Origin of the sequence: Salimicrobium humidisoli, assembly GCF_002295105.1 — a bacterium.
Classification (GTDB): domain Bacteria; phylum Bacillota; class Bacilli; order Bacillales; family Halobacillaceae; genus Salimicrobium; species Salimicrobium humidisoli.
Genome location: NZ_NSGH01000002.1, coordinates 1 through 115,343, shown reverse-complemented (window position 1 = coordinate 115,343; position 115,343 = coordinate 1). Strand labels below are relative to the sequence as shown.

Sequence of the window (115,343 nt, the reverse complement as noted above, 5' to 3'; positions counted from 1 at the left end):
AAAACCACGTCTCCGCCCCGGCCGCCGTCTCCGCCTGCAGGACCGCCTCTCGGAACATATTTCTCTCTGCGATAGGCGACGAGGCCGTTACCCCCATCTCCCGCTTTTACATATATTTTCACCTGATCGACAAACATATATTTTTCACCTCTTCAATTCAGTCTTTCGCCTATCCTTTACGGATGCTTGCTTATCAAAACTGACGCTTATCCACAATATCTTCGCAGCACGGAAGTACCTTTCTCCCTGCCCGGTTCGATAAATCAACCTCAGTTCCCGATACAAGAACGGGCCCAGTTCAACTGGCAGACCCCCCCTGTACAAACCCGACATACTTTTCGAATTATTTCTTGAGCATGTTTTCGTTCGGAAATTGAACTTGATTCACCCATTACCGTGACAGTGAAAAAAGCGGCTTTCTTCATCTGCACCTTTAAATATTATTAAGAATTATAGCAGAATCAACCTTATGATTCTATGGGGGAACAGATACCGTACTGATAAAGAAAAAACCACGTCCATGCAAAAAGCACGGCGTGGCTTCATCTTCTTATAGCAATTTACGCTTCTTGTGCTGCAGGGTATACGCTGACTTTTTTACGATCGCGACCGTAACGTTCGAATTTTACAACCCCGTCTGCTTTAGCGAAAAGTGTGTCATCGCCACCGATACCCACGTTTGTACCCGGGTAGATTTTAGTGCCGCGTTGACGGTAAAGAATGGAACCGCTCGTTACTGACTGGCCGTCAGCACGCTTAGCCCCAAGACGCTTACTCTCGGAGTCGCGTCCGTTTTTAGAGCTTCCCTGACCTTTTTTCTGGGAGAAAAATTGCAGATCTAGACGTAGCATGAATTCCACCTCCTTCAGTTTATGATTGTAATATATTGAGAATAATCCTGTTCGATAGTTCTCAGGGAAATAAGCAGCCCCTCCAGGAGGGTCAGTGCTTTTTCCTCTTCTTTATCTTTCCCGGTAAGAATGACTTTAAGGTAGCCACCTTCACCGCCCTGGACTATTTCCGGTTCGCAGTCTGCCACTTCCATCAATGCATTGGCTGCACCGAAAGAAACAGCCGATACTGCAGCACATACGAGATCATGTCCATAAGGACCGCTCTCTGCATGACCGGAAATTTCAAATCCGAGAATACGCTGGTCCGAGGAAAGAATTTTTGCTGTAATCATATCTTCAACCCTTACGCGTCGATTTTGTCGATAACGACTTTTGTATAAGGCTGACGATGACCCTGTTTACGCTTGTAGTTCTTCTTCGGCTTGTATTTGAACACGGTAATCTTTTTCTGACGACCATGCTTGGCTACTTTAGCCGTTACAGAAGCACCATCTACAAATGGAGCGCCTACTTTGGAGTTGTCTCCACCGACGAACAATACTTTGTCGAAAGTTACGGACTCCCCATCGGCAGCGTTCAGTTTCTCAACGTAGACTTCCTGGCCTTCTTCTACTTTAACCTGTTTTCCACCAGTTTCAATAATTGCGTACATACGTGCACCTCCTCATTAAACTAAGACTCGCCATCCAGGTACCACATTCATGGTTTATGACCTGTCCTGAGCGGTTGTAGCAGTGAAGTGCTACAAGATTAACAAACTAATGTTATCACAACCGGAAACCCCATGTCAATCAATCATCTGAATGACGGCTACTGCTATTGCGGGCCCTCTGTAAAGCCCGCAGTAAATTTTACTAAACCGGAAGTATAAAAGCAATGAAAAACGACAGAAATCAACTCCGGAAAATTCAAAGTCCGTGGCTCCGATCCTCACCCTAATCCATTAGGAATACTTCCGCCATTTCACCAGCACGTTTTTGAAAATCAGGTAAAGAAGCAGGAAGACTATCAGATTCACGAGTAACGCAGGGCCCAGTCGTTGAAGTATAAACTGCAGAAAATTTCCCTCAGCGACCTCGAGTGCAGAGTAGAACACGTACAAAAGAGTATCTGCGAACGAAACACCTGCAAGAACAAGCAGCGTTACGACCGGAAAATTGGTGTGGAAAAGTTTATTCAGCCCGTGTGTGGTATAAACCACTACCGCATAGACGAGCATATGTACTCCGATGACACCGGTATAGGCTACATCCATAAATAATCCCGCCACGAGGGCGTACCAGAGCGTCCGGTAAGTATCATTGGAATCATAGAAAAGACTCATAAGAAGAAGGAAAACAAGAGTCCATTGCGGGGTCATAACAGTCTCCCCCCGTATAAGGGAGCCGGAAAAAAGATTGACGATCGTTCCTTCCAGAACGATAAACAGCAGAACGAGGATTGAGAGTCTGACAGTTTTCATGAGTTTTCTTCCTGACTCTCTTTATCATTCTGATCGGAACGTCTGGTAATAATTACCTGGTTGACCTCATAAAGGTCAGCGGCCGGCTCAATATAAGCGGTTTTCGTCAATCCATATTCATCATTTTTCACTTCATCCACCGTGCCGATTTGGAGTCTGCTCGGGAAGACACCGCCGAGGCCGGTAGAGATAACTTTCTCCCCTTTTTTCAATTTCACGTCAAGATTTATACCGCCGAGCAGGAGTCGTCCTGACTCTTCATCATAACCCTCTACAAGGCCGAAGACATTATCTCCGTTTTTCTTCACTACCCAGGAAGAGATTTTGTTCGACGTATCAAATCCGCTCAACAATTTCACGGTAGAGTGAAAAGCGGCTGTAGACTGGATCTTACCGATAAGACCTTCCTTCGTGATTACGGCCATGTCTTTCTCGATTCCATGTTTGGAACCGCGGTTGATCGTAACCTGCTCAAACCATCTTTCCGGACTTCTCGCGATGACGCTTGCCTGGACCGGTGAATATTTCTCAAGACCTTCCGCCCGTTCCGTCGTCCCCCGAAGCTCTTCGATTTCTTCTTCCAGTTCCTGATTCTCTACAATCAGGCCTTCGTACTCTGCAAGTCTTTCCTTCAGCACTTCGTTCTGTTCGTATACCCGGAGCACATCCTGGAAAGTTTCAATGGAATTATCCACCCACTCCACCGGTGTATGGATGATGGACTGCAGCACTCCTGTGGTATCCAGTATAAACCTCTCGGGGGCCGAGATATTTTCTCTTTCCCTTATAGAAAAACCGATCAGTGTCACAAAAATAATAAAGGCTACAAGTACCAGTATAAGTATTTTTCTTCTAAAAAATGAAGGCATGGGCTCTCATTCCTAATCTCTTTGACTTTGGTCTGCGACGTTCGGACGGGATTTGAAATATTTCATATAGTCCAGGGAATGTCCGGTGCCTATAGCCACACAATCCAGAGGCTCATCAGCTATGAAGACGGGCAATCCCGTTTCTTCGCTGAGCACTCTGTCAAGCCCTTTGAGCAGCGCCCCGCCTCCGGTAAGGACGATTCCCCGTTCCATTATGTCGGCAGCCAGTTCCGGAGGAGTTTTCTCCAGCGTAGCCCGCACGGCTTCACCGATGGAAGAAATCGTTCCGGAGAGCGCCTCCGAAATTTCTTCCGGATACACGGTAATGGTTCTCGGGAAACCGGTCAGCAGATCTCTGCCTCTGATTTCCATCCCTTCTGTCTCTCCAAGGTTCATAGCTGCACCGATAGTGAATTTAATTTCCTCGGCCGTTCGCTCTCCCACCATCAGGTTATGAGTTTTACGGATGAAATTCGTGATCGCTTCATCCATTTCATCTCCGGCTATTCTTATGGACTGGCTGGTCACGATGCCGCCCAGAGACATGACCGCAACCTCCGTCGTTCCTCCGCCTATGTCGACAATCATACTGCCGGTAGGATCCCACACCGGCAGTCCTGCACCGATGGCTGCCGCAAAAGGTTCTTCGATTGTAAAAGCCTCTTTTGCGCCCGCCTGCTTTGTCGCATCGATAACAGCACGTTCTTCCACCGACGTGATTCCATAAGGAACACATATTATCACATTGGGCTTGCCCGCAAACGAAGAACCGTTTTTCAAAGACTTCTGCATGTAATACTTCACCATCTCTGTGGTCGTTTCGTAGTCCGCGATCACCCCGTCCCTCATCGGTCGTATAACTTTAATATTTTCAGGGGTCCGGCCTATCATGACGTACGCTTCCTGACCGATCGCTTCTATACTGCCGGTCCTTACATTTCTAGCTACTACGGAAGGTTCACGCATCACTACTCCTTTGTTCTTCATAAAAACGAGAGTATTAGCCGTGCCGAGATCAATACCTATATCTTTGGAAAGTCCAAAAAAACCCAATACTATCTTCCTTTCTGTAACACCATGGATAAGAACAAGCGCCAGATGTAAGGGAACCTTACATTATGGCGCTTCTCGTTTCACGCTTATTTAATTATAAGAGAAATCGAATAAAATAGATAGAGGTTGGCGGTTATAGATAGCCTTTTTCTTTTAAAGAAATAAACGTGCCATCTCCTATTATTAAGTGGTCAAGCATTTCTATTCCGATGATTTTACCGCACTCAGCAATCCGTTTGGTTACCTGTATATCTTCTCTTGAAGGCGCGACGTTTTATCAAGAGTAAACTATTAAAAATCCATTAAAATCAATACTTTCACTTTGAGAACATGTATTTAAAGTAAATAACAATTAAAGCCTGTATCTTAGTTATCACTTGAGATACAGGCTTTTTATTTATTCGTTCATATAATTAAACAGTTTGCCTAAAAAATCATCGCTAATGGTTAATTGATACTGTTTTTCAACGAGATTTCGAAGTTCCATAACGAGAAGCAAAGAGTTCTTATAGGCTTCATATAGTTCTAATTCATTTAATCGGGCAGTAGTCTTTTTAAACTTTTCATAGTTTTCAGGACTAATTTCTTTTTCAAGATTCTTTGTCATATTAAACCAATTATCGGCATTTTCTTCCGCAATTCGAATGAGTTGTAGTATATTTTTTTGTAATTGAGATAAAAGTTCCAGTGAACGTGCATTTTCCCCTCTTTTAAGAACATTAATCCCCATTAACCATAGGTTGGAAAAATTATTCAATAAAAAATTTACGTTTTCTTCTGTAAGTCTATTTGGTCCCGGACCTTCCAACTCTGATAAATACAATTCTAGTTGTCCTGTTTCATCATAAATAAACATTGCTTTTGTGTCAGGAATGTAGCCTGATTCTTTGAATGAAGGAATAATATTCATTTCGTTTTCGGAAAGGAAATGAAATTCACCACGTATTAGATTTTCAAAAATTACTACTTCCGTACCGTACTCATTTTGATAGAGTAAAGTGTAGGAAGCGACTTCATTTAGCCATTTTGCTGAATCAAAGGTGGAAATTGTATCATCTTTTAGAAAAACGTAATATTCTATATCAGAGTATTGATCTCCCTCTCCTTTTGTAAAAGAGCCATACATCATACAAGCAGATATTCGTTCATCTGACTGGACAAGTTCCTTAACCCTTGCCATTAGTTCCTTTTGTTTTAACAATTCGATTCCTTCTTTCTTTATTTTGATTCAGGGAGAAATAAAAAATCCTCCCAAATAATGTTGGAAGGATTAGTCATGTCACTTTTTAAGGACTCAAATAAAACTATTTAGCCTTTTTAGCTATTCAGTCTTACATTTATTTAGTATATGGAAAAATGGGCAGACTAATCCTAAGTTTTTAAACTGAAATATACTATTTCATTTGTTAAAAATTAGATTAGTTCTTCATTGTCCACCCATCTCTCCTTTCGATTAATAGTATATTAATTTTAACACTTCAAAGTTCAAAGCACAAGTTGGTGAAACTCATAGATTAACTATTCTCTAATGTACAAATCTCCGTATAATTTTTGGATCTGGTTCCTTAATCTTATATTTTCCTCTTCTAATTCCTTTACTCTTGTTTTTAAGGTTTTAATAAGGACTTCTTCAGAACGGGAGCTTTTCTTGGGTTTTGATATTACATTTTCTGTTTTTTGCTGTTTTCGGAGAGATTCAATCCTTTGCCTAATATCATGTTCCTTATAAAGCCATGATTTAGAAACATTAGCTTCCTTTGCAACTGTGTTAAAATTAATAGTCTTACCTTCAAGCGATAGTTTAGAGATAACCTTGTCTACATTTTCTCTAGTCCGCCTGGACTTTTGCTTTGCCAAACGCACAATTTCCTCTGTATTTCGTACCTGTTTAACCATCTAACTAATCCCCTTCAGGCTGCCAATTATTTGCTCTAGTCGCTCTTTAACACGGTTATTAGTCTCTATTTGCCTTTGCCATTGCTTTTCCTTAGCGACTGCCAATAACTCCTCAGTACGATTTAACTGTTCCTCATGCTGCGATAAAAACTGCTTACTTGTACAAAAATGAGTACAATCTAAACAAGCATTGGCGTGTGGACAAGAACCTGCTATTACTGGTAATCGGCAATAACCATTTGGAAGAACTTGTGCATTAATATTTTTCTTGAACCATTGAAGATCAACATCATCGACTTCATTGTCATTATCTAACTCAATTATATCTCCATTATTAGTTACCAGTTTTTCTTTGAATTTTGTAAATTCAGCTTTAAGGGTTTCATCAAAAATATGAGCATATCTGCTTGTCATTTCAGGACTTTCATGACCCAAAAACTTTTGTACAATATGCTGCGGTACTCCGTTATTAATCATTCTTGTTCCTACTGTATGGCGAAAGGCATGGGCATGGAATCTATAAATCTCGCCTGATTTATCGACTATTTTTTGCTCATAAGCTAATTTGTTTAACTCGTCTCTAAATGTTTCTTGTTTTAATGGCGATCCATCTTTTCTTGGAAAGAGGTATTCACTATCTGGAAACTCCCATGAAACTTTATCTTCCCGAACTTTAATCAATAAAGCTACCTCTTTTGATATTGGAACTATATGCTCCTTTTTCATTTTCCATTGATAATACTTTAAAAAGTAATCTCCATCTTTGTCCTCTAATAGACAACCTTTTTTCAAGGTGCACAATTCGCTTATCCTCATCCCACATTCTTGGACTATCATAGTCATCGTAGCTATATATTCGGGTAATTTATCAAGATGACTGTTCAATTGCTCCAGAACGTATTCATCTATAAAACGAGGTTTTGCTCTCGGTATTTTGGGATAGTCTTCTGGATAGATTAACACCTTGGAAGGAATATCATTCCATTCTAGCCTTAGAAGGGTACTAAATAGTCCTTCCAATATAGAGATCCTCCCATTTATTGTGCTAGGCTTTATCCCCATCATATTTAATTCGCTTAAATATGCTTCAATTTCCATTCTCGTTAATTGGTTTATTCTCTGAACGTGTTTAAAATTCATGTCCAAGAAATTAAAGAACTCTTTAAGTTTTTGGGCGATATCACATACATAGGAAAAGCTATCCGTATTTAATCTCAATTTACAATATCTTTTTACGAGTTGTTTAAAATACGTATTGCGAACCCCTTTAAAGTTAATTACATATTCATATTGTGTCGGATTAACCTTATCATCTGGCAAAGGTAACTTACGTCTATCCCAAATGTCTTTATCCCACTCCTCCCCATCAAAATAAAAGTCCTCATAAAACTCCATAAATTGTTTTAGATTAGTAACATAGTAAGAATTAGCTTTTACAGGTGTTTTTTCTTGATTAGCAGTAATCTTATAATTAGTAGTAGTAATTCTAACACCCTGTTTTGTCAAATATGTTCTATACTCCGTCATTGCTTTTTCAATAGGAACTTCAGTAATTGAAGTAATGCTGGGATACTTTAAATCTAAAAAATCTAACATTTTATTAATTACTGTTCCTTTTCTAATCCAGACAGTTTTTGCATTCCATATTCCATTGTTTAAATGGTAAAAATAAAAATATTTCAATTCTGTTCTTAACCACAGATTTTTAACACGTTCAAAACGAACCCAACGATTTCTTAAAGCAGGATTCTTACTTAATTCTATGGCAGAAGGATGTGGACATTTTCTTATATCCCAACTATTATTAGCCCAAAACCCTTGCATTTCTTCATTCATTACAGCTATTTTTTTGCTGATCTCACTCTGACTGATAATTTTCCTTTTACTAGAAGCATTCATTTCTTATGCTCCTTTCTCTCAAGGTATTTATTAAACTCATTTTTCATATCCTGATCTGAAAGATGAACATAGGTATTTAACGTTGTCTGAACATGTGCGTGACCTAATCTCTTTTGAATGAACGCAACATCCCATCCTTCCCTAATTAGCTGCGTTGCGTGAGTGTGGCGAAGCATATGCGATGTAAATTCTATTCCAGTCCTTTTAACTATTCTTCTAACTAGATCAAGAACACTTTGGTACTTTAGTGGTTTCCCAAAATAGCCTTCTTTTAAGGAAATAAAAACATAATCATGCTCCAATTCCTCACTATACTCATATACCAAGTAATCTGTATAAAGTGACATCAGTTCTTTACTCACATGTATTGTTCTTTCCTTCCTTAATTTAATATAAGCTTCATTTACATTAACATCTCTAGGTGTTAAATGGATTTGATTGTCCCAAGTGGCAATATCTTCAAGCCTAAGCGATAACACTTCACCGATTCTTAAACCACCCTCATACATAAGCATTAAAATTAATTTATCTCTTTTCGTATGACAAGCATCAATAATTTGCTTAACTTCCTCTGATGTCAATGTTCTTATCTGTTTCTTTTTAACCCTTAACTTTAAGACATTCTTTTGGTATCTACCCTTATTAACGTGATGTAAAAATCCTTTGAAATTTCTTCCCTTTGCTTGTTTAAATACATCAATTGATTTAAATTCTCCTAATCTACTTAAATAATCAAGAAAACTCATAACGGCATTTAAAATTGTATTCACTGTCGTTTCTTCTCTTATGGCTTCTTTTGACTGAAGATCAATTACATTTGTTGCTGTTGGATATCTCAACCAACCTACGAAGTCTGCTAACAACTCAAAGTTAATATCATTAAGAATAACGCCTCTCTGTTCCATGAACTCATACAGCAACTTTAAATGATAGCAGTATGCTTTAATGGTATTTGGAGACTTACCAGTGTTATCTAAGTATTTAATAAATTTCATTACTGGTTCAATTAGCTGGTATTCTTTATCTAGTAATAAATACAATGGATACGGCTTATTCTCCACTTCTATCCTTTGAACCCTCACACGCTCCCCCCTCTTTAAACACTTTAAGTACTACAAATTATAAACCTTGTTAATTTGTATTTAAAGTAAAATCTCCCTTTAACATCTCCTCCTAAACTACTTTAACTACTATTATTTATTATACTATGGTTAAAGGATCGCCGGAGGGGTGGTTGTGTACGCATACAATAGAAGCAGCCGACCTCTTCACCGCTTCTTTGAATACTTCCCGCGGGTGGACTATGGAACTGTTCAGGCTCCCGACGAATACAGTGCGCCTGGCCAGGACGCGGTTTTTGACATCGAGAAAAAGGGCTACGAAATGTTCCTGTTTTAAATGTTTCATTTCTTCCATTACGTATTCTGCTCCATCTTCCGGACTCCGGATCAGATAACCTTCTTCTCTTTTTTCGCGATACACTCTTTTCCCTAACTCGATAGCTGCGATGACCTGCATCGCTTTCGCAGCCCCGATGCCCCTGATAGCCGTCAGATCTTCCACAGTCGCTTCCCTGAGTCCATCCACACCCTGCAGAGACACGAGAATTTCTCTTGACAGACTTTCTATCGGCATCCCTTTCGTTCCTTTGGAAAGCAGCACAGCCAGCAGTTCTCTTACTGTGAGCCGTTCTGCTCCGTACATAAGCATCTTTTCTCTTGACCCCTGTTCTCTCGTATGAATAACTTTTTCCAAATCAGTTCTCCTTTAAGACAATTCTTCTCCGTGCACGGCTAAGTATCGTCATTATACCCGAGCGTGCATTTTCAGGAAAAGAACCGTAAATGAAATAACCCGACATCTATTCCGGAAAAATTGAAAAAAGCTCAGATGAAATGACTATTACTTTACCGGCAGGCAGAGAATATAAAAAACGTATCTACATTTAGCTTTTTATCACGTTTATTTTGAAGACGACCAGCAACTTCCATGTATGTGGCTCAGAAATGTCCAAGATACCATTCTATTAATGGTGTTCCATAAAAGTTGGTCACACAGGCGCCCGTTAAAATAAAAGGCGCAAACGGTACAGGCTGTCTGCCGGAAATCACTTTCGTTATAATAAGCATTCCGCCTGTAAGCGCTCCAAGTGAAGAGGAAATCAGGAATATAAGGAAAAGTTTCTCCACGCCCATCATGAAACCGAGCAGACCGAATAATTTCATGTCTCCTCCGCCCATCCCCCCTCTGCTGAGGAGGATGATCCCGGCCGTAACACCTGCTCCGACTCCTCCGCCTATTACCTGCGACCAGTATGAGATGGGAGGATCTATGAGGAAATAAAGCATGTAGCAGAGAGAGAATGTAATCAGAACAGAGGAGGGAAGTATCATGCTGGTTATATCCGAAACGATGAAAATGTGCGTGAGAGCACCGAGTAAGAGGGAATAAATAAGAGGGGGAGTGAAACCGTGGTACAGAAAAGCGAAAGAGAAGTACGCACCCGAGAAAAGCTCCATTGCAGGATACATCAGGGAGATGTGGGCCCGGCAGCCGCTGCATTTTCCCCGTAAAAACAGCCAGGACAACAGCGGTATCAGTTCATACCAATGCAGATCTTTACAGCAATGCGGGCAGTAGGAACGTGAGTGTGCAAACAGGGACTTTGCGGGGGCACGCAATCCGACTACATTAAAAAATGAACCAAAAACCAGACCTAAAACGAAAAAGACAGCCGTCATGTATTCACCTTTCTTCCATCTGTATTCAGCATCCCGGTCATTCTTGAATGAATTTTCAAAAATTTCAAGTGCTATACCCAGTATAGGGAACCTTCCGTCACTCGTCCACTGTTATATGTATGAACCGGGGAGAGATTCATCTCCCTCCCCGGTTCTTCCTTACGTATACATTTTCCTTACTTCCGATATAAAATAAAGCGAACCGGTCCAGAGGATCACATCCCCGGCATCTGCCGAATTCAATACACTCCGGTACGCCTCTTCCGGATTCATAAAGTAGGGGATGTCGCTGTTCATATTACAATAATCTTCTTTCTTCAATGATTTCGGAAAATCGAAAGAAACGGTGGCGAGGGAAGCCGCTGTTTTCTTCAGCATCCCGAGCATTTCTGCAGCCGGTTTCCCTTCAACGGCTCCATATATAACATGTATTCTTCTATCTTTGTACAGCTCCTCCACCGTTTCCACCAGAGCTTCTGTTCCTTCGTAATTATGGGCACCATCGAGAAGCGTCAATGGATTCCGGGAGACGATTTCCATTCTTCCGGGCCAAGTCGTTTCTTTCAGCGCTTTCCCGTATAGACTGCGGCTTATCTTCCATCCGAGCTCCTTCAACACTTCCACCGTCGTAACGGCGAGAGCTGCATTTCTTTTCTGGTGCGCTCCGAGCATCGACAGCTCATACGTGTCTTCATGCCGGAAATTATATATAAACTGCTGCTCCGCTTCTTTCTGTACCACAGAGAAATCTTTTTCCAGTTCATATAAAGGTGCATGAAGCTTCAGTGAGGTTTCTTTAATTACTTTTTTCGCCTCCTGATTCCTCACCCCGCTGACTACGGGGACGTGACTTTTAATGATCCCTGCTTTCTGGGCGGCAATTTCCCCGTAACTGTGCCCGAGTATATCCTGATGATCCAACCCGATATTCGTAATGACAGACAGAAGAGGGGCTACAATGTTCGTCGAATCGTAAAGCCCCCCGAGACCTGTTTCAATAATAGCTATATCGACATTTTTTTCCTGAAAGTATAAAAAGCTCATGACCGTTATAACTTCGAACTCTGTAGGTTCCCCTCCCGGCAAAGAGGACGCCTCTTCCACAAGCGGTTTCACTTTATATATAAGACGGATCAGCTCCTCATCGGTGATCGCTTCTCCGTTCAGACTTATCCTTTCATTAAAATGAGTGATATAGGGGGAAGTGAACGTACCTACGGAATACCCCTGTTCGATCAATAGATATTTTAAAAATGATGTTGTCGATCCTTTCCCGTTTGTTCCTGCTATGTGTACGATCGGCACAGCTTTCTCGGGGTGCCCCAGTTTTTCCGCCAGCCATTCCATCCTTTCCAGTCCGGGCTTGATTTTGAACTTGCTCCGGCCATGGATCCATTCCAGTGCTTCTTCTTTATTCATTTTTACACCTCACCTGCAACCGTGTAACTTTTCATGAAAAAAGGCACCTGCCTGGCGGTGCCCCTTTTCCCTTCTAAGCTTTAAGTTCTTCGATACGTGCTTCCACTTTGGCACGCTTATCCAGATAGTCTGCTTCTTTTTCTTTCTCGGCCTCCACTACGTGAGCCGGAGCTTTGGAAACGAATTTCTCGTTGGACAGCTTCCCTTGCACGCGTTTTACTTCTTCTTCCCACTTTTTCCGTTCTTTCTCAAGACGGGCAATTTCATCCTCTATATTCATCAGGCCTTCGAGAGGAAGGTAAAGAGAAGCACCTGTAACGACAGCAGACATTGCCTTACCGGGAGCTTCGACTTCAGTATCGATGGTAAGCTCGCTCGGATTACAGAATTTCTCCAGATAATCACGGTTCATTTCAAGCTCCCCGACGACTTCCCGGCTCTCCGCCTGAATAAGCAATTTAATCTGTTTCGACATCGGAGTGTCCACTTCCGCGCGAATGTTGCGTACTGCCCGGATGATGGATACGAGCCTCTCCATTTCTGTAACAGCCTGACGATTATTTAATGATTCATCAGCCTGCGGCCATTTACTCACCGTGATGGAAGGTCCTTCATGAGGAAGGTGCTGCCAAATCTCTTCTGTGATAAAAGGCATGAATGGATGAAGCATGCGCATAATACGGTCAAGTGTGTATGCCAGGACCGAACGGGTGGTGTGAATCCGCTCTTCATTCTCACTGTAGAGAGGTAGTTTGGCCATTTCGATATACCAGTCGCAGAAATCATCCCAGATAAAGTTGTAAAGGTGCCGCCCTGCTTCACCGAAATCGTACCCGTCCACGTTTTTCGTCACCTTCTCGATGGTTTCGTTGAGTCTGGTCAAAATCCATTCGTCCGCGACTGTCCTGTTTTTCGTAATATCGATGTCCTCCACGCGCAGGTCACCCATATTCATCAGCGCAAAGCGTGAAGCGTTCCATATTTTATTCGCAAAGTTCCAGGTGGACTCCACTTTTTCCCAGGTGAAACGCATGTCCTGTCCCGGGGAAGAGCTGGTGGAAAGGAGGTAACGGAGTGAATCCGCTCCATACTTATCAATAACATCCATCGGATCCACGCCGTTTCCGAGAGATTTACTCATCTTACGTCCTTCTCCGTCACGGACGAGGCCGTGGATAAGGACATCTTCAAAAGGACGCCGGTCTGTGAACTCGATCGACTGGAAAATCATGCGGCTGACCCAGAAGAAAATGATGTCATAACCGGTTACGAGGGCGTTCGTAGGGAAATAGCGCTTAAAGTCCTCGCTCTCTTCATCCGGCCAACCCATAGTGGAAAAAGGCCACAACGCAGAAGAAAACCATGTATCAAGGACATCCGCGTCCTGTTCCCATTCTCCTTCATTCTCCGGAGCTTCTTTTCCTACATAAATTTCCCCGGTCTCTTTATGGTACCATGCGGGAATCCGGTGACCCCACCACAGCTGACGGGAAATACACCAGTCTCTGATATTCTCCATCCAGTTCAAATACGTTTTTTCAAACCGATCCGGTACGAAGTTGACTTTATCATCTGTCTTTTGCTGCGCCACTGCGGCTTCTGCGAGCGGTCCCATGTCGACGAACCACTGTGTGGATAAATAAGGTTCCACGACAGCACCGCTCCGCTCGGAGTGACCGACCGAATGCATATGCTCTTCAATTTCAGTCAACACACCCTGCTCCTGCAGATCTTTCACCAGCTGTTTACGGCAGTCGAACCGGTCCATCCCTTCATAGACTCCGGCATTTTCGTTCATCGTCCCGTCTTCATTCATAATCAGAACACGTTCGAGGTTATGACGGTTGCCGATTTCAAAATCATTCGGATCGTGGGCAGGGGTGATCTTAACAGCCCCGGAACCGAACTCTCTGTCTACATAATCGTCCGCCACAATCTCCAGTTCCCTTCCGATGATCGGGAGGACCGCTTTCTTCCCGATAAGATGCGCGTAACGCTCATCTTCCGGGTGTACAGCGATAGCCGTATCGCCAAGCATCGTTTCCGGCCGTGTCGTAGCAATGGAAATCGATCCCTCTTCGCCCTTCAACGGATAGCTCATGTGGTAGAACGCTCCCTGCACCTCTTTATATTCCACCTCTATATCGGATAAAGCCGTCTGGGTAGCAGGGTCCCAGTTGATGATATACTCTCCCCTGTATATCAGATCCTTTTCATAGAGACGTACAAACACTTCCTTCACCGCATCCGAAAGTCCGCTGTCCAGGGTGAAACGTTCACGGGAGTAATCGAGACCGAGTCCCATCTTTTCCCACTGGGACCGGATAAAATCGGCATACTCCCCCTTCCATTCCCAGGACTTCTCGAGAAACTTTTCCCGGCCGAGATCATAGCGGGAAGTACCCTGTTCTTTCAGTTTCGCTTCCACTTTTGCCTGGGTGGCTATTCCGGCGTGGTCCATTCCGGGCAGCCATAAAACGTCGTAGCCCTGCATTCTTTTCACCCGGGTGATAATATCCTGCAGCGTCGTGTCCCAGGCGTGCCCAAGGTGTAATTTACCGGTAACGTTCGGCGGCGGAATTACGACTGTATACGGTTCTTTTTCACCCGTTCCTTCCGCTTCGAAATATTTTCCTTCAAGCCAGAACTGATAGCGGTCTTTCTCCACTTCTGTCGGGTCATATTTGGTCGACATTTCAATATCTTTCATTATTCATCCTCCTCTTGTCCATACAAAAGACCCTTTCCTCCAGCTAAGGACGAAAGGGTCTTTTCCGTGGTACCACCTTAATTTACAGATATATTCTGTACTCTTCGTTCGGTTATAACGGTCCGCGTCCGGCTTTTCCTACTGGATCAAGTTCAGAAAAGCTGCTAATAGAGCTACCTTCCGTCTACAGTGGTTTAGAAAACTTTCAGCGTTTGTTTTCCTCTCTTAAAACGTATAGACATACTCTTCTCCATCATGGCAATTTCTTTATCCTGTTTCTCTTTTAATTGTATAGAACAGCTCCCATGCCGTCAACGAAAATATCCAGGGACCGGGCCGACTTCTGATCCACTTCCACTCTGTAACAATAAACGGGACAGCCTCCGCAGAGACTGCCCCGATCAGATGATTACAACTTTTTGAATACCTTTTTCACTGCGCTGACCGTCTTCTCAATGTCCTCGTCCGTGTGGGCCGCTGATAAAAATAGGCCTTCGAACTGGGAAGGAGGAAGGAAAATACCTTCTTCGATCATCCCGCGGTAATACTTCGCGAAACGTTCCGTATCGGAATTACCCGCTGTTTCAAAATTAGTGACATCGTTATCGTTGAAAAATACCCCGACCATAGAACCGGCACGGTTGATGGCAAGCGGTATATCGTTTTCGTCCGCCGCCTCACGGAAACCTTCGACCAGACGATCCACTTTCTTTTCGATCGTTCCGTAGGTGTCTTCAGTCATTTGACGAAGTGTCTCATAACCGGCCGTCATCGCAAGCGGATTACCGGAGAGCGTGCCTGCCTGATATACTTTTCCGACAGGAGCTATCGTTTCCATGATTTCACGTTTACCGCCGTAAGCCCCGACCGGCAGACCACCGCCGATCACTTTTCCGAGACAGGTCATATCCGGTGTTACACCGAAGTGTCCCTGAGCACTATTATAACCTACACGGAAACCGCTCATGACTTCATCGAAGATAAGCACTGTTCCATGCTCCTCCGTAATTTCACGCAGCCCCTGGAGGAAACCGTTCTCCGGCGGTACGACTCCCATATTGCCGGACACAGGCTCCACGATTACAGCGGCAAGTTCGTCCCCATACTGTTCGAAAGCATAACGTACGCTTTCAAGATCGTTGTATGGAACGGTAATCGTATTTTCGGCTACCGATTTAGGAACTCCGGGGGAATCAGGAAGGCCGAGAGTCGCTACCCCCGAACCCGCCTTAATCAATAAGGAATCTCCGTGCCCATGGTAGTTCCCTTCGAATTTAAGTATTTTATCTCTACCCGTATAACCCCTCGCCGCTCGCAGAGCACTCATGGTAGCTTCTGTGCCGGAGTTGACCATGCGCATCATCTCAATGGAAGGTACCCGGTCGATGACCAGCTTGGCAAGCTTGTTCTCAATAACCGTAGGAGTACCGAAACTGGTACCTTTCGCAACCATCTTCTGCAGTGCGCTCACTACCTGCTCGTCGGCGTGGCCGAGAATGAGAGGCCCCCAGCTGAGTACATAATCGATATATTCGTTACCATCGATATCGGTAATTTTAGACCCTTTCCCTTCTTCCATGAACAGGGCGTCCATGTTCACGGAATTAAAGGCACGTACAGGAGAGTTGACCCCTCCCGGCATTATTTCTTTCGCTGTTTTGAATTCGGAAATAGAGTTATCAAACCTTTTCATTATGACACCTTCCTTCATTTATTCTTTCAGCCATCTTGCCATATCTTTTGCGTGATACGTTACGATAAGATCGGCTCCGGCCCGTTTCATGGATAAGAGCTTCTCCGTTACGATAGCTTTCTCATCGACCCATCCCTGGCTGGCAGCTGCTTTGATCATGGAATATTCTCCGCTCACATTATATGCAACAAGCGGAACATCCGTCTCTTCCCTCGTATCTCTCAGTATATCCATATAGCTGAGGGCTGGTTTTATAATGAGAAAATCGGCTCCTTCTTCAAGATCCGACTTGACTTCCCGTTTTGCTTCCAGCCGGTTCGCAGGGTCCATCTGGTACGTATCCCTGTCCCCGAACTGCGGCGTGCTGTGGGCAGCATCCCGGAAAGGGCCGTAGAAAGCGGAAGAGTATTTGACGGCGTATGACATAATCGGTATTTGAGGGAAGCCGGACTCATCCAGAGCTTTCCTGATATACGTCACGAAACCATCCATCATATTAGAAGGCGCAATAATGTCTGCTCCCGCTTCCGCCTGAGTCACTGCCGTTTTAGCAAGAAGTTCAAGTGAGGTATCATTCTCGATCACTCCGCCGTTCACGACTCCACAGTGCCCGTGATCGGTGTACTGACAAAGACAGGTGTCTGCAACCACTGTCAGCTGCGGAGCATAGTCTTTGATGAAGCGTATCGATTTCTGGACGATGCCCTCATCGTTATAGGCTTCTTTTCCGTAAGGATCTTTGACCTCCGGAACTCCAAAAATGATGACGGAAGTGAGTCCAAGCTCTATAATTTCGTCGAGCTCTGTTTTCAGATTGTTATAAGCAACCTGATAAACGCCGGGCATAGACCCTACGTCGTTATTTTCCGTCGCCCCTTCAACAACAAATAAGGGAAATATAAAATCTTCAGGGTGCAGGTGAGTCTCCCGTACCATCGACCGAAGAGAAGCCGACTGTCTCAATCTTCTATGTCTTTTAAATTCATTCGCCATCACGTTTCATCCTTTCTCGGTAAAATACTCCTCCATCTTTTCAATAAGCGCTTCCGCTGTGAAAGTCGCAGGGCTTTGTATATTTGTAAATCCGGCGTCCGCAGCCTGTCTTTCTGTAGTAGGGCCGATGCAGAAACAGGGAAGATCAAGTGCCCTGTTGCAAAGCGTTCCCGAAAGCTCACAAAACGCTTCTACAGCGGAAGGACTGAAAAAAGTAAGAGCATCCCAGCTTTCGTTCCTCAGTCTGTCCTGTAACTCTGCTGCTTTCTCTTCCAATATTAAGGTATCATAAGCAGTCATCGAATCAAAAGAAATGTGATGTTCCTTGAGCCCTTCCCGTACCGTTTCCCTCGAAAGGTTGCCCCGTACATATAATACCCGCTCATTACTTTCGAGCATCGGCACCCATTCTTTCACTAAAAACTCCGCAGAGTAAGAGGAAGGAAGAAAGGAAACGGTTCTTCCTTCCTCTTCAAGCGCCAATTTCGTCTTTGGGCCTACTGTCGCATATTTGAGTCCTTCCGGGACCGATTCCAGATATTCCCTGATCAACTCATTAAAAAACCGCACTCCGTTTGTGCTCGTAATGAGAACCCAGTCGTAGGAAGCCAGATTCTCAAGAAGGCGGACATTTTCTTCGCTGTCCCTTTTAACAAAAGAAAGCAGAGGGACAGCAGTCACACCGGCCCCTCTGCTTTCAAGACGTTCCTTTAACGTATCGGCCTGATGCCTGGCCCTTGTAATCAGGACTTCTTTTCCCGAAAGAGAAGACATTACTGCTCAAACTCCTCTTTGGCGTCTTCGATAATTTTTGCAGCACCGCGGTCTCTCAGAAGATCTGCAGCCTCTTTACCTACAGCTACAGGATCGGTGCCGGTTACGATTTCGTGAAGGATCGTCTCTCCATCAGGTGTGCCCACCAGCGCAGAGAGTGTATACTGATCCCCTTCGCGGTATGCATACCCTCCAATCGGTACCTGACAGCCGCCGTCCAGATCGTGAAGGAATTTACGTTCGGCACTGACGGTCGCTGCTGTATATTCGTGATTTAATTTGGCCAGAAGTTCTCTCAATTCATCGTCATCATCACGACACTGAATCGCAAGCGCTCCCTGCCCGATTGCAGGTACACAAACTTCCGGATCAAGGAATTCTGTGACGACTTCCTCTGTCCAGCCCATCCGTTTAAGACCGGCAGCAGCAAGAACGATTGCGTCAAATTCTTCTTCTCTCAACTTTCTGAGACGGGTGCCGATGTTACCACGGATCCACTTCACTTCCACATCCGGTCTCACCGCCTTTATCTGAGCGGAACGACGGAGACTGCTCGTACCGACTATCGCTCCTTCCGGAAGATCTTTCAGAGTCGTATTGTCCTTCGACACGAAAGCGTCCCTGTGATCTTCACGTATCGGAACCGAGGAAAGAGAAAGACCTTCTGTCACTACCGAAGGCATATCTTTCATACTGTGTACGGCCATGTCGATTTCTTTGCTGTACATGGAGTCCTCGATCTCTTTAATGAATAAGCCCTTTCCACCGACTTTTGAAAGGGTGACGTTCAATATTTCGTCCCCACGGGTGGAGATTCTTTTGATTTCGAATTCGTAGGAAGGATCGATCTGTTTCAACTGGTCTATTACCCACTCTGTCTGGCTTATAGCCAGGTCACTTTTCCTTGACCCGATAACAATTTTACGCACAATAGTTCCTCCTAGTAATTAAAAATGAAAGTTTGATAATGAACTGAACAGAAAGAAGTTGATGAGTAAGAGAAGAAAGGCACCTATATTATAGGTTGAAATGAGTCTTCCCTGAAAACCACGTACAACCTTCAGGAACAGCCAGATCATATAGACGAATACAACTATGATCGAACCTACCGTTTTAAAGTCCAACCAGTAGAATACGTCCTCGGAAATGTAGCCCCAGACGACCCCGAGCACAATCGCTATCAGCAGGACGGGTACCGCAAGAACGATGAACAGGTAAGATAATCGCTCCAGTTTAGCCAAATCCCCGAGCCTTGCGAGACGGTTCCGCCACTTTTTACTCTTCAGCCAACGATATTGTAACAGGTAAAGCACTGAAAATATGAAAGAGAGGGTAAAAAAGCCGTAGGAGATGATCGCCAGCGTTACATGCACTACCAGCATTTCATTTACAAGCTCCACCCCGCCTTCCCCCATATCTCTCTGGGCCCGGGTCATCAGATGGATGATCATCACCGAAAAACCGATGACGTTCGTGAAGAAAATAATAAAATCAACCCGAAACAGCCGGTTCAGAACGAGAGAAAAAGTTACAAGGATCCAGGCATAAAAATAAAGACCGTCATAAACGGTCGTGACGGGAAAATCATCTTTTATGAAGATTTGGGATAAAAGAAAAACCGTTTGCAGCGTCCAGACTATCCCGAGTAACCAGAAAGCGATCTTATTCGCTCTCCGGTCCCCCTGGATGAAATCTATAAAATAGCCGGTAAGGCTGAGACCATAAAATAAAATGATGATTTCATAAATCCACTTAAGGTCAAGTACCATAGGTTGTCCACCTTTTAAGCCTGAGTCATGTTCTGTAACGCAGGGAACGTCAATATCCCTTTATCATCGACCTTAACAGCGTGGTTATTTTTTTGTTCCTGGATTTTCACCTGTTCCTGCACTTCTTCTTCAATGCCGAAGATTTGAGTGAGCAGTTGCAGAGATTCTTCTGCACCAGGTTCATTGGCAAGTTCTTTTGCCTGAGTAATCGGTTCTTTCAGCATCTGGTTCACAATGCTTTTCGTGTGTTTGTTCAGTACTTTCCTTTCGCGGGCGCTCAGTTCAGGCAGTTTCCTTTCGATACTTTCCATCGTTTCCGCCTGAATGCCGAGAGCTTTCTGGCGCAGAGCAGAAATGACCGGCACCACTCCAAGCGTGCGTAACCACTCATTGAATTCAACGATTTCGGCTTCAATCATAAGCTCAATCTCTTCTGCCGCTTTCTTCCGTTCAGTAAGGTTTTCGTCCACGATTCCCTGCAAGTCGTCAATGTCATAAAGAAACATGCCTTCAAGATCGGCGATACCGGGATCAAGATCTCTCGGTACAGCGATATCGACGAAGAACAAAGGATTTCCTTTTCTCTTTCTGTGGGCTCGTGCAACCATATCTTTCGTAATGACGTATTCATCAGACCCCGTAGAGCTGATGACGATATCCGCCTCTTCAAGAATTTGCTCACGATCCTCCAGAGTTGTAGCCTCTCCGGAGAACTGGGAAGCTACAGCTTCGGCTTTTTCCAATGTCCGGTTAAGTACTGTGACTTTACCGACACCGAAACCGAAAAGGTTCTTGGCTGCCAGTTCTCCCATTTTACCGGCACCGATGATAGCGATGTGTTTATCTTTCAATTCTCCGAACACTTTTTTGGAAAGCTCCACCGCAGCGTAACTTACAGATGCGGCGTTCTCTCCGATCGCTGTTTCCTTATGGCCTTTCTTCGCTACAGTGACTGCCTGCTTGAACAACTGATTGAAGACTGTGCCGGTCGTGCCTGAACCTTGAGAAAGTTGAAACGCCTGTTTCACCTGGCCGAGAATCTGCGTTTCTCCCAGAACCATAGAATCGAGTCCTGCCGAGACTCTCATCAGATGTTCGATTGCCCCATCCGCTTCATATACAATCAAGTGAGGCGAAAACTCCTGCTTTTCAATATTGAACCACTTTTCCAGAAAATCTTTAATATAGTAACGGCCAGTATGTATCTGATCCGCCACTACGTACAATTCTGTGCGGTTGCACGTGGACAATATCACGTTTTCCATAATGCTTTTCTGAGCATTTAAAGTCTTCATCGCTTCTGCATGATCAGCTTCGGAAAACGCGAGCTTCTCCCTGATAGCAAGAGGGGCGGTTCGGTAATTAATACTTACAGCTAAAATATGCATGACATATACCCCCATCATGTGTCCGTACCTTATCACAACTCATATTTACCATTGTAACATGAATTTTTACCTCTGTTAGAATAACTTATGGACAGAATATGAAAATCTTATGATACGATATAAGAAAGATTCTAAAAATTCTTTACCAGATTAGAATTAATTTAAATAAGAGCTATTAATAATATATCAAAAGCTTGTTCATTCCACAAGAAAATTACATCCCGGAGGTTCTTTCGTTTATGAAAAAATACTATTTTCTGATTGCAATGGTTTTGACTGCTACCGGCGTTTTCTTTCTCTTCAAACAGTTTCCTATCCCTTTTGTCGGCACTCAGCTTGGAGGTATATCTCTGTTCGCCTTCCTGACAGTCTCTCTTTTCATTCATGCCAGACGCGTTCGGGAAACGCCGCTGCTGTTTTTCCAGGCCATGGTACTGCTTACCCTGTGGCAGCTTTTCGCCGAAACGAATATAGCTGTGTGGCCTGAACATTGGAGTATGTACATCATTTATATAGGCATTGCACTTATGTTGAGCAGAAAAGTGAAAATCGGGTTGCTGCCTCTAGCTGTCGGACTCGGCATCCTCATCGTTCCAGCCATCGAGTCGCTTTTTTTCTGGGTGCCGCCCGTAGTGACATACATAAAAATGTACTTCAGTATCCTCTTCCTGCTGCTCGGGGGATATTACTTTTACAAACAGAAATAGACAGAAGCCGTGTTCCTGATTCCCGGGATCGCGGCTTCTGTCTTTGAATTTCAGACGTATATGGACTGAAGAAACTTTTTCGTCCTGTCGTTTTGCGGATGCTCGAATATCTCCTCCGGCGTTCCTTCCTCCACGATGCGGCCGTCATGCATATAGACGACTCTGTCCGCTGCTTCTCTGGCAAAACGCATCTCATGCGTTACGGCAACCATCGTCATCCCCTCTTTGGCAAGATCCTTCATCGTTTGCAGAACTTCCCCGATCAGTTCGGGGTCAAGAGCCGAGGTAGGTTCATCGAAAAGCATAATCAAAGGGTTCATGGCCAACGCCCTTGCTATAGCTACACGCTGCTTCTGTCCCCCGGAGAGACGGTTCGGAAAGACATCTTCTTTGTCGCTGAGCCCCACCTTATTAAGCAGCTCCCGGGCTTTATATGCTGCCTTATCTTTCTCCATTTTCTTAACCTGAAGAGGAGCTTCCATCACGTTCTCGAGAACCGTTTTATGAGGAAAAAGATTGAACTGCTGAAAGACCATCCCTATGTTCTGCCTGATTTCGTTCAGCTTATCCTTCCGTTCGTCCACACGCTTTCCGTGAAGTGAAATTTCTCCACTGTCTTTCATCTCCAAATAATTCAGACAGCGCAGTAATGTGCTTTTACCGGAACCGCTTGCTCCGATAATTACGACAACTTCCCCCTCCTTCACGTTGAAATGGATATCTCTCAGTACTTCCAGTTCTCCAAATGACTTATTCAACCCCTGTACATCAATAACTTCGTTCATTGTCACCTCTCCCAGCGTTAACGGTTTTCACTAAAAATATCACGGAACGCCTGAAAAGGAAAGGGTCCACCTTCATCAGCCGATAAATAAGAAAGGCCCGAACGATTCTGCGAATCGTAACGGACCTTCCCGGTTCTGTAACATCAGTATTTTTTTCTGACCACCGGTCTTCTACATTTTCAAATGGGACCGCAGGGACTTCCAGGCTTCATCTTTGCCTTCGGAGGTTTCCGCAGAGAAAAGGATGAGCGGATCCTTTTCGTCCACTTCCAGCACCTCACGTATAAGCTTCTTCTGAGCCGGGCGTTTCCCTTTCTTAACTTTATCCATTTTCGTAGCGATAATCGTTACCGGAAGGTCGTGATATTTAAAATAATCGTACATCATACAGTCTTCATCAGTCGGTTCATGCCGTAAGTCCACGACAAGAACTGCCGAAACGAGCTGTTCCCGTTCCCCGAAGTATTCATCCATCATCTTTCCCCAGCGTGTTCTTTCCGCTTTGGAGACTTTTGCATACCCGTACCCGGGTACATCTACGAAGTGAAAAGATTTATTGATGATGTAGAAATTGAGCGTCTGCGTCTTCCCCGGCTTCCCTGAGGTACGGGCCAGATTTTTACGCTGGATCATCGTATTGATGAAGGATGATTTCCCTACGTTGGAACGCCCCGCAAGCGCAATCTCCGGAATCGGATCGCTCGGGTACTGAGTCTTACTTACAGCACTGATAACTATTTCCGCTTCATTTACTCTCATTTTTCTCACCCGTCAATGCCTGCTCGAGCACCTCATCAAGATGCTTCACAGGAATGAATGTCAAATCGTTCCGGACGCTTTCCGGGATATCGTCTAAATCTTTTTTGTTTTCAAAAGGGATAATTATCCTTGTCAGTCCGGCCCGGTGAGCACTGAGGGCTTTCTGTTTCAGCCCGCCGATAGGAAGGACGCGGCCTCTCAGCGTAATCTCCCCGGTCATCCCCACCTCTTTCGACACGGCACGACCTGTAAGTGCGGAGACGAGAGCAGTGGCCATCGTGATACCTGCTGAAGGACCATCTTTAGGCGTGGCTCCTTCCGGAACGTGAATGTGGATATCGTTTTTCTCTACGAAGTCGGAAGAGATATTCAGTTCATCCGCTCTGGTGCGGATATAGCTGAAAGCGGCCTGGGCCGACTCTTTCATCACGTCACCTAATTTCCCGGTAAGTGTGAGATTGCCTTTACCCGGTGAGACGGAAACTTCAATGGACAACGTATCACCGCCGGCTGCTGTATAGGCAAGGCCGGTGGCTGCCCCTACCTGATCTTCAAGTTCAGCCTGACCATACCGGAATTTAGGGCGGCCAATCAGTTCTTCTATCATTTTCTCCGTAACAATTACACGCTTCTTCTCTCCGGAAACGATTATTTTAGCGGCTTTCCGGCAGACGTTGGCGATTTCACGTTCAAGTCCGCGCACACCCGCTTCCCTTGTATAACGTCTGATAAGTTTCATAAGAGCGTCATCCCGGAACTGAAGCTGATTTCTCGTCAGCCCGTTCTCTGTAATCTGTTTACCCAAAAGATGTTCTTTTGCAATGTGAAGTTTTTCGACCTCGGTATATCCCGCAATCTGGATCACTTCCATCCTGTCCATGAGCGGACCGGGGATCGTGGACATTGTATTGGCCGTAGCTACGAACAGAACGTTCGAAAGATCATAATCTTCTTCAATGTAGTGGTCACTGAACGTTGCGTTCTGTTCAGGGTCGAGAACTTCAAGCATCGCAGAAGACGGGTCGCCCCGGAAATCGCTGGCCATTTTATCTATCTCATCCAGCAGGAAGACCGGGTTGACAGTCTCTGCGCGTTTCATACCCTGGATAATCCTCCCCGGCATAGCTCCGATATAAGTACGCCGGTGTCCACGAACCTCAGCCTCATCTCTAATACCGCCGACAGATATCCTTACGAACTTACGATTGATCGCCCGCGCTATGGATTTTGCGAGAGACGTTTTCCCGACGCCCGGGGGACCGACGAGACAAAGAATCGGTCCTTTGATGGACTGGGTCAGCTGTTGCACGGCCAGATACTCCAATATACGTTCTTTTACTTTATCAAGACCGTAATGATCCTCCTCGAGAATCTCTTCCGCGTGCGGTACATCCAGGTTATCTTCCGTTTCGGTCGTCCAGGGCAGTACGACGAGCCACTCGATATAATTACGTATGACGGAGCTTTCGGCTGAACTTTGAGGAACTTTTTCGTACCTCCCCAGTTCTTTAAGAGCTATCAGTTCAATCCGCTCGGGCATATTTGCATTTTCAATTTTTTCTTTCAGCTCCGCAACTTCTCCGGACTTTCCATCTTTATCGCCCAGTTCGTTCTGGATAGCTTTCATCTGTTCCCGAAGGTAGTACTCTTTTTGGGTATTTTCCATCGATTTTTTCACACGCTGTCCGATTTTCTGTTCTATCTGCAGAACTTCACGTTCATTGCCTATAATGTCAATGACACGTTTCAGTCTCTCTTTCACTTCTGAAGTTTCGAGTACTCCCTGCTTTTCCTTGATTTTAATCGGAAGATGAGAGGCGACCATATCGGCAAGATGGGAAGGGTCATCGATATCGGCCAAAGTGTCGTAAGTTTCTTTCGTCACTTTTTTCGATATTTTTACGTACTGTTCGAATTGTTCCATGAGCGTGCGTGTCAAAGCTTCTTCTTCATTCCGATCCCCCTGCACTTCCTGTAACGCAGTGACGGTCGTTTCGAAATGTTCTTCTTTTTCCTTTATTTCTTTCACTTTTGCCCGTTCCACGCCTTCGACGAGGACGCGGTGCGTACCATTCGGCAGTTTCACCATCTGTTTCACGAAAGCTACTGTACCTACCTCGTAAAGGTCGTCACTTTCCGGCTCATCCACGCTTGTTTCTTTTTGTGCAATCAACATAACGTGACTGTCATCGATCATAGCTTCTTCTAAAGCTTTCACTGATTTCTCACGACCGACATCCAGGTGAAGCACCATAGAAGGATAGACGAGCAATCCTCTAAGCGGAAGTAGAGGGTATGTTTTACTTTCAGTCATTCGTTACACCTCCTGATGTTATTTTCATTCCATATTTGTCCGGAAGAATTATGTAAAGAAAGAATGCAAACCAAAAAAACAGAAAAGAGAAGCCGCGCTTAAACTAGCGCGGCTAAGCTTTATTCCGCCTGAAGTGCTCAGGCGCTTTTTGGACTTTTCGGTTCTTCCACCGTACCATCGGTCAATATAAGACGAGGACGGCCACCTTCCATTTTCACTGTTTCTTTCGTGATGACACATTTCTCGATATCATCTCTTGAAGGCAGGTCGAACATTACATCGAGCATGATCCCTTCAATGATAGACCGCAGTCCGCGCGCACCTGTTTTCCGTTCGATAGCTAATCTGGAAATTTCGCGAAGAGCATCTTCTTCGAATTCAAGTTCGACATCATCGATCTGAAGGAGTTTCTGATACTGTTTCACGAGAGCGTTTTTCGGCTGAGTGAGAATTTCTACAAGCGCATCTTCATCGAGCTGCTCAAGGCTTCCAATCACCGGAAGTCGACCTATGAATTCCGGGATAAGTCCGTAACTAAGCAGATCTTCAGGAAGTACTTTCGTAAGCAGTTCCTGCTTCTCGGAATCCGGCTGCGACTGTTCGGATCCAAAACCGATCACTTTTCGTCCGAGACGACGTTTAATGATCTGATCGATACCATCGAACGCACCGCCGACGATAAACAGGATATTCGTAGTATCAATCTGGATGAATTCCTGATGAGGGTGCTTACGTCCCCCTTGTGGAGGCACGCTCGCCTGAGTTCCTTCGAGAATTTTAAGAAGGGCCTGTTGCACACCTTCCCCGGAAACATCACGTGTGATGGACGGGTTCTCGGACTTACGGGCGACTTTATCGATTTCATCAATATAGATGATGCCTTTTTCGGCTTTCTCTACATCATAATCTGCTGCCTGAATCAGTTTAAGGATGATATTCTCCACGTCCTCGCCGACATACCCGGCTTCCGTAAGGGAAGTTGCATCGGCAATGGCAAACGGTACATTGAGAATACGCGCCAGTGTCTGAGCCAACAACGTCTTCCCGCTACCAGTAGGTCCAAGCATAAGAATGTTACTCTTCGCAAGCTCCACTTCATCATTCTTCGCAGTTGTCGTATTCACACGTTTGTAGTGGTTATAAACCGCAACGGATAAGTTCTTCTTCGCCTGCTCCTGACCAATGACGTAATCACCGAGGATATTATGGATCTCTTCAGGCTTCGGAACTTCTTTGAATTCCGTTTCTTCTTCGTTACCCAGTTCTTCTTCAACTATCTCTGTACACAGTTCAATACACTCATCACAAATATATACACCCGGACCTGCTACAAGCTTTCGTACCTGATCCTGGCTTTTACCGCAAAACGAGCACTTGAGCTGCCCTTTTTCTTCATTAAATTTAAACATTACTTTCACCCTTTCCAAAATGATGCCAAGGCTAACCCGCACTATCTTTCGCTTATCATACCAAATAAATCGATATTTAAAAAGTAAAAGGCTGCCCTACCTGCTGACGACATCACATAATATTATGCAGAGACTGTACAAGCAGGTCAAACGCTTAGTAATTCTTAATATGTATAGATACGATTGACTGTCTTAATGATATGACTTATTAATGACAAATTGCAAATAATATGAGAAAACAAGGCGGGGATATTCCTCGCCTTGTTTTTGTCATCACTCATTATACTGTTTTGCTGTTCTGCTCAAGTACTTCAATCGCTTTTTGGATTTTCAGATCATCTTTGACCATGTCTGTGTTTCCTCCAAGCATCTGCTTCAGATTCTCAACGTCCGTCTGATACATAGCGGACATATTTTCAAGTTCCTTATTTACGTCTTCTTCGGTTACTTCGACGTTTTCAGCCTGAGCAATCGCCTCAAGCGTCATGTTCGTCTTCACGCGCTTTTCAGCATCTTCTTTCATCTGCTCACGAAGCTGGTTGTCGTCCTGACCGGTGAACTGGAAGTACATTTCCTTCGTCATTCCCTGCATTTGCAGACGCTGTTCGAATTCGCTTATCATACGATCCAGCTCGGAGTCGACCATGGCCTGTGGAATTTCCACGGAAGCATTGTCGCTCGCCTGGTTGACGAGTGATTCGCGTTTCTGGTTCTCAGCATCCTGCTGCTTCTGCTGTTCCAGATTTTCGCGGGTTTTTTTCTTCAGTTCATCCATAGACTCGACGTCTTCGTCTACATCTTTAGCGAATTCATCATCAAGCTCAGGAAGTTCCTTGGCTTTCACTTCATGAATTTTAACTTTGAATGTTGCTTCTTTTCCGGCCAGCTCTTCAGCGTGGTAATCTTCCGGGAACGTGATGTTCACATCAGGCTCTTCTCCAGCTTTTTTACCGACGAGCTGTTCTTCAAAACCTGGAATGAACGTACCGGATCCGATTTCAAGAGAATAGTTCTCGGCCTGGCCGCCTTCAAACGCTTCCCCGTCAACGAAACCTTCGAAGTCCATAGCAACTGTGTCGCCTTCTTCGACTTCGCCTTCTTCTTTAACTACGAGCTCAGCCTGGTTTTCCTGTTGACGCTTAAGTTCTTCCTCCACGTCTTCATCGGTTACTTCAGTATCTGCCTCTTCTACTTCAAGACCTTTGTATTCGCCGAGTTCTACTTCAGGCTTAACTGTAACATCCGCTTTGAAAATAAGCGGTTCGCCTTTTTCAATCTGCTCCACATCCACTTCAGGCTGGTCTACCGGCTCAATGCCCGTTTCCTGTACAGCATCTGAATAAGCCTGTGGAAGAATGATATCAAGTGCATCCTGATAAAGAGATTCAACACCGAAACGGCCTTCGAAGATTTTACGCGGTACTTTTCCTTTACGGAATCCAGGTACCTGTACTTCTTTCACTACTTTGTTAAACGCCTGATCGAGCGCTTTATCGAATTCTTCAGGTGATACCTCTACTGTAAGGGTTCCCTGATTTCCTTCTTTCTTTTCCCAAGTTGCTGACATAAAAAGTCCCTCCAACGTCATATTTTCATTTTTACATGGATCTGTTACAGACATGTGTACGAATCTTATTTACAACCACTATATTATAACATAATGCTGTTCTCTTTCAACAATAGAGGGGTTATTATGCTTATTCTCCTGTAATCGCCCTGTATTGTTGATTTGCGACTTCAATATCCTTCTTATAGGATTCAGTTTCCGATCCCATTTTAATAGGCGTTTCTTCTAATTGCAAATACTCATTCCCGAGCACTTTCAATGCTTCTATTATGTAAGTCACTTCATTTTCCGTAGGAAGGAAAGGGTACCGGACATAAATGTAACGATGAAGCATCGTTACGATAATATCGTACATTACGGGATGCTCCTGCTCAATATGAGTAAGACGCAACTCTAAATGCTTTACTATGTAGTGTGTGGAAGGGGAACCTATTTCGACAGGGACGATGGATATGGTTTTACCGAATTTATGTATAGATGTGCTCTCTTCCACCCCGTGCGACTGGAACCATAGTATAATGGCTGTTTTTATTACCGGATGCGTTTCTTCATCCGTCAGATATATACGTAATGTCTCCGTCCAGGGCGCCGGGTCGAAGCTTTTCAATTTCATAAGAATACTATACTGTTTTTCTATCTGCTGCCCGTTTATAGCTGCCTGCCATTCTTCCATCAAATATTTCTGTTCTTCTTTTTGATGGGAGTCTTCGATGTCTTTACTTACGTTATACATCTGCCACAACTGTGTCCTTACTTCACCAGGGAGATCCTCCTGTTCAAGCACTTCTTCCACCAGGGTCATCAGTTCCCTGTATTTTCCCTCATGGAATAGAATCGTTATATAAATATGTAGATATTGAAAATAAGCGGATTCACTGACCTTCATGCGATTCAGGCAAACTTCTTCCGCCTGCACGTATTCTCCCGTGCCTACCCAGGAAATTAACAGACCGGTAATCACTTCATCGTCAGCTTCCCGGTAATGGAACAAAGGTTCCAGTGATTCGATAGCTTCTTCGTACTGCTGATGACGGACCGCTTCCAGTCCTTTCTCCCGCAGCTTCTCCCTCCATTTCGGAAAAAGAACAACTTCTCCTTTGCTGTTTTCCATAACGCACCCTTCCTAACCGTTTTAAGTATGTACTTTATTCATTATATCAAACATGTATTTCAAAAGAAGAAATCCGCTTGAATTACCCTGATTACCTGTGATTATTCCCTTGAAGAGGCAAAAATAAAACTCTTCGAACTGATAACCGAAGAGTTTTATACGTGATCTCCTCAAACTGCCTTTCCACTCGAACTTTTCTTCGCGTATGATACCATCCAGTTATCTGCCTGCGCCATCTTCCTCATTAATTACTTTACGAAAGTCAGAGTGATAAACGATATGTTCTCTTGTGAATTTCGTCGGTGAATCCAGCCCGGCTACGGCCGCTAAATCGAATAAACCCTGGCGTAAGGAAATCAGATAGTTCGTAACGCGGTAATTTTTTTCTTCGATAACGAGTGCCTGCTGTAATTCAGCGTCGGTCGTTGCGACTCCTACCGGGCAGGTGTTTTTATGACAGACCTGCGACATGATACAACCGACACTCATCATGAACCCGCGTGCAATATTGATCAGATCTGCCCCGAGAGCCAGTGCCATTGTAATTTTATCAGGCGTGAGCAATTTGCCCGAGGCGATAATCTTAGTGCGTCTACGTATACCATATTTCTTCAGCATGTCATCCACCATCGGTATAGCTGAAAAAGCCGGAAGTCCAACGGAATAGGCGAGAGCATAATAAGAAGCTCCAGTTCCTCCTTCTCCTCCGTCTACCGTAAGAAAGTCGGGAACAATATCCTCTTCCACCATTGCCGAAACAAGCCGCTCCACCTGCTGTTCATTACCTGCCACTATCTTCATTCCGACAGGTTTGCCGCCGGAAGCTCTCAGGTCAGAAAGGAAATGAAGCAGCTGGGCAGGTGTATCGATGCCGGGGAAACGGTTCGGGCTGTCTATATCTATACCCGGTTCGACTTTACGTATTTCGGCAATTTCCTCCGTAACCTTTTTTCCATCTACGTGGCCTCCGCGGGTTTTGGCGCCCTGCGCAAGTTTCAATTCGAACGCTTTAATCTGCTCTCTGGAGGCCTGATCACGAAAGGCCTCCCAGGAGAACTCACCGTCTTTTGTCCGGACACCGAACAGTCCGGGACTGATCTGCATGATGATGTCGACATCACCCTTTAAGTGGTAAGGAGAGACACTGCCTTCACCGGTGTTCATCCATGTGCCGCCCGCACGCCCGAGCCCTTTTGATAATGCTGTGATTGCATGGTCGCCAAGGGATCCGAAACTCATCGCAGATTGACCGATCAGACCTTTCAGACGAAAAGGATGATCGACGGTATGTTCCCCGAGTATTACACAATCATCGTCATGTAAGTAAACGGGGTCAAGCTCTGAATCGAACCGGTGCTCTTTACGTTTAAAAAGCTGTTCTTTTTCGATGTCGTACAGTTTCGTCTTAATCGGCTCACTCTGATCGATTCGTATCTCTTCCGCCTGGACCGGGAACATGTCATTCACTAAATACCAACCGTCCTCGGTAAAATCCCGCTCCGCTCCGTACCCCATCATTCGGGTATTGTACTTTCCTGCTTTATTGACATATTCGAACTCTTTACGATTGAACGGTTTTCCTTCCCGATCATTGTGAAACAGGTATTGACGGAATTCAGGTCCCGTTTTCTCGACGATGTAACGGAACCTCCCTAATAGTGGATAATTTTTCAATACAGAATGTTCGTTTTGCCTTTCATCATGAATATAAAGCCAGAGAGCTGGAATCAACGGTACGAGAATGGCAAGTATAATCAGAGTTACTATATAATTACTAACAAAGTATCCTCCAAGTCGTTCACTCCTCAATCCAATTTTTATATAGGCCCTGTTTTCCGGATGTTCTGTCCATCGATTATTTCAACAAACTAATGTTTATACCGGTTCAGACGAATAAGCAGAAATAAATTGATTCTTTAGAATTATTCTATCCAACGACCGATTGGAAAGTCAACTCGATAATCAGACAACTCTGCCATGAGAATGTTCAGCAAATAAAAAGCTGCATCCCTCACATGATAAGGAATGCAGCTTTTGCAAATAATGTCCCAGGCAGGATTCGAACCTGCGACCCACAGCTTAGAAGGCTGTTGCTCTATCCAGCTGAGCTACTGGGACAATGGAGCGGGTGAGGAGAATCGAACTCCCGTCATCAGCTTGGAAGGCTGAGGTTTTACCACTAAACTACACCCGCATTTATGAAATTGTTATATGTATTGCGACGACATGAAAAAGTATACTTGTTCCACAGTAAAAAGTCAATGGTAGCAGGAAAAAAATTAATTCCTGCTACTCAAGTCAAATTGCACTTCTAGATCTTCCAGTTTATTCCCGTCCATATGATAATACGTAACCGTCAGTTCTTTCGAGCCGTCTTCCCACTCGATAATCGCATACGTCGGTTCACTGCGGTCTCTCGGCAGCCGGGAACTTCCCGGATTCATAATCAGTTTGTCTCCCACTTTCTCCGCACCTATCGTATGAGAATGTCCGAAGCAGGCAACATCCGCTCCTGCTTCCTCGGCTCTGTAATATATAGGCATCAGAGACTGTTTCACCTGAAGCAGATGCCCGTGAGCGACGAGAAACCGGACGCCTTTGACGTCTACAATCTGTTCATTTTCCATATCCGCTTCAAAATCACAATTCCCTTTGGCGTAATGAAATCCCTCAAGCTCCGAAGCATCCGTCGCAAGTTCGGAATCTCCACAGTGGATAAAAGCATCCACTTCCTGTGAGTGGCGATCCTTCACTTCCTGCAGTTCTTCGGTGAGTCCGTGACTGTCGCTGATTATTAAAGCTTTCGGCATGAATTAGTCCCCTTTCTCCTTCAGCCACTCTTCAATTTTCAAAAGAGCATGGTGACGGTGACTTATGCTGTTCTTCTCTTCAGCAGTCAGCTGGGCCATCGTTTTCTTGTACCCCTCCGGTATGAAAATAGGATCGTAGCCGAATCCGTGTTCACCTCTCGGCTGAAGAGCAATGGCCCCTTCACAAGTACCACGTTTCGTGAAAGATTCTTCTCCGGGCACCGCTACTGCAATGACACAGACAAAGCGGGCTGTTCTGTCTTTGACCGTCGTCTCTCCGAGTTCTTTCAGCAGTTTTTCGGAGTTCTTCTTATCATTTTTATCCTCTCCGGCGTACCTGGCAGAATAAATGCCCGGTCTGCCATCCAGAATATCGACCTGAAGACCCGAATCATCGGCGATGACCGGTACATTCCATCGTTCGGAAATCGTTTCCGCTTTTAAAAGGGCATTCTCTTCGAATGTTTCTCCGGTTTCTTCCACGTCTATCTGTTCTTCAAAGTCCTTCAGCGATTTCACCGAAATTCCATATTCGGAAAACATCTGCTCAAACTCTTTTACTTTCCCCTGGTTGGAGGTAGCTATAATCACTTCTTTCACTGTACGTCCTCCTCCCTTTCTTTATAGTTTTCGATAGCACTCGCCCACGTGCCGATGGCTTCTTTCTGACGAAGCATCAGTTCCGATACGGCCTCGGAAGCCAATTCCAGCATCGTCGTCAGCTGTTTCATGGAAAACGTAGCTTCCTCGCCCGTCCCCTGTATTTCAACAAACTCTCCATCACCTGTCATAACAACGTTCATATCAACTTCCGCGTTGCTGTCTTCCTCGTAGCAGAGATCGACGATTTCTTCGCCGTCCAGTACGCCTACAGATATCGCAGCCAAATAGTCCTGAACAGGCAATTCCTTAATTTTCCCTTTTTCCAGAAGCGTTCCCAGTGCGTGGACAACAGCAATGTATGCACCGGTAATGGAAGCGGTTCTCGTTCCGCCATCCGCCTGAATGACATCACAGTCCACCCATATCGTTCTTTCCCCGATCATTCCCAAATCAATCACCGAACGCAGGGATCTTCCTATCAGTCTTTGAATTTCCATCGTCCGGCCGGATACCTTCCCTTTCGAAGATTCACGTATATTACGGGTTTGTGTAGCTCGGGGAAGCATCGCGTACTCGGCGGTAATCCATCCCTTACCCTGACCTCTCAGGAACGGGGGTACTCTGTCTTCGATGCTTGCATTACAGATCACTTTCGTATCACCGAATTCAATAAGTACGGAACCTTCCGGATGTTTGATATAGTCCGTTTCTATTTTAATAGCTCGTAAGTCTTTGACTTTCCTTTCATCTGCACGCATAAAAATTCCTCCTCGGCTTACCGTTATTTCCTGCCAATCATAACACAAAAGGGGCAGCTTCTCATTCAAACAAAGAGCCACTTTGAAAGTGGCTCGCCAATTCTTATGTTCAATAAATGGAAACCGGGTCAAGTTCAATCACTTCGAATGTATCTAGAGGTCCTTCAAACCATTCCGTTGCGATCATTTTGAACTTGTCGAAATCCCCCGTCGTATAAAACCGGTAGGATGGTTCCTGTTCACTCTGCACCAGCAGATCATTATAAGACAGAATAAGACTGGCTTCACGAGCCGTCTCTTCACCGGAACTGATCACTTTCACGGCTCCTCCTATTTCCTGCTGAATCACTCCTTTGATCAGAGGATAATGGGTGCAGCCTAGTATGAGAGTGTCGATACCGTTTTTGTTTTTCAAAGGCTGGAGTTCCGTCCGGACGATGGCATGGGCTTCATATCCTGCCAGCACGCCCCGTTCGACAAGGGGCACCAGGGCGGGGCAGGCCTGACTATTCACCCGGATGGAAGCATCGATCGCTTTCAGGGCCTGCGGGTAGGATTCACTGCCGATTGTTCCTTCCGTTCCGATGACTCCGATTCTTTTGTTTTCACTCGTCGAAATAGCTGCTCTTGCACCCGGCTCAATTACACCGAGAACCGGAATGGTCAGCTTTTCCCGAAGCTCCTCCAGCGTAAAGGCAGTAGCCGTATTACAGGCGACTACGAGCATTTTGATTTCATATCTTTTCAGATGTTCCACCATTTCCCATGTGAACGTACGGACTTCCTCTGCCGGCCGCGGGCCGTATGGACAGCGTTTCGTATCACCTATGTAATAGATGGACTCCTTGGGCAACTGTCTCATAAGTTCTTTTACTACCGTCATTCCACCGACTCCCGAGTCGATAACTCCAATTGGTCGATCCATGCTGATCCCTCTTCTTTTCTCTTTAATTTGTCAATTTACTCATTTTTTCATATACATGCTTCATAAGGGTTCGAAACTCCTGCAGTTCTTCTTCGTCCACTTCATGAAACAAATCTTTAAGATAGGCTCTTCGTTTATCTATCACTTCCCGTATGACTTTCTCACCTTCCGGCAATATGTACACACGTACCACTCTCCGGTCGGTTTCATCTTTTTTTCGTTCTACGACCCCGAGCTTTTCCAGACGATCGATCATATCAGTTGTAGTACTGTGGGCCAGATGCATTTTACTGGATATAGTTCCGATAGTGATACCCATCTCATCCGAAACCCACTGAAGCGCAACGAACTGAGGGGGAGTTATTTCGTAATTTTCCAGAATTTCTCTACCCTTATCTTTTACGCCTCCCGCTACGTAACGCAAATAAAATTCCATATCTTCTATAATTTGATCGGACACGTGGGTTCCTCCTGACAAAATCAAAAGTCTATGTCATCTATTCTCTAAGGTTCCTGTGAAAATATCAAGACAAAAGGTGTCATCACCCCTGTTTAAATAGTAAAAACATCGGCAGTCTCTCCGGGAAATGCGAACGGATTATTTTGCTTTGGAGATCAGCCCGAGTTCCTGGGCTTTATAAAGCGCCTCCGTACGCGAACGCACGTCCAGCTTGTTGAAAATCCCCGTAAGCGTATATTCCACACTTCTTTGAGACATGTGAAGGTTTTGTGCAATAGTTTTATTCGTGAACCCGTTCGATACTTCTTTCAAAATCGACTGCTCCTTTTCATTAAGGAAAAGGGCTTCTTCTTCTTTCGTTCTGTTTATGCGTACCGGCGATACGCTCGCTTCCGTACGGCGCAGCTGTCTGAACAGATGAAGAGGGATCACAACCTCATCCCTCATAGCGCATCTTATAGCCGTCAGCAGTTGTTCCTGCGAAGCCGTTTTACTGACGAATCCTTCCACTTCCGCTTCCACGAGCATGTTAAAATGTGTACTCAGGTCGAACCCTGTATAGATGATGGCAGTTACATCGGGCCGTTTCTGTTTTACACGTTTCGATAATTCAATACCGTTCATCCCCGGCATATATAAATCAATCAGCAGAACGTCGTAATCTTTGTTTAAAACGATATTTTCGACTTCCCCGGGGTTTTCCACTACGTCCACGTTCATTTCACTGTTCTGTTCGATCATGGCTTTCGTCCCCATCCCTACTGCAGGATGATCATCGACGATCAAAACGTTCGTCATTCTACACACTCCTTCCCTTTCAGCGGAAAACCAATTTCCATTCTGAAGCCTTCGAATTCAGCTGTATCAATGCGAAGAGATCCTCCGAGTCCATTCACCCGGTGTTCTATACCGGATAGTCCTATGTGAGTGAAGGCATCCCATTCGTATTTATTTTCCATTCCCACCCCATCATCTTCATAACGCAACGTAACGTCTTCTTCGTTTCCGGCTAAGTAAAGATGTACATGCTTCGCTTCACTGTGCTTCACAGCATTCGCCAGCAGCTCCTGTACGATACGGTACGTAGTAAGGATCATCTCCTGATCGAGTTCGGAATGAAAATCTTCTGCACAAAAATAAACGGTGAAATTCGAACGCAGTTGATATTGCTGAATGAGACTGTCCAGAGACTGTATGAGTCCGATTTCTTTCAAAAAGGTCGGCCGCAGTTCACTGCACGTCTCCCTCGTCAGATGTATACTGTCGAGCAGCTGTTCTTTATATACGGATAGCTCGGTGCGCAAAGTAAGCGGCAGTTCCTCCCTGTTTGTATGCAATTCATCCATACGACGATACAGGTACAGCAATTCCTGCAAAACGGTATCGTGAATATCGATAGACAGCTGTTCCCGCTGATCCTCGGCTATTTGAAAAAGAAGCCTCGACAGCCAGGCCGGGTACTGATCGGTATTCTTACTTTTCACCTTCTGCAGCTGCTTCATCAATTCTTCGATGTGGCTCATGTTTTCAATGGCTATATTCGCGTTCATGGAAATGATTTGAAGATACTTCCTTTCCTCCCGGTTAAGAGAAGTGAAATCCTGTTTCCCGGTACTATAAATGACGGTTACTTTGTTAAGGGACTCAGCTATTACGAAACCGAACCCTCTCCTCGTCTCCACTATTTCTCCTACTGCAAGCTTTCTGTTATGCATGCTGTTTTTCAGATGCCGGAGCAGATTTTCAAGAATCGGTTCATTCACACAGAACATGCCGTCTTTCGTGTGATAGGAGTAGGCGTTGGTATAAGTTAATTTCAGCGTTTTCGTAATCTCATGGCACACTTCATTCATCAAGTCACCTACGCTGTATTGATCTTTGAAGTTCTTCATCAGCTTGTGCAGACTTTCCTGGAAATTACCTCTGTCGGAAAACAGCCCGCTCTGCATCCGGAAATCCATAACCTCTGCAAACGTCATAATGAGTGTAAGTACCACTACTCCTGCGAACAAAAGCTGCAGAAAGGGTTCGAGGGAGAATGTCCAGTCTATTATAAGGTTTGCCATGATAGCTATAAGAAGACTCGGCAGCAGAGAAAGAAAGGCGTGATGCCTCAACCTGCGGATAATAAAGTTAATATCGATCAATTTCTGTTTCGATAATAAATAAAGAAAAGTTATCGGAAGCGCTATAAGGAAAAACACAGCTATTTCGATTCCTATTATCGGTGCGCCTGTAAATAATTTAGGAATGAGATAAAAAATCAGGTAGGGGGCGAACGAAAGAGCCACCCCGAAACTTATGTACTTGAAAAAAGATCGGTAGGATGAAGTCCGAAGTCGGAAAGCTCCTCTGCAGACTACGATAAAGATGAATATATAAAAAATCAGAAGTACGAAGTACTGGATCTGGTCTATCCAGAAAGGAGACTCTCCGCTAACAAACCGGTAAACATCCATCATAAGCGACCCGGAAAGCACCACGTAACCTATCTGGTAAATTCTTTTAGTGAAAAAATAAACTTTTATCTCTGCAAAGTATCTATACAGGAAATGTATGAATATGACCGGGGCACTGATAAATGCCGCAGAGTTCATCAATGTACTGAAAGCGAGTCCCTGAACTGTTCCACCTGCGCTGACGTAGCCAAGCGCCAGTGTCAGGAGAAAAGCTATCAACAGCCGTATGGAAAGAGTATCGGCGATACGGCGATGAATAAATGCACTGATCATTACCGTAGTCACGAAATACAGAGATGGAATGATTACAAAGAAAAAGACATAGTAAAAAGACGAAGGAACAGCCGAATAAAAAATGAGCTTCGCCCCCGTCCTTTCTTCAGGGAGAGTATACAATTCCCCGGAAATAGAGGAAACCATCAGCGTGACACCAAGCACAAGTACAAGACCCAATATATAATACATCCATTGTTTACACATACCGACCCCTCCCTTCCAGTATATTAATAAAATAGAAAGGCTGTGTCCATTTCGGACACAGCCTCCAGTAAAGAATTATTTGTCGCTTCCGAAAAAGCTTTTGAATGATTCGACTGCAGTGTCACGGTAAAGGGCAGCCAGTGACGTAGTCAAAGGAATTCCCTTAGGGCAAACCTCTACGCAGTTCTGCGCGTTTCCGCAGCCCATGATACCTTCTTCATCCATAATGGACTGAAGACGCTCACTCTTGTGCATCTCCCCGGTAGGATGGGAATTGAACAGGCGAACCTGTGATAGAGCAGCAGGACCGATGAAATCGGACTTACTGTTCACGTTCGGGCAGGCTTCCAGGCATACACCGCAACTCATACACTTGGACAGTTCATACGCCCACTGACGTTTTGTTTCGGCAATCCGCGGTCCCGGACCAAGATCGTATGTTCCATCAATCGGTACCCATGCTTTGACTTTCTTCAGAGAGTCGAACATACGGCTACGATCGACGGCAAGGTCACGGGTGACCGGAAATGTATTCATAGGTTCGAGATGGATAGGCTGCTCCAGCTGATCTACGAGTGCCGTACAGGACTGTCTCGGCTCTCCGTTGATAATCATGGAACAGGCACCACATACTTCTTCCAGACAACCCATTTCCCAGAATATCGGAGTTGTAGCTTCTCCGTCTGCATTAACAGGATTTCTTCTGATTTCCATCAATCCTGAGATGACGTTCATATTCTGGCGGTATGGGACGACAAATGTTTCTTTGTACGGTTCACTTTCAGGTTCATCCTGTCTTGTGACGACAAATGTAATATTCTTCTCTTCACTCACGATGAAGGACCTCCTTATTAACTCTTGGAATAATCGCGCTTACGCGGTTCGATTAATGACGTGTCCACCTCTTCATAGCTGATGATCGGCTCGTTGTTTTCCTTATCATATGTTGCGATTGTAGTCTTGAGGAAATCTTCGTCGTTACGGTCCGGAAATTCAGGTTTGAAGTGCGCACCGCGGCTTTCGTTTCGGTTATAAGCTCCAAGGGTGATCACTCTTGCCAATTGCAGCATATTATCAAGCTGACGGGTAAACATGGCTCCCTGGTTACTCCAGCGGGACGTATCGTTGATATTGATACGTTTATAACGTTCCATCAGTTCTTTGATCTTTTCGTCCGTTTTCAGAAGGTTTTCGTTGTCCCGGACCACAGTCACATAGTCTGTCATCCATTCGCCGAGTTCTTTATGAATCTGGTAGGCGTTCTCATCTCCGTCCATTTTCATAATTTCCTCGAAACGATCCTGCTCTACTTGAAGGTGTTTATCGAACACTTCTCTGTCCATATCTTCCACATGTTCATCAAGACCTTCGGAATATCTTACTGCACTCGGACCGGCTACCATTCCTCCATAAATGGAAGATAGCAGAGAGTTCGCGCCAAGACGGTTTCCTCCGTGCTGCGTGAAATCACATTCTCCGGCTGCGAAAATGCCCGGGATGTTAGTCATCTGGTTGATGTCTACCCACATTCCGCCCATGGAATAGTGTACAGCAGGGAATATTTTCATCGGTACTTTACGAGGATCTTCACCGACGAATTTTTCGTAAATCTCGATAATCCCGCCTAGTTTGACATCAAGCTCTTTGGCATCCTTATGAGAAAGATCGAGATAAACCATGTTTTCTCCGTTTATTCCGAGTTTCTGGTTTACACAGACGTCGAATATTTCACGGGTCGCGATATCACGTGGTACGAGGTTGCCGTATGCAGGATACTTCTCTTCGAGGAAGTACCATGGTTCCCCGTCTTTGTATGTCCATACGCGGCCGCCTTCCCCGCGTGCCGATTCACTCATAAGACGAAGTTTGTCATCGCCCGGAATAGCAGTAGGGTGTATCTGGATGAACTCACCATTTGCGTATTTAACCCCCTGCTGGTATAAAGCACCGGCAGCAGATCCGGTATTGATGATGGAGTTCGTGGATTTTCCGAAAATAATCCCCGGTCCCCCGGTTGCCAGGATCATTGCATCGGCAGGAAAGTCTCTGATTTCATGACTGTGGATGTCCTGAGCGACTGCTCCACGGCTTACTCCTTTGTCGTCAATGATAGCCGAGAGGAATTCCCAGCCTTCGTATTTTGTAACAAGACCGTTCACTTCATGTCTGCGAACCTGTTCATCAAGTGCATAAAGCAACTGCTGACCGGTCGTAGCTCCTGCATACGCTGTACGGTGATGCTGTGTACCTCCGAAACGGCGGAAATCCAACAGCCCCTCAGGTGTACGGTTGAACATTACCCCCATACGGTCAAGCAGGTGGATAATTCCGGGCGCGGCATCACACATCGCTTTAACAGGCGGCTGGTTAGCGAGAAAGTCTCCGCCGTACACCGTGTCATCGAAGTGTTTCCATGGAGAATCTCCTTCACCCTTCGTATCCACTGCTCCGTTGATACCGCCCTGGGCACAGACGGAGTGGGAACGTTTTACGGGTACAAGAGATAACAAATCTACGTGTACTCCTTCTTCTGCTGCTTTGATTGTCGCCATCAGACCGGCCAGGCCTCCCCCGATGATGACTATATTTTTATTCGACATTATTTATGTTCACTCCCTTAATCACTGCTTTTATCTATTGTCTAGACGCCGTAAGCGAACTGAATCAGCGTACGTACGCCTACATAACCCAGTGCTAAGAATACAACTACGGTAGCGTAAGTCATAATACGCTGGGATTTCGGTGTAACCGTAATGCCCCAACTTACAAAGAAAGACCATAGACCGTTAGCAAAGTGGAACGTTACTGATAATACACCGACTATGTAGAACCAGAAAAAGAATGGCTGTGTCAGTATATCTTCCATCAACTGATAGTTCAGCTCTTCCCATCCAAAACCTACAGCTACTCTCGTCTCCCAGATGTGCCACGCTACGAATATTAGCGTCAGAACACCAGTGACCCGCTGCAGCATAAACATCCAGTTACGGAAGTATCCGTGCTTGTTCACGTTGAAATTGGACTGGAATGCAATATAAACTCCGTAAATTCCGTGAAAAAGTAATGGTAAAAAGATGACGAAAATTTCCAGTACATACCGATACGGCAATCCTTCTATGAAATGAGCCGCCGTATTGAATGCCTCTGGCCCCCGTGTTGCAAAAAAGTTTGTAGTTAAGTGCTGGAACAGAAATATTCCAAGAGGCACTACCCCCAGTAATGAATGTAACCTTCTGTTCACATAGCCTCGTGATCCTGCTGCCATATTTACCCCCCTCAATATGATGAAAAATTAAATTATGTACACAACCCCGGATAATAAAGCGCTTTAAAATATAAAAAAACGTAAGGAGAGGGTCACCCTCCTATCATCCGGAACCGTACAATTTGTATCATACTTATTGTACTGCGATAGGTCAGCACCGTCAAGAAGGCAGTGTTCCGATCAAGGGAAATCTTTCCACCGGGCTGTTGCACAAACCTGATTTTCAAGTGATAATAATAGACAGAAAAAAAGGAGGCTGTACATCATGGCACGTATTACCACCGGCAATATTTCCCCGCTCGTTACCACCGGAGCAGGATTCGACATTCTTCGCTACTTTGCCCTGCCCGACATGCTCGGTGAAGACGCAGAACAAATTTTATATATAATGGGACGGAATATAGCGCGGAACTCCGCTTATGAAAATAATGAGGAAGTCACCACATTCTTCCGGGAGTTTGGATGGGGAGAGCTTGAAAAAGAGAAATCCGGGAAAAATGAGATTCACTTCTCCCTGCACGGAGATGCGGTAAAACAGAGACTCACCCAGGAAGAATTTCAAATTAACGCCAAACTGGAAGCGGGATTCCTGGCCGAGTGTCTGAGTAATTTGGAAAACGAAACATTTGAATGCAGGGATGAAATAAATGAAAAAAATCATTCCATCTCGCTGATCGCTTATAAACTGTAAAAGGTATAATTAAAATCCCAGAAGAACCGGCATCAGTATTCTCCCGGTTCTTCTTTTTTTTCATTCAATTTAATCTGGACGGTACGCGCCACCGGCTCGGGGATCCCGAGTTTCACTATTTCATTTATATCAGCTTCCCGTATAGCGGGAATCGACTTGAAATGTTTCAGCAGCAACTTCCTTCTCTTCTCTCCTACGCCGGGGACATCATCCAGTTCGGACTGAAGTGCTCCTTTTCCACGCAGCTGTCGGTGGAAGGAGATGGCGAATCTGTGCACTTCATCCTGTATACGCTGCACGAGATAAAACGCCTGGGAATGCCTGTCCAGATCTACCGGGCCGGGTGGATCGCCATAAAGAAGTTCACTTGTTTTATGCTTGTCGTTTTTCGCAAGACCGGCCATCGGTATATCCAGCCCGAGCTCATTTTCAAGAATGTCCTGAGCTGCCGACATCTGTCCTCTGCCCCCGTCGATCAGTATAAGATCAGGGAGTGGTTTCTCTTCCCTCAACACTCGTTTATACCGGCGCCTGATCACTTCACGCATCGTTTCGTAGTCATCGGGCCCTTTTACATCTTTCACTTTAAACTTCCGGTAATCTTTTTTACTCGGTTTTCCGTCTATAAAGGTAACCATTGCCGATACAGGATCCGTCCCCTGTATGTTGGAGTTGTCAAAAGCTTCGATCCGCAGGGGAGCTTCTATATTCAGCACTTCACCCAGGGTGTCCACGGCTTTCACCGTTCGTTCTTCATCTCTTTCAATGAGAGCGAATTTTTCTTCCAGCGCAATTTCGGCATTCTTCTCCGCCAGCTCCACAAGTTCTTTCTTGCGGCCCCTCATCGGAACGTTTACGTCCGTGTCAATAGCGCCTTCGAGCACGTTTGTGTCCGTACCGAGGGGTACAAGCACCTGTTTAGGATAAAGATGATTCTGATGCAGATAAAAACTCGCAATCGAAGAGAGAAAAGTCTCCTCGGGATCGTCGAAAAACGGAAAGATGGAAACGTCCCTTTCTATCAGTTTCCCCTGACGCACGAAGAACACCTGCACGCACATCCAGCCTTTGTCATAGGCATAACCGAACACATCGCGGTTCACCTGGTCATTCATCGTCATTTTCTGCTGTTCCATCACCGACTCTATGTGGCTCACCTGATCCCGCAGCTCTTTGGCACGTTCGAAATCCATTTTTTCCGAAGCCTCATACATTTTGTTTTGCAGATCTTTCTTGATTTCTCCGTGACCTCCGCTTAGGAAAGAGGAAATCTGCTGCACGATTTCCCGGTTCTGTTCCCGGGACACAGGGAATTCGCACGGTCCGAGACACTGATGCATATGATAATATAGACAGACACGTTCCGGCATTTTATTACATTTTCTAAGCGGATAAAGCCGATCCAGCAGCTTTTTCGTTTCTCTTGCCGATACCACGTTCGGGTAGGGTCCGAAATACTTCCCTTTATCTTTTTTCAGTTTTCTCGTAACGAGCAGTCTCGGGTGTTCTTCAGCTGTGATTTTTAAATAAGGGTACGTTTTATCGTCCTTGAGCAGTACGTTATATTTAGGATCGTGTTTTTTTATGAGGTTCATTTCGAGAATAAGTGCTTCTATTTCTGACGTGGTGACGATGTATTCAAAATCTGTTATCTCACTGACCAGTCGCTGGGTTTTCCCGTCATGAGCTCCCGTGAAATAGGAGCGCACACGGTTTTTCAGCACTTTTGATTTTCCGACGTAAATAATCGTCCCGTGCCGGTCCTTCATTAAATAACATCCGGGCTGATCAGGGAGAACAGCTAATTTCTCACTAATCACGTGATTCATCCCATTCACTCCAATTCTGCTTTGACTGCGGCTTACACGTTTCGTGATTACCGGTCAAAAAAAGCCATGCTGCAATTCACAGCACGGCTTATATAATTTACGCGTGTTTTCTGATAACTTCTGTAAGCTGTTCTTTCGGTTGGAAACCGACTATCTGGTCGACTACTTCACCATTTTTGAATAGAAGTAGAGTCGGAATGCTCATTACTCCGAATTTACTTGCCGTTTCCTGGTTCTCGTCAACGTCGAGCTTAACGATTTTAACTTCATCGCTCATCTCTTCATCAATTTCTTCAAGAACCGGTGCAATCATTTTACAAGGGCCGCACCACGGTGCCCAGAAGTCTGCGAGTACCAGACCGTCATTTGTTTCCTGTTCAAAGTTCTGATCACTTGCTTTTACAATTGCCATAATTAAATCCTCCTATCAACTTATGTTTGTACTGAGTATATCATTACGTACGGAACGTGACTAATATTTTGTTTATCAGTCATAACACTACTCTCCACAGTGGGCCTGAACGCTGAGATTTCGCTGCCGGCAAACGACTTATCCGCAAACAAATAAACCGGGGACAGGAGCCCCCGGATAAGATGTTACGCATTCACTTTCATATTTCTGATTTCTTCCGTAAGCTTAGGAACGATTTCGAAAATGTCACCTACAAGACCGTAATCGGCAATACTGAAAATGTTCGACTCGGGATCCTTGTTGATAGCTACGATCACCTTGGAGTTTGACATACCGGCAAGGTGCTGAATAGCGCCCGAGATACCGCAGGCGATATACAGGTCAGGTGTCACAACTTTACCGGTCTGGCCGATTTGAAGTGAATAGTCGCAATAACCTGCGTCACAGGCTGCACGGGAGGCCCCTACAGCCCCGCCGAGTTCATCGGCAAGTTCCTGAAGCGGTTCAAACCCTTCCGGACCTTTTACAGCGCGGCCTCCGGCTACAATTACTTTCGCCTCGGACAGATCCACCCCTTCGGAAGTTTTACGGATCACTTCTTTGATAATGGTGCGGATATTTTGTACGTCCACGTCCAACGATGAAACATCTCCGCTTCTGCTGTCATCTTTCTCAAGAGCAGCGATGTTGTTCGGGCGGATGGTCACAAATGTAACACCTTCTGTCACCACTTTCTTTTCGAATGCTTTACCGGAGTAGATAGGGCGTGTGAAGACAAAGCCGTCATCCCCTTCTTCTACCTCGGTCACATCGGAAATCAGACCGGTTTCAAGCTGACTGGCCAGTTTAGGAGTTACGTCTTTACCGATGGACGTATGCCCCATAACGATTCCGTCCGGACTCTCCTGGTCGATAACCGCTTTGTACGCCTGAGTGAAGCCTTCCGGTGTATACGTTTTCAATTCAGCGTTTGCAACGGTAACTGCACGATCAGCTCCATAATTGATAAGTTCTTCCGCCATCGAATTGAGATCGCCTTCTCCACAAATTGTGGCTACGACTTCTCCACCTTCACTGAGAGTTTTACCAAGAGCTATAGCTTCAAAAGAGACATTCCTCAGTTCGCCTTCTTTCGCTTCTGCGATTACTAATATATTTTTACTCATTTCTTAACCTTCTCCTTTCCTGTGTCCGATTACAGTACCTTGGATTCGTTCTTCAAAAGACTTACAAGTTCTTTAACCTGCTCATCCGGTTCGCCTTCGATAATTTTTCCAGCCTGCTTTTCAGGAGGAAGGAAGATTTCGAGTGTTTTCGTTTTTGCTTCCACATCGTCCTCTTCGAGATCAAGATCGTCAATTTCAATTTCTTCCAGAGGTTTCTTCTTCGCTTTCATAATCCCTGGAAGGGAAGGATATCTCGGCTCGTTCAAGCCCTGCTGACATGTAACGAGAAGCGGAAGTGTCGTTTCCACTTTTTCCACGTCACCTTCAACGTCCCTCTCGATATTGACTGTTTCTCCATCGATGGATATGTCTGTAATCGTAGTGACGAATGGTATATCCAGCCGCTCAGCCAGTCTCGGCCCGACCTGACCGCTCGCTTCATCGATCGCTACGTTACCGGCCAAGATGATATCCGGTTCATTTTCCTTGAAATAAGCCTCAAGAATTCTAACCGTCGTATACTGATCCCCTTCTTCGAGATCATCTTCGGTATTGATGAGAACGCTTTTATCAGCGCCCATCGCAAGAGCAGTACGAAGCTGTTTCTCTGCTTCTTCATCACCGACTGTAACTACGGTCACTTCCCCGCCGTGTGCATCTTTCAGGTTGATAGCTTCTTCCACAGCGTATTCGTCATAAGGGTTGATGATATATTCAGCACCCTCGTCTTCGATCTTTCCATTGCTGATAGAAATTTTTTCTTCTGTATCAAAAGTTCTTTTAAGCAAAACATAAATATTCATTACATTTCCCTCCAGTTTCTATTTATCACGGAACTCGGGTTTTCTTTTCTCGATAAAAGCCTGCACACCTTCTGCAGCATCTTCTGTGCGGAAAACCTCTTCAAAGCGTTCAGCTTCGTCTTTCAATCCTGCATTCAGTGTGGATTCATAGACGTTCGGCACAAGTCTGAGTACGTGCTCCACAGACGGTTTGCTTTTGGCCGCTATGGATGCCGCCACTTTCCTGACGTGATCAAGAAGTTCCTCCTCCTCGACCGCTCCGTTGGCAAGCCCTATTTTGACAGCTTCTTCACCGCTTACCGGCTCAGCCGTCAAAATCATCTCATAAGCTTTAGCATCTCCCACATAACGGGGCAGGCGCTGAGTCCCTCCGAAGCCCGGTATGATTCCGAGCCCCAGTTCAGGAAGGCCGAGTTTCGCTTTCTTCGTAACGAATCTCATATGACAGGAAAGAGCAAGTTCCAGCCCTCCGCCCAGGGCAGCTCCATGAATGGCCGCTATGAAAGGGGCGTGAAACTGTTCAATTCTGTCGAAAACCGCCTGGCCTTTGAAAGACATATTTTCTTTGCCGCCCTGAAACTCGGTGAATTCCTTTATGTCGGCACCGGCTGAAAAGAATTTTCCTTCGCCTTTTAAAATGACAGCTTTAAGAGACTTCTCTGCATCCAGTTCGTTCAGAATTTCGTTGAGATCTGCCAGAATTGTACTGGACAAAGCGTTGGCAGGCGGACTTGCTATGGTGATCTCAGCCACCTGATCTTTGATTTCATAAGTTAATGTATCCATCCTATCCACTCCCCCTGCTATGGACGTCTAAGCAGCCCTTCCACAATCATCTCGTGTACTTCTTTCGCCTGCTTAGTGATATCATAGCGTTCTTCTTTCATAACCCAGTTTGTCACTACCTCATCGATAGTACCGAAAATCAATTGCCGTACCAGTTTTCTATTTATATTATCGCGAAAAACTTCTTCCCTGATACCTTCCTCGACTATCTCATCAATCACGTCTAAGTATTTTTTCAGTACGGAATTGATTTTCATTCTGAGCATCTTATTGGATTGGCGCAATTCAAGTTGCGTCACCACAGCCAGATGGTGATCTTCAGATAATTGTTCGAAATGAGTCTCCACCAGTACACGCAGTTTCTCGGATGGAGTCTGTCTTGAAGTAGTTGCACTTTCGATTCTTTCTATAAAGACTCCCATTTTTTCCTGGAAGAGCGAAACGAGGATATCTTCTTTATTCTTGAAATAGAGATAAATCGTCCCGTCCGCAACTCCTGCCCGTTTAGCTATCTTAGAAACTTGAGATGAATGATATCCATTCTCGGCAATAACTTCAACCGCTGCATCAATGATTTGTCTGTATTTTGGCTTCGTCTGTTTCATCTCTGCTCTCCTGCCTTCGAAATAATGAATGAACCATCATTCATCTCTTATTCTACCCACTAAAATTTATTCTGTCAACTGAGCTTCTTCTGCTTTTCTTTTTCTTCCTCCACCAGACTTCTCCTCAGTATTTTACCGACGGCAGTTTTCGGCAGTTCTTCCCTGAACTCATAAAGTTTAGGAACTTTGTATACGGCCAGGTGCTGCTTACAGAATTCATTCAGTTCTTCTTCCGTAAGGTTGGTGCCTTCTTTTCTTACGACGTAAGCTTTGACCGTTTCCCCTCTGTAAGGATCCGGCACTCCGGCTACGACGGCTTCCTGAACCTGACTGTGCTCATAAAGAATTTCTTCCACTTCCCGCGGGTAAATATTATATCCGCCGGCGATGATCATATCTTTTTTCCTGTCGACAATGTAGAAGTAGCCCTCTTCGTCCATATAGCCGATATCCCCGGTCTTGAACCATCCGTCCGGGCTCAGCACTTCCCGCGTCTCTTCTTCTTTGTTCCAGTAGCCTTTCATCACCTGAGGACCTTTGACGGCTATTTCACCTATGGTCCCGATTTCGGCCTCTCCTTCTCCGGACAGATCCAAAATTTTGGAGTCGGTGTTCGGCCATGGTACGCCTATGCTACCGGGAACTCTTCTTCCCCACAGGAAATTGGAGTGGGTAACCGGAGACGTTTCAGTCAGACCATATCCTTCGACGAGCCGTCCCCCTGTCACGTTTTCGAAACGCTCCATCACTTCTACAGGTAGGGGCGCAGACCCGCTGATACAGGCATCGATTGACGACAGATCATATTTATTTATATTCGGATGATTTAAAAGACCGATATATATAGTCGGTGCTCCCGGAAAAAGCGTAGGTCTTTCTTTATCTATCGTCTTAAGCACTTCTTCCACTTCGAATTTAGGAATAAGAAGAATTTTGAATCCCATCATAATGGATAGATTCATCACCGAGGTCATGCCGTATACGTGAAAGAACGGCAGCATCCCGAGAGTGACTTCTTCCCCTTTTTTGCTCTTATACATCCAGTCCACGGACATCTGCGTATTGGCTACAAGGTTGTAATGGGTAAGCATTACTCCTTTCGGATATCCGGTCGTCCCTCCCGTGTACTGCAGCAGTGCCAGATCTTCTTTCGGATCTATATCGATTTCCGTAACGGCCGGCACTTCCGATTTGAATATGTTTTTCCATAGATGTGTTTCCCCGCTATGTTCCGGGCTGACGATCATTTTGTATTCTTTCTTCTGGACAAAAGGATAAAGCGTGTTTTTAGGAAAAGGTAAATAGTCCCGAATCCCGGTCACTACTATGTGTTCAAGATCCGTCTGTTTTTTGACGGAAGCAGCTTTCGGATAGAGGATGTCCAGACATATAATCATTTTTGCGCCTGAATCCTTCAACTGATACTGAAGTTCTCTTTCCGTATAGAGCGGGTTCGTCTGTACGACGATGCCTCCGGCCATTAAGACGGCGTAATAACTGATGACAGACTGAGGAGTGTTCGGCAGCATAATGGAAACGCGGTCGCCTTTCTCAACTCCAAGCTGCTGCAGATAACCCGCAAGATGGCAGGCTTCCTCATAAACCTTTTCATACGTCATTTCTTTCCCCATAAAATAAAGCGCTTTCTTTTTTGCGTACGACTGGGCACTCTGCTTCAAGAACTCATGCAATGGCTTTTCTTCATACTCTTTCTCAACCTCGATTTCGTTCGGGTAATGCTTATGCCATATCTTTTCGGACTGGGTCATTCCTTCCCCTCCTTAAAATGAGTTACTACCATTATAACGGCTGGAAGGGAAAAAATGAATGATTTTTCAAATATTTCAATAATATGTTCCTAGTAATAAATTCCCGTTTTTTTCCCGCCTCACCCTGTTCAATACGGGCGAAGACGGAAATAACCGGGAACTCAGATTAAGTAAATGACACCTGCAGCAATAAACAATACCGCTACTACGATCATTATAATGGATAATGTACGCAATGACTGTCTCCCCTTATATAATTGTAGCGCCGATTACGTAAGATAAACCGACTGAGATAATGAGGGAAAGAAGCCCGACGGCCCGGTTCCCTTCTTCAATCTCTTCATCTATGCGAAAAGATGGAGTTAAAAACTCAAAGATGAAATAACCGATGAGGAGAAGCAGAAATCCGAAAACTCCCCAGCCGATGGAAAGAAACAGAGCATCATTATGCTCAATGGAAAAACGGAAGATATTAGATATACCGAATATTTTTCCACCGGTGGCCATAGCTACTGCCAGATTCCCTTCTTTAATTTCTTTCCAGTTATCATACTTGGTAACCAGCTCGAATAGAGTAAGGAAAACGACTATACATAGCACGACCACACTGAATCTCGCTGCAGTGTCCACGATCGAAATTTCCCAGAAACCTTCCATGTTTCACCTCTCCCCCTGCAGAATCATTTAAGTTCAAGTACAGTAACACCGCTTCCGCCTTCTTTCATACCTCCGGAACGCGCCGTACTGATTCTGGAGTGTCGTTTTGCCAGCGACTGTACTCCCTGTCTGAGGGCGCCTGTCCCTTTTCCATGGATAATGGAAACTTGAGGGTAACCGGCGAGAAGAGCATCATCAAGATATTTTTCAAGACGGTTCAGGGCATCTTCATACCTTTCCCCTCTCAGATCAAGCTCAGGTTTCACGTGGGAAGTTTTCCCTCTTACCGGTGCAATCTGTTTCTCCCGTTCCGGCTTTTTCGTTTTGACGAATTCGAGGTCCTTCCTTTTCGCTTTTACTTTCATGGATCCTACCTGAACCTGATACTCGTCGTTTCTTCCTTTCTCGACAATAACCCCCTGCTGATTCAGCGTAAGAAGTTTTACTTCGTCTCCAGCCTGAAGTTCTTTCGTTTCATTCGACTGCTTGTTCTTCGGCTGTTTCTCTTTCTTCGTAAGCTCCGGCTCAGCTTCATCGAACATCTTCCTGGCTTCAATCCACTCGTGTTCTTTCAGTTGGGAGGAGTTCTTCATCTGCTTCAGTTCGTCTACGATGCCCTGCGCTTCCTCCCGTGCTTTATCCACAGACTGTCTCGCTTTTTCTTCGGCTTTCTTATACAGCTTTTCCTTCTGATCCTCGAACCGTTTCCATTCGCTGTTAAGATCCGAGTAAATTTCTTCCGCTTCGCGCCTTATCTCTTCAGCCCGTTCATAGTCCGCCTCCGCCTCTCTCCTTGCTTCGTCGAGAGAAGCTATCATGGATTCGACACTTTCCGAGTCGACTCCCACTCTTTCTTTGGCGGCACTGATTACATCTTCCCGTAAGCCAAGACGTCTCGAGATTTCGAAGGCATTACTTCTCCCCGGCACTCCGATTAATAGCCGGTAGGTCGGCTCGAGCGTTTCGATGTTGAATTCTACGGAAGCGTTGACGACGTTTTCCCTGTTGTAGCCGTATGCCTTCAGCTCAGGATAGTGGGTCGTAGCTATGACCCTTGCATCTTTATCAACCACTTCATCCAGGATAGCCATAGCAAGAGCTGCACCTTCCTGCGGGTCCGTACCGGCTCCAAGCTCATCAAAAAGCACGAGTGTAGAGTCATCGACCTTATCCAGAATATCCACGATGTTAGTCATATGGGAAGAGAAAGTGGAGAGACTCTGCTCAATGGACTGCTCATCTCCGATGTCCGCATAAACGTTGTCGAATACTGCAAGTTCACAGCCATCCATCGCAGGGATCTGCAGTCCGGCCTGAGCCATTAATGTACATAGACCCACCAGCTTCAGTGTTACTGTTTTACCTCCGGTGTTCGGACCGGTAATGATGATGGAAGTGAAGTCTGTACCGAGCTCAATGTCATTCGGCACTACCTCTTCCTCTGAAATAAGCGGATGTCTCGCCTGCTTCATCAATATTCTGCCTTCGTTGTTCATAGCGGGCATAGCTGCTCTCATACTTCTGCCGAGTTTTGCTCTCGCAAAAATGAAATCAAGTCCGGCAAGTACCCGGACATTCTCGGCAAGGATAGGCCGGTCTTCTTCAATGGCCTCGGACAGTTCTCCGAGAATCCTGTCCACTTCCCTTTTCTCCTGCACCCTCGCCTCCTGCAGGTCGTTGTTGATATCGACTACAGGCTGGGGTTCTATGAAGAGTGTCGCTCCCGATGATGACTGATCATGAACAATCCCTTTGATACTTCCCCGATACTCCTGCTTCACAGGCAATACGTACCTTTCATTTCTTATCGTTACGATAGCGTCCGACAGTTTTTCGGACTGCTGCTTCGTATAAGATTCCATTTTATCCCGCAGCCTGCTTTCCAACGTATTGATTCTGCTGCGGATCGAACGGAGGGTATCGGATGCCCCGTCCATGACCACTCCGTTATCGTCGATACTGTTCCTGATTGTTCTCTCAAGTATCGGTAGTGGATGAATAATGTCGACAAATTCTCTCAGAATCGGCATGTCAGGCTCTTCCATTTCCTCTACAAAGCGTTTCAATTCTTTACCGCCATAAATAGTGGTCGCCACATCCACACATTCGGTCGCCGAGAGCACACCTCCAATCGAGGTGCGTTTAAGATGCGGTTTAATGTTTCTGATGCCTCCGAACGGAATATGTCCTTTCAGCCGAAGTACCTGCTGGGCTTCATCTGTTTCGTTTTGGAGTTTCACCACTTCCGGCAATTCTGTGGAAGGTTTCAGCCGCTGAGCCGCGTCCTTTCCAAGTGAAGTCTCCGCGTGACCGGTCAGCTTTTCGATTATTTTTCCAAACTCAAGCACGCCCAAAATTCGTTCGTTCATGCAGTAGTGCCCCTTTATTTTGAAGTATCGTTAAGCCATTTCTTAAATTCTTTCAAAGATTTTGTATTTAATACGTTTTCCTTCTTCATGTATCCCCGTCGTGCAGTACCGACGCCCGTCTTCATATCCTCAAGCATAGGGAAATTGTGAGCATCCGTGTTGATGGCTATCATTACTCCGTGCTCCTGAGCCTTCTCTATATTATCAGCCATTAAATCCAGACGATTCGGATTGGCGTTCAATTCAAGAACGGTCCCTGTTTCTCCGGCTTTTTTAATGAGTTTTTCGATATTAACCGCGTATCCCTGTCTTTTTCCGATCAAACGGCCGGTGGGATGAGCAATAATATCGACGTGCGGGTTGTCGAGTGCTGCATTCATACGTTTCATTATTTCTTCCTCTGACTGGGAAAAGCTGGAATGAATAGACGCTATCACTACGTCCATCTCCTTCAGAAAGTCATCATCGAAATCCAGCGTACCATCCGGCAGGATATCCATTTCCACTCCGCAAAAGATGTGAAAATCAGACATCTTATCATTCACTCTTTCGATTTCCTCTCTCTGCTTACGAAGCCTTGATTCGGTAAGTCCGTTCGCAACCCTGAGATATTTTGAGTGATCGGTTATCACTATATATTCATATCCTTTTTCTTTGCATCGTTCGGCCATCTCTTCGACAGAGTGGGCCCCGTCACTCCAGGTGGTATGCATATGCAGGTCGGATTTAATATCTTCAGGCTGAAGAAGCGGCACAGGCTGTCTGAACAGCTTTGTTTCCTCTTTTCCCTCTCTTACCTCCGGAGGAATATAAGTAAGACCGAAATGCTCGTAAAAAGCTTTCTCGGTTTTGAAGGTCTTTATTTTTCCGGACTCACTGTTTTCGACTCCATATTCGCTTATCTTCTCTCCCTGGGATTTGGCAATTTGACGCATTAAGACATTATGATCTTTCGAACCTGTAAAGTGATGCAGGGTGGAAGCGAATTCTTTATCTTTCACTATGCGGAAATCCACATTCACATCCCAGTCTCCGCGTAACACTACAGAGACTTTCGTTTCTCCGGAAGCGATCACTTCCCGTATATCAGGATGATTTAACAGTTCATCCCTCGTTTCCTCCGGGCTTTTCGAGGAAATGATAAAATCGAGGTCACCGATCGTTTCTTTCATACGCCGCATACTTCCGGCAAGGGAAAACCGCTCAATAGTCTTAAGCTTATGCAGGTATTCTTCCACCTTTTCTGCAAAAGGCTGCATGTAAGCGATAGGCAGCCTGTCGGGCCGGGTACCGAAATCACGGAGAGACTGAAGCATTTTTTCCGCTGATTTCTGACCGAAGCCTTCGAGTTTTTCCACCTCCCCTTCTTCCAATGCCTTCTGCAGCGTGTCTTTATTTACGATTCCGAGCTGATCATAGAGCTTTGCCAGTTTCTTACCACCAAGGCCCGGCAAATCCAGAAGCGGAATCAGCCCTTCAGGGACTTCCTCCTGTAACTCCTCGAGTTCAGGAGACTTCCCGGTTTCAATATACTCTTCGATTACTGCGGAAGTTCCCTTTCCTATTCCCTTGATTTTAGTGAAGTCGTCAATCTCGGTAAGGGAGCGGTTGTCACGCTCCAGAGCCTGAGCGGCTTTTGTATAAGCGGATATCCTGAACGGGTTCTCCCCTTTCAGCTCCAGGTACACCGCTATGTCCTCCAGTAATTTTATAACATTTTTTTTGTTTATCTGACTCACTCAAACTCTCCTCCTTTATACATAAAAAGCCGCTATGACAGTTAATAATCACGGCGGCTCTTCTGAGATCCCTTATTTGAAAAACCCTGCAAATTCCTTCATCCAGAGTGACTTTATCTCCCCGGAAATAATGGGTGTGTATTCAACGATCAGCGGGGCCAGCACTGAATTATCCAGGCTGTTCTGCAGGAACATGATAGGAGTTAAAGCGGCTATATACAGGAATATGAAAAGAATCAGATAGTTCTCCACAAATCCGAGCGCACCACCCAGCAGATGGTTGAGAGATTTCAGTATCGGAAGTTCCGCTACAAAATCAAGCATCGAAGCGATAATCTGTATGACTACGTTCACCGCCACAAATATCAGTATGAAAGCTACTGCATTGTAGAATGCCACTTCCATAGGGACGTCCCCTGTAAATATAGCCCAGGCCCCGTTCTCCTGAAATTCCGGGTAAGGAACCCATAGTGTAAGTTTTGAAGCAAGGTCATCGTAGTACAGTACAGCGGTCAGAAAAGCTGCAATGAACCCGACGATATGAAAAAGCTGTAACACGAAACCCCGCTTCATACCTTTGACGAGGCCAAGGAATAAAATTAAAAGTATCAATAAATCAATAATCATATCAGTCTCCGGCCTCTTTCTCCAACTTTTGAATATAGCTCATAAGTTCATCGTAATCTTTTTTCAGTTTAATATAATCACTCATCGTGTTGACAGCTGTAAGCACGGCCAGTTTAGCGGTATCAAGCCGAGGGTTATTCTTTATGATCCCTCTCATTGTGCCATCTACTCTGCCTGCTACTTCACGAACGTGACGATCGTCCTCATTTCCTACTATAGTATAGGAACGGTTGTAAATTTCAACGGTAGTCTTTACTTTTCCTTTATCCGATTGGGACACGTCCATTCCCTCCTGCTTGTCAATCCTAACTAGTATCTTAACACGAAGATAAACAAATAGGAAAGCAATATAAAGCATCCCACCCGCGATACGCACAGTCTGATATAATTAGTCCATAACGAGCAGGAAAGGACCAATGATTTATGCCGACTTATGTATTGAAAGCTACACCCGAGAGAATAGAAGAAATGAAAAACTATTATAGCCGAAATTTAAAGAAAACGCCTCCCCATGCCGTGTTCCAGGCTCATACCCCCCTGGCCTCCATCACAGCTTACCAATCTGGGAAAGTGGTCTTTCAGGGAAAGACACCGGAGCAGGAAGCGGGGCAGTGGGAAAAGGGGGCACACACGCCCAAGGAACGGAATTCAAAGAAAGAAACTCACGCATACCATCCACCGGCCGATCTTTTTCAAAGTCCTCATATCGGTTCGGATGAAGCAGGTACGGGAGATTACTTCGGGCCTATCACCGTCTGTGCTCTCTACGCTGATGAAGAGCAGATACGCACGCTCAAAGAAATCGGCGTCAGAGATTCCAAACATCTGACAGATGATAAAATAACCGTAATAGCGAAACGTATCGTTGAGATGAACATATCTTACCGGCTCATGCGTCTATCCAACAGTCGATACAATGAATGGAGGGAAAAGGGGTGGTCCCAGGGCAAAATGAAAGCCCTGCTTCATCATCAGGCCGTAACGAAACTTGGGGAGGACCTGTCTCCCATACGTCCTGAAGGAATTCTGATAGACGAATTTGCCAGACCGGAAATTTATAAAAAACATCTGCGATCCGAAGGAAAAACAATGGAGAGCAACACATATTTTATGACAAAAGCGGAAAGTTATTCGATTCCGGTAGCTGCCGCTTCCATACTCGCCCGCTCCTTATTCGTGAAGGAAATGAATAAGCTGAGCCGTCATTTCGGCAGAACTATCCCAAAAGGAGCCTCTTCGAAAGTCGACCGGGCAGCAGCAGCGATTTTGAAATCTCACGGAGAAGATACTTTGAAAGACGTGGTGAAGTGGCACTTCGCCAACACGGAAAAAGCGAAAAAAATAGCTCAGGAAGGATGAACCTTCTCTGAGCTATTTTTATTCTGTTTTTTACTGCCTCAGTCTTGCATCGTGTTTTTCGGCAACGGCTTCCAATATTGCACCGTGTGCTTCTTCCACTTCTTTATCTTTTAATGTTCGTTCCGGATTTTGATAGAGCAGTCGGAAAGCAATCGATTTCTCTCCGGGATCAAGGTGTTCCCCCTGATATACGTCAAATACCCGCACCTGTTTAATGAGAGGAGCACCGGTTGTGAGGATAGTCTCTTCGATCTCACCAGCCGAGGTCTTTTCGTCTACTACAAGTGCAATATCCCTGGATACGGAAGGGAATTTAGGGATTTTTACAAACGTTTCCTCTCTTTCGTACAGATTCAGCAGCAGATCCATATTCAGATCGAAAACATACGTTTCTTTCAGGTCATGTGTTTTCTGGTAGCGGGGGTGCACCTGCCCCATGAAACCTATCGTCTTTCCGTTACAGATTACGAGAGCAGTCCGGCCCGGATGCATCCCCTGGACTTCTCCTTTCACATAAGTGAAAGAAAGACCAAGACGGCCCGCCATCTCTTCCACGATACCTTTGACTACGAAAAAGTCTGCCTCTTTCTTCTCCTGCTGCCACGGATTCGCAACCCATTCGCCGGAAACAGCCCCCGCTGCACGAAGAACTTCTTTCGGCTGCTGCACGTGCTCGTCTTCTCTGCTTATAAACACTTTCCCGAGTTCGTAGTACGCAAGATTCTGCTGCTGTCTTGCAGTATTATAACTGTGAGTCCTTAAAAGCTCCGGGAGAATACTCAGACGTAAGTGACTGTGGTCTTCACTCATCGGCATGGCCAGACGTATCGCCCCGTGCTGTTCATCTTTCAACTCAGGACTGATCATTTCTTCAGCCGATTTTTCATCTGTCAGTGAATAAGTGATCGTTTCACTTAACCCGGCCCCTTCAAGAAACGTTTTAACGTTTCTTTTCAGTCGCTGTTCTTCTGTAAGACCGCCTGCCTGGCCGGAATCTTCCGGGAGAGTGTAAGGTATATGATCGTACCCGTAAATACGTGCCGTCTCTTCCAGCATATCTTCAAATATCGAGATATCAAAACGGCGGGACGGAATCTGCACATCAAAGACGCCTTTCTTTTCTTCATACTCGAACTGCAGGCGTCGCAGAACGTTCTTCACATCCTGTACTTCCATTTTCGTGCCGAGCCGATCATTCAGCCTGGACGTCTCCATACGGATGACTGTTTCTTTGCGACTCAAGTGGTCTTCTTCAGCTATGCCTTTCAATATTGTCGCCCCGGCGTATTTCTGCAGCAGTTCACACGCTCTTTCCCCGGCCTGAGCAACGCGGTTAACGTCCAGTCCCTTTTCAAAACGTACGCTGGATTCACTGCGTAACTCGTGGTCATTCGCACTTTGTCTCACTACCTGAGGGTCGAAGTATGCAGCTTCGAGAAGTAAATCAGTAGTACCTTCGTGCACTTCGGATTCTTTACCTCCCATAACCCCGGCTAGTGCGTGGGCTTTCTCTCCATTGGTGATGACAAGGTGATGAGGGGAAAGCGTCCGCATCTTGCCGTCCAGGGTCTCCAGAATCTCCCCCTCCTCGGCGTAGCGGGTAACAATCATATCACTGTTGAAACGGTCACGGTCGAAAGCGTGAAGTGGCTGCCCATACTCAAGGAGAACGTAGTTCGTGATATCCACTACGTTATTGACGGGTCTTGTTCCGGCAGCCATGAGACGATTTTTCAACCACAGCGGCGACTCTTTCACTTCAACATCCTGCACAACGAAAGCTCCGTAATACGGATTCGCTTCTTTATCTACAATCTTCACCGCTACGTCAGAGTCCGCTTTATCTTTCGCTTCCTCATAGGAAGGACGCTCGAGCGTATAATTCCGATCAAGTGCAGCCGCCGTTTCGTAAGCCATCCCCACCATGCTCAGGACATCGGCACGGTTCGGTGTCACGTCAAGTTCAAGTACAGAATCATCCAGGTTCAGAAGTTTCACTGCATCTTCTCCCGTTTCTGTATCCTCAGGAAAAACGAAGATGCCGTCTTTGAAAGCTTCCGGCACATCCTCTTCGTTCACTCCGAGTTCCTGAAGGGAACAGATCATTCCATTTGATTCTTCCCCGCGCAATTTCGTCTTTTTGATTTTGAAGTTGCCCGGGAGCACGGCTCCAGGCTTAGCTACAGCCACTTTCTGTCCTGCTTTTACGTTAGGGGCACCGCAGGCGATCTGAAGGGTCTCTTCTCCGGTGTCCACCTGACACAAAGAGAGTTTGTCCGCATCGGGATGCTGCTCACAGCTGATGATATTCCCGACGACCACTCCCTGCGGCAGCTCTTCCGGCTCCGAGATGCCGTCCACTTCAATCCCGGTTTTTGTTATAATTTCCGACAGTTCCTCTGTCGTATAGCCGCTGATATCTACGAGCTCTTTCAGCCAGTTCAATGAAATAAGCATATTAATTCCTCCTTACGCGTTATGATATTGTTTGAGAAAACGTACGTCGTTCGTATAAAAATGGCGTATGTCGTCAATTCCGTGCTTCAGCATTGCAATCCGTTCAGGACCCATCCCGAAAGCGAATCCGGAATATTTTTCGGAATCGTACCCGGCCATTTCAAGAACGTTCGGATGCACCATACCTGCTCCGAGAATTTCTATCCAACCGGTTCCTTTACAGACGGAACACCCTTCTCCTCCGCAAACTTTACAGGAAATATCCATCTCTACGGAAGGTTCCGTAAAAGGGAAGAAACTCGGGCGCAGACGGATTCTCCGTTCTCTTCCGAACATTTTAGCCGCAAATTCCTGCAATACCCCTTTCAGATCGCTCATCCGAACGTTTTCGTCGACAAGCAGCCCCTCGATCTGGGTAAACTGGTGGGAATGCGTGGCATCGTCGTTATCTCTCCGGTACACTTTCCCCGGACATATCATTTTTACAGGTTCTTTTCCGTTTTTGGCATTCATCGTTCTTGCCTGTACCGGAGACGTATGCGTACGCATCAGCAACTCTTCGGTAATATAGAACGTATCCTGCATATCGCGGGCAGGATGGCCCTTAGGCAGATTTAATGCTTCGAAATTGTAGTAATCCGTTTCCACTTCCGGACCTTCTTTGATTTCAAAGCCCATCCCGATAAACAGATCTTCAATCTCCTCAATAATTGAAGTGAGAAGGTGCGGCCCGCCTACCTGGACCGGACGACCGGGGAGGGTAACGTCAATGTCTTCATTTTTCAGCTGTTCCTCAAGGGCTTCGTCTTCAAGTCTGGACTGTTTTTCCTCAATGGCATCGGCAATTCTTTCTCTTACTTCATTTGCTAACTGACCTATTACCGGACGTTCTTCCTTGGGCAATTTGCCCATGCCCCTGAGCACTTCCGTTATCGGCCCCTTTTTACCTAGATATTCCACACGGACACTTTTTAATTCTTCAATGGTTTCCGCCTGCTCTACTTTCAGCAGTGCTTCCTGTTCGAGTTCCTGCAAACGTTCCTTCATTATCCATACCTCCTTATAAATACAAAAACCCCGCCCCCTGAAGAAGGGACGAGGTTCATGGTCGCGGTACCACCCTTGTTGACACAGTTGTGCCCACTTTGCGTAAGTTAACGGACCGTCATCCGGACACGACTGTGCCAGCTCAAGAGTGAAATTTCAGCAGTCGCTGCGGCAGCAGCGTTTCCAGTCTGAGACGCTGCCTCCCTGTAACCGATATTGCGACTGTCTACTTTGCTCCGTCAAAGCTTTTACCTGTATAACTAATAAATAATTATAGGAAAATTGTAAAGTAAATGCAACTACTGATTCACAGCAAACATTAATATTCCTCCGGCGACAGCGACATTGAGCGATTCCGCTTCTCCGTATATCGGTATTTTCACTCTTTCGTCGGAAAGCCCGAGAAGTTCTTCCCTGACGCCATTCCCTTCATTGCCGAGGAGAATCGCTACTTTCTGCGGCCGCTTCAATTCCGTGTAATTACCGGCCCCATCCAGGGCAGTCCCCCAAACGTCGACACCTCTGCTTTTAAGTAAGGGGATTTCATCATCCAGAGAGACTTCCATCACTTTCATGTCATGAAACATCGAACCCTGGGTCGCACGTACCACTTTATCGTTGAAGCGATCTGCGCTTCCCCTGCCGATGAGTACTGCATCAAATCCCGCAGCATCTGCCGTCCGTATGAGGGTCCCGAGATTTCCGGGGTCCTGGATAGTATCAAGGAGGAGAAAACGAGATCCCGTTTCCACTTTCTCTTCTTTTTTACACACGACTGCCATAATCCCCTGCGGTGTCTCTGTTTCCGTAATCTCCTTCATTACCGCTTCACTTACAAGTTCCTTATTCCCTTCATAAGAAAACGGCACGCGGGACTCTTCCTGAACTATAAGTTCCTTCACTTCCCAGTCACTATTAACTACTTCTTCCACAAGGTGATAGCCTTCCACGAGAAAAAGTCCATACCGGTCTCTGTATTTCTTCTTATGGAGTTTCTTCCACTCTTTCACTTTTTGATTTTTGACGGATGTTATCATTGGTTATTCCTCACTCTTTCCTTACTCTTACCGGCCATCGTTCACCGGCCGATAATCTTAATCCTCACCGCAAAAGTAACAGGACCTGCCCCTTGGAAATGGAGCGGGTCCTGTTCAGCATGATCAGTTGAACGTAATATTCTCGACAGTTTTATTATCAAGGTTTTTGATCACTTCTACAATAATACTTACTGCGTTTTCGAAATCATCCCGGTGCAGCATTGCAGCATGGGAATGGATATAACGGGTCGGTACTGTAATGGAGAGCGCCGGTACCCCATTATGACTCAGATGAATGGAACCTGAGTCCGTACCGCCTGCAGCCATGGAATCGAACTGATAAGGGATATTATTCTTATCTGCCGTATCGGTCACAAAATCCCGCAGTCCTTTGTGCGAAATCATGGAAGCGTCGTAAAGGATGATTTGAGGTCCTTCTCCCATTGAAGCCTGGGCGTCTTTGTCCGTAACGCCAGGAGTATCACCCGCGATGCCGACGTCCACTCCGAAAGCAATGTCAGGCTGGATCATATTGGCAGCTGTCTTCGCCCCTCTCAAGCCTACTTCTTCCTGGACTGTCCCTACACCGTAAACGATATTCGGGTGTTTTTCTTTTTTCAGGCGCTTCAATACTTCGATGGCTATTGCACAGCCGATCCGGTTGTCCCATGCTTTGGCAAGCAGCATTTTTTCGTTGTTCATCTGAGTGAATTCAAAATACGGGACAACGGAATCTCCAGGTTTCACTCCGAATTCAGCCGCTTCTTCCCTGGAGCCCGCACCGATATCGATAAACATATCTTTGATATCCACAGGTTTTTTACGCTGTTCTGCTGAAAGGATATGCGGGGGTTTCGAACCGATGACACCTGTAACATCGCCTTTTCCGGTCATGATTGTAACGCGTTGGGCCAGCATCACCTGACTCCACCAGCCTCCTACTGTCTGGAAGTAGACGAACCCGTTCTCGTCTACACGTGTTACCATAAACCCTACTTCATCGAGGTGACCGGCCACCATCACTTTAGGGCCTTTCTTATCTCCGCGTTTCTCGGCAATCAGACTTCCGAGGTTGTCTGTGTATACGCTGTCCGCGTAAGGCTTTATGTACTGCTCCATCACGTCGCGGGCTTCTCTCTCATTACCCGGGACTCCTCTTGCATCCGTAAGATCTTTAAGCATCGTAAGCGTTTCGTCTTTCTTCGCCATCCTATTACCTCCTTTGAATTACTCCCTGTCCATTATAAACCGAAGTCGAAAAAATCACAAAAATAACTCAATACCCCCGGTCCTGACGATCATAATTTTCATCATTCTTTTCGAGATAGGCCTGCTTCATATCTTCTTCCGAAATGTTCAGCGCAGCGGCAAGAGTCACGTACGCATCAAAAAGATTTTGATAAGTCTGCTTCGTTTTTTCACGTTTCCATTCACCCAAACGTTGGTATACCGTTAGAAAGGCCTCTGTCCGGGAGGTGACGTCGGAAATTTCCGCCGACTCGACATAACTGTTCAACTCTATCCCAAGAGAGAGTAGAAAATGAAGTCCATCCACATATTCTTCCCTGATGGTTTCATGATCGCTTTCAGGCTTATTACTCCAGAATTTGAAACATCTCGTCTCGTTTGCCAGTTCCCCAAGCTCCACGTAAAAAGCCAGGGTCTTATGATCGACGACCGACTCTTTTTCTACATTTTTATGCTGCTCGATGTACTTATCCAGCTGCCGCTGGTATTCATAAAGTTCTGCCCAGTGCATTTTTCTCCTCCTTATCGTTACGTCGGGTGAAAATCATCGCTGTCATTTTAAAAATAGTTGAAACTTCTGCTCCTGTTCTCCCGTATCTCTACTATAAGCCTACAAGGGGACGATTACTATGATGGTCATTTTATTCAGAATACTTTTACTGGCTGCTCTTCTGTTTCTCGTCTATACAATGGTGCAGCTGGCCAAAGATCCGAAACGGCAATTTAATACGGCTGTGGAAAACCGCAGTTTTTATTTCGAAGATAATGAAGACAACCCGAAACGCAATTTCTTTATCACTTACAAAGGAGCTATCTTTGAAGGTGAAAAATATGTCGGGGCCACGGAAGAGTCTTTCGAAGTGGTTTCCATTACAGTTTCCGCAAAAGAACCGGACAGGCTGACGGGGATGGAGCGGGAAGATCTTTATTTTCTGGAAAAAGAAATTCTGATCCGTTATCCTCACGCCTCCATCGAATGGAAATATCCGATGAAAACATTGTTGCAACGGCCGTTTGAAAAACAATAGAAAAACCTGCAGGAAAATATGCTCTTACTTTATCTTTTTTCGTACCCGTCCACCCGTTCTGAAGAAATAACACTTGTAAAACTCTATCTAAACAGAAAGCCATCTCCCAAACCAGGGAGATGGCCTTCTTACGTTCAAAACGCGTTTATTTAAGAGCTGTTTTAGCCTGATCTACAAGAGAAGTGAAGGCTGCTTCATCGTTAACTGCAAGATCGGCAAGCATTTTACGGTTCACTTCTACTCCTGCGAGTTTCAAACCGTGCATAAGACGACTGTAAGAAATGTCGTTCATGCGTGCTGCAGCGTTGATACGTGCAATCCACAGTTTACGGAAGTCACGTTTACGCTGACGACGGTCACGATACGCATACTGACCTGACTTCATTACCTGTTGTTTTGCTGTTTTAAATAGGGCGTGTTTCGAACCATAATAACCTTTAGCTAGCTTTAAGACACGTTTACGACGTTGACGTGTCACTGTTCCACCTTTAACGCGTGGCATAATAATCCCTCCTGATTGTGATACTTAAATTATTTTTTCGGAAGCATGTTCTTGATACGACGATAGTCTCCGTTAGATACGAGTGCATCTTTGCGCAATTTACGCTTCTGCTTTTGAGACTTATTGGCAAACAGGTGGCTCGTATACGCGTGGGAGCGTTTAACCTTCCCGTTACCTGTTTTCTTAAAGCGTTTCTGGGAGCCTTTATGAGTTCTCATTTTTGGCATATCCATTTCCTCCTTTAACTAGATGTCGGTTACTTGTTCTCGTTAAGTGGAGCAAGCATCATAAACATATTTCTGCCTTCCATCTTCGGCTTCGTTTCTACCTGCGCTATATCTTTACACTCATCAGCCATACGGTCAAGTACTTTTTGACCAAGCTCTTTGTGTGTGATGGCACGACCGCGGAAACGGATGGAAGCTTTCACTTTGTCCCCTTTGGAAAGGAACTTACGCGCGTTACGTAATTTCGTGTTGAAATCGTGTTCTTCGATACCCGGGCTCAGACGTACTTCTTTCAGTTTGATAGTCGTCTGTTTCTTACGGGCTTCTTTTTCTTTCTTCTGCTGTTCAAAGTGGTATTTCCCGTAATCCATGATCCGGCATACCGGTGGTTTCGCGTTAGGTGCAACCATAACGAGATCGAGTTCTGCATTCGCAGCAATGTCCAACGCTTCATTACGAGATTTGACACCAAGCTGATCGCCATTTACGTCTATGAGACGAACTTCTTTGGCACGAATCTTCTCATTAATTAACGTCTTATCGTTTTTGCTAATATCTAGCCACCTCCAAATTATATTCGGAAAATCATAACAAGATCTGTCATCGACAAGTTGTTGATTACACAAAAAAGTGCGGGTACATAACTGCACCCACACGTAGCCCTACTGAAAAGCAGGGAAATTGAACCTGCCAACTGCTCATTGAGCGTCGATCAGGTGAGAAGCGGGTGCTTCTTCTTGTCTCAGATCCGTTCATTCATTTACCTAATATATATTATCACCGAGTTCTTCCCTTGTCAAACCTTTATTTCATTTTGAAGGAGCAGGAATACCTGCCCCTCCCTCTCATTATTTCCGCAATAATTTCTGGTCTATTTCGTTTCGCACTTCTTCGATAAAAGTGGATACCTCTTTCGTTTCCGAATTCTGTTCTCCGTACCTGCGTACGTTCACAGCATCGGCTTCTATTTCTTTATCGCCTACGACGAGCTGGAACGGTATCTTTCCTGTCTGGGCCTCACGGATTTTATATCCGATTTTTTCGTTACGTTCATCTACGCTCACCCGGATTCCTGACTGGCGCAGACGATCTTCGAGCTGTTTGGCGTAATCCAGATGGACGTCCGCAGAGACCGGAATGATCCGCGCCTGTTCAGGGGCGAGCCACGTCGGGAACGCCCCCTTATATTCCTCGATGAGGAAAGCTACGAACCTCTCCATCGTGGAGACGACACCGCGGTGGATAACGACAGGACGGTGGTCTTTGCCATCTTCTCCGACGTACGTGAGATCGAACCGTTCCGGCAGGTGGAAATCAAGCTGGACCGTGGAGAGCGTCTCGTCTTTTCCGAGAGCCGTTTTCACCTGAACATCCAGTTTCGGACCGTAAAAAGCTGCTTCCCCGTCCGCTTCCACGTAATCAAGCTCCATTTCATCCATCGTTTCCTTCAGCATAGCCTGGGATTTATTCCACATCTCATCGTTATCTACGTATTTTTCCTTGTCCTCGGGATCACGATAGGATAGACGGAAATAATAGTCGTTCAGGCCGAAATCGTGATATACCTCGCTGACAAGTCTGACGACGCGTTTAAATTCTTCTTTCAGCTGATCGGGGCGGGCGAAAATGTGAGCGTCATTAAGCGTCATAGCACGGACGCGCTGCAGACCTGCAAGGGCGCCGGACATTTCGTGCCGGTGCATCGTACCCAGTTCCGCGATACGGACAGGCAGGTTACGATAGCTGTAGTATTCATTTTTATAAACCATCATATGATGCGGGCAGTTCATCGGCCGCAGCACGAGATCCTCATTGTCCATCTCCATCGTAGGGAACATATCCTCTTTGTAGTGATCCCAGTGTCCACTCTTTTTGTACAGATCCACGCTTCCAAGAACGGGAGTATAAACGTGATTGTACCCCAGTCTTTCCTCCAGGTCCACGATGTAGCGCTCAATTGTACGGCGGATCGTGGCGCCGTTTGGAAGCCAGAGTGGCAGCCCCTGTCCGACTTCCTGACTGACCGTGAAAATGCCGAGTTCCTTACCTAGTTTGCGGTGGTCCCTCTCTTTTGCCTCTTCTCTTAAACGAAGATATTCGTCAAGCTCCTCCTGTTTCTCAAAAGCTGTACCGTAAATACGCTGAAGCATTTTATTATCACTGTCTCCCCGCCAGTATGCACCTGAGATGTTGAGCAGTTTAAAGATTTTAATTTTGCTTGTCTGCGGAACGTGCACACCGCGACAGAGATCGACGAACTCACCCTGCTGATAGAAACTGATCGTCTCTCCTTCAGGAATATCTTCTATAAGTTCTACTTTAAGGTCGTCCCCAAGTTCTTTATACTTCTGTATCGCTTCTTCCCGGCTGAGTTCAAATCGCTTCACTTCCAGATTCTCATCAACGATTTTCTGCATTTCTTTTTCAATTACCGGAAGATCCTCGGGAGTGATGGATGTATTCAGATCCATATCATAGTAGAAACCGTCTTCGATCACAGGACCTACCCCGAGATTAATATCCTCGTCAAACACCCTCTTCACTGCCTGAGCCATAAGGTGGGCGGTCGAGTGTCTTAATACTTCCACCCCCTCCGGATTTTTATACGTTACGATTTCGATGGAGGCGTCCTTTTCGATCGGGCGCCGCAAATCGTACATTTCGCCGTCAAGTTTTACAGCAAGCGCCTGTTTTTTCAATCCGGGAGAAATAGAGTGAGCTATCTCCTCACCTGTTACACCCCGGTCGAAAGTTTTCTCGTTGCCATCCGGAAACTGGATACTTATCGATTCTGCCATCACTGCCACTCCTTCTGTATAATAATTTTCCCATAAATAAAATAACCCGCCCACAATTGCTTTCGCAAAAGGGGCGAGTTATCGACTCGCGGTTCCACCCATCATTCACGCCTTATTGAGGCGTCTTCATTATCCTTAACGCAGATATACGCCGACCGCTACTCACAGTTCACAGCCGGAGCTCCGAGGTGGTAATTGATAATCCTTCCGGGAGAAGCTTCCAGCCGCGACTTCTCTCTCTGAACCACAGGTACTTTACCAATCATGTCCTCTTCCAAGCTTTCATTTATCATTATGTCGTTATTATAGCCCTCTCCCACGGTTAAATCAAGCTTTCCTACCGATTTCTCCGGTTTGGACCGCTCACTTCCACCGGGTCGCTCAATTGACGGATCCTTTCAATGATCCTCGTCGCTTTCAAAGCACCCACTTCTCCTCTGTTCGTATGACCCATTACCTGTTCCAGTTCTTTAAGGGAGTAATTGGAAGTGAAGAAGACGGGAAGTCCTTCCATCATCCTGTGCTGAAGAATAGAGCCGAGTATTTCATCGCGGAACCAGGCGGATTGTGATTCCGCCCCGATATCATCCAGCATTAGAACGGGTACTTTTTTGAAAGCATCCACTTTACTTGCAATAGAATCATCTTTAATCGAAGCTTTCATTTCCCTCACGAATTCCGGCATGTAAATCACCATAGTCTCGATGTTGTGGTTACTGAGTTCATTCGCAAGAACTCCGAGAAAGTATGTTTTTCCTACACCGAACAGTCCGTGGAAATACAGTCCTTTTTGTGGAAGTTTTTCCCCGAGCTGGTCCACGTAGGCTACAGTTTTCATTACTGCTTCGTTTCTCTCTTCGCTGCCGGTGAAATCCAGTTTTTCCAACGTCGCTTCATGCAGTTCTTTAGGCATGTACAAACTTTTGACGAGGGAACGCTGTTTTTCTTCTCTTTCTTTTTTTACCTGTCTCGGGCATTTGTCGTAAGCGATTTTCACTTCCTGTCCGTGAACTTCCACACGGGGCACGTAGCCGGGCAAGATGTTAATGCACTCCGCGCGGGAAGGACACTTCTCACAGGCCAGCGACTGGTTCTGATATTCGTGAAGTTTAATCAGATTCTTCTCAGCCACCGTTCTCGTCAGCCCCTCTGTTTCTTCAATCAGTTTTTTGACTTCAGGGGCTTCGAGCACCTGCTGCCTTGCCTGATTCATGCGGTTTTTGAACGATTCGTTATTTCGCATCCATTTCTTCAAAGATTCCTGAATCGGCTCCACGTGGTTCACCTGCCTTTCCGTTTCTCGGTGATGCGTTGAATACGCTGGGCGATTTCTTCGCCGGAAGCTCCCTGCTCTTCCTTATCCTCGTGACTCGTACGGGGCTCTTCCTTGTGTTTTTCCTGCTTGTACCAGGCAGGGAGAACTTCGGAACTGCGCTTTTTCTTCATCCCTTTGTCTTTACTCCACTCCTGATACTTTTTGTGTTCGGCTCTGGCCATATTCATAGCCTGTTCTACCGTTTTCACGTTTTTTCGTGCCCAATGACTCGCGATTTTTTCGAGATAAGGTTTTGAGAGTTTCATATCCGTCTTAAGCAGTACGTAGTGGATCAGTACGTTCATTACGCCTTTTGGAAGACCCTGTTCTGTCATAACGTTCCTGATCAGTTTCACGTCCTGGTCCGTTGCTTTGTTGCCATTCGACATGTCCTCGAGCAGTTCTTTTGGAGTAATGTTTTCAAGCATACTGACGAATTTCTCGTTTTTTGAAACAGGGTCAGTCTTCTCTTTCACCTGTTCTTCTTTTTTCTCTTCGGACTTTTCAGTAGCCGGTCCTGATGGAACGTCACGCTGGCCGAGATCATGACAGGAAGCTTTCAACTCTTCTGTATCCAGCTCATTCTCCTCCGTAACCGACCACAGAACCGCCTTTTCCATATCCGTCGTACTTATATTATAGAGCACCGCCAGCTGATGTACGAGCCGGCTGTTTTCTTTTCCTAAAATTTTCCCGGCAGGAAGCATACGTTCCTGAAGGGCTTTCTCGATCCACTCAAGGTCTACGGCACTCTCCTGGAGAGCCACTCCCTGCTGCTGTACGGTCTCTTTCCCTGTATCTATACCCTCCGGAAGAGTGGCTGCCGGAGAAAAAACGTCACTGAACGAAGCGGTGACTTCCGTATACTCGTCCAGCTGCACAGAAGAGAACGAAAAAGCCTGCTTCAGCATATTGAATTTTTCCTCGCCTATTCTGTGAAGAAGCAGGAGGGAGAGCATATGGTCATTAAAAAACTGGAAAGCGGAGAAAGGAGGGATGAGATGGTACGCATAACTGATGCGATTTTCCTCTTCCTTCCTGAACGATTTCAGAAGACCGATCGCTTCAAGCTGAATTCTGGCTTCGTAGATCCTGTCGAGCGTCAGCCCTGTATAGGTCATCAGCGCATGATGGGTCCTTTCCCCTTCATACAGCCTGGCTTCCCCTTCCAAAAATTGAAACAACGTTACAGCTTCCCGCCCTATAACGGGCTGATACAGATGAGTCAGCACCGTCGTTCTGTCTTCAAGACCAGGCGCACTTAAGGAAATATAACAATCTTTCGGGTTCAGTTTTCCGATTCCTTTATTCATTGAGCTCACTTCTTTCTACCTGAGGAAACTGAAATTTCACCTGTGGTCTGATATTCCGGAAGTTACACATGTGAAGCTGCCCCTGCTGAAAAAGAATGAGCCTGATGCGGCTCATTCTTTCTCTTCATGTTTAATCAGGTCTTTCAATTCATCAATGAAAACGTTGATATCCTTGAACTGACGATAAACAGAGGCAAAGCGGACATATGCTACTTCATCGATTTCGGAAAGGTTCTTCATAACCATCTCTCCGATTTCTTTACTGTTCACTTCGGACACTCCGCGATTACGGAGTTCCTTTTCGATATCATGAGTCACTGCTTCCAGGTCTTCAACAGCTACCGGGCGCTTCTCGCAAGCCCGTATCAACCCTCTCATCAGTTTCTCACGGCTGAATTCCTCTCGTGTCCCCTCTTTCTTGACTACGATCAGCGGCACTTCTTCCACACGTTCAAACGTAGTAAAGCGAAAATCGCAATTATCACATTCCCGGCGCCTTCTGATCGCATGCCCATCTTCTATGGGACGGGAATCCAGTACTCTCGTATTTTTGTCACCACAGTTCGGGCATATCACCATTCATCATCTCCACTATTCAGAAGTATATGTATCTAGGTTTTTTCCACCACTGGTAATTTATCTTCCAGTTTTTCATAAAACCGACTCACCAGGTTATGACTGTATCCGAAATCAAAAGGAAGAGCTGATTCTGTAGTCACCGAAAAATCGACTGCGCTCCTGTATGGGCGGACCATGATAATCGTTACAACCACAAAAGCTTTCCTTCCATCCCTGTATTCCACCGTAAGTTCGCCGCGTTCTCTGGAAGAACCTTTTATTATTGATGGCGGCTGGAACATCTCTTCAACAATACTGAAAATTTCATCTTTATTCGCTTTATAGTATTTCGTCTGTAACGATGAATCCGGATGATGATCTCTCGTCTCGGCGTGATCGGAAAAATATTTTGACATAAAATTTTTCACTGAGTCTTCTCCTCATCACTGGGTTTTTATACATATCTCATTTTAACATGATTCCTTCCGTACGGAAACTGACTATACGCTCAGGTATTAAAAACGGCCCCCCGACGAATTTCATTTATGTCATACTTACGGCACTTCAGTCCTTCGACGATAGTATGGAAAGCTTCCTCCGGCTGCAGGTGGTCCCCACACGTATAAATATCTATACTTGCATACCCGTGTTCCGGGAAACTGTGAATAGTCAGATGCGACTCAGAAATCAGCACGACTCCGCTCACTCCCTGTGGAGCAAATTTATGAAACGCAACTTCCCTTACTTCAGCACCGGCTTTCAAAGCTGCCCTTACAAACAATTTCTCAACGTAATCGATATCTTCGAGACAGGAAACATCACAGTTCCATAAGTCCCCAAGTATGTGTCTTCCCAATGTATTCATGACAGACCTCTTCTCCCTTTCATACGTAACCATGTCCAGGTCGAACTGAACATTCCCGTTACAGCCTCCCCGGCTGAGTGAACTCAGCAGGTCCACTGCCTTTTTGAAATCGTAACATCCCCCCGTAAAAAAAGGAAACCTCAAAGCATTAGCTTTGAGGTCACGACACTTTTTGTTTTTTTTCGCTCATCAGTTGTTCTGCTACCATTTTCGTCAAATCGACAGTGCGTGCGGAGTACCCCCACTCGTTGTCGTACCAGGCAAGCACCTTCACTTTTCTGTCCCCTACCACCTGTGTAGTCAGACCATCGATGATGGAAGAGTAAGGTGAAGAGGTATAGTCGATCGAAACGAGGGGCTCATCGGAATAGGACAGAATATTTTTCATTCCGTCTTCACTCGCTCTTTTGAATGTTTCATTTACATCTTCCTTAGTGACATCTTCTTTCAGATCGACCACGAGATCGATAAGAGAAACGTTAGGCGTCGGCACGCGTAAAGCCATACCGTTAAGTTTCCCTTCAAGTTCGGGCACAACTTCCGAGATAGCTCTGGCTGCCCCGGTGGAAGTAGGGATGATCGACTGGGTGCACCCCCGGGCACGCCGTAAATCTTTATGCGGATTGTCCAGATTCTGCTGGTCGTTGGTGAACGAGTGCACGGTAGTCATAAGACCGTCAACGATGCCGAACTCATCTTCGAGAATTTTCACTACCGGAGCAAGGCAGTTTGTCGTGCAGGAAGCATTGGAAATTACGTGATGATTGTGATGGTCGTACGCTTCATTGTTGACACCCATTACAATCGTAGCGTCAGCCTGTTTCCCGGGAGCTGTAATAATGACTTTTTCAGCACCGGCACTTAAATGTTTCGCAGCAGCATCTCTTTCTCTGAACTTACCGGTGGCTTCTATAACTACATCAATGCCCATTTGTCCCCACGGTAACTGAGCAGGGTCCCGTTCCTGGCAAAGAGCTATCTTATGATTGTTGATGTACAGTGCCTCTTCCGTGTGATCGATGTCAGCATTCAGTTTCCCGTGTACGCTGTCATATTTAATCATATGAGCCAGCGTTTCCGGTGGATAGCTGGCATTTACAGCTGCCAATTCCACTGTATCATCGTCAATCAACTGTCTGAGGACCATCCGCCCGATTCTTCCAAGACCGTTGATTGCTACTTTTGCTTTACCCATAAGTACCCCTCCATTGTGTCATCATAATTTAAAAATAGTATATCATATTGTAATCGTTTTTGTTAGTGGATAATTAAAAATCCTGTTATTTTTCAGGATTTTTCAGGACCCCCCATTCTTCCAGCTGTTTTCTTACCTGGATCTTCGTTTCTTCCACACTCCCATTGTTATCAATCACTGCATCTGCCATACGCGCTTTTTCTTTAATACTTATTTGTGAAGCTATCCTTTCATTCGCGTCTTCCCTTGCAGAACCATCCCTGTCCATAAGTCTCTGCAGCTGTATCTCCTCATCGACGAACACCACCATCGTTCTGTTGACGTAGTCCGTCAATCCGCTTTCATACAGAAGAGGTATGTCCAGTACAACCGCGTTTTCCCCTCGTTCCTTGTAATACTCCCTTTTTTCTATCATTCTTTTGCGCACTTCGGGATGTACAATAGCATTCAGCCGCTTTCTCTTTTCTTCATCACCGAAAATAATCTTCCCAAGAGCCGGTCTGTCTATTTCACCAGTATGTAACAATACTTCATCACCAAAAAAGTCAACAATTTTTTCATAAGCCGCTTCGCCTGGTTCCACCACTTCCCTGGAAAGCTTGTCCGCATCAATCACAGGTATATCCCACTCTGCAAACATACGCGAAACCGTGCTTTTTCCGGTGGCGATACTTCCTGTAAGTCCTATCACAACAGTCATTTAAGATCCTCCTGCGTACCGGTTTCCGGCCCGGGGAGCGCCGGACCGGGAAACAGGTCTTCTTTTATTCTTCAGCTGTTTCATGACATACTCATAATTTTTCATTCCTGACAATAATAGCATACGTGTGTTCCGCGTCCGCCTACCTTTGTTTTCGTAATCGGTCTCCGGCAGGCGGGACAGGGTTCTCCTTCTTTTCCGTACACGAACAACTTGGTCTGATACTCTCCCCGGCTCCCGTCACTTCTGCTGTAGGAGCGGATAGTGGAGCCGCCGGCTTCCATCGCTTCCCGGATAACTTTTTCTCCTTCCTCCACGATTCTTTTCACTGTTTCCCTGTCAAGAGAACTTCCAAGCCGCTCCGGATGGACACCTGCTCTGAAAAGTGTTTCGTCCACATAGATGTTCCCGAATCCCGCCACTACACTCTGATCAAGTAGTATTGTTTTGATTCTTCTGGTCGTTCTTTGAAGCTGTTCATACATATACTCCGTAGTGAACCGTCCCTCGATTGGGTCCGGCCCCAGCGTATTAAGAGGTTTGTTATTATATTCTTCCCCTTTATCAAACAGATGCATCGTTCCAAATTTCCTTACATCATTATAGTGAAGACTCGATCCGTCCTCGAATGTGAAAATGATGTGAGTATGCTTGTCTTTCGGTTCTTCCCCGTTTCTTATGAAATACTTGCCCTCCATTCGCAAGTGAGAAACAAGCGAATAGTCGTCGAGATGAAGAATTAGAAATTTCCCCTTTCTGTCCACACTTTGCAGTTCCTGTCCCTGGAGCATTTCTTCAAATTGTTTTCTGTCTTCAGGTACTTTTACTATAGAGGGCCAGAAAACTTCCACCCGACTGATCCGTTTCCCCGTAATCTGTTTCAGCAAAGACTGTTTCACTGCATCAACTTCAGGCAGTTCCGGCATTTTTCCCCCTCCTTCATCACTTTCTATTTTGCGTCGAACCAGGTCTTGCCGTATGAATGGTCCACTTCGAGAGGAACCGTAAGTTCCACCGTTCCTTCCATCACTTCTCTGACTGCTTCCGTAACCTTCTCCACTTCCTGCTCAGGCACCTCAAGAATCAGTTCGTCATGCACCTGCATAAGCATAGTAGCTTCAAGTTTCTCTTCCTTAAGACGGGCTGCCATATCGATCATCGCTTTTTTGATTATATCGGCAGCGGTCCCCTGGATCGGCGTATTCATAGCCGTTCTTTCAGCGGCATTCCTGCGGTTGAAGTTACGACTGTTCATGTCGGGAAGGTATCTGCGTCTGTTCATGAGGGTCTCCACGTACCCTTCTTCCCTGGCCTGCCGGACCGTATCCTCCATATACTCTTTTACTTTCGGGTAACTTTTGAAATATGCATCGATATAAATCTGAGCGTCTTTCCGGCTTACTCCGAGACTCTGGGAAAGGCCGTAGTCACTAATCCCGTAAACGATACCGAAGTTTACGGCTTTCGCTTTTCTCCGCATATCCGAATCAACTTCTTCCGGTGCTACGCCGAACACTTCACTCGCCGTTTTGGTGTGTACGTCTTCTCCCTCTTTAAACGATTGAATCAGTTTTTCGTCTCCGGACATGTGTGCCAGAACACGCAGCTCGATTTGTGAATAATCACTGGCAAACATGACCCACCCCTGTCTGGAAGGAATGAACGCCTGCCGGATTTTTCTTCCTTCTTCGAGCCGGATAGGGATATTCTGCAGGTTCGGATCCGCGGAACTCAATCTCCCTGTCTGGGTAAGTGCCTGGTTGAACCTTGTATGAACTTTGCCGGTCTCCTTGTGCACCACCTTCAACAAACCTTCGATGTAAGTGGATTGAAGTTTGCCCAGCTGCCGGTACAGAAGAATCTCATCGATGATTTCGTGCTGGGAAGATAATTGCTCCAGTACATCTGCAGCCGTCGAATACCCCGTTTTCGTTTTCTTGAGCGGTGGCAATCCTAATTTCTCGAAAAGAACAGGGCCGAGCTGTTTAGGAGAGTTGATATTGAACTCCTCTCCGGCATGTTCATAAATCCTTTTTTTGATCTCTTCCAGTCTTCTTTCAAGCTCATCTCCCATTTCTTTCAACCGGTCCACATCGACGCGCACCCCTGTGTATTCCATTTCCCCAAGTATCAAAGCCAGAGGCATTTCTAAATTGTGGAACAGTTCTTCCTGCTTATTCTGTTTAAGCTGCTCTTCCAGGTTGGACTTCAACCGGTACAACATGAGAGCCTTACGACCGGCGTGTTCATAAAGCACATCATCCTCCGGCCTTTTACGCTTAGCCCCTTTGCCGTACACCTCCTCGTCCGTCGGGATGCCTGTTTCTCCGAGGCGATGACTGATGGCTGGTATATCATGGTTGTTTACGGCAGGGTTCACAAGGTAGGAGGCCAGCAATACATCGAACGTAATGCCTTCTACCGGAATACCGTAGCGTTTAAAAGCAACCAGCGTACGTTTGGCGTCAAATACCCATTTATGCCTGGAACTGTCGGCGGCCCACGATTTGAATGTGTCAGACTCCATGAGCTGTTCCGGTGAAAAAGCGAAGACACCCTTCTCATTGGAAAGGACGATCGCTTCCACAGGTGAAGTATGGTAATTATCTTCAAGAATTTCGACAATAAGCGCTGTTTCATCCAGAAGAATATCTTCAGTCAGCGGTCTTTCTTTTTCTACCTCTACGGAAATCATCTCCGCTTTGCTTTCTTCCTCATCACTTCCGATACGATTAATGAGGGATTCAAATCCGAGATCCTGGAACTGCTTCCGGACAGCAGATGGTTCATAGCCCGCGTAAGCCGTATCCGTCAGGGCTATCTCCAACGGAGCTTCCAGTTCGATAGTTACAAGCTTTTTACTCATATAAGCTTCATTTTCGTTCGTCTCAAGTTTTTCTTTCAGTTTCTTTCCGCTTACTTCCCCGAGATTATCATACAGATTCTCAAGAGTACCGAATTGTTTCAGCAGCTTCACGGCTGTCTTTTCGCCGACGCCCGGGACGCCCGGAATATTGTCGGAGCTGTCTCCCATCAGAGCTTTCAGATGAATGACCTGCTCGGGATCTATCTCCATTTTCTCTTTAAGGAATCCGGGTGTATATGTCTCTACATTTGTGATCCCTTTTTTCGTAAGACGGACAGTTACATTTCCGGACACGAGCTGCAGCAGATCTTTATCTCCCGAGATGACTGTCACTTCGTCCCCGCGGTTCTCCGCTTCTCTTGCAAGCGTACCGATAATGTCATCCGCTTCGTACTGGGGAAGCTGGTAATGTCTTATACCGAAAGAATCAAGAAGCTCCTGCAGTACAGGGAACTGTTCCGAAAGCTCAGGAGGCGTCTTCTGTCTGCCCCCTTTGTATTCTTCGTAAGTTTTATGCCGAAACGTCGTTTTCCCGGCGTCAAATGCTACCAACATGTGATCGGGGGACTCCTCCTCAAGAATTTTGAGCAGCATAGTCGTAAAACCGTAAACCGCATTCGTGTACACGCCTTTGTCATTATTTAACAGGGGTAAAGCGAAAAACGCCCGATAAGCGATACTGTTACCATCGATCAGAACCAGTTTATTTCCCATAACGTCACTCCTACCTTTTTTTCTACATTCATTTTACCACGTCCCGACTTCAAGATAAAAAAGACAGAAGCAACCCGCTTCTGTCCACAGTATTATTTTTTTAAGGACTACTCTTCGGCCGGAAGGATTTCTTCTCCAGTGCCTTTGTGAAAAACGAGGGTAAACTCGGAGCCTTCTCCCGGCACGCTTTGTACGTAAACTTCTCCCCGGTGCGCCTCCATAATGTGCTTAACGATGGCAAGGCCAAGACCGGTTCCGCCCGAGTTCCTGCTCCTGGCCCGGTCCACCCGGTAAAAACGTTCGAACAGTCGCGGGATTTCTTCCGGAGGAATCCCTATCCCCGAGTCGGAAACGGAAACAGTGACACGGTCTTTTTCATTGTGCAGCCTCACGTTAATTTCGCCCCGGTCCGGCGTGTAAGTAATCGCATTCGATAATACATTGATCAGTACCTGCCTTATCCTGGTAGAGTCCCCTTCACAGACAGCATCTGTATCAAGATGTTCCGAAATACGAATACCCTTCCTGTCTGCCTGAGTCTGTACGAGTTTCTTCGTCTCCGTCACCAAGTCGGTTATGTTCACCTGCTGAAGGGTCAGTTGAAAATCTTCGCGTTCTATTTTCGTTAATTCGAGCAGATCGTGAATGAGCGTTTCCAGTCTCGTGCTTTCTTTCAGCATAATTCCCAAAAACTGTTCATTCTTTTCTTTATCTTCCGCAGCTCCTTCCAGAAGGGTCTCCGCAAAGCCTTTTATCGATGTTATCGGAGTTTTGAGTTCATGGGAGACATTCGCAACGAAATCTTTTCGCATCTGCTCGAGCCTCTTCAGTTCCGTAATGTCATGAAATACGAGTACGACCCCCTGCCACCGTTTATTCTCTTTGAAAATAGGCGCACCATTCACCTGTATAAATTTTCTCTCGAGTCCCCGCTGCATCGTTAGCATCTGACTGTCCGGACCTTCGAACATATAAACGTTTTCCACTACACTCTGAACTTCCTCGTGGGGAACCACTTCATGATAGAGGTGATCAAGATAATAAGCTTTGTCTTCTTTGAAAGTACGGATGAAAGATTCATTGACCAGCTGAATATAACCTTTTTCATCGATAAGAACGAGTCCGCTGCTCATATGATTAATGACAGCCCTTAAGCGCGTCTCCTGCATTCCCTGAACGCTTGTCAGTTCTTTCAGATGTTTGCCCAGCTCGTTAATGACCGATCCGAGTCTTCCGGCGTCTCCGAACACCCCCGATGCCGCCCGGGCCCTGTAGTTCCCACGGGAGAGCTCTTCGGCAGTGTCTGTGGCTTTACGCATAGGATCGACGTATTTGATGAATATCTGATAACACATAGTTATCAGTGCCATAGCAATCACGGAAATCATTATGAACGTCATAAACCATATATTTCTGGACGCTTCCTCCGCTCGTTCCATTCCGTTCTCGCCGACTACCTCTATGATAGACTGCTGAGCGTATTGGGCAAGGACGAGTCCGAAAGAAAGCATAAGTATTAGAATGATAAGAGCATAAACAAGTAATATTCGTCCATTATTATTCATATTTGGAAGGATCCTCCATTTTGTATCCCAGTCCGCGCACCGTTTTGATGTAGGCGGGCTTTTTTGTTACCGGTTCGATCTTTTCGCGCAAGTGACTTACATGTACATCGACGATTCTCGTATCTCCGGCAAAGTCATAATTCCACACGTACTGAAGCAACTGATTTCTTGACAGGACCCGGCCGAGATTCCTGGCCAGATACAACAGCAGTTCGAACTCTTTCGGAGTGAGGGTCAGCCATTCCCCTTTGATAGCAGCCTCGTACTGAGCAGGATAAATTTCAAGATCTTTGACTGTAAGCAGCTCCTCTTTTCCACTGCTCTCTTTTTTATCGACACGTCTTAAAATGGCTTTGATTCTTGCTGTCACTTCTCTCGGGCTGAAAGGTTTCGTCATATAATCGTCTGCTCCGATTTCCAGACCAAACACTTTATCGAACTCTTCATCTTTTGCCGTCAGCATCAGAATCGGCGTTTCGATACGTCGCTGCCTCAATCGCTTGCATACTTCAACCCCTTCCACTTCGGGTAACATCAGATCAAGTACAATAAGATCGAACGTCTGGGCTGCAGCTTTTTCAAGCGCTTCAGCTCCGTTGTACGCCACTTCCGTTTCATATCCGGCCTGTTCTATGTTGTATTTGAGAAGGGTGACGATCGATTCTTCATCGTCCACTATCAAAATCTTTTTCTTCATTCCCCCTGCCCCCTATTTCTGACTTTTCTCTATCATACCTTGTATCCCCTGCACATTTCTTTATTCATGAACAAATTTTACAAAAGATTAATAAAAGTTCTCAAGGGATATAGAATTCAAAGAATCAGGCTCATAGGGCGGTACCACGTGGAGCATTCCATGAACTACCACGTCACCCGAACTGTCCTCACCCTGTACACTTATATAGATCAAGTGCTCTTCGTCTAATATTTTTTCGATTTTGTAGATGAAGGTGATTGTCTCATAATGATGGACATGTTTAGGGTAGGTGATTTCCTGATACGTAAGGTGACTGCCGGGGCCGGGCAGGTGCATGGATACGGCCTGGGTAATCATTCCCTGGAGCATAACAGGCGGCACGACAGGGCGTTGAAAAGGAGTCTGTGAGGCGTAATCATGTTGAAGGTAAAGGGGATTGGCGTCGTCGGTCAAGCCCATGTAAATCAGCAGGTCTTTATCATTCACTTCACAGACCGTTTCATACATCTCGCCAACTGTTAATTCATCGATCTTTTTACCAAGTTTACGTTTTTTATCAAGCATTGTTTTCCTCCTTTTTAAAAAAAGACCCGAGGAAATTCCTCGAGCCTTCTCTTAACTATTTCAGTATATCAAGTACTTTTCTGACGGAGTCAGCCGATTTATCCAGCTGTTCTTTTTCTTCACCGGTCAGATCAAGCTCAATAATCTCTTCTACACCGTCGCCCCCTAAAATGACAGGGACGCCGAGATAAATGCCATCATAGCCGTATTCCCCTTCCAGGTAGGCAATTGCAGGCAAGAGACGCCGCTGATCTTTAATAATCGCTTCCACCATCTGTACAATGGAAGCGGCAGGGGCATAATAAGCACTTCCGTTCCCCAGCAGACCGACGATTTCTCCTCCGCCTTTCCGGGTCCGTTCAATTATTTCTTCGATTCTTTCGGAAGAAATCAGTTTATGAAGCGGGACACCACCGACACTGGAATAGCGGATCATCGGAACCATGTCGTCTCCGTGACCGCCGAGAACGAATCCCGTTACGTCCTTGACGGAGACGTTCAATTCCTCGGCGATGAAGCTCCGGAACCTGGCAGTATCAAGGACACCCGACTGTCCGAGTATCCGGTGTTTCGGAAATCCGGACTCCCGGAAAACGCTGTAAGTCATTGCATCAACAGGGTTCGTCAATACAATAATATAGCACTCAGGTGAATACTTCACGACCTCTTTCGTGACTTTTTGCATAATACCGGCGTTCGTATTAACGAGATCATCACGGCTCATTCCCGGTTTTCGGGCTATACCGGCCGTAATGACGACTACATCCGAACCCTTCGTGTCTGCATAATCAGAAGTGCCTTTGATTTTTGCATCAAATCCCTGTACAGGACTTGCTTCAAACATATCAAGAGCTTTCCCTTTCGCAGGGTCCTCCTGATCAGGAACATCCACAAGCACAACGTCAGCCAGTTCTTTCTGGGCTGTCATCAGAGCGGTGGTGGCACCGGTGAAACCGGCACCGATCACCGAGACTTTCGGTCGCTTCATTCCCATCCTTTGCGCCTCCTTCAATCAGTCCATGTTCTTGATCAGTTCATCACCGAACTGGGATGTTTTAACTTCTGTCGCACCTTCCATCATACGGGCAAAATCATACGTCACTACTTTACTTCCGATCGTTTTATCCATCGATTTGGAAATGAGCTCTGCAGCTTCTCTCCATCCAAGGTGTTCAAGCATAAGTACACCGGAGAGGATAAGGGAGGACGGGTTGACTTTGTCCATACCGGCATACTTCGGAGCAGTACCATGAGTAGCTTCGAAAATAGCGTGTCCGGTGTTGTAGTTGATGTTCGCACCCGGTGCAATACCGATACCGCCTACCTGAGCTGCAAGTGCGTCAGAGATATAGTCGCCGTTCAGGTTCATAGTTGCGACGACGTCGAATTCACTCGGACGAGTCAGAATCTGCTGAAGGAAGATGTCTGCAATTGCATCTTTCACAATCATCTTACCTGCTTTTTCTGCTTCATCCTGTGCTTTGTTCGCCGCTTCTTTTCCTTCTTTTTCAACGATACGGTCGTATTCAGCCCATGTGAACACTTTATCACCGTATTCTTCTTCCGCTACTTCGTATCCCCATGCTTTGAAGGAACCTTCGGTGAACTTCATAATGTTTCCTTTGTGTACGAGCGTCACGTTACGACGGCCTTCATTGAATGCGTAGTCGATAGCCGCACGTACAAGACGTTTCGTTCCTTCTTCGGAGACAGGTTTCACACCGATTCCGGAAGTTTCCGGGAAGCGGATGTTATGTACACCCATTTCGTTCTGGAAGAAGTCGATGACTTTCTTGACTTCATCAGAACCTTTCTGCCATTCGATTCCGGCATAAATATCTTCAGTGTTCTCGCGGAAAATGACCATATCCGTATCTTCCGGACGTTTCACCGGGGACGGTACACCTTCAACATAACGGACCGGACGAAGGCAGGTGAACAGATCGAGTTCCTGACGCAGAGCCACGTTAAGAGAACGGATGCCTCCACCGATAGGAGTCGTCAACGGACCTTTAATAGCGATTTTGTAATCACGGATCGTGTTTAGAGTTTCCTCCGGCAACCATTCTTCGGTTTTGTCGTATGATTTCTGACCGGCATACACTTCTTTCCATTCTATCGCTTTCTCGCCGTTATATGCTTTATCTACAGCTGCTTCTATGACACGGCTCGCGGCTGCCCAGATATCGGGTCCGGTTCCGTCGCCTTCGATATAAGGAATAACTGCGTAGTTAGGTACGTTTAATTCTCCATTTTCTTCTACAGTGATTTTCTTTGCTTCTGACATGATGTTCCCTCCTGTTAAATGATTCATTACCTATCATACGTGATGTTTAGTAAAAGGAAAAGCCTGATGGTCAGGAACGCTCCTCCACCGGCTTATACGTCTGGTTTTTCGGTCCCACATACTCGGCACGAGGACGGATCAGACGGTTGTCGTTGTACTGTTCAAGAATATGGGCAAGCCAGCCGGACGTACGACTTACGGCAAAAATAGGCGTGAACAGGTCATGGTCGATACCAAGACTGTGATAGACGGATGCGGAATAGAAATCCACGTTTGCCGGCAGTCCTTTATTTTCTTTGATATATTCTTCGATTTTTTCGGACATATCATAGAATTTCGAATGTCCTGTCAGTCCTGTCAGTTCGCGGGACATTTCTTTCAGATGCTTCGCACGCGGATCTCCGTTTTTATAAACGCGGTGACCCATCCCCATAATTTTCTCTTTGTTTTCAAGCTTCTTCTCAATGTGTGGAATGGCATTATCCACTTCACCTATTTCAGTGAGCATAGCCATAACACGTTCGTTCGCTCCACCGTGAAGCGGTCCTTTCAAAGCACTGATGGCCGCTGTAATACCGGAGTAAATGTCACTCATGGTGGCTACACATACACGTGCAGTGAACGTAGAGGCATTCAGTTCATGATCAGCGTGCAGCACAAGCGCTTTATTGAACGCTTCCACTTCCAGATTCTCAGGCTCTTTGCCGTTCAGCATATAAAGGAAGTTAGCCGCAAAACTGAGACCCTTTTTCGGTTTCACCGGTTCTTCACCCTTACGGATGCGACCAAAAGCAGTAACTATCGTCGGTATTTTAGCCTGGATACGAACTGCTTTACGCTTGTTCATTTCTTCATCCATTTCTTCGGCTTCACTGTCCAGAACACCGAGCATGGAGATGGAAGTTCTGAGAGCAGCCATAGGATTAACCGTTTTCAAATCATAGGATTTAAGATGATCGATGATACCCTCAGGCACTTCCATTTCATTGGCAAGCGCACTTTTCAGTTCATCCAGCTGTGCTTTGTTCGGAAGCTTCTGGTTCCAAAGCAGATAAATTACCTCTTCGAAACTTGAGTTTGTAGCAAGATCATCAATATCGTAACCTGCATATGTCAGTTTATCATCAATGATTGAACTGATTGATGACTCCGTAGCTGTAATTCCTTCCAATCCTTTAGTAGATGCCATAGAACTTTCCCCCTTTTAAAAATTAAAAATCACTTTCCGTTTCTAAAAAACGTGTTTCAAATTACTTATTATAACTTATCGGGAAATTCCCCAACCACAATTATAAATTATTTCGAAAAGAATGTGAATTGAAACCGTTTGATTTCTTTTAAAACATCATTAATTCACTGAAAAAGAGACGCGGCTCATCTTCTGTGAATAGTGATCGTTCCATTACTCATACCCTTCTCAATGGCTTTCATAACCACTTTTTTGATCGGACGTCTCGTCACAGGGAAAAGAAGCAGAAAACCTATTGCATCCGTAATGAATCCGGGCGTCAGCAAAACAGCTCCACCGACGAGAATACAGGCACCGTCAAGCAGAGTATGCCTCGGCGGGTTGCCCCTCCGTAAGGAGTCCTGGAAATCCCTGATCGTTTCCAGCCCTTCCTTTTTTGCCAGCCAGGCACCGATTGCACCGGTGGTAATTATAAGAAGTATTACCCAGAGAGGTCCTATGATGTTTCCACTCCATATCAAAATACCGATCTCCAGGGCCGGTATAATGAGGATGATTAAAAACAGCCACTTAAACATGTCATCACTCCTTTCCGTACCGAAGTGCAGATAAAGTCTTTCTGTGACTTCAGTTTATCACGTGTCTCTTACGCTGACCTAATAAAAAGACGGGGTTTCCCCCGTCTTTGTTAAAGTATTCCGGTATGCCCCTTATAGATTTTTCCCTGAGCTCCGTCAATAGTGATGTCTGTATAATCTTCAATTTTCTCGAGCGCTTCATCGGTACCGACGATAACCGGGATACCGAGACTCAAACCTACTACAGCCGCGTGAGATGTAAGTCCCCCTTCGACTGTTACGAGACCTTTGGCTTTCTCGATAGCCGGCATCATCTCTTTGTCCGTACCGAACGTGACGAGGATATCCCCCTCTTCAACACGGGCATTGGCATCCTCTGCGTTTTCAGCTACCACTGCCCGGCCCGAGGCACTTACCTGACCGATGCCCTGTCCGTTCGTGAGTACATTACCGATTACGTGCACTTTCATCAGATTGGTCGTACCACTTTCACCTACCGGTACTCCGGCTGTAATGATGACTCTGTCTCCGTGCTCTACGAGACCTGAATCAATTCCTTTTTCAATTGCCGTTTCAAGCATTTCGTCCGTCGAAGCAGCTCTTTCTCCCATAAGCGCGTGAACTCCCCAGACAAGAGAAAGTTTGCGGTTCACTTTTTCATTTGAAGTTACCGCAAGAATCGGCGACTGGGAGCGGTATTTGGATACCATGCGAGCAGTATGGCCGCTTTCGGTCGGGGTGATGATAGCATTTACGTCCAGATTGATAGCCGTGTGAGTGACAGATTGACTGATTGCATCCGTTATCGTCATCGTCGTGTGTTTTGAACGCTCACTCAGGATAGAAGCGTAATCAAGTCCGGTCTCCGTCTTTTTGGCTATATTGGCCATCGTCTGAACAGAAGCTACAGGGTAATCTCCCGCAGCCGTCTCTCCGGAAAGCATAATGGCATCGGTGCCATCGAATATCGCATTCGCCACGTCTGATGCTTCCGCACGCGTCGGGCGTGGGTTGTGCTGCATGGAATCGAGCATCTGAGTAGCAGTAATTACAGGTTTTCCGGCCTGGTTACATTTTCGGATAAGTTGTTTCTGGACAAGCGGCACATCTTCTGCAGGTATTTCCACCCCGAGATCTCCACGCGCTACCATCAGACCATCACTCACTTTAAGGATGGCCTCTATGTTGTCCACGCCTTCCTGGTTTTCGATCTTAGGAATGATCTGTACATCACTTGCGTTCTTTCTTTCCAGAAGCTCCTTGATTTCCAGTACGTCCGAAGCCCGGCGCACGAAAGACGCAGCTATAAAATCGACTCCCTGCTCCACGCCGAACTCAATATCTTTCGCATCTTTATCGGTCATGCCGGGAAGATTGACACTTACGTTCGGAACGTTGACCCCTTTTTTACTTTTGATAGGACCGTTGTTCAGGACCGTCGTTTTAATTTCATTGTTCTCTTTATCAATTTCCTCGACGAGCAGTTCGATAAGGCCGTCATCCAGAAGGATTTTGGAACCCTTGTGAACGTCGTCTATGAGTCCGGGATACGTCACGGAAATCCTCTCTTCATTTCCTGCAACCGGAGTCATGGAAACGTAAAGGGTAGAGTCTCTTTTCAGATAAACCTCTTTCTCCGCCATATCACCCGTGCGGATTTCCGGGCCCTTTGTATCAAGAAGGATAGCTACCGTTTTTCCAGCTTCCTTTGAGGCTTTTCTTATATTCTCAATCCGGCTTCCATGTTCTTCAAAGTCTCCATGCGAAAAGTTGAGCCGGGCCACATCCATCCCCGCATCAATAAGCTCTTTTAAAATTTCGGGTTTTTCGGATGCAGGTCCGATAGTACTTACAATTTTAGTTTTTCTGAGCATTGCTAATTCCTCCCCTTAATGAAACCGTGTAACGTTAAATCGATAGTTCTTTGGACAATCGATACATATCCAGATCGATGTGGTGCTTCTGACTCAGGACTTCGACTATATCATGGTCTACAATTTCATTGTTCTGAATACCTACCATTCTGCCTGCGGAGCCTTTTCTGAGGATATCGACGGCTGCAGCTCCGAGACGGCTTCCAAGTACGCGGTCCGATGCTGAGGGAGAGCCTCCGCGCTGCGTGTGACCAAGTACCGTGACCCTCGTTTCCAGTTTCGCTTTTTCCTCTACTTCTCTGGCGAAATCGACACCGCTTCCGAACCCTTCCGCTATAATGATGATGCTGTGACGTTTCCCGCGTTCATTCCCGCGTTTCAGACGATCGATTACATCTTCAATAGTGTCTTCCGCTTCCGGAATCAGAACACTTTCGGCACCATCGGCAAGGCCTGCCCATAAAGCAAGGTCTCCGGCGTCTCTGCCCATTACTTCTATAATATATGTTCTTTCATGGGAAGTAGCCGTATCCCTTATTTTATCGATAGCCTCCGAAATGGTATTCAATGCCGTATCAAAACCGATGGTAAAGTCCGTCCCCGGAATATCATTGTCTATCGTGCCCGGCACCCCGATGCAGGGATAACCCCTCTCGGTCAATTTCTCGGCTCCTCTGAAAGAGCCGTCCCCGCCGATGACGACAAGACCTTCTATTCCATAATGTTCAAGCGTTTCGATACCCTTAAGCTGACCTTCTTCCGTTTTGAAGTCTTCACAGCGTGCAGAGTAAAGCATCGTCCCTCCGCGCTGTATGATATCTCCGACAGAACCAAGCTCCATTTTCCGGATATCTCCATCTATCAGTCCCTGGAACCCGTAGTTGATTCCGTACACTTCAATACCATGATAAATCGCCTTCCGTACGACCGATCGGATGGCAGCGTTCATGCCCGGAGCATCTCCTCCGCTCGTAAGGACGCCTATTCTTTTCATAACCTTTCACCTCGTTTAATTTTCTTTCTTTCTTTTCCCTTTCATCAGGAGGTTCTAAACAACTTAAATATGCGGGGGAAGTGATCGGACAGCTCCGATACTTGAAATGATAACGTTATCACACCCTAAAGACGGGAAAAGTCGCACAAAAATAGTGCGACTACGGGCTTCCCTCTCCTGATTCAACTGTCTTAATTATATCTCAATTGCTGCATACGCGCCAATATTTTTGTACTTCTCATATCTTTTCTCCAGACGTTGTTCATTATCCATAGCAGACAATTCTTCAAGCGAAGAACGGAGGTATGGTTTCAGAATTTCAGCCTGATTTTCGATTTCTTTATGAGCGCCTCCCATAATTTCCGGTATCAGTTCATCGATGATGTGCAGCTGTTCCAGATCATACGAAGTGATTTTCATTGATTCTGCCGCCTGTTTGGCATAAGCAGCATCCTTCCATAGAATAGAAGCCGCTCCTTCCGGTGATATAACGGAATATGTAGCGTTCTCAAGCATCAGAATCCTGTCCCCTATTCCGATACCGAGCGCTCCCCCGCTTCCTCCTTCACCGATAACGACGCATATGACAGGGACATCAAGCCCGGCCATCTCCATTAGATTCCTTGCTATCGCTTCACTCTGTCCTCTTTCCTCAGCTGCTTTCCCGGGATAGGCTCCCTTCGTATCTATGAACGTTATTACAGGACGCCGGAATTTCTCGGCCTGCTTCATCAGTCTCAAAGCTTTTCTGTAACCTTCCGGATGAGGCATGCCGAAATTTCTGTATATGTTCTCTTTCGTATGTTTCCCGCGCTGATGGCCGATCACTGTAACCGGTGTACCTTCGAATTTGGCTATTCCACCGATGATGGCAGGGTCATCACCGAAATGACGATCTCCGTACATTTCCAGAAACCCGTCAAAAAGATGATTGACGTAGTCGAGAGTCGTCGGCCGTTCCGGGTGCCGGGCCATCTGAACTCTGTCCCACGGCTTCAGATTGGTATAAACATCATGCTCCAGTTTCTCAAGTCTTTCTTCAAGAGTACTGATTTCCTCCGCCAGATCTATATCTTTCTCTTCCGTCAGCTTTTTCAGTTCTGAAATTTTTTCGCGAAGGTCGATAACCGGTCTTTCAAAATCAAGCACGTGTTTCATTGGATTCCCCTCCTGTCCGGTGCATATCCAGTACATTTCCAAGAATACTGTTTAATTCATGACGATGTATAATCCGATCCAGCTGTCCATGTTCGAGTAAAAATTCGGAAGTCTGAAAATCTTTGGGGAGCTTTTCCCTGATCGTCTGTTCAATGATTCTTCTTCCCGCAAACCCGATCAGCGCGCGGGGTTCTGCGAAGTTGTAGTCTCCGAGAGAGGCGAAACTTGCCGTCACTCCGCCGGTAGTAGGATGAGTCATAACCGAAATGAACAGCAGGCCTGCCCGGCTGTGGCGTTCGAGAGCTATCGCCGTTTTACCCATCTGCATTAAACTTACGACTCCCTCCTGCATTCTCGCTCCTCCGGAAGCAGTGAAAATGATGAACGGGAGAGATTCTTTGCGGGCTCTTTCCACGGCTCTTGCGATTTTCTCCCCGACGACAGCCCCCATACTTCCCATCCTGAAACGTGAATCCATCACGGCTACAGCTGCAGGGGCATCACCGATCGTCAGTTTTCCGGTCACAATCGCCTCTTTAAGGTCCGTTTTGTTCTTGTCTTTTTCAAGCTTCTCTTCGTATTCGGGAAATTCCAGAATATTTGTGGTTTCCAGGTTTTCATCCCACTCTTCGAACGACCCGGCGTCCGAGAGCTGTTCAATGCGTTCGTACGCCGTAAGATTTACATGGTAGTCACAGTGAGGACATACAAATAAATTCCGGTCCAGTTCCTTCCTGTAAAAAATCTTCTTACAGCCCGGACATTTCTGCATCAGACCTTCCGGTACGTTCTTCCGGCTTTTTTTACTCGGTACGGAGTCATATCTTTTCTTTTTTCCAAACATATCTCGGAACATTCCGGCACCCTCCTTTTTCTTTTCGTATTCGCATTGGTGGTTTAAATACTGTTTTCATATAATCCGAAAATATCTTCCTTGTTTCCGCGTCGCAGCGCATCGCAAAGTTCCTCGTGCCACTCTTTCGTATAATGGATATTCTCAACCGATTCCAGATACGTAGTGAGAAGCTGCCATATAGAAAGAAGCAGTTCCTGATTCTGCACCACAAACAGTTTTTTGAATAAATCGTTATGACTTTCCCCGTCGAATGGAACGAGGTGTGCTTCGAGTTGTTCGATTTCCGGTACGGACAGTCTGCCTATCGACAAAAAAATGATTTCTTTCTCTACCATGTTTTTGGCGATATGCAGCTCTTCCCGCGTCCTGTTTCTGTTCAGTATAAAGGTCGAAAGCAGATTGATCATGTGATAATCTTTGTATTCCTTTAAAAACGTGCCTTCCCCTCTTTTCGTTTCAATAAGTCCGAGCAGCTCCAGCGCACGCAGAGCCTCCCTGATCGAGGAACGCCCGACACTAAGCTGATCACTCAGTTCTCTTTCGGAAGGGAGCTTGTCTCCGGGACGGACATCTTCTTCCTCTATGAATTCCTTCAGCCGGTGGAGCACCCCTTCATATACTTTCGTCTTTTCGGGCTCATTCGGGGACAATATGCACATCTCCCCTTTCTATGTAAATTCACTGGTTCATTCGAAAACGAAGGAGAAGGCAGACCCTTCTCCTCAATCTTCATCAATTAACGTCAGTTCGCGGGTTCTTTCGCTTACCTGTTCAGGGTCCACATGCTTTCTCGCAACGCCGGATTCCATGGCAGCTTTAGCGACACTGGCCGCAACAGCCGGAGCGACTCTCGGGTCGAACGGAGCCGGTATTACATAATCTTCCCCAAGCTCTTCATCACTTACGAGTTCGGCAATAGCTTCGGCTGCAGCTATTTTCATCTTTTCATTGATCCTCGTCGCCCTCACGTCAAGAGCTCCTCTGAAAATCCCCGGAAAAGCAAGAACGTTATTCACCTGATTCGGAAAATCGGATCTGCCTGTACCGATTACACGGGCGCCGGCCTCTTTTGCGGCATCCGGCATAATTTCCGGTTCCGGGTTGGCCATGGCGAAAATGATCGACTCCTCTTTCATTTTCGACACCATCTCGCTGGATAAACTGCCTCCTACGGAGACTCCGACGAAAACGTCCGCATCTTCTATTACGTCTTCGAGTTTCCCTGAAACTTTCTCTTTATTCGTGATCTTGGCTATTTCATCTTTCACTTCGTTCATTCCTTCTGTGCGCCCTTCGTAAATCGCACCCCGGGAATCACACATGATGATATCTCTTACCCCGAAATGGTAAAGCAGTTTAATGATGGCGATCCCTGCAGCCCCTGCTCCGTTTGCTACCACTTTAACATCGGAAAAAGAGCGGCCGGTAAGTTTCAGAGCGTTCATCAGCCCTGCCACGGTAACGATAGCCGTTCCGTGCTGATCATCATGGAAAATCGGAATATCCGTTTCTTTTTTCAGGCGGTCTTCGATGATAAAACAGTTGGGGGCAGCTATGTCCTCGAGGTTCACACCTCCGAACGTAGGCTCCATCAGCTTAACGGTCTGAACTATTTCGTCGATGTTGTTCGTGCTCAGGCAGATGGGGAAAGCGTCGACGCCGGCGAAACTTTTGAAAAGAGCAGCTTTCCCTTCCATCACAGGGAGGGAAGCTTCCGCCCCGATGTTTCCAAGTCCGAGCACCGCCGAACCGTCACTGACGACTGCCACCATGTTCCCTTTCATTGTGTAATCGAAAACTGTTTCCTTGTGATCGTAAATTTCCTTACAAGGCTCCGCTACCCCGGGAGAGTACGCTAAGCTTAAATCCCTGGAATTGCGTACAGGGACTTTCGAGGTAGTTTCCAGTTTTCCCTGGTTCACTCTATGAATATGCAATGCTTCATCCCGTAAATTTGACAAAAGACCACACTCCTTCGATTCAATGGATTGGTACGAATTCTTCTACTTTCATACAGATCAAACAGGTGTATTTGAAGTGGTCTGACCACCGGTTTTCGACTTCTTAATTATAACAAATCGTCAAAGCGTGTAAAGGCATCCATCTCCATTTCAGAGCCATCTGCGCCTTATAGCATATTTATCATTTCCGAAATTCTTTTCCAAACGCTTCCGTACTTCTTCATTCACATCAATTCCGTAGCCGGAAGGCATTTTATAGACTTTCTTCACTTCTTCGATATAGAGAAATATTTCCTGTTCTCCCGGGTGATCACGGGCCAGGGTTTTCATAAATTCGAGAACTTCCGTATACCGCTTTTTTTCTGTCTTAATGAAGATTTCACTCGTCTCCTGCAAAGGACGTATACTTTGTGCCTGAAGCTGTTTCTCTCCCCGGCGTTCCTGTATTTTTCCGCCGATCACTACGATCATGTCCTCGTCCAGCCAGGAGCTGCAGGTACGGTACGTTTCGGGGAATACCACTGCGTCCATCTCCTCTTTATCGTCACTCAATGAAAGAAAAGCCATTTTCTCTCCCCGTTTCGTCCGTATTTCTCTGACGTTATCTACGACGGCGGCTACGGTAATGAACCCTTTTTCTCTCATAAGAGCTGCGCCGAGTAATTCTATATTATTCCTTCTCAGACTTTTGCCCGCTCCCTCCAGGGGATGGGAAGAAAGGACAGCTCCGAGCACCTCTTTTTCCATATTCAGCCGTGTAAGGGCCGGAAGCGGGTCTTTGTGGACGAGACCTCCGCTCCATTCCGTAATGAACCCTATATCTTCCTGGAATTCCCTGAACAGCTCACTTTGTTCCAGCGCCTGGTCGATGCTCGCAAGTAAACTTGCGCGGTTCGAGTGAAGACGGTCAAAACAGCCGGCCTTAATGAGATTTTCCATCGAGTTCCGATCCAGGTAGGAAGACCCCCTCATCGTGAACTCGAAAAAATTCGTAAAGCGCCCCCGCTGCCTCTCTTCCGTTATGGAACGGCCCATCTTAAAACCGATGCCTTTTATCATCATGAAGCCGAGGATGATATTTCCTTTTCGGACAGATGTATGAGGAAAAGCCTCATTTACGAACGGCGGATGTACACGTATACCCTCATGCTTTGCTTCACGTACGTAGTTCGCTATTTTTTCTTTATCTCCTACGGCGCTGTTGATCAGTTCGGATAGGAAGTAATCCGGAAAATGCGTTTTAATATATGCAAGTTTATACGAAATGATGCTGTAGGCTACCGCATGGCTTTTGTTGAATCCATAATTGGAGAATTTCACAATCCATCTGAACAGCTCCCGCGCCACCTCTTCCTTATAACCAGCCTGTTCAGCGCCTTTCAGAAATCGGCTCTCCTCATTTTTGAGAATATTTTCCTGTTTTTTGCTCACTGCCCTTCTGAAAAGATCCGCCTCCCCGAGAGAATAACCGGCAACGATCTGAGCAACCTTCATTATTTGTTCCTGGTAAAGGAGCACCCCATATGTCTCCTCGAGAATCGGTTCAATATCCGCGTGCAAATAAGTGACAGGGGTCCTGCCGTGTTTTCGCTCCACATAATCCGGAATGAAATCCATCGGTCCGGGACGATAAAGGGCATTGACGGCGACGATATCTTCAAAACGTTCAGGCTTCAACTGCTGCAGTACTTTCCTCATTCCTCTGGACTCCAGCTGGAAAATCCCGTTCGTCTTTCCTTCCGCCAATTGTCTGTAGGTAGTTTCATCATCCTCCGGAATGCTCTGGATTGAAAATGCGGAATCGGCGTATTTTCTGATGTTCTTTTCCATGTTTTCAAGAAAAGACAGATTCCTGAGTCCGAGAAAATCCATTTTGAGAAGACCGGAAGCCTCCACGTCCTCCATAGCCATCTGAGTAAGCAGTGCCGGACCATCGTGATCCATCATCCCGGTATATCTACCGAGAGGATAGTCGCTGATAACTACACCAGCCGCGTGAGTGGAGACGTGTCTTGGCAGTCCTTCGATTCTGGTGCCGATTCTGAACAGAGCCTGAAGTTGACCGGAACTTCTTATAAACTCCTTAAGAGGTTCCGACTGTTTTACAATCTGTTCCAGGTTAAGCGAACGGTTTCCGGGAAACTGCTTCAGTATATACGCAATATCCTCTTCTTCCACTTTCAGCGCTTTTCCTACCTCCCGTATCGTACTCCTTGCTGCGAATGTTCCGAAAGTACAAATCTGGGCCACTCTTTCTTTTCCGTATTTTTCCCGTACATATGTAATCACTTCATCACGCCGGTGATCGGAAAAGTCAATGTCGATGTCGGGCATGGTCTGACGTTCCGGATTGAGGAATCTTTCAAAAAGGAGGCCGTATTTCAAAGGGTCCACAGTCGTTATATTCAACAGATACGCTACGATCGACCCGGCAGCGGAACCACGGCCGGGACCGACTTTAATCCCCTTGTCCTTCGCATATTTGACGAAGTCCCACACAATAAGGAAATAGTCACTGAATTTACGGGAGGTGATCACTTCAAGCTCATGTTCCAGCCGTTCCTTTGCTCCCCCGGCATGAGCGCCGTACTTCTCCGGCAACGCCTGCTCACACAGTTCCCTTAAATATTCGTTGCTGTCCCCATCCTTAAGGGGATAGGTAGGGAGAAGGGAACGGGAGCGGGTTAGAGAAACAGCACATTTGTTCACTATCGTTTCGTTATGCCTGATGACCTCGGGCCAGTTTCTGAAATATGACTCTGTCCGGGAAGGATCTTCGAGACAAGTTACTGCAGGGGAAGATGTCCCTGCTTTAAAAGCTTCGCCTGCCTCCATCGCCCGCATAACTTCATAGGCCGTTCTGTCCTCTTCTTTTAGAAAATGCACGTCACTGATGGCTGTACAGCTGATCAGTCCTGCCTGTGCCCACGCCTTCAGAGGGTCATGAAGCATCTGCTCCTGTCGCAGTTCTGAAGCATGGACACCTGCGAACATTAAAGAAAAGACGGATTCGAATTCCTGATATACGGGGACGACTTCTCCTCTTCTGTTTTCCGTAATCTGTTGCGCTACAGGGGTATCCCCCGTCTTCCATATCGCAATTACATCATTCCCAAGTCCTTCGATACCGTTCAGTTCCACTCGTCCGTCCAGGTGGTACCTGCTTGTGATTTCGATTACGTTTCCTGCCCCCTGTTCCGAAGCGGCAAGCAGAAAAGTCGGATACTCCTCTCCTTTATGTATCACCGGGAGTTCGACGCCGAGGATAGGAGTTATGTTTTTTTCTATACAGGCATTATAAAACGACAGCCAGGCACTGATATTTTTTTCATCGACCAGACCGAGCGCTTTTATCCCCCGGCCGTAAGCTTCGTCTATGAGTTCATGTATATCAATGGTACTGTTCATAAGACTGTACCCGCTTTTTATACCTATGTGAGTAAACCCCATTACTCCCACCTCCTTCTAACTGAATTATACTAACGATTTCGATCACTGTCGTCATATACACTCCGTATGCAGAATGACCGGATATTACCGGAAGGCGACAAAGGGCCCGGGACTATTTAGAAGAGACAGCTGTAAGATTTTATGTATCGAAAAAGAAAATGGGTGTGTTCACCCATTTTCTTTCCGGTATTCCCGGCAGATTGATTGCAACTGCTCTTCTATCCTTTTCGTCTCTTCCCAGCTCTCCGCTCTGGCACCGGCAGCCATCGGATGTCCTCCTCCCCGGTACTCCCCGGCGAGTTTATTGATGACAGGCCCTTTGGATCGGAACCTGACTCTTATTTCGGATTCTTCCTCTACAAAGAACACCCAGGAAAGGATTCCCTCAATATCTCCAAGCATCCCCACGAACTGGCTGGTTTCTGAAGGGTCCACTTCAAAACGCTCCAGCACTTCTTTTGAAAGCGGAATGGCTGCATGTCCTTCGTCCGACACAGTGACATTCTGCAGAATATACCCTTTCAGTCTTGCAAGCTTCAAAGAAGTCTTATAAAGTTCATCGTACATAGCAGAACGGTCGAAGTCATATTTAATCAGTGCGGAAGCCGCTTCAAACGTCCGTTCTGTCGTACTCGGGAAAAGAAATCTCCCGGTATCTCCGATTATGCCCGCATACAGCAGCCGGGCGGCTTCTTCTGAGAGTTTCCATCCGGCGTTTTGAGCAGCAAGCACGTAAATCATTTCGCTCGTGGAACTGGAATGGGTCTCCACCCACTGAATATCTCCATACTCGTCCACAACCGGATGGTGGTCGATTTTAATGAGAGCCTCGCCTTTTTCATATCTTTCGTCGTCGACTCTTTCAAGGTTTGCCGTGTCGTTAATGATTACCAGGGCGCCTCTGTAATCATCGTCGTCCACGTCATCCATAGTCCCAAGAAAACGGAATGCTTCGTCATCATCGCCGGCAGCCAGCACCGTTTTCTCCGGGTATGTATCCTGCAGTATTTTTTTGAGGCCGAGCTGTGAACCGAGAGCATCGGGATCGGGGCGGACGTGACGGTGTATGATAATCTTCGGATATGATTCTATTTTATCTTTAATCTGTTTATGCATAAAAAGGCTCCTTCTGATAAAGATGTTGGCATTTTAAAAAGAAACAAGCTAAAATAGGCGATAGAAAAAAATTATTTAAGGATGATGTTCATGTTCATGTTTCTTCTTATCGCTTTCGTCATTACCTCCATTGTACTATACATTTATAACAAAGTAATGATTACACGCACGGAACATCCGGTCACCCAGCAGTATTATAACAGTATCGCAAAATTCTTTCTCGGCATCTTCGTCGTAAGTTTCGGAGCGGCCCAGTACCTGTATTATGAGACGAGGCTGTCGCTGTTCATCGGTATATTATTTATCGTCCTCGGCGTTTTGCAGCTCATGCACGGCTGGAGGGCAGCACGTCACTACAAAAATGAATATAAACGGGTCGAAGAAACTTAAAGCCGCTTTCAAAGCGGCTTTTTTTGTGTTTATTTATCGATCAGCTGGGCCATCAGCAGCGCTTTTCCGACAAGGCTGCCTTCATGATAGACTTCTACATCCAGCTTGGCGAGTTTCCTCCCGGCTTCAAGCACCCGGGGATGAATCTCCACTTCACTCTCGAGCTGCACCGGCTTTATGAAGTAGACGGAAATGTTTTCGACAACCAGATCCCCTTTCTTCTGCCGTGTCAGAAGATGGCTGGAAGCCTCCGTTATCAAAGCGGTGAATACACCATACGACATCGTACCGAGCTGGTTCGTCATCTGCGGGGTAACTTTCGTTTTCAGCGTGTACGTGCCCTCTTCGTCGGTAATATGTGTCAGCTGACTGGTGATCAGGTCATCGATCGTTTCACCCACCTGAGGCTGTCTCTGGATATTTTGAAGCGCTTTAAGTACGTCCTGTCTGGAGATGATGCCCTGAATTTCCCTCAGCGAATCGACGACGGGCATCAATTCGATTCCTTCCCACACCATCATGTGGGCGGCATTCGCGAGAGAAGTGTTCACAGTGACTGTCATCGGGTTCCTCGTCATCACCTTTTCCACGAGAGTATTTTCATCTTCTCCCACAATATCTTTAGATGTCACGATACCGACTACTCTGTTCTGCATATCGACTACCGGATACCGGCTGTGTCCCGTTTCCCTGTTCAGGGAATGCCACTTGGAAGTGCTGTCGTTCGATGATAAAAATTTTGAATCCTCCAGTGGAGTATATATATCCTCTACCAGAACAATTTCTTTCTTGATCATCTGGTCGTAAATCGCTCTGTTGATCATGGCGGCTACCGTAAATGTGTCATAACTGGTGGAAATGACCGGTAATTCTTTCTCATCCGCCAGCTGCTTCACTTCATCCGAGGTGTCAAACCCTCCCGTCACAAGAACGGCCGCACCTTCCTGAACTGCTAATTCATGAGCGTTCGTACGATTCCCTACGATAAGCAGAGAGCCCGCTTCCGTGTACCTCATCATAGCATCGAGTTTCATAGCACCTATGACGAACTTATTGAGCGTTTTATACAGGCCTTTTCTTCCGCCCATTACCTGGCCGTCTACGATATTCACAATCTCTGCAAAAGTCAGGCGTTCGATGTTCTCTTTTTTCTTCTGTTCTATTCTGATCGTACCGACCCGTTCAATCGTACTGACAAGTTTCTGATTTTCCGCTTCCTTGATTGCACGATAAGCCGTACCTTCACTCACCTGCATTTCCTTGGCAATACGGCGTACGGAAATTTTACTCCCTATGCTCAAAGAATCTATGTGATTTAAAATCTGCTCATGTTTCGTAGTCAAACGCTCACCTTCTCCCTAACTGTACTAGTATTTACAAGTATAATTGTTATTATACTAGTGATACAGTTATAGTTCAATTTCGAACAGGTCCCGCCCGCTCCCCTTATCAAAAGAATTATTATGTATTTTCAGTAAATCACAGCTGCACCGAGTTTAAAAAAACCCGGCCGCTTTCTTCAGAAGCGACCGGGTTGTGGTGATATTACAGTTCGATATATTCTCCAGGTTTGAGAGCCTTACCTTTTCCGGGTTTGACTTTAGAAGCAAAAGCTTCTCCGTCCTGATTAATCAGATCAAAAGTATTGTAGTGAACCGGCACTACCTGTTTAGCTCCGATCCATTCAGCTGCCGTAAGTGCATCCTCAGGTCCCATGGTAAAATTATCGCCGATCGGAACGAATGCCAGGTCAATATCGTTTCTTTCCCCGATCATCTTCATGTCGGAGAAAAGACCTGTATCTCCCATGTGATATACAGTTTTTCCGTCAATCGTCAGCAGAATACCGGTAGGCATACCAGTATATACGATAGTGCCGTCATCCTCTGTATAGGAAGAACCGTGAAAAGCCTGAGTAAGTTTCACTGTACCGAAATCAAACTCGTGAGCCCCACCAATGTACATAGGATGGGCGTCCAGACCTTTATTGCCGAGATACGTGGCCAATTCAAAAGGAGCAACTATCTGGGCGTCATTTCTTTTAGCAATCTCAAACGTGTCACCGACGTGGTCATTGTGGCCGTGAGTCAGAAGAATAACGTCCGCTTTTGCTTCATCCGCTTTCAGATCGGTATTGCCGTTTTCGGAAATGTAAGGATCAATCAAAATGGTATGTTTCTCCGTTTCGACTTTCACTACTGCGTGTCCATGATAAAATACTTTCATGTTCAGCATCCTCCTTTAGTAATCTTTCCACGCTTGCTCATATTTCTGAATAAGATTCGGGTGGATTAATGTATTAGGTTCCAGGTTCTTAACCTGACCGTCACTATCTAGGATTTCCCGGTCTTCGTCTTTTCCAAACACGGTAAGCGCAGGAACAATTTCCTCATTCAGGAATTCCGTCGGTACATCTATTGAAATATTTTCGATATCCACATCTTTTCTTGAAGCCATTACGAAACCCCAGTTTCCGAAACTCGGTATGTCGACGTGGAAGTTGTACGTATTCATATCCGTCGCTTCCACCGTTTCGTTGATGGTCCAGTACACCTCCGGAGCGAAGACGGGGCTTGTGGCCTGGGCCATCATCACGCCGTCGGCTCTCAGATGATTCCTTACGAGTGAATAGAACTCTTTCGTATACAGCTTATTAAGACTTTCATTGTTGGGGTCCGGCAGGTCGATCAGCACCGTATCAAAACGTTTGTCTGTCGCTTTCAGATACTTGAAGGCGTCTTTATGCTGAATATCGACCAGTGGATCGTCAAGCGCACCATCATTCAGCTCACGGAGGTGCGGGTTTTCTTTAGCGAAATCGACGACAGCAGGGTCGAGGTCCACAAGAGTGATCGATTCCAGCCCTTCGTACTTCAGCAGTTCATTCACGGCAATGCCGTCTCCCCCTCCCAGCACGAGTACGTCCCGGACGTTCTCTTTGTAGGCCATGGGAAGATGTACGAGCGTCTCATGATACCGGTATTCATCAGTGGAACTGAACTGCAGGGCTCCGTCCAGAAAAAGTCGGGTGTCTTCGTCGTCTTTTGTAAGGACCATCTTCTGATAAGAGGTGTTTTCCATATGAAGAATCGGATCTTTGTAAAGTTTCTGCTCAAAAGAGAAAGCGAGCTCCTCCCCGAAGAACAGACCGCTGATGAGAAGAATACCGATAAAGATTGCACTGCCCAGATGAAAAGAGAACTTTTTAATTTCTTCCCTGAAATAAAATAATACGAGAACGGCGACCGACAGGTTAATGACCCCGACGAAAAACGCAGTCTTTACCATGCCCATTTCCGGGCGCAGATAGAAAGCGAACAGCAATCCTCCGACCAGCCCTCCGGCATAGTCGGAAAAGAGTACGCGGGCGGTACTTTTATTAAGTTCGACCCCGATATCATTCGCTTTACGTATAAGAACCGGCAGCTCCACACCCGTAAGAGCCCCGATCGTAAATGTTACAGTGTAAAGAAAAAGCGCGTCGGACCCCGCCGGAGCAAAAGCGGTCATACCGAACATAAGAAAGCTGGAAAAACCTCCAACGACCGCCACGAGAAACTCCGTCCAGATAAAAGCGACGACAAGATCCTTCGTCACTCGTTCGCTGATGCTTGCTCCCACTCCCATTCCTGTCAGGAACAGGCTGATCGTAAGCGTGTACTGTTTCACCCCGTCCCCGAGAATATAGGAACCGAGGGCTCCAAATAACACTTCGAAAATAAGGCCGCAAATAGAAACGATACCGGACGCCCAATAAATAAGTTTGCTTTGTTTCAATCCTTTTTCATTCATTCATACTACTCCCTGTCAGAAAAAAGCACCCTCCCCACGGAGAGTGCTTTCCACCTTATGTAATCGAAGCTCCGATGACGAAAGCGAGACCTATCGATACACCCATCGAAATAATACCGACGGCTGTGTTATTCTCCTTCAGTTTGTCCTCCACAGAAAACTTACGGGTGAGCAGTTCAAACAGAAGATAGGCTACCATCTGCAGAAGTACGCCCACTCCTCCCCATATTAATGTGTCCACGACTGTGAAACTGTGGTAAATGGCAAACGAAAGCACGATACAGATACCGATGATTTTACCTGAGATGGACATCGCCACCGCCTGGTTTCCGGAACTTACTTCGTCCCAGTCTTTATATTTTTTCGTCAATACTTCGAATATTGCGAGGCCTGCAAGTACAACTGCAACCGCAATAAGGAAATACCCTAATGTTGCAAGAAATGGTTCCATACTTTCCCTCCTTTTATTTTCCTACGCTCGGTCCTCCACCTCTCGTGGAAGATCCTCTGAAAGATCCGCTGTTACCGCCATACATGGAATAACCGCCGTAGCAGCCACCATTGTCGCACCTGTTCCTCTGCGTACTCCTCCAGTCATTCGTACCAAAAGCCTGGTTCAGCAAAGCGTACGCAAGCATCCCCTCGAAAAAGGAAGGGGAATAATTATTCCGTACAAACTCTTTCTCGGCCAGTTCAATCAGAACCAGTCCCGCTTCCTCTTCACTCTCTTTCAATATGACAAAATTATCGGGATAAATCAACGCCTGTTTATCTCCCTGTCTTTCTCCGGTCTCCCGAGGCTTCACTTCTCCGACGATCAATTCTTCCACTTCCTGGAGATTATACTCACTCGTCATGTAAATTTCTGAACGCCCCCGGTCTGTCTGGACCGTATCAAGCTGAGGAAACGTTTCTTCGATCATCGTTTCGACGGAGGTATAGGACTCTCCATCCAGACGGTCTTCAATTTCTCCACGCGTCGGTTCTTCGGGTAATGACTCATAGGACTGTTCGTTATATGTACCTGACATGCCGTTGTCGGCACTGTCTCCACTGTCAAAAATAAAAAAGGCGATAAAAGCTGCAAAAATCGAAAATAACACGACGCTCCCTATGTCTCTCACGGATGTTCCTCCTTCCCCTGGAAAGTAAAACTACAAGCCCGGCAGCGCCAGGCTTGTAAGAAACCTTTATTATTCTTTGTTCATTTTTTTCTTCATGGCAGCCAGCTCGTCGTCGACTTTATCGTCTTTTCCGAGCTCCTCGAATTCATCATCAAGAGAACGGCTTTCGGAACGGAGGTCTTCGCTCGTTTCCGCTTCCGCTTCATGCTGCATAACTTTCTCTTCCATCCGTTCGAATCCCTGTTTGGATTCATCATTACCGATATCAGACATAGTGCGGTTCATCTTCGTACGGGTTTTCGCAGACTCCGCTCTTGCCTGAAGAGAGTCTTTTTTGAGTTTCATTTCCTGATACTCTTTCTTCATTTCATCCAGTTTCGTACGAAGCTGTTCGGAATCCTTCTTCGCGCGGTCATATGATTGTTTCAGCTGATCCGCCTGTTCCTGATGACTGTTCTTGTCTTCGATGGCACGACGGGCCAGGTCTTCATTGTCAGCTTCCAGCGCCTTTTCGGCCTGCTGCATACGCTTGTCTACCATAGCCTGAGCATCGTCATACTTGCGCTTAAGCATTTTTTCGTTGGCAATCTGTTTAGCTACTGCACTTTCAGCATCCCGGATATCATTATCCATATCCCGCATAAACTGATCGAGCATTTTCACCGGGTCTTCCGCTTTATCAAGCATGGAGTTCAGTTCGGAACCTACTACCGTCTTTACGCGATTAAAAAATTTAAACATATAAATCTCCTCCTTATTTTGATCCTGCTATAATATTCAATTCATACTCCTGCAGGGGTGTTCCAACACTTACTTCAACTTCCGTACCCCACGCTTCCAGACTGAGCATATGCTCTTCGTCATCGGCAAGATAATCCCCGTAACGGACGGATTCTCCCTGAAGGTTGCTGCTTCTTCCCTCTCCGATGACTTTCGCCACCCCTTCTTCCTTCTTATGATAGGTAAGACCATCATATTCCAGTTTAGCAGGGTAGGGGGTATCCACGGGCAAATGAACTTTCTCAAACATTCCCAGTTCGAGTTCCTCGTCCATCTCGGAGGATAACCACTTTGTATTTCTGCCTTCGAGAAGTTGATAACTGTACCATTCATAACTGCCGTCACGGTATGTCAGTTTACCGACCACTTCGTAATCCGCAAGGTCATACGTAACGATGTCCCCTACCTCGAGGTTCAAAGCATTACGCTCCTCTACCGCTTCAGGTGTTTTTTTCGTTTTCGAAAATAATCGTTTTAAAAAACCCACACAGCTCTCTCCTTTTTCATGACCTTGTACCCTTTATTTACGAATTGCCCCGGCAAAGGTTTCAAAAAATAATATTTTTCTTCTTCAAGTATACCCTTTTTACGCGCAACACAAAAGTTCACCGCTTTTTCACATAATTGAAACGGTTTCACGTCTAATATACAGCTCCGCGTGGTATATGTATAATAGAAGGAGAAAGGAGTGGATAGTATGACTTTTGAATACAAAAACATTGTAGTAGCGGTAGATGGTTCGGAGACAGCAGAAAAAGCGTTTCATAAAGCGGTGGACATCGCCAACAGGAATAATGCCACTATCATTCTGTCTCACATCGTGGATACCAGAGCCTTTGCCACGGTGGAAGCGTACGACCGTTCGCTGGCTATGAGAGCGGAGAAACATGCTTATGAAATTCTGGAAGACTACAAAAAGCAGGCTCAGGATGCAGGACTCGACAGCATCGAAATCGAGATTGAATACGGCTCTCCAAAAGTGAAACTCACCAAAGAAATCGCTCCTAAATATAATGCCGACCTGATCATCTGCGGTGCTACCGGATTAAACGCCATGGAACGTTTCTTCATCGGAAGCGTGTCCGAGCATATTACGAGAACTGCGAAATGCGATGTTCTTGTAGTACGCGACAATGCCCAGGCCGATTCATGAAATCAGTTTCCCGATGAAAAGATAACATAAAAAAACCGGAGAGAGTGGTTTTCACCATTCCCTCCGATTTTTTATGAGTATGATTCTATTCTCTTCGCTGTCCAGAAATAAAGAGTGATGTTCTTTTATAAATTGAAGGACATCACTCTTTTTTGAATTATATTTTTTTGGAAAGGAGAAGAAAAGAGGGGTGATTCAGTCTTTTAACCCTTTTTCGACTGTATCTCTCGCTATCATGACTTCTTCGTTCGTAGGAACGACCATAACTTTTACGGGTGAATGAGGATAGTTTACGAAAGCATCTTTCCCGCGGATATTGTTAAGGGAAGGATCCCAGTATACCCCCATAAATTCAAGGCCTTTCAATATACGTTCCCGTATTGAAATACTGTTTTCCCCGACACCGGCAGTAAAAATAATGCCGTCCACGCCGTGCATCCGGGAGGCGTAGGAACCTATATATTTGTGAATACGGTCAGCGAAAACCTGAAGAGCAAGCTGGGCCCGTTCATCCCCTTCTCCCGCTTTCTGTTCAATGTCCCTGAGGTCACTGGAAAAACCTGAAAGGGCCAGCATCCCGCTTTCCTTGTTGAGGACGCTCATTACTTCATCAGCCGTTTTCCCGGTTTTTTCCATAATGAAAGGTATGAGGGCCGGGTCGATGTTTCCGGACCTCGTCCCCATAGTGACCCCGGCAAGCGGAGTGAAACCCATGGAAGTATCGATCGATTTCCCGCCTTCGATTGCCGCAATACTCGCTCCGTTCCCGAGGTGACAGGAAATGAGGCGAAGTTGTTCAACAGGACGGCCGAGCATCTGCGCCGCATGCTGGGAGACATATTTATGGGACGTTCCGTGGAAACCGTATTTCCTTATCCCGTAATTCTCATAATACTCATAAGGCAGGCTGTACAGATAGGACTCTTCCGGCATCGACTGGTGGAAAGCTGTGTCGAACACTGCCACGTGAGGCACGTTCGGCATCACTTTACGGAAAGCCCGTATTCCGGTCAGGTTGGCCGGGTTATGAAGAGGTGCAAGTTCAGATACTTCTTCGATGGCCTCTATTACTTCCTCCGTTACGAGAGCCGAATCGCTGAATTTCTCCCCTCCGTGCACTACCCGGTGACCGACTCCATCGATATCATCCAGGGAATCTATGATGCCTTTTGAGGTCAATGTACTTAAAAGCAGATCCACTGCCTGCTGGTGATCGGCGATTTCCTCCACCTTTTTATCTTCTCCGTCCACAGTCTCGATATTGAAAATGGAGTCATTTAATCCGATCCGTTCCATGACACCTTTTGCATTGACTTTCTCCTCCGGCATTTCAATAAGCTGGAACTTCAATGAAGAACTTCCGGCGTTTATAGCTAAAACTTTATTCAACGTTGTTCATCCCCTTAAATATAGGTTCTATACTTATAACAAATACATTTAACCACCCGTCATTCCTGTTTTCAAGTATAACAATCAATGGGAACGTTTTCGTGTTATATTCTATATTTTCTTACAATTTCCCGCTGTGATAATCACTGAACCAGTCGTTTACCTGGGAGATGACATTCGACGTTTTCTCCGGGCTCGAAAAAGATGGAAGTTTTACGAGAAGAGCCTGTTTCGGCGGTTTTGTGCCTTCTTTTTTCTTCTGGACGATGAACACACTCCTGGCGAATTTTTCTTTCTTGAACAGATCTTCCGGCAGCTGCAGCATTCCGATGATATGTGCGTGATCGCGCAAATACCTTTGCAGCTGCTGTGCCTGATCACTTTCAAACAGGAAGTTCGGTACGACGAAGATGCCGTATCCTCCCTCTTTCAAATACGTGAGGCTCTGTTCAATCAGCAGGTGATGAGCGTAGGAGTGCCCTTCCCCGGCTTTCAGTTCGTATTTTTCCGCCTGGGCATCGTCCGGGTAATATCCTACCGGAAGGTCTGCCGTTACGACATCGACAGGTTCAAGCAGGAAGGGCTGAAGACTGTCCTGATGAAAAAATTCGATATTATGCTTTTGAAGATTCGCCTGGACGACGGCGAGCTGAATGAGAGAATCATCCACTTCACTGCCGTATGGGACGATATCTTTATCCGTACCGTTCAAAATGGCGGTCAGCAAGTTGCCACTGCCACAGACCGGATCAAAAAGTCTGATACTTCCCTCATGAAACTCCGTAAGTTTCCCTGTCAAAAAACCGATGAAAGTGGCTACTGCGTCCGGGGTAAGAAGGTGCTGCTGCTGCGTGACGCCTTTCATCCCTTTGAGAGTAGCCAGCTGTATGGCTTTTCTGATCTCTTCGTTTTCATAATGGTTCTTATTGAAACCGAGCCACTTGTTCCGAATGTCCACCTGGAGCTTCTCAGGATAATCTTCGAAGACCTGACCCTGGTATAAAATATCGAGCGCCTCGGTAACGCCTTCCAGGTACGTAATGTTCAGACCCTCCGAAATAGCAGTGGCCATTTCATCTATCTGAGTAAACAGTTTCTCTACGTTTTGCTGATCCATATGTCGTTCCTCCTAAACAATTGAGGCTTCATTAGCTACCTTCATATACAATATCGAAAGTGCACTATCTTTTCAAATGCGGACCTTTCAAAGAAGTATAAACTGAAATAACTGTGGTAAAATGGGGATGGATAAATTCAAAAGAGGTGGTTTTATGTCAAATCAAAGAAGAAATCTATATTTCTATTATACGCCGAGCAAAGAAAAGGATGAGAAAGTACAACCTTTGAAACAGCTGGCTGTTGATAATAATTTCACTATTGTGGAAGATTACAACGATGCGAATATCATTATTTCTGTAGGAGGAGACGGGGCTTTCCTTCAATCCGTCCGGAAAACCGGGTTCCGACAGGACTGTCTTTACCTCGGAGTTAAAGAGAGTGACGAAGCCGGTCTCTATTGTGACTTCAGCCTGGATAATTACGAACAGATGGTCACCTACATGATGAACGATGAAATTGAAGTAAGGAGATTCCCTCTGATCGAAGCTAAAGTGAATAATGAATCGACCTTTCTCTGTCTGAACGAATGCAGCGTTCGTTCCTCGTTAATAAAAACGATCGACATCGACGTACACATTGATGACCTTCACTTTGAACACTTCCGCGGGGACGGACTGATCATCTCTACCCCGACTGGCAGTACAGGCTACAACAAATCAACCAAAGGGGCTGTCGTGGATCCTCTCCTCCCTTCTATGCAGGTGAGTGAGCTGGCCTCGCTTAACAACAACCGCTTTCGTACTCTGGATTCTTCCTTCATTCTCGGTAAAGAGCGTAAGCTGCGTCTTGACGTACGTCAGGACGGGAATGACTTCCCTATTATCGGGATGGACAACGAAGCTTACTCTATCAGAAACATCCGGTATATCGATATTTCTTTGAGTGATAAACTGGTGAAAACCGTCAAATTGAAAAGCAACTCCTTCTGGCACCGGGTGCAGCGAACTTTTCTGTAACCATACTGAAAGCGCCCGGTACGAAGATATAATACAAAGATCCGGTCAGTGTTGACCGGATCTTTGTTCTGCTCGATCCCTTTTCATTATTTTTCGTACATAATCTCTCCGTCGACTACCGTCATCATAACGACCGCATCGGCGACCTCGTGGCCGGCTAAAGAGAAGAGATCACGGTCCAGCACGGTGAAATCAGCCACATATCCCGCACGGATCATCCCCTGCTCCTCTTCCCTGCCGACTGCATGGGCACTTCCCTTCGTATAAAGAGATATCGCTTCATACATCGACAGTGTTTCTTCTTCCCCGTATACCTTGAAATCGAGAGTCGCTCTCCTGTCCACAGCCGCCCGGATACCGAGCAGCGGATTCACTTCTTCGATCGGAGCATCGGACCCTCCTGCAAGTAGGACGTTTTTATCATAAAGGGTTTTCCAGGCATAGGCATACTCCATCCTTGTTTCGCCGATTCTTTCTATCACCCACGGAAAATCGGAAGCAACGAAAGAAGGCTGTATATCGAGCACTACAGGTAATTTCTGCAGACGTGCAATCAGCTCCCCGTCCAGAATCTGTGCATGGATAATCCGGTCTCTGTACCCATTTTTCAGAGGAAACCGTTCCATCCTTTCAACTACGGCTTTCACCGCCCCGTCTCCGATAGCATGCACGGCCACGGGCATCGCCTTTGCCCTTGCTTTTTTGAAAAGATCGTCAAGGTCTCCATCGCTGTGGATGGCTACGCCCCGGTTCGACGTGTCATCTTCATATGGAGCATTCAAAAGAGCGGTACGGCCCCCTAAAGCCCCGTCAGAAAATATTTTCATAGCTCCAAGTTCTGTAAAGGGTGCCCCGTCCCCGAAAGCGAACCCCGCTTCTTCCATTTCATCTGCCGCTTTATGGTGGACGAGAAGATTAGTGCGGAACTTCTTTCCTCTTTCATGTATGACCTTCCGGAAAACGTGGTATGTTTTAAGAAACCCTCCATAATAATACAGATCCTCTGTATGTCCACCTGTAAGACCCCGGGCATACATATCTTCTATCGCTGCCGTAAGCGCCTTTTCGAGATAGGCCGATGATACGTCCGGCATCTGTTGCTTTATGAGTTCCTGAGCCTCGTCATGAAAAACACCGGTTACTCCACGCTCGTCCTTCCCGATTCTCCCTCCCTGCGGGTCTGGAGACTCTTTCGTCACTCCTGCGAGTCTGACAGCTTCGGAATTTGCAACCAGCGCATGGCGGCAGACCCTCGTTATGATGGCCGGATGTTCTCCGGTCACTTCATCCAGTTCAGACTTATGGATGAGTCCGTTTTCCTCCCACTGATTTTCATTGAATCCTTCCCCTATGATCCACTCTCCCGGGGGCGTATTATCCGCATACTGTTTCAGAGCACGGAGAACCTCTTCCTTTGATTTCATAAATGACAGGTCCAGCCTGAGAAGCCGTTCCCCGTGCATCATCATATGTAAATGGCTGTCCGTAAAACCGGGATACATAATGCCGCCATTCAGATTATGCTGTTCATTCAACATTCCCCCGTACTTATCATACAGTTCACTGGTGCTACCGGTGTCCATCACCCGTCCTTCACTTACAACTACAGCTTCCACCCAGTCTCCTTCGCTTATCATTGTATAAATCTTTCCCCCGAACCAAAGTTCCACCGCTTTCCCCTCCTGTAACCGTTTTCTTCGTCCCAAAAAAACACCTGCCGGCTTTTTCACCCGCTGTAACTCACAACAGAAAAACCGACAGGCAGACACTCTTTAAAATAAGTCGGCAAAACTTTCCTGTTTCCGACCCTCTGATTTTCCATTAATATGAATGGTTTCTATATTCCCTACTGCTTCTTCTATATAACCGGAAAAATCTACCGACTGTTCGATAGCCACTGTTTTTTCCCTATTCGGTTTCGTTTTCGGCTCTTTCGGAACGAAAATAGTACAGCAGTCTTCATAAGGACGGATCGAGATGTCATACGTATCAATCTTCTCCGCAATGTTTATGATTTCAAGCTTGTCCATCGTAACGAGAGGTCTGATCACCGGATAATCGGTCACTTCGTTTATCGTGTTCATGCTTTCCATCGTCTGGCTTGCTACCTGGCCGAGGCTTTCGCCCGTGGTAATCGCAAGCGCTCCCTGCTGTCTGGCTATCTTTTCCGTAATCTTCAGCATCATTCTGCGCGTAATAGTCATCCCGTAGCTGTCGGGGATATCTTTATGAATTTTCTGCTGGATGGCTGTAAACGGCACGATGTGTACTTTAATACGTTTTCCGTACCGGGAAAGCTCCTGAGCGATATCCAGTACCTTCTGCTTGGCGCGCTCGTTCGTGTAAGGAGGGGAATGAAAGTGGACCGCCTCTATTTCCACTCCGCGTTTCATCGTAAGATAGCCGGCCACCGGGGAATCAATACCTCCCGAAAGCATGATCATCGCTTTTCCTGTAGTACCGACCGGAAACCCGCCTGCACCCGGGTAATCCTTCGAAGTTACATAAGCCCCTTCGTGACGGATCTCCACTTTCAATTCGACGTCCGGATGATGGACATCCACACTCAATCCTTCCGTGTTTTTAAGGATATGCCCCCCGAGAGCCGGGTTAAGATCGTCCGAAGTAAGAGGGAAGGATTTATCCGCCCGCTTGGCAGAAATTTTGAACGTCCGTGCCCCGTGTTCCGCCTGTACTGCGGAAAGTACAGCTTCTTTCAATTTTTCCAGCTCGTTTTCCGTATGAATGGCGAAGCTGAGACTGTAAATGCCGAATACCTGCTGGCAGGCTTTCATGACTTCTTCTGCATCTTCTCCGTTCAGCAGTACGTACATACGCCCTCTCGTTTTCTTTACCTTCACCCGCCGGAACTCCCCGAGACGGAACTGAACGTTTTCGAGCAGCTGGCGTTCAAAATGTTTCCGATTTTTCCCTTTCAGAGCCATTTCACCGAAACGTATCAATATATGATCAAATTCCATTTTTATACCTCCATCGTTTTTATTAATGAGGCTTTCACTTCGCTCAACGCAGTAATGAATTGCCTGACTTCTGTTTCCGTCGTACTGTAGGACAAACTGACCCGAAGGGCGGAAGATGCTGCTTCCCCGCTCACCCCGCAAGCGTCAAGAACCGAACTCTTATCCGGTTCCTTCGAAGAACAGGCCGACTTCGTCGAAATATATATGCCCCGTTCGCCGAGAGAGTGGATAACCGTTTCAGGTTTATAACCGGGAAGTGAGAAATTGAGGATGTGCGGAGCCCCACGTTCCGGTGAGTTGACTACAGTCCCGTCCATTTTCTCCAATTCCTCATACGCATAGTTACGAAGTCTCTGCAGCTCCCGGGCTTTTTCCTGCTGTTCTTCTTTAATGAGACGCATCGCTTTCGTAAAAGCGACGATCCCGGGCAGGTTTTCCGTACCGGCCCGTTCCCCGCCTTCCTGACCTCCGCCATGCTGAAGAGGAAACAGACGCACATGATCTTTTTTATAAAGCGCTCCGGTTCCTTTGATGCCATGGATTTTGTGACCGGAGAGCGAACACATATCCACTGCCGCTTCATGGAAAGGAAGATCGACTTTTCCGAAGCCCTGCACATGGTCCACATGAAAATACACTTTAGGCCAGTCGCTCAAGAATGCCGCTATTTCTTCTATAGGCTGCACGGTTCCCATTTCGTTATTTACGGACATCACGCTAACAAGAATCGTGTCTTCCCTGACTGCTTTCTGAACATCTTCCGGAGCCACCCGTCCATAGGCATCCACTTCAAGGTAAGTGACGTCAAAACCGAAAGATTCAAGAGATTGGAACGTTTCAAGGATGGAAGGATGTTCCACCCTTGTCGTCACCAGGTGCTTCCCGCGGGACATATGCATGAGGGCTGTACCTTTGACGGCGAGGTTATTACTCTCCGTGCCGCCGGATGTGAAAATGACCGATCCTTCCTTTACTCCCAACCAGGAGAGGACCCGTTCTCTCGAAGACTCAAGCAGTCTTTCGGCCTCTCCCCCTAAAGCATGTATGGAAGAAGAGTTTGCATAAAATCGCTCAGCCGTTCTGGTGAAAGTATCAAGAACCCCTTCGTAAGGGCGCGTAGTGGCACTATTATCTAAATAAATCACGATAGTTTCCCTTCTTTCGCTCTATAAATGCAATGAGTTATATTAACACAACTCGTTCGGTAATTCCACTTCAAACGACACGTGCTCCCCTTTCTATTACTCATTGAAAGAGCCTGCCGGCAAATTACCGGCAGGCTCTTTTTCAAGTCGCTCGTTCTCTATATTTTCTGTTATACCGTTACTTCTTCCTGTTCACGGAAGCGATCCACTACTCCGGGTTCTATCTTTTCAAGGACTTTGGAAGTCCGTTCAAAAGCCCGGGAGTACTCCGTCATGCGGAACTCTTTTTCTGCTTCCGTAAGCTCTGCAGCTACAAGTGGGCGGGAAGTACGATATTTGTTGCCGTATTGAATCAGGCGTTCTGTCAGTCGCGAGAGCTCCATAATTTCGCGGGATCTCTCATGAGCTACCTGCAGCGCGTCTTCGGCTTCATCTATCTTTTCGTGAACCCTGTCCATCTCAAGCGGCACCTCTTCGAGAGTACCGAACGCCTCATCTACGGTAAGACGGGCCTTCTCGATAATGTCGACGACTTCCCGGGGAAGTCCGGGCAGATTGCTCCGTCTGAGCTTTCTGTTGATTTCCTTCAGATCCTGTTCAATCAGAACAATTCTTTCATTAGCTTTCCATTCTTCTTCTCTCAGATCTTCCAGCCTTGTTTCTACATGAGCCTTTTCCTTATCAAGAAGATTCAGTCTATCCTCTTCCTGATTCAATTGAGAAAGCAGTCTCGTGAATGGGGTCTCCCCGTCGTCCATCTGGATTCTCATCTCGTCATCCGCCTGAACGATAGTGTAGAACGTACTTTTGGCCTGTTGGAGAGCTTCCATATCTTCTTCACTGAATTGGTAAGCCTGCTTCACTATTTCCGCTTCTTCCTCAACTTCGCGCATGCCGAACGTCATCCGTCTTAACCTCTCGGAGAAAGCTTCATATCTTTCCGCGAACGTCTGCACAGCCAGTGCCTCTTCCTCCAGCTGGTTATACATTTCAGTGATACGTGCTTCCATCGTATAAACATCACTGTAGTCAATGCTCTCTCCGGCTTCCATCTTCTCTTCATAGTATCGGAGGTCTTCCTGGAATCTATGTAATTCTTCCTCAAATCCCAAGTGATCTATCCTGTACCCCTGATCCTTCATTTCAAGTATTCCCTGCTGTAGTTCTTCACATTGCTTCGGAAGTTCTTTCTTGCACTTTCTCAGCGCATCAGGGAAGGAGGCTGTCTCCTCTTTCAGCTGGTCTACATCTGTCCGGACAGACCTTATCAGTTCTTCGGCTTCCAGGTAATTGCCTTCCTCGGAAAGTTTTTCAAACTGATGTATCTTTTCCTGAGTGTTATCGATGCGGCCTTCGAAAACGTGCACTGCCTCTCCGTAACCGTAACGGTCTTTGATCAGCCTCTTTTTCAAAGCATCGAGTTCCGGCTGCAGTTCCTCCGCTTCCTGCCTGGCGCTCTCTTCGGAAGTAAGAAGGCTGTTCAGTTCTTCCATCATTTCTTTTATTTCATTTTCTACTTTATCCAGTTTATCTTCCGTCGCGGTTTTCTGTTTTTTCAGTTTCTGAAAGTGGAATTTGTCCACGGCTTCTTCCATCTTAAAGAGGTCATCTTCGATTTCGGGAAGCGTTTGGGTCAGTATACTTTCCCATCTCTCCCGCCATGATTCAAAACGCTCTTCTGTCTCTCCCGACAAGTTGAGCCGTTTCACTTTGTTCAGCTCTTCAGAAACGTTCCGATCCCTGATATCCAGCTTCCAACCTTCCAGCTGATCGATTTGATCATACACACGTTTTCTCCATATAAATCCGACAATAATAAGGGCGATGATCACTACGATCACACCTACTATATACTTCATACAAAATCCCTCCTGGCTACATGACGGAACCTGCGTTCAGTACCGACAACTTACAGATTCATTACCTTTTATGATACCATTAATCTACTGCTTTTGGCTAAAATAATTAAAAAATTCCCGGTGTAAAATCAAAAGTTTTTATCGGAAAGGATGTATCCGAATGAGAGACGGTCACATACACAGTCCCTTCTGTCCACACGGAAGCAGCGACTCTTTCGAAAGATATGTAGAAAAAGCTTTACGTTCCGGGTACAGGACGATTTCCTTCACGGAACATGCTCCCCTCCCGGCGAATTTCGAGGATCCGGTTCCCGGTAAAGACAGCGCCATGTCAATGAAAGACCTCGAAAACTATCTGGAAACGGTGAATAAAGTGAGAGATCTGTACAAGACAGATATAACTATCCACCCCGGGCTGGAAGTCGATTACATACAGGGGTATGAACGTGAAATACGTGACTTCCTTGATGAATATGGCCCCCATCTCTCGGATAGTATCCTGTCCGTCCACTTTCTGAAGGGAGAATCGTTCTGGCATTGTATCGATTACAGTCCTGAAGCTTTCCGGCAGGCAGTTGACGACTTCGGCGGAATCCATTCGCTGTATTCGGCTTATTTCCGGCAGATCCGTCACTCTGCTGCAGCAGACCTCGGTTCCTGTAAACCGGGGCGGATCGGCCATATGACTCTTATCAGGAAGTTCCATCACCTTTACCCCTCGCCGGAGGAATGGGAATCTATGGCGGAAGAGAGCCTTCCGATTATAAAAAGCAGCGCCATGGAGCTTGACTATAATGGTGCGGGAACGATAAAGGAGTACTGCACGGAACCTTATCCCCCTTCCTTTATAGCTCTGAAGGCTCACGAAACCGGTATCCCTCTTGTATACGGCTCGGATGCCCATACGGCAAAAGGGATGGATGCCGGCAGAGAACTTATTCGACAGGGTCTCCTTTGAACCACTGCCGCATGTTTTCAACATACTTATCAATAAAATAGCGTTTAGCTTCCGCACTGCTTCTTTCCCCTCTTTGATACCAGGGGACGGTGAAAGGAGCCTGAAGCATCCCTTTCATTTGCAGAAGCTGTAATTCCTGGCCATAACGGAGATCGGAAATGTCATCCGCCTGAAACAATATACTCGCCCACAGCGAGTCTTCTTTCGCTATGTAAGTAACAAGCAGTTCCCGGAGCAGCGTCGAATCAAGCATCATTTCTCTGTGGACAAAACAGGACAGTTGATAGTTATCCATTTTATAGTGTAAAATTTTCTTAACTATTGTAAGGAAATGTTCACCCTGCGACTCTTCGAGCAATTTCAGATTCGCTTCGAGATGATCGATGACAATCGTTTCGAAAAGCCCCTGTTTACCATCGAAGTAGTAACTGATCAAAGAAATATTCACTTTGGCCTCTTTGGCAATATCACGTACAGAAGTCGCATGATAACCTTTCTGATAAAAAAGAGTTCCTGCTGCCTGAATCACTTTTTCTTTCGTAGGGTGCGTGTTTTTCATCATTAGCGTCCCCTCTCCTGCAATATATTATTCTATTGAAATACTGAAAATCCCTGCAAAATTATTTTTTCAAAAATGAAAGGAGCTCATTCCCTATGTTTCAATCTATCACGTATAACGGTACGAAGGAACAGAATTACAGTCTCGTTTTAAAACAGCTGAAAGCACTGATTGATGGTGAGCCTAACGTAATCGCCAATCTCTCCAACGCTTCGGCGCTTCTAAATGAATTTCTGGACGACGTTAACTGGGTAGGCTTCTATATGATGGAGGACGGAGAACTCGTCCTCGGGCCATTCCAGGGACTTCCTGCCTGCCTTCGTATCACGCCAGGTAAAGGTGTGTGCGGTACCGCCGTGTCCGAACAGAAAACTCAGCGGGTGGAAGACGTCAATGCTTTCCCCGGACACATCGCATGTGATGCGGCCAGCCAGTCGGAAATCGTTGTTCCTATCATGAAAGATGATAAAGTTTTCGGCGTGCTGGATATCGACAGCCCGAGTACCGACCGTTTTGATGAGACGGACGAAAAGTATCTGAACGAGTTCGTCAGTATCCTCGAACAATATATTTAAGACAGATCTCCGCTGTTCCGGCAGCGGAGATTTTTGTGCCGCGTCCCCTCTTGACTTAACAGCCGGTTCAAGGTACAATATCCTTTGTGTAAAATAAACAGCAGCCTACGTGAACCGTCATTGTCCGTATTTTGTTCCTCTTGATGAAGAGGTGTATCGAGTAACCCTTTGCTGCTGGGGCGATGGTACATGAAAACATCATACGCAGTGAAGCAGGGACACACACTGTTTTTATTTTATGCAAAATAAAATAGACAAAGGAGGAAATCCCAATGGCACGCTATACAGGTCCAACTTGGAAAAAGTCACGTCGCTATGGAATTTCTTTGAGCGGAACAGGCAGAGAGCTTGAAAAACGCCCTTACGCTCCGGGCCAGCACGGTCCAACACAACGCAGAAAGCAATCTGAATATGGTCTTCAGCTTCAGGAGAAGCAGAAGCTCCGTTTCGCGTACGGATTGACTGAACGTCAATTCAAGCGCATTTTCGAACAGGCAGGAAGAATGAAAGGCGTTCATGGTGAAAACTTCATGATCCTTCTTGAATCCCGTCTTGATAACCTCGTTTACCGTCTCGGTCTTGCACGTACCCGTCCACAGGCTCGTCAGCTTGTAACTCACGGTCACGTAACAGTCGACGGCGGTCGCGTTGACATCCCGTCTTACCGCGTAGTACCTGGTCAGGCGATCGGTCTTCGTGAAAAATCCCAAAACTTGACGATCGTTGAAGATGCTATCGAATCTCACAACTTCGTTCCGGAATATCTTACTTTCGACGAAGAGAAGCGTGAAGGTTCCTACGCCCGCTTCCCAGAGCGCGCTGAACTCACATCCGAGATCAACGAAGCTCTTATCGTTGAGTACTACTCCCGTTAATCGGTACGGGTGTACAATAAAAAATCCTCTGACGTTGTTCAACGTTCAGAGGATTTTTTTTGGCTCCGGCCTTCTGTGTGAAAATAAGAATAAATATATGCTCAAGCTGAGCAGAAGGTAAACTTTTTTCACACATACACAAGTTTCTGATATGCTCACACCAACTTCAGTAATTTAAGTTAAAATACACGTAAACAGTCCGTTTATTTAATCGAAAATAGGAGGGTTGGATATGGCAAAAAAGCATATACATATACTTAACATTATATTAGGTGCCCTTTTCATAGGGTTTACTCTCTTTTTAGCCTGGGCCGTTCTGGCTTTTGCACCTGAAGAGAATGTTGGAGTTGTCATGATTCCGATAGCAGTTATAGCAGTCTGGGTTACAGTTTACGTAATACAAGTTAAATATAATACATTCAAATGTGTAATGGTTACACTACCTATTGAATTAGTCATCTTTTATTTGATAATTACACAGACTTCTTCAATCGTTACCTAATTCTTCACAAACCGTAAGCACAATAAAAATTCCTTCCTCATCTAATAATTAATATCAACAAACGGTTCATTATTAATTCAAATATATACTATCGTAAAGATAAAAATAAAAAAAGCCGTATAATTCATACGGCTCTTGAGTCAGCGACACTTTTACGGTTCTATTTCAAATGTTGGGGTGGAGGATCTTTTCCTCCGCCCCTTTATCCTAGGTGCTTGCCTACGTTCTTGAATTGGTGATGCATCAGAATGCGGGCCCGCAACCGGTCGTGCCGGCGAAAGCC

The 115,343-nt window shown here is 45.9% G+C and carries 108 protein-coding genes, 2 tRNA genes, 1 pseudogene and 5 other annotated features (1 of these 116 running past the window's edge); of the genes and pseudogenes, 11 read left to right on the top strand and 100 right to left on the bottom strand.

Translation table 11 applies throughout. From position 1 onward, the window contains the following. The 22 genes and pseudogenes from obgE to hemA form a co-directional block, all read right to left on the bottom strand. On the bottom strand, window positions 1–137 hold the start of the coding sequence (gene obgE, locus CKW00_RS01910; RefSeq protein ID WP_095821130.1) for a GTPase ObgE. The gene continues 1,150 nt to the left of window position 1, outside the view; only the first 137 of its 1,287 coding nucleotides appear in the window; its start codon is at window positions 135–137; its stop codon lies off the left edge, out of view. A gap of 423 nt (window positions 138–560) precedes the next feature. Continuing rightward, a complete protein-coding gene (gene rpmA / locus CKW00_RS01905) occupies window positions 561–851 on the bottom strand; it encodes a 50S ribosomal protein L27 (RefSeq protein WP_008588663.1) in 291 nt (96 codons plus the stop codon). Window positions 852–865: 14 nt separating this feature from the next. Continuing rightward, on the bottom strand, window positions 866–1,186 hold the full coding sequence (locus CKW00_RS01900) for a ribosomal-processing cysteine protease Prp (protein ID WP_095821129.1): 321 nt from the start codon (window positions 1,184–1,186) through the stop codon (window positions 866–868). 11 nt (window positions 1,187–1,197) lie between these two features. After that, window positions 1,198–1,506 carry a 50S ribosomal protein L21 gene (gene rplU, locus CKW00_RS01895; RefSeq protein WP_095821128.1) on the bottom strand — a complete coding sequence of 103 codons (309 nt, stop codon included), beginning with the start codon at window positions 1,504–1,506 and terminating at the stop codon, window positions 1,198–1,200. Window positions 1,507–1,519: 13 nt separating this feature from the next. After that, window positions 1,520–1,592, bottom strand: a sequence feature (ribosomal protein L21 leader region). A 205-nt stretch (window positions 1,593–1,797) separates the two neighbouring features. Then, a complete protein-coding gene (mreD, locus tag CKW00_RS01890) occupies window positions 1,798–2,316 on the bottom strand; it encodes a rod shape-determining protein MreD (protein ID WP_095821127.1) in 519 nt (172 codons plus the stop codon). Continuing rightward, complete coding sequence (gene mreC, locus CKW00_RS01885) at window positions 2,313–3,185, bottom strand: rod shape-determining protein MreC (RefSeq protein WP_095821126.1); 873 nt, start codon at window positions 3,183–3,185, stop codon at window positions 2,313–2,315. Before mreC ends, mreD begins: the two co-directional genes overlap by 4 nt. 12 nt (window positions 3,186–3,197) lie before the next feature. Beyond that, entirely contained in the window at window positions 3,198–4,238 is a 1,041-nt protein-coding gene (locus CKW00_RS01880) for a rod shape-determining protein (RefSeq protein WP_095821125.1), read from the bottom strand. Between the two features lie 133 nt (window positions 4,239–4,371). Continuing rightward, window positions 4,372–4,503 (bottom strand): annotated as a pseudogene (locus CKW00_RS01875) (JAB domain-containing protein); the annotation flags it as partial. A 132-nt stretch (window positions 4,504–4,635) separates the two neighbouring features. Further along, window positions 4,636–5,439 carry a lincosamide nucleotidyltransferase Lnu(G) gene (gene lnu(G), locus CKW00_RS01870; RefSeq protein WP_002333496.1) on the bottom strand — a complete coding sequence of 268 codons (804 nt, stop codon included), beginning with the start codon at window positions 5,437–5,439 and terminating at the stop codon, window positions 4,636–4,638. Window positions 5,440–5,756: 317 nt separating this feature from the next. Further along, a complete protein-coding gene (locus CKW00_RS01865; protein ID WP_002333497.1) occupies window positions 5,757–6,134 on the bottom strand; it encodes a DUF6262 family protein in 378 nt (125 codons plus the stop codon). After that, entirely contained in the window at window positions 6,135–8,033 is a 1,899-nt protein-coding gene (locus tag CKW00_RS01860; protein ID WP_002333498.1) for a tyrosine-type recombinase/integrase, read from the bottom strand. After that, a complete protein-coding gene (locus tag CKW00_RS01855) occupies window positions 8,030–9,115 on the bottom strand; it encodes a tyrosine-type recombinase/integrase (protein WP_002333499.1) in 1,086 nt (361 codons plus the stop codon). The genes CKW00_RS01860 and CKW00_RS01855 overlap by 4 nt, the downstream gene beginning before the upstream one ends. Window positions 9,116–9,233: 118 nt before the next feature. Further along, window positions 9,234–9,788 carry a RadC family protein gene (gene radC / locus CKW00_RS01850; protein ID WP_233129691.1) on the bottom strand — a complete coding sequence of 185 codons (555 nt, stop codon included), beginning with the start codon at window positions 9,786–9,788 and terminating at the stop codon, window positions 9,234–9,236. 245 nt (window positions 9,789–10,033) lie between these two features. Beyond that, complete coding sequence (locus CKW00_RS01845) at window positions 10,034–10,774, bottom strand: prepilin peptidase (protein ID WP_095821124.1); 741 nt, start codon at window positions 10,772–10,774, stop codon at window positions 10,034–10,036. A gap of 159 nt (window positions 10,775–10,933) precedes the next feature. Further along, window positions 10,934–12,193 carry a bifunctional folylpolyglutamate synthase/dihydrofolate synthase gene (locus CKW00_RS01840; protein ID WP_095821123.1) on the bottom strand — a complete coding sequence of 420 codons (1,260 nt, stop codon included), beginning with the start codon at window positions 12,191–12,193 and terminating at the stop codon, window positions 10,934–10,936. A 73-nt stretch (window positions 12,194–12,266) separates the two neighbouring features. Further along, window positions 12,267–14,903, bottom strand: coding sequence for a valine--tRNA ligase (locus tag CKW00_RS01835; protein WP_095821122.1), 2,637 nt, complete (start codon window positions 14,901–14,903; stop codon window positions 12,267–12,269). A gap of 42 nt (window positions 14,904–14,945) precedes the next feature. Then, window positions 14,946–15,169: a binding site (T-box leader), on the bottom strand. Window positions 15,170–15,312: 143 nt separating this feature from the next. Next, entirely contained in the window at window positions 15,313–16,596 is a 1,284-nt protein-coding gene (gene hemL / locus CKW00_RS01830) for a glutamate-1-semialdehyde 2,1-aminomutase (RefSeq protein ID WP_095821121.1), read from the bottom strand. An 18-nt stretch (window positions 16,597–16,614) separates the two neighbouring features. Beyond that, window positions 16,615–17,589, bottom strand: a complete 975-nt coding sequence (gene hemB, locus CKW00_RS01825; protein ID WP_198951612.1) for a porphobilinogen synthase — start codon at window positions 17,587–17,589, stop codon at window positions 16,615–16,617. 6 nt (window positions 17,590–17,595) lie between these two features. Beyond that, complete coding sequence (locus tag CKW00_RS01820; protein ID WP_095821119.1) at window positions 17,596–18,363, bottom strand: uroporphyrinogen-III synthase; 768 nt, start codon at window positions 18,361–18,363, stop codon at window positions 17,596–17,598. Next, window positions 18,363–19,292, bottom strand: coding sequence for a hydroxymethylbilane synthase (hemC, locus tag CKW00_RS01815; RefSeq protein ID WP_095821118.1), 930 nt, complete (start codon window positions 19,290–19,292; stop codon window positions 18,363–18,365). The genes CKW00_RS01820 and hemC overlap by 1 nt, the downstream gene beginning before the upstream one ends. 18 nt (window positions 19,293–19,310) lie before the next feature. Beyond that, window positions 19,311–20,132 carry a cytochrome C assembly family protein gene (locus CKW00_RS01810; RefSeq protein WP_095821117.1) on the bottom strand — a complete coding sequence of 274 codons (822 nt, stop codon included), beginning with the start codon at window positions 20,130–20,132 and terminating at the stop codon, window positions 19,311–19,313. A gap of 14 nt (window positions 20,133–20,146) precedes the next feature. Further along, window positions 20,147–21,520 (bottom strand): glutamyl-tRNA reductase, encoded by a 1,374-nt coding sequence (hemA, locus tag CKW00_RS01805; protein WP_095821116.1) that lies wholly within the window; start codon window positions 21,518–21,520, stop codon window positions 20,147–20,149. A 239-nt stretch (window positions 21,521–21,759) separates the two neighbouring features. Here hemA and CKW00_RS01800 point away from each other — a divergent pair, with 239 nt between their 5' ends. Next, the gene (locus CKW00_RS01800) at window positions 21,760–22,227 is read left to right on the top strand and encodes a hypothetical protein (protein WP_095821115.1); all 468 of its coding nucleotides are present in this window, start codon (window positions 21,760–21,762) and stop codon (window positions 22,225–22,227) included. Window positions 22,228–22,277: 50 nt separating this feature from the next. Here the strand turns inward: CKW00_RS01800 and CKW00_RS01795 are convergent, their stop codons facing one another. The 19 genes from CKW00_RS01795 to CKW00_RS01705 all read right to left on the bottom strand — a co-directional run bounded on the left by CKW00_RS01795 (window position 22,278) and on the right by CKW00_RS01705 (window position 41,932). After that, window positions 22,278–23,012, bottom strand: coding sequence for an amino acid ABC transporter ATP-binding protein (locus tag CKW00_RS01795; protein ID WP_158221259.1), 735 nt, complete (start codon window positions 23,010–23,012; stop codon window positions 22,278–22,280). Window positions 23,013–23,183: 171 nt separating this feature from the next. After that, window positions 23,184–23,771, bottom strand: a complete 588-nt coding sequence (gene yihA / locus CKW00_RS01790) for a ribosome biogenesis GTP-binding protein YihA/YsxC (protein ID WP_008588645.1) — start codon at window positions 23,769–23,771, stop codon at window positions 23,184–23,186. Then, window positions 23,758–26,085: an endopeptidase La gene (gene lon, locus CKW00_RS01785; protein ID WP_095821113.1), complete on the bottom strand. Its 2,328-nt coding sequence runs from the start codon at window positions 26,083–26,085 to the stop codon at window positions 23,758–23,760. Before lon ends, yihA begins: the two co-directional genes overlap by 14 nt. Window positions 26,086–26,222: 137 nt before the next feature. After that, window positions 26,223–27,494: an ATP-dependent protease ATP-binding subunit ClpX gene (gene clpX / locus CKW00_RS01780; protein WP_095821112.1), complete on the bottom strand. Its 1,272-nt coding sequence runs from the start codon at window positions 27,492–27,494 to the stop codon at window positions 26,223–26,225. A 280-nt stretch (window positions 27,495–27,774) separates the two neighbouring features. Beyond that, a complete protein-coding gene (tig, locus tag CKW00_RS01775) occupies window positions 27,775–29,061 on the bottom strand; it encodes a trigger factor (protein ID WP_095821111.1) in 1,287 nt (428 codons plus the stop codon). Between the two features lie 130 nt (window positions 29,062–29,191). Beyond that, complete coding sequence (locus tag CKW00_RS01770) at window positions 29,192–30,172, bottom strand: hypothetical protein (RefSeq protein WP_095821110.1); 981 nt, start codon at window positions 30,170–30,172, stop codon at window positions 29,192–29,194. Window positions 30,173–30,391: 219 nt separating this feature from the next. Next, window positions 30,392–31,981 carry an FMN-binding glutamate synthase family protein gene (locus tag CKW00_RS01765; RefSeq protein WP_198951611.1) on the bottom strand — a complete coding sequence of 530 codons (1,590 nt, stop codon included), beginning with the start codon at window positions 31,979–31,981 and terminating at the stop codon, window positions 30,392–30,394. Between the two features lie 235 nt (window positions 31,982–32,216). Then, window positions 32,217–32,290: transfer RNA gene (locus CKW00_RS01760), tRNA-Arg, on the bottom strand. A 2-nt stretch (window positions 32,291–32,292) separates the two neighbouring features. Then, window positions 32,293–32,366: transfer RNA gene (locus tag CKW00_RS01755), tRNA-Gly, on the bottom strand. A gap of 85 nt (window positions 32,367–32,451) precedes the next feature. Beyond that, complete coding sequence (locus CKW00_RS01750; protein WP_095821109.1) at window positions 32,452–32,982, bottom strand: metallophosphoesterase family protein; 531 nt, start codon at window positions 32,980–32,982, stop codon at window positions 32,452–32,454. Between the two features lie 3 nt (window positions 32,983–32,985). Continuing rightward, window positions 32,986–33,582, bottom strand: coding sequence for an XTP/dITP diphosphatase (locus CKW00_RS01745; RefSeq protein ID WP_095821108.1), 597 nt, complete (start codon window positions 33,580–33,582; stop codon window positions 32,986–32,988). Continuing rightward, window positions 33,579–34,343 carry a ribonuclease PH gene (gene rph / locus CKW00_RS01740; RefSeq protein WP_095821107.1) on the bottom strand — a complete coding sequence of 255 codons (765 nt, stop codon included), beginning with the start codon at window positions 34,341–34,343 and terminating at the stop codon, window positions 33,579–33,581. Before rph ends, CKW00_RS01745 begins: the two co-directional genes overlap by 4 nt. Window positions 34,344–34,452: 109 nt before the next feature. Continuing rightward, on the bottom strand, window positions 34,453–35,268 hold the full coding sequence (gene racE / locus CKW00_RS01735) for a glutamate racemase (protein ID WP_095821106.1): 816 nt from the start codon (window positions 35,266–35,268) through the stop codon (window positions 34,453–34,455). Window positions 35,269–35,290: 22 nt separating this feature from the next. Next, window positions 35,291–35,704, bottom strand: coding sequence for a MarR family winged helix-turn-helix transcriptional regulator (locus CKW00_RS01730; protein ID WP_052034739.1), 414 nt, complete (start codon window positions 35,702–35,704; stop codon window positions 35,291–35,293). 162 nt (window positions 35,705–35,866) lie between these two features. After that, entirely contained in the window at window positions 35,867–36,526 is a 660-nt protein-coding gene (locus CKW00_RS01725) for a response regulator transcription factor (RefSeq protein ID WP_095821105.1), read from the bottom strand. Further along, window positions 36,523–38,667: an ATP-binding protein gene (locus tag CKW00_RS01720; protein WP_095821104.1), complete on the bottom strand. Its 2,145-nt coding sequence runs from the start codon at window positions 38,665–38,667 to the stop codon at window positions 36,523–36,525. Before CKW00_RS01720 ends, CKW00_RS01725 begins: the two co-directional genes overlap by 4 nt. A 75-nt stretch (window positions 38,668–38,742) precedes the next feature. Further along, the gene (sdhB, locus tag CKW00_RS01715) at window positions 38,743–39,501 is read right to left on the bottom strand and encodes a succinate dehydrogenase iron-sulfur subunit (RefSeq protein ID WP_008588626.1); all 759 of its coding nucleotides are present in this window, start codon (window positions 39,499–39,501) and stop codon (window positions 38,743–38,745) included. Window positions 39,502–39,518: 17 nt separating this feature from the next. Continuing rightward, a complete protein-coding gene (gene sdhA, locus CKW00_RS01710; protein ID WP_095821103.1) occupies window positions 39,519–41,267 on the bottom strand; it encodes a succinate dehydrogenase flavoprotein subunit in 1,749 nt (582 codons plus the stop codon). A gap of 41 nt (window positions 41,268–41,308) precedes the next feature. Beyond that, window positions 41,309–41,932, bottom strand: a complete 624-nt coding sequence (locus CKW00_RS01705) for a succinate dehydrogenase cytochrome b558 subunit (RefSeq protein WP_008588624.1) — start codon at window positions 41,930–41,932, stop codon at window positions 41,309–41,311. A 265-nt stretch (window positions 41,933–42,197) separates the two neighbouring features. Here CKW00_RS01705 and CKW00_RS01700 point away from each other — a divergent pair, with 265 nt between their 5' ends. Next, window positions 42,198–42,623 carry a DUF2507 domain-containing protein gene (locus tag CKW00_RS01700; RefSeq protein WP_008588623.1) on the top strand — a complete coding sequence of 142 codons (426 nt, stop codon included), beginning with the start codon at window positions 42,198–42,200 and terminating at the stop codon, window positions 42,621–42,623. Between the two features lie 32 nt (window positions 42,624–42,655). On the opposite strand, the gene uvrC is transcribed toward CKW00_RS01700, so the two are convergent. The 12 genes from uvrC to zapA all read right to left on the bottom strand — a co-directional run bounded on the left by uvrC (window position 42,656) and on the right by zapA (window position 55,665). Further along, window positions 42,656–44,452: an excinuclease ABC subunit UvrC gene (gene uvrC / locus CKW00_RS01695; RefSeq protein WP_095821102.1), complete on the bottom strand. Its 1,797-nt coding sequence runs from the start codon at window positions 44,450–44,452 to the stop codon at window positions 42,656–42,658. Between the two features lie 97 nt (window positions 44,453–44,549). Then, the gene (gene trxA, locus CKW00_RS01690) at window positions 44,550–44,864 is read right to left on the bottom strand and encodes a thioredoxin (RefSeq protein ID WP_008588621.1); all 315 of its coding nucleotides are present in this window, start codon (window positions 44,862–44,864) and stop codon (window positions 44,550–44,552) included. Between the two features lie 185 nt (window positions 44,865–45,049). Beyond that, window positions 45,050–46,030 (bottom strand): electron transfer flavoprotein subunit alpha/FixB family protein, encoded by a 981-nt coding sequence (locus CKW00_RS01685; protein ID WP_095821101.1) that lies wholly within the window; start codon window positions 46,028–46,030, stop codon window positions 45,050–45,052. 29 nt (window positions 46,031–46,059) lie between these two features. Continuing rightward, window positions 46,060–46,833 carry an electron transfer flavoprotein subunit beta/FixA family protein gene (locus CKW00_RS01680; protein ID WP_008588619.1) on the bottom strand — a complete coding sequence of 258 codons (774 nt, stop codon included), beginning with the start codon at window positions 46,831–46,833 and terminating at the stop codon, window positions 46,060–46,062. An 18-nt stretch (window positions 46,834–46,851) separates the two neighbouring features. After that, on the bottom strand, window positions 46,852–47,619 hold the full coding sequence (locus tag CKW00_RS01675) for an enoyl-CoA hydratase (protein WP_095821100.1): 768 nt from the start codon (window positions 47,617–47,619) through the stop codon (window positions 46,852–46,854). Between the two features lie 17 nt (window positions 47,620–47,636). After that, window positions 47,637–48,224: a TetR/AcrR family transcriptional regulator gene (locus CKW00_RS01670; protein ID WP_008588617.1), complete on the bottom strand. Its 588-nt coding sequence runs from the start codon at window positions 48,222–48,224 to the stop codon at window positions 47,637–47,639. 74 nt (window positions 48,225–48,298) lie between these two features. Then, window positions 48,299–49,993 carry a long-chain-fatty-acid--CoA ligase gene (locus CKW00_RS01665; RefSeq protein WP_095821099.1) on the bottom strand — a complete coding sequence of 565 codons (1,695 nt, stop codon included), beginning with the start codon at window positions 49,991–49,993 and terminating at the stop codon, window positions 48,299–48,301. 249 nt (window positions 49,994–50,242) lie between these two features. After that, window positions 50,243–50,650 carry a DUF350 domain-containing protein gene (locus CKW00_RS01660; protein ID WP_095821098.1) on the bottom strand — a complete coding sequence of 136 codons (408 nt, stop codon included), beginning with the start codon at window positions 50,648–50,650 and terminating at the stop codon, window positions 50,243–50,245. A gap of 23 nt (window positions 50,651–50,673) precedes the next feature. Continuing rightward, complete coding sequence (locus tag CKW00_RS01655) at window positions 50,674–53,019, bottom strand: endonuclease MutS2 (protein WP_095821097.1); 2,346 nt, start codon at window positions 53,017–53,019, stop codon at window positions 50,674–50,676. 14 nt (window positions 53,020–53,033) lie between these two features. Beyond that, a complete protein-coding gene (polX, locus tag CKW00_RS01650) occupies window positions 53,034–54,749 on the bottom strand; it encodes a DNA polymerase/3'-5' exonuclease PolX (protein WP_095821194.1) in 1,716 nt (571 codons plus the stop codon). 81 nt (window positions 54,750–54,830) lie between these two features. Then, window positions 54,831–55,385: a CvpA family protein gene (locus tag CKW00_RS01645; RefSeq protein ID WP_008588612.1), complete on the bottom strand. Its 555-nt coding sequence runs from the start codon at window positions 55,383–55,385 to the stop codon at window positions 54,831–54,833. A 1-nt stretch (window position 55,386) separates the two neighbouring features. Further along, window positions 55,387–55,665, bottom strand: coding sequence for a cell division protein ZapA (gene zapA, locus CKW00_RS01640; RefSeq protein ID WP_076569746.1), 279 nt, complete (start codon window positions 55,663–55,665; stop codon window positions 55,387–55,389). Between the two features lie 143 nt (window positions 55,666–55,808). Here zapA and rnhC point away from each other — a divergent pair, with 143 nt between their 5' ends. Continuing rightward, window positions 55,809–56,744, top strand: a complete 936-nt coding sequence (gene rnhC / locus CKW00_RS01635; protein ID WP_095821096.1) for a ribonuclease HIII — start codon at window positions 55,809–55,811, stop codon at window positions 56,742–56,744. 30 nt (window positions 56,745–56,774) lie between these two features. Here rnhC and pheT read toward each other — a convergent pair whose 3' ends face one another. From pheT to CKW00_RS01610, 5 genes are all read right to left on the bottom strand, one after another. Continuing rightward, window positions 56,775–59,201, bottom strand: a complete 2,427-nt coding sequence (pheT, locus tag CKW00_RS01630) for a phenylalanine--tRNA ligase subunit beta (RefSeq protein ID WP_095821095.1) — start codon at window positions 59,199–59,201, stop codon at window positions 56,775–56,777. Between the two features lie 12 nt (window positions 59,202–59,213). Continuing rightward, window positions 59,214–60,248 (bottom strand): phenylalanine--tRNA ligase subunit alpha, encoded by a 1,035-nt coding sequence (pheS, locus tag CKW00_RS01625; protein ID WP_095821094.1) that lies wholly within the window; start codon window positions 60,246–60,248, stop codon window positions 59,214–59,216. 41 nt (window positions 60,249–60,289) lie between these two features. Next, window positions 60,290–60,500: a binding site (T-box leader), on the bottom strand. A 47-nt stretch (window positions 60,501–60,547) separates the two neighbouring features. Continuing rightward, a complete protein-coding gene (locus CKW00_RS01620) occupies window positions 60,548–61,285 on the bottom strand; it encodes a TrmH family RNA methyltransferase (RefSeq protein ID WP_095821093.1) in 738 nt (245 codons plus the stop codon). A 123-nt stretch (window positions 61,286–61,408) separates the two neighbouring features. Then, window positions 61,409–62,494 carry a M42 family metallopeptidase gene (locus CKW00_RS01615; protein WP_095821092.1) on the bottom strand — a complete coding sequence of 362 codons (1,086 nt, stop codon included), beginning with the start codon at window positions 62,492–62,494 and terminating at the stop codon, window positions 61,409–61,411. Window positions 62,495–62,561: 67 nt separating this feature from the next. After that, a complete protein-coding gene (locus CKW00_RS01610) occupies window positions 62,562–63,044 on the bottom strand; it encodes a dUTP diphosphatase (protein WP_095821091.1) in 483 nt (160 codons plus the stop codon). A gap of 118 nt (window positions 63,045–63,162) precedes the next feature. Between CKW00_RS01610 and CKW00_RS01605 the strand changes: the two genes are divergently transcribed. Continuing rightward, window positions 63,163–63,561 carry a sigma-w pathway protein ysdB gene (locus CKW00_RS01605; protein WP_093105733.1) on the top strand — a complete coding sequence of 133 codons (399 nt, stop codon included), beginning with the start codon at window positions 63,163–63,165 and terminating at the stop codon, window positions 63,559–63,561. A 145-nt stretch (window positions 63,562–63,706) separates the two neighbouring features. On the opposite strand, the gene rplT is transcribed toward CKW00_RS01605, so the two are convergent. The 28 genes from rplT to CKW00_RS01465 all read right to left on the bottom strand — a co-directional run bounded on the left by rplT (window position 63,707) and on the right by CKW00_RS01465 (window position 94,903). Next, window positions 63,707–64,063 (bottom strand): 50S ribosomal protein L20, encoded by a 357-nt coding sequence (gene rplT / locus CKW00_RS01600; protein WP_008588601.1) that lies wholly within the window; start codon window positions 64,061–64,063, stop codon window positions 63,707–63,709. 29 nt (window positions 64,064–64,092) lie between these two features. After that, window positions 64,093–64,290 (bottom strand): 50S ribosomal protein L35, encoded by a 198-nt coding sequence (rpmI, locus tag CKW00_RS01595; RefSeq protein WP_008588599.1) that lies wholly within the window; start codon window positions 64,288–64,290, stop codon window positions 64,093–64,095. 29 nt (window positions 64,291–64,319) lie between these two features. Further along, complete coding sequence (gene infC / locus CKW00_RS01590; protein ID WP_179946310.1) at window positions 64,320–64,865, bottom strand: translation initiation factor IF-3; 546 nt, start codon at window positions 64,863–64,865, stop codon at window positions 64,320–64,322. A gap of 43 nt (window positions 64,866–64,908) precedes the next feature. Further along, window positions 64,909–65,035, bottom strand: a sequence feature (ribosomal protein L20 leader region). A gap of 103 nt (window positions 65,036–65,138) precedes the next feature. Further along, window positions 65,139–67,088 (bottom strand): threonine--tRNA ligase, encoded by a 1,950-nt coding sequence (gene thrS / locus CKW00_RS01585; RefSeq protein ID WP_095821090.1) that lies wholly within the window; start codon window positions 67,086–67,088, stop codon window positions 65,139–65,141. A 66-nt stretch (window positions 67,089–67,154) separates the two neighbouring features. Further along, window positions 67,155–67,374 (bottom strand) — a binding site (T-box leader). Window positions 67,375–67,425: 51 nt separating this feature from the next. Next, window positions 67,426–68,364 (bottom strand): primosomal protein DnaI, encoded by a 939-nt coding sequence (gene dnaI / locus CKW00_RS01580; protein ID WP_095821089.1) that lies wholly within the window; start codon window positions 68,362–68,364, stop codon window positions 67,426–67,428. A gap of 5 nt (window positions 68,365–68,369) precedes the next feature. Then, window positions 68,370–69,716 (bottom strand): replication initiation and membrane attachment family protein, encoded by a 1,347-nt coding sequence (locus tag CKW00_RS01575; RefSeq protein ID WP_095821088.1) that lies wholly within the window; start codon window positions 69,714–69,716, stop codon window positions 68,370–68,372. 111 nt (window positions 69,717–69,827) lie between these two features. Next, complete coding sequence (gene nrdR / locus CKW00_RS01570) at window positions 69,828–70,292, bottom strand: transcriptional regulator NrdR (protein WP_040609205.1); 465 nt, start codon at window positions 70,290–70,292, stop codon at window positions 69,828–69,830. A 35-nt stretch (window positions 70,293–70,327) separates the two neighbouring features. Beyond that, complete coding sequence (locus CKW00_RS01565; protein WP_095821087.1) at window positions 70,328–70,702, bottom strand: cytosolic protein; 375 nt, start codon at window positions 70,700–70,702, stop codon at window positions 70,328–70,330. A gap of 80 nt (window positions 70,703–70,782) precedes the next feature. Next, window positions 70,783–71,139: an adenosylmethionine decarboxylase gene (gene speD / locus CKW00_RS01560; protein WP_040609201.1), complete on the bottom strand. Its 357-nt coding sequence runs from the start codon at window positions 71,137–71,139 to the stop codon at window positions 70,783–70,785. 160 nt (window positions 71,140–71,299) lie between these two features. After that, a complete protein-coding gene (locus CKW00_RS01555; RefSeq protein ID WP_008588581.1) occupies window positions 71,300–72,334 on the bottom strand; it encodes a glyceraldehyde-3-phosphate dehydrogenase in 1,035 nt (344 codons plus the stop codon). A gap of 85 nt (window positions 72,335–72,419) precedes the next feature. After that, window positions 72,420–73,034, bottom strand: a complete 615-nt coding sequence (coaE, locus tag CKW00_RS01550; protein ID WP_008588580.1) for a dephospho-CoA kinase — start codon at window positions 73,032–73,034, stop codon at window positions 72,420–72,422. 101 nt (window positions 73,035–73,135) lie between these two features. Then, window positions 73,136–73,960 (bottom strand): DNA-formamidopyrimidine glycosylase, encoded by an 825-nt coding sequence (mutM, locus tag CKW00_RS01545; RefSeq protein ID WP_095821086.1) that lies wholly within the window; start codon window positions 73,958–73,960, stop codon window positions 73,136–73,138. 23 nt (window positions 73,961–73,983) lie between these two features. Next, window positions 73,984–76,614, bottom strand: coding sequence for a DNA polymerase I (gene polA / locus CKW00_RS01540; protein WP_095821085.1), 2,631 nt, complete (start codon window positions 76,612–76,614; stop codon window positions 73,984–73,986). Between the two features lie 107 nt (window positions 76,615–76,721). Beyond that, window positions 76,722–78,179, bottom strand: coding sequence for a two-component system histidine kinase PnpS (gene pnpS / locus CKW00_RS01535; protein WP_095821084.1), 1,458 nt, complete (start codon window positions 78,177–78,179; stop codon window positions 76,722–76,724). Further along, a complete protein-coding gene (locus CKW00_RS01530) occupies window positions 78,172–78,876 on the bottom strand; it encodes a response regulator transcription factor (protein WP_095821083.1) in 705 nt (234 codons plus the stop codon). Before CKW00_RS01530 ends, pnpS begins: the two co-directional genes overlap by 8 nt. Window positions 78,877–78,963: 87 nt before the next feature. Further along, window positions 78,964–79,440: a MaoC family dehydratase gene (locus CKW00_RS01525; RefSeq protein ID WP_095821082.1), complete on the bottom strand. Its 477-nt coding sequence runs from the start codon at window positions 79,438–79,440 to the stop codon at window positions 78,964–78,966. A 55-nt stretch (window positions 79,441–79,495) separates the two neighbouring features. Beyond that, window positions 79,496–80,434, bottom strand: coding sequence for a malate dehydrogenase (mdh, locus tag CKW00_RS01520; RefSeq protein WP_095821081.1), 939 nt, complete (start codon window positions 80,432–80,434; stop codon window positions 79,496–79,498). 18 nt (window positions 80,435–80,452) lie between these two features. Beyond that, window positions 80,453–81,727, bottom strand: coding sequence for an NADP-dependent isocitrate dehydrogenase (gene icd, locus CKW00_RS01515; RefSeq protein WP_095821080.1), 1,275 nt, complete (start codon window positions 81,725–81,727; stop codon window positions 80,453–80,455). Window positions 81,728–81,797: 70 nt separating this feature from the next. Then, the gene (gene citZ / locus CKW00_RS01510) at window positions 81,798–82,916 is read right to left on the bottom strand and encodes a citrate synthase (protein ID WP_095821079.1); all 1,119 of its coding nucleotides are present in this window, start codon (window positions 82,914–82,916) and stop codon (window positions 81,798–81,800) included. Between the two features lie 185 nt (window positions 82,917–83,101). Further along, window positions 83,102–83,494, bottom strand: coding sequence for an FxsA family protein (locus tag CKW00_RS01505; RefSeq protein WP_095821078.1), 393 nt, complete (start codon window positions 83,492–83,494; stop codon window positions 83,102–83,104). A gap of 110 nt (window positions 83,495–83,604) precedes the next feature. Further along, window positions 83,605–85,368 (bottom strand): pyruvate kinase, encoded by a 1,764-nt coding sequence (gene pyk / locus CKW00_RS01500; protein ID WP_095821077.1) that lies wholly within the window; start codon window positions 85,366–85,368, stop codon window positions 83,605–83,607. A gap of 34 nt (window positions 85,369–85,402) precedes the next feature. After that, the gene (gene pfkA, locus CKW00_RS01495; protein ID WP_095821076.1) at window positions 85,403–86,362 is read right to left on the bottom strand and encodes a 6-phosphofructokinase; all 960 of its coding nucleotides are present in this window, start codon (window positions 86,360–86,362) and stop codon (window positions 85,403–85,405) included. 195 nt (window positions 86,363–86,557) lie between these two features. After that, complete coding sequence (accA, locus tag CKW00_RS01490; protein WP_095821075.1) at window positions 86,558–87,520, bottom strand: acetyl-CoA carboxylase carboxyl transferase subunit alpha; 963 nt, start codon at window positions 87,518–87,520, stop codon at window positions 86,558–86,560. Further along, window positions 87,504–88,376: an acetyl-CoA carboxylase, carboxyltransferase subunit beta gene (accD, locus tag CKW00_RS01485; RefSeq protein ID WP_095821074.1), complete on the bottom strand. Its 873-nt coding sequence runs from the start codon at window positions 88,374–88,376 to the stop codon at window positions 87,504–87,506. Before accD ends, accA begins: the two co-directional genes overlap by 17 nt. A gap of 41 nt (window positions 88,377–88,417) precedes the next feature. Next, on the bottom strand, window positions 88,418–89,035 hold the full coding sequence (locus CKW00_RS01480) for a FadR/GntR family transcriptional regulator (protein ID WP_233129690.1): 618 nt from the start codon (window positions 89,033–89,035) through the stop codon (window positions 88,418–88,420). A gap of 63 nt (window positions 89,036–89,098) precedes the next feature. Then, window positions 89,099–90,337: an NAD(P)-dependent malic enzyme gene (locus tag CKW00_RS01475; protein ID WP_095821072.1), complete on the bottom strand. Its 1,239-nt coding sequence runs from the start codon at window positions 90,335–90,337 to the stop codon at window positions 89,099–89,101. Window positions 90,338–90,487: 150 nt separating this feature from the next. Beyond that, window positions 90,488–93,787, bottom strand: coding sequence for a DNA polymerase III subunit alpha (gene dnaE / locus CKW00_RS01470; protein WP_095821071.1), 3,300 nt, complete (start codon window positions 93,785–93,787; stop codon window positions 90,488–90,490). Window positions 93,788–93,955: 168 nt separating this feature from the next. Then, on the bottom strand, window positions 93,956–94,903 hold the full coding sequence (locus CKW00_RS01465) for a DHH family phosphoesterase (protein ID WP_095821070.1): 948 nt from the start codon (window positions 94,901–94,903) through the stop codon (window positions 93,956–93,958). A gap of 90 nt (window positions 94,904–94,993) precedes the next feature. Here CKW00_RS01465 and CKW00_RS01460 point away from each other — a divergent pair, with 90 nt between their 5' ends. Next, complete coding sequence (locus CKW00_RS01460) at window positions 94,994–95,293, top strand: YtpI family protein (RefSeq protein WP_008591444.1); 300 nt, start codon at window positions 94,994–94,996, stop codon at window positions 95,291–95,293. Between the two features lie 29 nt (window positions 95,294–95,322). On the opposite strand, the gene CKW00_RS01455 is transcribed toward CKW00_RS01460, so the two are convergent. The 7 genes from CKW00_RS01455 to CKW00_RS01425 all read right to left on the bottom strand — a co-directional run bounded on the left by CKW00_RS01455 (window position 95,323) and on the right by CKW00_RS01425 (window position 101,476). Beyond that, window positions 95,323–96,636, bottom strand: a complete 1,314-nt coding sequence (locus tag CKW00_RS01455; RefSeq protein WP_008591446.1) for a DRTGG domain-containing protein — start codon at window positions 96,634–96,636, stop codon at window positions 95,323–95,325. A 202-nt stretch (window positions 96,637–96,838) separates the two neighbouring features. After that, window positions 96,839–97,519: a metal-dependent hydrolase gene (locus tag CKW00_RS01450; RefSeq protein WP_008591448.1), complete on the bottom strand. Its 681-nt coding sequence runs from the start codon at window positions 97,517–97,519 to the stop codon at window positions 96,839–96,841. A 15-nt stretch (window positions 97,520–97,534) separates the two neighbouring features. Next, window positions 97,535–99,085 (bottom strand): polyamine aminopropyltransferase, encoded by a 1,551-nt coding sequence (locus tag CKW00_RS01445; protein WP_008591450.1) that lies wholly within the window; start codon window positions 99,083–99,085, stop codon window positions 97,535–97,537. A gap of 55 nt (window positions 99,086–99,140) precedes the next feature. After that, entirely contained in the window at window positions 99,141–99,536 is a 396-nt protein-coding gene (locus CKW00_RS01440) for a DUF350 domain-containing protein (RefSeq protein WP_008591452.1), read from the bottom strand. Between the two features lie 13 nt (window positions 99,537–99,549). Further along, entirely contained in the window at window positions 99,550–100,209 is a 660-nt protein-coding gene (locus CKW00_RS01435; protein ID WP_095821069.1) for a DUF4247 domain-containing protein, read from the bottom strand. Window positions 100,210–100,278: 69 nt separating this feature from the next. Continuing rightward, window positions 100,279–100,950 carry a PspA/IM30 family protein gene (locus tag CKW00_RS01430; RefSeq protein ID WP_095821068.1) on the bottom strand — a complete coding sequence of 224 codons (672 nt, stop codon included), beginning with the start codon at window positions 100,948–100,950 and terminating at the stop codon, window positions 100,279–100,281. 13 nt (window positions 100,951–100,963) lie between these two features. Further along, entirely contained in the window at window positions 100,964–101,476 is a 513-nt protein-coding gene (locus CKW00_RS01425) for a DUF4178 domain-containing protein (RefSeq protein ID WP_095821067.1), read from the bottom strand. Between the two features lie 210 nt (window positions 101,477–101,686). Here CKW00_RS01425 and CKW00_RS01420 point away from each other — a divergent pair, with 210 nt between their 5' ends. Beyond that, window positions 101,687–102,142 (top strand): universal stress protein, encoded by a 456-nt coding sequence (locus tag CKW00_RS01420; protein ID WP_095821066.1) that lies wholly within the window; start codon window positions 101,687–101,689, stop codon window positions 102,140–102,142. Between the two features lie 195 nt (window positions 102,143–102,337). On the opposite strand, the gene CKW00_RS01415 is transcribed toward CKW00_RS01420, so the two are convergent. Both CKW00_RS01415 and CKW00_RS01410 read right to left on the bottom strand, forming a co-directional pair. Next, a complete protein-coding gene (locus CKW00_RS01415) occupies window positions 102,338–103,531 on the bottom strand; it encodes an acetate kinase (RefSeq protein WP_095821065.1) in 1,194 nt (397 codons plus the stop codon). Window positions 103,532–103,652: 121 nt separating this feature from the next. Beyond that, entirely contained in the window at window positions 103,653–104,648 is a 996-nt protein-coding gene (locus CKW00_RS01410; RefSeq protein ID WP_095821064.1) for a class I SAM-dependent methyltransferase, read from the bottom strand. A 154-nt stretch (window positions 104,649–104,802) separates the two neighbouring features. On the opposite strand from CKW00_RS01410, the gene CKW00_RS01405 reads away from it, so the two are divergent. Beyond that, the gene (locus CKW00_RS01405) at window positions 104,803–105,606 is read left to right on the top strand and encodes an NAD kinase (protein WP_095821063.1); all 804 of its coding nucleotides are present in this window, start codon (window positions 104,803–104,805) and stop codon (window positions 105,604–105,606) included. 86 nt (window positions 105,607–105,692) lie between these two features. Here CKW00_RS01405 and CKW00_RS01400 read toward each other — a convergent pair whose 3' ends face one another. From CKW00_RS01400 to CKW00_RS01385, 4 genes are all read right to left on the bottom strand, one after another. Further along, window positions 105,693–107,276: an amidohydrolase gene (locus CKW00_RS01400; RefSeq protein WP_095821062.1), complete on the bottom strand. Its 1,584-nt coding sequence runs from the start codon at window positions 107,274–107,276 to the stop codon at window positions 105,693–105,695. A 102-nt stretch (window positions 107,277–107,378) separates the two neighbouring features. Continuing rightward, window positions 107,379–108,587, bottom strand: coding sequence for a tRNA uracil 4-sulfurtransferase ThiI (gene thiI, locus CKW00_RS01395; protein WP_095821061.1), 1,209 nt, complete (start codon window positions 108,585–108,587; stop codon window positions 107,379–107,381). Window positions 108,588–108,589: 2 nt separating this feature from the next. Continuing rightward, a complete protein-coding gene (locus CKW00_RS01390) occupies window positions 108,590–109,732 on the bottom strand; it encodes a cysteine desulfurase family protein (RefSeq protein ID WP_095821060.1) in 1,143 nt (380 codons plus the stop codon). Window positions 109,733–109,902: 170 nt separating this feature from the next. Further along, window positions 109,903–111,591: a septation ring formation regulator EzrA gene (locus tag CKW00_RS01385; RefSeq protein ID WP_095821059.1), complete on the bottom strand. Its 1,689-nt coding sequence runs from the start codon at window positions 111,589–111,591 to the stop codon at window positions 109,903–109,905. Window positions 111,592–111,751: 160 nt separating this feature from the next. On the opposite strand from CKW00_RS01385, the gene hisJ reads away from it, so the two are divergent. After that, window positions 111,752–112,549, top strand: coding sequence for a histidinol-phosphatase HisJ (gene hisJ, locus CKW00_RS01380; RefSeq protein WP_095821058.1), 798 nt, complete (start codon window positions 111,752–111,754; stop codon window positions 112,547–112,549). Here the strand turns inward: hisJ and refZ are convergent. Continuing rightward, window positions 112,527–113,111, bottom strand: coding sequence for a forespore capture DNA-binding protein RefZ (refZ, locus tag CKW00_RS01375; protein WP_095821057.1), 585 nt, complete (start codon window positions 113,109–113,111; stop codon window positions 112,527–112,529). The two genes, hisJ and refZ, sit on opposite strands and share 23 nt — an antisense overlap. Before the next feature lie 92 nt (window positions 113,112–113,203). Here refZ and CKW00_RS01370 point away from each other — a divergent pair, with 92 nt between their 5' ends. The 3 genes from CKW00_RS01370 to CKW00_RS01360 all read left to right on the top strand — a co-directional run bounded on the left by CKW00_RS01370 (window position 113,204) and on the right by CKW00_RS01360 (window position 115,060). Next, window positions 113,204–113,683 (top strand): GAF domain-containing protein, encoded by a 480-nt coding sequence (locus CKW00_RS01370; protein ID WP_095821056.1) that lies wholly within the window; start codon window positions 113,204–113,206, stop codon window positions 113,681–113,683. A gap of 272 nt (window positions 113,684–113,955) precedes the next feature. Beyond that, complete coding sequence (gene rpsD / locus CKW00_RS01365) at window positions 113,956–114,558, top strand: 30S ribosomal protein S4 (protein ID WP_008591480.1); 603 nt, start codon at window positions 113,956–113,958, stop codon at window positions 114,556–114,558. A 232-nt stretch (window positions 114,559–114,790) separates the two neighbouring features. After that, window positions 114,791–115,060: a hypothetical protein gene (locus CKW00_RS01360; RefSeq protein ID WP_095821055.1), complete on the top strand. Its 270-nt coding sequence runs from the start codon at window positions 114,791–114,793 to the stop codon at window positions 115,058–115,060. The last annotated feature ends 283 nt before the right edge of the window (window positions 115,061–115,343 follow it).

Excerpts from the sequence above, each read along its gene's own strand:
- pyk (WP_095821077.1), bottom strand. The coding sequence starts at position 85,368 with ATGCTCAGAAAAACTAAAATTGTAAGTACTATCGGACCTGCATCCGAA.
- hemL (WP_095821121.1), bottom strand. The coding sequence starts at position 16,596 with ATGAAAAGGTTTGATAACTCTATTTCCGAATTCAAAACAGCGAAAGAA.
- CKW00_RS01900 (WP_095821129.1), bottom strand. The coding sequence starts at position 1,186 with ATGATTACAGCAAAAATTCTTTCCTCGGACCAGCGTATTCTCGGATTT.
- CKW00_RS01845 (WP_095821124.1), bottom strand. The coding sequence starts at position 10,774 with ATGACGGCTGTCTTTTTCGTTTTAGGTCTGGTTTTTGGTTCATTTTTT.
- CKW00_RS01725 (WP_095821105.1), bottom strand. The coding sequence starts at position 36,526 with ATGACGAACGTTTTGATCGTCGATGATCATCCTGCAGTAGGGATGGGG.
- CKW00_RS01360 (WP_095821055.1), top strand. The coding sequence starts at position 114,791 with ATGGCAAAAAAGCATATACATATACTTAACATTATATTAGGTGCCCTT.
- racE (WP_095821106.1), bottom strand. The coding sequence starts at position 35,268 with ATGGATCGACCAATTGGAGTTATCGACTCGGGAGTCGGTGGAATGACG.
- citZ (WP_095821079.1), bottom strand. The coding sequence starts at position 82,916 with ATGGCATCTACTAAAGGATTGGAAGGAATTACAGCTACGGAGTCATCA.
- hemA (WP_095821116.1), bottom strand. The coding sequence starts at position 21,520 with ATGCATATTTTAGCTGTAAGTATTAATTACCGAACCGCCCCTCTTGCT.
- icd (WP_095821080.1), bottom strand. The coding sequence starts at position 81,727 with ATGTCAGAAGCAAAGAAAATCACTGTAGAAGAAAATGGAGAATTAAAC.
- CKW00_RS01405 (WP_095821063.1), top strand. The coding sequence starts at position 104,803 with ATGTCAAATCAAAGAAGAAATCTATATTTCTATTATACGCCGAGCAAA.
- CKW00_RS01530 (WP_095821083.1), bottom strand. The coding sequence starts at position 78,876 with ATGAAGAAAAAGATTTTGATAGTGGACGATGAAGAATCGATCGTCACC.
- CKW00_RS01670 (WP_008588617.1), bottom strand. The coding sequence starts at position 48,224 with ATGAAACAGACGAAGCCAAAATACAGACAAATCATTGATGCAGCGGTT.
- CKW00_RS01810 (WP_095821117.1), bottom strand. The coding sequence starts at position 20,132 with ATGGTACTTGACCTTAAGTGGATTTATGAAATCATCATTTTATTTTAT.
- thiI (WP_095821061.1), bottom strand. The coding sequence starts at position 108,587 with ATGGAATTTGATCATATATTGATACGTTTCGGTGAAATGGCTCTGAAA.
- CKW00_RS01750 (WP_095821109.1), bottom strand. The coding sequence starts at position 32,982 with ATGCCGAAAGCTTTAATAATCAGCGACAGTCACGGACTCACCGAAGAA.
- CKW00_RS01575 (WP_095821088.1), bottom strand. The coding sequence starts at position 69,716 with ATGAATAAAGGAATCGGAAAACTGAACCCGAAAGATTGTTATATTTCC.
- CKW00_RS01720 (WP_095821104.1), bottom strand. The coding sequence starts at position 38,667 with ATGTGTAAACAATGGATGTATTATATATTGGGTCTTGTACTTGTGCTT.
- pheT (WP_095821095.1), bottom strand. The coding sequence starts at position 59,201 with ATGCTTATTTCATTGAACTGGCTGAAAGAGCTCGTAGATATCAGCGGC.
- lon (WP_095821113.1), bottom strand. The coding sequence starts at position 26,085 with ATGACTGAAAGTAAAACATACCCTCTACTTCCGCTTAGAGGATTGCTC.
- CKW00_RS01795 (WP_158221259.1), bottom strand. The coding sequence starts at position 23,012 with ATGAACGAAGTTATTGATGTACAGGGGTTGAATAAGTCATTTGGAGAA.
- CKW00_RS01865 (WP_002333497.1), bottom strand. The coding sequence starts at position 6,134 with ATGGTTAAACAGGTACGAAATACAGAGGAAATTGTGCGTTTGGCAAAG.
- CKW00_RS01440 (WP_008591452.1), bottom strand. The coding sequence starts at position 99,536 with ATGGAACCATTTCTTGCAACATTAGGGTATTTCCTTATTGCGGTTGCA.
- CKW00_RS01660 (WP_095821098.1), bottom strand. The coding sequence starts at position 50,650 with ATGGAAGGTTTCTGGGAAATTTCGATCGTGGACACTGCAGCGAGATTC.
- pheS (WP_095821094.1), bottom strand. The coding sequence starts at position 60,248 with ATGAAGGAACGTTTGCAGGAACTCGAACAGGAAGCACTGCTGAAAGTA.
- CKW00_RS01615 (WP_095821092.1), bottom strand. The coding sequence starts at position 62,494 with ATGGCGAAGAAAGACGAAACGCTTACGATGCTTAAAGATCTTACGGAT.
- CKW00_RS01445 (WP_008591450.1), bottom strand. The coding sequence starts at position 99,085 with ATGAATGAAAAAGGATTGAAACAAAGCAAACTTATTTATTGGGCGTCC.
- CKW00_RS01480 (WP_233129690.1), bottom strand. The coding sequence starts at position 89,035 with ATGTGCATATTGTCCCCGAATGAGCCCGAAAAGACGAAAGTATATGAA.
- rnhC (WP_095821096.1), top strand. The coding sequence starts at position 55,809 with ATGCCGACTTATGTATTGAAAGCTACACCCGAGAGAATAGAAGAAATG.
- tig (WP_095821111.1), bottom strand. The coding sequence starts at position 29,061 with ATGTCAGCAACTTGGGAAAAGAAAGAAGGAAATCAGGGAACCCTTACA.
- rpmA (WP_008588663.1), bottom strand. The coding sequence starts at position 851 with ATGCTACGTCTAGATCTGCAATTTTTCTCCCAGAAAAAAGGTCAGGGA.
- polA (WP_095821085.1), bottom strand. The coding sequence starts at position 76,614 with ATGGGAAATAAACTGGTTCTGATCGATGGTAACAGTATCGCTTATCGG.
- CKW00_RS01800 (WP_095821115.1), top strand. The coding sequence starts at position 21,760 with ATGAAAAAATACTATTTTCTGATTGCAATGGTTTTGACTGCTACCGGC.
- rpsD (WP_008591480.1), top strand. The coding sequence starts at position 113,956 with ATGGCACGCTATACAGGTCCAACTTGGAAAAAGTCACGTCGCTATGGA.
- mreD (WP_095821127.1), bottom strand. The coding sequence starts at position 2,316 with ATGAAAACTGTCAGACTCTCAATCCTCGTTCTGCTGTTTATCGTTCTG.
- mdh (WP_095821081.1), bottom strand. The coding sequence starts at position 80,434 with ATGGGAATGAAGCGACCGAAAGTCTCGGTGATCGGTGCCGGTTTCACC.
- CKW00_RS01860 (WP_002333498.1), bottom strand. The coding sequence starts at position 8,033 with ATGAATGCTTCTAGTAAAAGGAAAATTATCAGTCAGAGTGAGATCAGC.
- CKW00_RS01430 (WP_095821068.1), bottom strand. The coding sequence starts at position 100,950 with ATGTTTAAATTTTTTAATCGCGTAAAGACGGTAGTAGGTTCCGAACTG.
- coaE (WP_008588580.1), bottom strand. The coding sequence starts at position 73,034 with ATGACTGTTGTGATAGGACTTACAGGAAGTATCGCCACCGGAAAAAGC.
- mutM (WP_095821086.1), bottom strand. The coding sequence starts at position 73,960 with ATGCCGGAACTGCCTGAAGTTGATGCAGTGAAACAGTCTTTGCTGAAA.
- CKW00_RS01450 (WP_008591448.1), bottom strand. The coding sequence starts at position 97,519 with ATGAAAGTATTTTATCATGGACACGCAGTAGTGAAAGTCGAAACGGAG.
- thrS (WP_095821090.1), bottom strand. The coding sequence starts at position 67,088 with ATGGCAGAATCGATAAGTATCCAGTTTCCGGATGGCAACGAGAAAACT.
- CKW00_RS01645 (WP_008588612.1), bottom strand. The coding sequence starts at position 55,385 with ATGATTATTGATTTATTGATACTTTTAATTTTATTCCTTGGCCTCGTC.
- CKW00_RS01700 (WP_008588623.1), top strand. The coding sequence starts at position 42,198 with ATGGCACGTATTACCACCGGCAATATTTCCCCGCTCGTTACCACCGGA.
- yihA (WP_008588645.1), bottom strand. The coding sequence starts at position 23,771 with ATGAGAGTAAATGAAGCGGAAATAGTTATCAGTGCTGTAAGTAAGACT.
- CKW00_RS01840 (WP_095821123.1), bottom strand. The coding sequence starts at position 12,193 with ATGAATAAAGAAGAAGCACTGGAATGGATCCATGGCCGGAGCAAGTTC.
- CKW00_RS01555 (WP_008588581.1), bottom strand. The coding sequence starts at position 72,334 with ATGGGTAAAGCAAAAGTAGCAATCAACGGTCTTGGAAGAATCGGGCGG.
- CKW00_RS01505 (WP_095821078.1), bottom strand. The coding sequence starts at position 83,494 with ATGTTTAAGTGGCTGTTTTTAATCATCCTCATTATACCGGCCCTGGAG.
- accD (WP_095821074.1), bottom strand. The coding sequence starts at position 88,376 with ATGTTCCGAGATATGTTTGGAAAAAAGAAAAGATATGACTCCGTACCG.
- CKW00_RS01385 (WP_095821059.1), bottom strand. The coding sequence starts at position 111,591 with ATGAAGTATATAGTAGGTGTGATCGTAGTGATCATCGCCCTTATTATT.
- CKW00_RS01685 (WP_095821101.1), bottom strand. The coding sequence starts at position 46,030 with ATGAGTAAAAATATATTAGTAATCGCAGAAGCGAAAGAAGGCGAACTG.
- CKW00_RS01460 (WP_008591444.1), top strand. The coding sequence starts at position 94,994 with ATGTTCATGTTTCTTCTTATCGCTTTCGTCATTACCTCCATTGTACTA.
- dnaE (WP_095821071.1), bottom strand. The coding sequence starts at position 93,787 with ATGGGGTTTACTCACATAGGTATAAAAAGCGGGTACAGTCTTATGAAC.
- rplT (WP_008588601.1), bottom strand. The coding sequence starts at position 64,063 with ATGCCACGCGTTAAAGGTGGAACAGTGACACGTCAACGTCGTAAACGT.
- CKW00_RS01465 (WP_095821070.1), bottom strand. The coding sequence starts at position 94,903 with ATGCATAAACAGATTAAAGATAAAATAGAATCATATCCGAAGATTATC.
- CKW00_RS01525 (WP_095821082.1), bottom strand. The coding sequence starts at position 79,440 with ATGCTTGATAAAAAACGTAAACTTGGTAAAAAGATCGATGAATTAACA.
- CKW00_RS01770 (WP_095821110.1), bottom strand. The coding sequence starts at position 30,172 with ATGGAAAACAGCAAAGGAGAAGTTGTTCTTTTTCCGAAATGGAGGGAG.
- CKW00_RS01605 (WP_093105733.1), top strand. The coding sequence starts at position 63,163 with ATGATGGTCATTTTATTCAGAATACTTTTACTGGCTGCTCTTCTGTTT.
- CKW00_RS01675 (WP_095821100.1), bottom strand. The coding sequence starts at position 47,619 with ATGGATACATTAACTTATGAAATCAAAGATCAGGTGGCTGAGATCACC.
- pnpS (WP_095821084.1), bottom strand. The coding sequence starts at position 78,179 with ATGAATAATAATGGACGAATATTACTTGTTTATGCTCTTATCATTCTA.
- CKW00_RS01410 (WP_095821064.1), bottom strand. The coding sequence starts at position 104,648 with ATGGATCAGCAAAACGTAGAGAAACTGTTTACTCAGATAGATGAAATG.
- pfkA (WP_095821076.1), bottom strand. The coding sequence starts at position 86,362 with ATGAAAAGAATAGGCGTCCTTACGAGCGGAGGAGATGCTCCGGGCATG.
- CKW00_RS01680 (WP_008588619.1), bottom strand. The coding sequence starts at position 46,833 with ATGAATATTTATGTTTTGCTTAAAAGAACTTTTGATACAGAAGAAAAA.
- rplU (WP_095821128.1), bottom strand. The coding sequence starts at position 1,506 with ATGTACGCAATTATTGAAACTGGTGGAAAACAGGTTAAAGTAGAAGAA.
- CKW00_RS01420 (WP_095821066.1), top strand. The coding sequence starts at position 101,687 with ATGACTTTTGAATACAAAAACATTGTAGTAGCGGTAGATGGTTCGGAG.
- CKW00_RS01610 (WP_095821091.1), bottom strand. The coding sequence starts at position 63,044 with ATGCACTGGGCAGAACTTTATGAATACCAGCGGCAGCTGGATAAGTAC.
- rpmI (WP_008588599.1), bottom strand. The coding sequence starts at position 64,290 with ATGCCAAAAATGAGAACTCATAAAGGCTCCCAGAAACGCTTTAAGAAA.
- refZ (WP_095821057.1), bottom strand. The coding sequence starts at position 113,111 with ATGATGAAAAACACGCACCCTACGAAAGAAAAAGTGATTCAGGCAGCA.
- uvrC (WP_095821102.1), bottom strand. The coding sequence starts at position 44,452 with ATGAATCACGTGATTAGTGAGAAATTAGCTGTTCTCCCTGATCAGCCC.
- rph (WP_095821107.1), bottom strand. The coding sequence starts at position 34,343 with ATGCGTGCAGATGAAAGGAAAGTCAAAGACTTACGAGCTATTAAAATA.
- CKW00_RS01835 (WP_095821122.1), bottom strand. The coding sequence starts at position 14,903 with ATGAAAGATATTGAAATGTCGACCAAATATGACCCGACAGAAGTGGAG.
- hisJ (WP_095821058.1), top strand. The coding sequence starts at position 111,752 with ATGAGAGACGGTCACATACACAGTCCCTTCTGTCCACACGGAAGCAGC.
- mreC (WP_095821126.1), bottom strand. The coding sequence starts at position 3,185 with ATGCCTTCATTTTTTAGAAGAAAAATACTTATACTGGTACTTGTAGCC.
- CKW00_RS01665 (WP_095821099.1), bottom strand. The coding sequence starts at position 49,993 with ATGACCCAGTCCGAAAAGATATGGCATAAGCATTACCCGAACGAAATC.
- hemB (WP_198951612.1), bottom strand. The coding sequence starts at position 17,589 with ATGGCGAATGAATTTAAAAGACATAGAAGATTGAGACAGTCGGCTTCT.
- CKW00_RS01370 (WP_095821056.1), top strand. The coding sequence starts at position 113,204 with ATGTTTCAATCTATCACGTATAACGGTACGAAGGAACAGAATTACAGT.
- CKW00_RS01705 (WP_008588624.1), bottom strand. The coding sequence starts at position 41,932 with ATGGCAGCAGGATCACGAGGCTATGTGAACAGAAGGTTACATTCATTA.
- CKW00_RS01620 (WP_095821093.1), bottom strand. The coding sequence starts at position 61,285 with ATGATAACATCCGTCAAAAATCAAAAAGTGAAAGAGTGGAAGAAACTC.
- CKW00_RS01730 (WP_052034739.1), bottom strand. The coding sequence starts at position 35,704 with ATGGAATTTTATTTGCGTTACGTAGCGGGAGGCGTAAAAGATAAGGGT.
- CKW00_RS01820 (WP_095821119.1), bottom strand. The coding sequence starts at position 18,363 with ATGTCTTCTCTTTCGGGAAAAGAAGTCCTGATTACAAGGGCCAGGCAT.
- clpX (WP_095821112.1), bottom strand. The coding sequence starts at position 27,494 with ATGTTTAAATTTAATGAAGAAAAAGGGCAGCTCAAGTGCTCGTTTTGC.
- sdhA (WP_095821103.1), bottom strand. The coding sequence starts at position 41,267 with ATGTCGAATAAAAATATAGTCATCATCGGGGGAGGCCTGGCCGGTCTG.
- trxA (WP_008588621.1), bottom strand. The coding sequence starts at position 44,864 with ATGGCAATTGTAAAAGCAAGTGATCAGAACTTTGAACAGGAAACAAAT.
- CKW00_RS01655 (WP_095821097.1), bottom strand. The coding sequence starts at position 53,019 with ATGAACGAACGAATTTTGGGCGTGCTTGAGTTTGGAAAAATAATCGAA.
- speD (WP_040609201.1), bottom strand. The coding sequence starts at position 71,139 with ATGAATACATTGGGAAGACACATACTTGGGGACTTATGGAACTGTGAT.
- accA (WP_095821075.1), bottom strand. The coding sequence starts at position 87,520 with ATGAAACACGTGCTTGATTTTGAAAGACCGGTTATCGACCTTCGCGAA.